We start from the raw sequence: 114,249 nt of genomic DNA, 5'->3' as shown, positions 1-114,249 counted from the left end.
GTTCCTGGACCAGGTCTCACCGGAGGACTTCGGCGGCGGCCAGCAGTAGCGGTCCTGGTCCGGGCCGCTACCGGGGTCGGGCGGGCGATGCAACTCGGCTGTGGGGGAAATCCGTTCCGGTACCCGTGCTTGGGGCACGAATAACCACTCGATGGAGTGAAGTTTGCGGAAGGCCCCGGCGTGGCGATCGTTGACGGTGCTCGGGCGACTGCCTACCGTCAGGTGATGGCCCCGCCCGGCGGGCCACCCGGAAACCCGGGGCCCGTGGCGGCCGCGGCGGTTCCCGGGGATCTGGACGGAGGTTGGCGATGAGCGGCACCGGCGAGGAGACGCGCACCGGAGCGCTGTGCGCGGTGCACGTGCCGCGTGCCGGTCGCGGCCTGATCGGGCGGCCCTGGAGCCCCGAGCCGGAGGGCGAGGAGCTGCCGCGGGTCGGCCGCTTCCCCGCCGTGCAGGCCGGACAGCCGGCCATCGAACGGCTCGCCCCGACCTCGGCGCTGGTCGGCTACCGCGGTCCGACCGCGTGCGCCGCCGCCGGGATCACCTACCGGCAGCTGGACTACTGGGCCCGGACCGGGCTGCTGGAGCCCTCGGTGCGCTCGGCGTACCCGGCGGGGGCGCAGCGGCTGTACGGCTTCCGCGACATCCTGATGCTGAAGATCGTCAAGCGGCTGCTGGACGCGGGCGTCTCGCTGCAGAACATCCGGGTGGCGGTGACCCACCTGCAGTCCGCGGACCAGCAGGACCTGGCCGGGCTGACGTTGATGTGCGACGGCGCGACGGTGTACGAGTGCACGTCGCCGCAGCAGGTGGTCGATCTGCTGAACGGTGGTCAGGGCGTGTTCGGCATCGCGGTGGGCGCGGTCTGGCTGGAGCTGGAGGGTACGCTCGGGCGGCTGCACGCGGAGCGCACCGACACCGGGGAGACGCTGGTGGGCCAGGATCCGGCCGACGAGCTGGCGCAGCGCCGCAATCGCGCGGTCTGACGGTCCGTCGGCGCGGGAACCGCGGGGCGGGCGGGAGTCGTCCGCACCGGTGTGTCGATCATGAGATGGCTGGGGCGGCGCTGCCGCGCGCTGGTCCGCCGGCTGGGCCGGAGCGGGCGGGCGTTGGCGGCGTGGCGGCCGCCGGGCTGGGGGAGCAGGCGCGGTCAGCGGCGGTGGTTCCAGGCGCTGGTGCTGTGCGCGGTGCTGGCGCTGGCGCCGAGTGCCTGGCTGTGGGCGTCGCAGTCCTCGCGGGTGGGCACGGTGGACAGCGCGCCCGAGGCGCCGGTGGCGGTGGTGTTCGGCGCCGGGCTGTTCGACGGCAAGCCCTCGCCGTACCTGGCGCACCGGCTCGACGCGGCGCTGGAGCTGTACCGGCGGCACAAGGTGCGGGCGATCCTGGTGACCGGCGACAACGGCACGGTGGCGTACGACGAGACCGACGCGATGCGCGGCTACCTGATCGAGCGCGGGGTGCCCGGGGTGCGGGTGGTCGGCGACTACGCGGGCTTCGACACCTGGGACTCCTGCGCCCGGGCGCGCCGGATCTTCGGGGTGGAGAAGGCGGTGCTGGTCAGTCAGACCTTCCACGTGCGGCGGGCGTTGGCGCTGTGCCGGGCGGCCGGGATCGACGCGTACGCGGTGGGCGTGGAGGAGTGGCACGACGCCACCTGGTGGTACGGCGGGCTGCGGGAGGTGCCGGGTGCGGGGAAGGCGCTGCTGAACGCGCTGTTCCAGCCGGATCCGTACTTCCTGGGCCCGCGGGAGGACGGCGTGGCCAGGGCGTTGAGCGATTCCGACCGCGGCTGACGGCGATTGTCGGTGGCACGCGGGATGATCGGCGCGTGCGCAGCGTGCCGAGCGTGATCCACCTCGACATGGACGCCTTCTTCGCGGCGGTGGAGCAGGCGTCCAAGCCGAGCCTGCGCGGGAAGCCGGTGATCGTCGGCGGGCTGGGCGGGCGCGGGGTGGTGTCGACGGCCTCGTACGAGGCGCGGAAGTTCGGCGTCCACTCGGCGATGCCGATGGCGCAGGCCCGCCGGCTCTGCCCGAACGCGGCGTTCCTGACCGGCCGGTTCGAGGCGTACCGCGCCAACAGCGAGATCGTGATGGGCCTGCTGCGCGAGCGCTCGCCGCTGGTGGAGCCGCTCAGCCTGGACGAGGCGTTCGTCGATCTGGAGGCGGGGCCGTACGGTCCGGCGCTCGCCGACGCGACGCCCGAGGAGGGCGCGCAGCTGGTGCTGGCGCTGGCCGAGGACCTGCGGGCGGACATCGTGGAGCGTACGGGGCTGACCGCGTCGGTCGGTGCGGCGGCGTCCAAGCTGATGGCCAAGATCGCCTCGGAGCAGGCCAAGCCGGACGGGCTGGTGCTGATCGAGCCGGGCTCGGAGCGCTCGGTGCTGGCGCCGATGCCGGTGCGGGCGCTGCCGGGGATCGGTCCGGCCACCGAGCAGGCGCTGCGCCGGGCCGGGCTGACCGCGGTCGCGGACCTGGCGGAGGCCGGGTACGAGGAGCTGGTGGCGCTGCTCGGCAAGGCGCACGGCGCGGGGGTCTTCCAGATGGCGCTCGGCTGGGACGAGCGGCCGGTGGTGCCGGACCGGGACGCCAAGTCGGTGTCGGTGGAGGACACCTTCGAGGTCGACCTCGCCGACCGGGACCGCATCCTGCGCGAGATCGAGCAGTTGGCCGGCCGCTGCGTGCGCCGGCTGCGGGCGACCGGCCGCTCCGGGCGGACGGTGGTGCTGAAGGTCCGCCGCTTCGACTTCTCCACGCTGACCCGCTCGGAGACGCTGCGCGGCCCCACCGACGACGAGGAGGTGATCGCCTCGACCGCCCGCCGCCTGGCGATGCAGGTCGACGTCACCGGCGGGGTGCGGCTGCTGGGTGTCGGCGTCGCCCAGCTCGCCGACTACACGCAGGAGGACCTGTTCGCCCAGCTGGAGCGGGAGGAACGGGAGGCGGCGGCGGAGGAGCAGCCCGAGCCGGAGCCGGTGCAGCCCGAGCAGCCGCCGGCGGTGCGCCGCTGGTGGCCCGGGCAGGACGTGACGCACCGTCAGTTCGGTCCTGGGTGGGTGCAGGGCAGCGGCGTCGGCCGGGTCACCGTCCGGTTCGAGACGCCGTACTCGGCGCCCGGCCGGGTGCGCACCTTCGCGGTCGACGACGAGGAGCTGGAGCCGTCCGGGGCGCTGCCGCTGCGTGAGTCCGCGGGGGAGTGAGACGGCGACGGCCCCGCACCCGGGAGGGGTGCGGGGCCGTCGGCCGGTCCTGGGCCGCGCCGCCGATGCCCGTGGCGGCGGGCCCGGGAGCCGCTCGCGTGTGTCCAGTACGCGAGGGGGACGCCGTCAGGGCCTGTCGGGGCTAGGCGTCGGTCTTGGCGAGCGCCAGGTCGGCCGGGCGCTCGGCGGGGGTGGTGGCGGCGGAGCGGATCCGGCGGATCGCGAACGGCACGGCGCCGGCGACCAGGCACATCGCGGCGGCCACCCAGAAGGCGTGCTGGTAGGCGTTCTCGGTGGGCAGCTGCACCGGGATCGGCAGCTTCAGGGTGTCCCCGGTGAGGATCGCGGCCATCACCGCGGTGCCGACGGCGCCGCCGACGGTGCGCAGCACCGCGTTCATGCCGTTGGCGATGCCGGACTGCTCGGCCGGGACGGCGCCGTTGATGTACGCGGGCATCGCCGCGTAGGCCAGGCCCACGCCGAGGCCGAAGACCGCGGAGGAGAGGTAGATGTCGAACTCGGCGCCGTGGCGGACGGCCAGGTAGGCCATCGAGACCGCGCCCAGCAGGCCGCCGAGGACCAGCGGCAGGCGCGGGCCGCGGCGGGCGATCAGCATCGCACCGAGCGGGGCGGCCACCATCGAGCCGATCGCGGACGGCAGCAGCATGATGCCGGCGTGCAGCACGGTGGCGGTGAAGCCGTAGTGGGCGAACTTCTCCGGGGTCTGGGCGAAGTTGCTGATCACCATGAACGAGCCGTACATGCCGAAGCCGATCAGCAGGCCGGAGATGTTGGTGAAGGCGACCGCGGGGCGGGACATCATCTTCAGGTCGACCAGCGGGTGGCTGACCTTGGACTCGACCAGCAGCCAGAGCAGCGCGACCACGGCGGCGACGGCGAACAGACCGAGGGTGCGGTTGGAGGTCCAGCCCCAGTGGTTGCCCTGGCTGACCGCGATCAGCAGTGCGGACAGCCAGCCGGCCAGGGTGAGCGCGCCGAGCGGGTCGGCGCCGCCCTCCTTGTCGATCACCGGGTCGCTGGGCACCCGGACGACGACCAGCACGACGGCGAGCAGGCCGAAGACCAGGCCCATCCAGAAGATCGACTTGTAGCTCCAGTGCTCCAGCAGCAGGCCGGTGGCGACCAGGCCGAGGCCGGAGCCGACGCCCATCGAGGCGGAGATCGCGGCGACGCCGCCGGTGACCTTCTGCTTGGGCAGCTCGTCGCGGACGATGCTGATCGCCAGCGGCAGCACGCCGCCGCCCGCGCCCTGCAGCACGCGGGCGACCACGAGCCAGGTGAACGAGTGGGTGGTGACGGCGAGGCCGGAGCCGAGCACCAGGCCGGCCAGCGAGACCAGCAGCATCGGCTTGCGGCCGCGCAGGTCGCCGAAGCGGCCGAGCAGCGGGGTCAGGACCGCGGCGGACAGCAGGTTGGCGGTCATCAGCCAGGTGATGCTCGAGCCCGAGACGCCGAGCTCGCGGGCCAGGCCCGGCAGGATCGGGACGACCGCGGTCTGCACCACACTGAACGCCAGCATGGCCAGGATCAGGGCGGGCAGGACCCGGGCGCTGGTGGGCTTGTCGGCCGCGGCGGTGGGCTGTGGTGCCTCACTCACGGGGATCCTCCGGGAAGTTTTCTTCAGGATGGCGATAGTGCATGAACTGAAGTAACCATCCCGGAGATGCTTCACTGTGTCAAATATCGAATAGTGAAGCTTTGGCAAAGCGCCCGGCCCCGGCCCGCCGAAGCGGACCGGGGCCGGACCTTGACCCGCCGTCAGACCGAGCGCAGCGGCTCCGGACGGGCGTGCTCCAGACCGCCGCCGTTCAGCCCGGACAGCGGCACCGCGTTCACGCCGCCCCCGGCGGCCGCCGGCTGCTGCGGCTTCGCGTGCCACGGCTGCTGCTGCGTCCGGTGCGGGGCCGCGCCGTCCGCGCCGACCGCCGCGTCGTGCACCTCCACCTGCTCGCGGCGCAGCTCGTCGCGGACCACCTCCTCCTCGGTGTACCGCTCCACCACCAGCCGCACCCGCTCGATCGGCGCCAGGTACTTGCGCACCACCGGACGCTCCTCGCGCAGCGTGACCTCCTCGACCGCCTCGGCGATCTCCTGCTCGGTCAGCCCCGCCCGCTCCGCGTCCGACACCGGGATCCGCTCCACCCGCACCCGCTCGCGCACCACCGGCACCCGGCGCTCGACCGGCTCAGTGGTCACGTACTTGCGCAGCCGGGTGGTGCCCACCGCGTGCCACTCGGTGGTGATGTCCAGCCGCTCCTCCCGGCAGGTGATCTCCACCGGCGCGGTCGGCTCCACCGACGCGGCCCGCTCCGCACCCGGCCGCTGCTCGGAGGCGTGCCGCGGGCTGCTCTTCGCGGAGGCGTACGACGCCGAAGCCGGCGGGGCCGCGTTCACGGGGCTCGTGCCGTTCGTGCCGTTCGTGCCGTTCGTCGGAGACGGCGTGGGCGGGACGCTCGGGGCGAGCGCGCCGAAGTCCCGGTCGCCGCCGGCCGTCGGGCGCGGACGCTCCTTCGCGGCCGGCGCCGAGCCGGACTCCCCGGCGAGCGTGCCGGCGACGGTGTCCAGGCCGTAGTAGCGGTACAGCTGGAGCTCCTGGGCGGGGGAGAGGTGCTGGCCCACCCCGAAGTCCGGCGACTCCTTGATCAGCGACTTGTCGTACGGGACGCGCAGCTCGTCCCCCGCGAACTCGCTGGTGGTCAGCGGGACGAAGGCGTCCCGGCCGAAGATCCCGGTACGGACCGCCGCCCACTCCGGTTCGCCGGTGGCGTCGTCCAGGTACACCTCGTCGACAGTGCCGATCTTGTCACCGTTCCGGTCGACCGCCTTGTGTCCGATCAGGTCGCGCGGATCGATATCGGTCTGCACGCTGTCCTCCAGTCCTGCTGCTCCTTGAGGGTCCGTCAGAGGGGCGGGAGGAGGAGCTGGCCGGCCCGCCACTTCACACCAAACGGCACGTAACGGACGGTGGCATTCCGGACGCCGCCGTCCGGGGCAGATCACAGGGCCGCACCGGTGATCGGCCGGGCCCGCGCTGGTAACCTGGGCGGCGACCGCCGAGCACGCTCGGGAGAGTCCCCGGCCCCGTACGAGGGGCTGCGGGGACGCCGAAGGAGCAACCCCTCCCCGGAATCTCTCAGGCATCCGTACCGGGCGAGATCAGGTCACTCTGGAAAGCAGGGCAGGACCGTCGGCACCGATGCCGTCGGCACCCACCCTCACCGACGGTGCAAGCACGCCGCGCCCCACGGGCGGCCGTGCGAAGCTCTCAGGTACCGATGACAGAGGGGGAGGCTGACGGGTTCGTACATCCCGGGCGCCCCACGGCGCGACCGGCGTGCGTACCCCCGCCGGTCCGCGACCAGGAGGCCCGACCCCCATGAACGCCCAGCCGACGCTCCGTGAGCTTGAGCAGGCCAGCCCCTTCGAGCAGCGCCACATCGGTCCCGACGCCGACGCCCAGGAAAAGATGCTGGCCCACGTCGGGTTCGCCTCCCTGGACGAGCTGTCGGACGCCGCCGTCCCCGCCGCCATCCGCAGCCTCACCGCGCTCGGCCTGCCGGAGGGCCGCAGCGAGGCCCAGGTGCTCGCCGAACTGCGCGAGCTGGCCGGCCGCAACCAGGTCCTCACCTCGATGATCGGCCTCGGCTACTACGGCACCTTCACCCCGCCGGTCATCCTGCGCAACGTGCTGGAGAACCCGGCCTGGTACACCGCCTACACGCCGTACCAGCCGGAGATCTCGCAGGGCCGCCTGGAGGCGCTGCTCAACTTCCAGACCATGGTCGCCGACCTCACCGGCCTGGCCACCTCCGGCTCCTCGCTGCTCGACGAGGGCACCGCCGCCGCCGAGGCGATGGCCCTCGCCCGGCGCGTCACCAAGGTCAAGGGCGGTGTCTTCCTGGTCGACGCCGACACCCTGCCGCAGACCGTCGCCGTCATCGAGACCCGCGCCGAGCCGACCGGCGTCGAGGTCGTCGTCGCCGACCTGTCCGAGGGCATCCCCGCCGAGATCGCCGAGCGCGGCGTCTTCGGCGTGCTGCTGCAGTACCCGGGCGCCTCCGGCGCGGTGCGCGCGATCAAGCCGGTCATCGACCAGGCCCACGGCCTCGGCGCGATCGTCGCCGTCGCCGCCGACCTGCTCGCCCTCACCCTGCTGCGCTCGCCCGGCGAGCTCGGTGCCGACATCGCCTGCGGCACCTCGCAGCGCTTCGGCGTCCCGATGGGCTTCGGCGGCCCGCACGCCGGCTACCTCGCGGTGCGCGCCGAGTACGCCCGCAACCTGCCCGGCCGCCTGGTCGGCGTCTCCGTCGACGCCGACGGCCACCGCGCCTACCGGCTGGCCCTGCAGACCCGCGAGCAGCACATCCGCCGCGAGAAGGCCACCTCCAACATCTGCACCGCCCAGGTGCTGCTCGCGGTGATGGCCTCCATGTACGCCGTCTACCACGGCCCCGACGGCCTCGCCGCGATCGCCCGCCGCACCCACCGCTACGCCGCCGCCCTCGCGGCCGGCCTGCGCGCGGGCGGCGTGCAGCTCGCCCACGACGCGTTCTTCGACACCGTCACGGCCGTCGTGCCGGGCCGGGCGGACGCCGTGGCCGCCGCCGCGCTGGCGCAGGGCGTCAACGTGCACCGGGTCGACGCGGACCGGGTGTCGGTCTCCTGCGACGAGACCACCACCCGCGAGCACCTGGCCGCCGTGTTCGGCGCGTTCGGCATCGAGGCCGCCGTGGCCGAGGACGCCGAGGCGCTGCCCGCCGCGCTGCTGCGCGAGGACGAGTACCTCACCCACCCGGTCTTCCACAGCCACCGCTCGGAGACCGCCATGCTGCGCTACCTGCGCCGGCTCTCCGACCGCGACTACGCGCTCGACCGCGGCATGATCCCGCTTGGCTCCTGCACCATGAAGCTCAACGCGACCACCGAGATGGAGCCGGTCACCTGGCCCGAGTTCGGCCAGCTGCACCCGTTCGCCCCGGTCGAGCAGGCCGCCGGCTACCTGACCCTGATCCGCGAGCTGGAGCAGCAGCTGGTCGAGGTCACCGGCTACGACGCCGTCTCGATCCAGCCGAACGCCGGCTCGCAGGGCGAGCTCGCCGGTCTGCTCGCGGTGCGCGCCTACCACCGGGCCAACGGCGACCTCCAGCGCGACGTGTGCCTGATCCCGTCCTCCGCGCACGGCACCAACGCGGCCTCCGCGGCGATGGCCGGCATGCGGGTCGTGGTCGTCAAGACGCTCGCCGACGGCGACGTGGACGTCGAGGACCTCAAGGCCAAGATCGCGCTGCACCGCGACCAGCTGTCCGTGCTGATGGTCACCTACCCGTCCACCCACGGCGTGTTCGAGACCCAGATCACCGACATCTGCGCGCTCGTCCACGAGGCCGGCGGCCAGGTGTACGTCGACGGCGCCAACCTGAACGCGCTGGTCGGCCTCGCCAAGCCGGGCAAGTTCGGCGCGGACGTCTCGCACCTGAACCTGCACAAGACCTTCTGCATCCCGCACGGCGGCGGCGGCCCCGGCGTCGGCCCGGTCGCGGTGCGCTCGCACCTCGCGCCGTACCTGCCCAACCACCCGCTGCAGGCCGAGGCCGGCCCCGCGACCGGTGTCGGCCCGATCTCGGCCGCGCCGTGGGGCTCCGCGGCGATCCTGCCGATCTCCTGGGCGTACGTCCGGCTGATGGGCGGCGAGGGCCTCAAGCGCGCCACCCAGGTGGCCGTGCTGAACGCCAACTACATCGCCAAGCGGCTCGCCCCGCACTACCCCGTGCTGTACACCGGCCCCGGCGGGCTGGTCGCGCACGAGTGCATCATCGACCTGCGCCCGCTCAGCAAGGAGACCGGCGTCAGCGTCGACGACATCGCCAAGCGCCTGATCGACTACGGCTTCCACGCGCCGACCATGTCGTTCCCGGTGGCCGGCACGCTGATGATCGAGCCCACCGAGTCCGAGGACCTGCACGAGATCGACCGGTTCTGCGAGGCGATGATCGCGATCCGCGGCGAGATCGAGCAGGTCGGCGCGGGCGTGTGGCCGGCCGACGACAACCCGCTGCGCAACGCCCCGCACACCGCGTCGATGCTGGCGGGCGAGTGGGAGCACGCGTACTCGCGGGAGACCGCGGTCTTCCCGGCGGGCGTGAACCCGGCGGACAAGTACTGGCCGGCGGTGCGGCGGATCGACGGCGCGTACGGCGACCGGAACCTGGTCTGCTCGTGCCCGCCGCTGGACGAGTACGACGCCTGATCCGACAAGTGAGCCGCCCGCCGGGGGACTTCCCTCGGCGGGCGGCTTTCTGCTGGGCGTCTTCCGCCTCGCGCGGTTTCCCGCGCCCCTGTCGGGGCGCAGAGCGCTGCGCGGGTCAGGAGTAGACCGGGCCCGTGAACTTCTCGCCGGGGCCGGAGCCCGGGGCGTCGGGGATGAGGGAGGCCTCGCGGAAGGCCAGCTGCAGGGAGCGCAGGCCGTCGCGCAGCGGGGCGGCGTGGAAGTTGGAGATCTCGGGGGCCCCGGCGGTGACCAGGCCGGCCAGGGCGGTGATCAGCTTGCGGGCCTCGTCGAGGTCCTTGTCGGCCTCGCCGCCCTCGGCCAGCCCGCACTTGACGGCGGCGGCGCTCATCAGGTGGACGGCGACGGTGGTGATCACCTCGACGGCCGGGACCTCGGCGATGTCGCGGGTCAGGTCGTCGAAGCCGATCGCCTCGTCGGACGCCGCGGACTCGGGCGTGTGGTCGTGGTCGGGCTGGCTGGTCACGGTGTCACTCCGGGATGCTGGTGCGAAAGCGCAGTACAAAGGGAGCGTACAAGGCGGGCGGCGAGGGGTCGGAATACCGGTCGGCCCCCGAACGCTGGTATGCTTCGAGACTGACCGGCCAGGTAGTCCCTTCGGGGTGCCCGGCCAGCAAGTGGAGGCTCCACCTCAGGAGGCCCGAGAGGGCAACCGCGACAGTCTCCCACCTGATCGGCCGAAGGGCCGACGGGTACGGTCCGCGAAGGGCGCCCGTGAGGATTGCCCGTCGCCAGTGGTGTCCGCGAGGACATCCGGAACGTGTGGAGCCCCGCCTGTACCGTGCGGGGCTTTTTTCGTGCGTTCGGTGCCTCTGCCAGGCGGCAGGAGCAGCGGAGCATGAATGAAGCCCCGCCCAGTGGTCGAAACCACTACGTGCGACCGCCGTCCGACGGCCGCATCGAAGAAGGTGCAACCGAGGAGGCCCCATCAGCACCGAGCCCCGCATCAACGACCGGATTCGCGTCCCCGAGGTGCGACTCGTCGGTCCCAGCGGCGAGCAGGTCGGCATCGTCCCGCTCGCGAAGGCGCTGGAGCTTGCCCAGGAGTACGACCTGGACCTGGTCGAGGTGGCCGCGACGGCCCGCCCGCCGGTGTGCAAGCTCATGGACTACGGCAAGTTCAAGTACGAGTCGGCGATGAAGGCCCGTGAGGCGCGCAAGAACCAGGCGCACACGGTCATCAAGGAGATGAAGCTCCGGCCGAAGATCGACCCGCACGACTATGACACCAAGAAGGGTCACGTCGTTCGGTTCCTCAAGCAGGGCGACAAGGTCAAGATCACGATCATGTTCCGCGGTCGTGAGCAGTCCCGGCCCGAGCTGGGCTTCCGACTGCTGCAGCGGCTTGCGGACGACGTCCAGGAGCTGGGCTTCGTGGAGTCCGCTCCGAAGCAGGACGGCCGAAACATGATCATGGTTCTCGGCCCGCACAAGAAGAAGACCGAGGCGATGGCCGAGGCCCGCGCGCTCGCCGACGCCCGCAAGGCGGAGCGGCTGGGTCGCGGTCCGGCCGCCGACGGGGCGGACGAGGTCGATGAGGCCGAGTTCGTCGAGGACGAGGCCGTCGAGGCCGACGAGGTCGAGGCCGACGACGCCGAGACCACCGAGGTCGAGGCCGCCGAGGTCGAGCAGCCCGCCGACGCCGCCCAGGACGCCTGAGCCTTCGGGTTCAGATCCGGGCGGGATCGGCATCGGTTCCGGGGCACCCGCCCCGGAGACGAGATCCATCCAGTTCCGGCCCGTGCCGTACGGCGCGGGCCGTGAACGGACCGACGAGGAGAAACGGCGACATGCCGAAGCAGAAGACGCACAGCGGCGCCAGCAAGCGCTTCAAGATCACTGGCTCCGGGAAGGTGCTGCGCGAGCGTGCCGGCCGTCGCCACCTGCTTGAGCACAAGCCCTCGACGCTGACCCGCAAGCTGGCCGGCAACGCCGAGATGGCCCCCGGCGACGCCAAGAAGATCAAGAAGCTTCTCGGCAAGTGATCGCCCGCCCGCGGCTCGGCCGTGGGCACCAGCTGATCCTTTCCGACCGAATCGAATAACGGACCGGCGGCACGATCCGGGGTCCGGAACCAAGGAGTAATCAAGTGGCACGCGTCAAGCGGGCAGTCAACGCCCACAAGAAGCGCCGGGTCATCCTCGAGCGGGCCTCCGGCTACCGCGGTCAGCGCTCGCGCCTGTACCGCAAGGCCAAGGAGCAGGTCACCCACTCGCTGGTCTACAACTTCAACGACCGCAAGAAGCGCAAGGGCGACTTCCGTCAGCTGTGGATCCAGCGCATCAACGCCGCTGCCCGTGCCAACGGCATGACCTACAACCGCTTCGTGCAGGGCCTGAAGGCCGCCGGCGTCGAGATCGACCGCAAGATGCTCGCGGACCTCGCGGTCAACGACACCGTCGCGTTCGCCGCCCTGGTCGAGGTCGCCCAGAAGGCGCTGCCGGAGGACGTCAACGCCCCCAAGGTCGCCGCCTGATCGAGGCCCCTCGCCTTGAGCTGAGCTTCCCGGACCCGCAGGCCTCTCGTGCCTGCGGGTCCGTCGCGTATCGCGCGCCATCCGCCCCTTCATGACGAAGATCGTGAGCATGAGCACCGACATCCCCCTGCTGACCTCCCTGCGCTCCCCGCGCGTCGTCTTCGCCCGCCGGCTGGCCAAGCGCAACCAGCGGAGCAAGGAGCGGCGCTTCCTGGCCGAGGGCCCGCAGGCCGTGCGGGAGGCGGTGGCGTACGGGCGGCTGCCTGGCGGGGAGCACGCCGTGGTGGAGATCTACCTGACCCGGGAGGCCGCCGAGCGGCACGCGGAGATCGCCGGGGCGGCGCGGGCGGCCGGGCTGCCGGTGCTGACCGCCACCGAGGAGGTGATCGCGGACATCTGCGACACCGTCACCCCGCAGGGCATCGTGGCGCTGTGCCGGTTCATCGACACGCCGTTCGAGCAGGTGCTGCAGGCCCGGCCGAAGCTGGTCGCGGTGCTGGCGCACGTCCGCGACCCCGGGAACGCCGGCACCGTGCTGCGCACCGCGGACGCGGCCGGGGCTGACGCGGTGGTGCTGACCGACGCGTCGGTCGACCCGTACAACCCGAAGGCGGTGCGGGCGTCGGTGGGCAGTCTGTTCCACCTGCCGGTCGCCACCGGGGTGCCGATCGAGGAGGCGGTGGCGCGGCTGCGGGCGGCCGGGGTGCGGGTGCTGGCGGCGGACGGCGCGGGGGAGCGGGACCTGGACCAGGAGCTGGACGAGGGCTCGCTGGGCTCCGCGCACGCCTGGGTGTTCGGCAACGAGGCGTGGGGCCTGCCGGAGGAGACCCGGGCGCTGGCCGACGAGGTGGTACGGGTGCCCATCCACGGGCACGCGGAGAGCCTGAACCTCGCCACGGCCGCCGCCGTGTGCCTGTACGCCTCCGCGCGCGCCCAGCGCTCCCCCGGAGGGTGTCGCGCCGACGCCTGACCGCGCTAGGGTCGGGGCTCAAGGCCGACAAGGGGCGGGGGAGGACACCCATGGGCGGCGGGAGCTCGGCGACCCTGGAACCTGACGACCTGCCGGACGGGCTGGTGGTCGCGGACGCGCACGGGCGGGTGGTGGTGTTCAACCGCGCCGCCGAGCGGATCACCGGGCGGTCGGCGGCGGGTGCGCTCGGTCTGACGCTGGATCAGGCGCTGCCGCTGGAGGACCTGGACGGGCGGCGCTGGTGGCAGCTGACCGACCCGTACGGGGGCCTCGCGGTGCGCAGCGGGCAGCCGGAGCGGAACCTGCTGCTGCCCGGCGGGCGGGAGGTACTGGTCTGCGCCCGGTACGTGCGGGAGGACCCGGGCAGCCCGCCGGTGCGGGTGGTGGTGACGCTGCGCGGCACCGAGGCGCGGCGCCGGACGGAGCGCAGCCACGCGGAGCTGATCGCCACCGTCGCCCACGAGCTGCGCTCGCCGCTGACCAGCGTGAAGGGCTTCACGGCGACGCTGCTGGCGAAGTGGGAGCGGTTCAACGACGGCCAGAAGCGGGTGATGCTGGAGACCGTCGACGCGGACGCGGACCGGGTGACCCGGCTGATCGCCGAGCTGCTGGACATCTCCCGGATCGACGCCGGCCGGCTGGAGATCCGCCGGCAGCGGATCGACCTGGCGGCGGCGGTGCACCGGCACGTGGCGGGCAAGGTCGCGGCGGGCATCCCGGCCGACCGGTTCGACATCCGGGTGGCGGAGCCGCTGAACGAGCAGTGGGGCGACCCGGACAAGATCGACCAGGTGCTGGCGAACCTGCTGGAGAACGCGGTGCGGCACGGCGAGGGCACGGTCACCATCGAGGTCGCGACGGCCAAGGAAGTGGTGGAGGCGGCGGGCTGGGAGCCGGCCGGGACGCCGCCGCGGGTGCTGGAAGGCACTGCGGTGACCGTCAGCGACCAGGGCGGCGGCATCCCGGAGGACGCGATGCCGCGGGTGTTCACCAAGTTCTGGCGGGGGTCCAGGCGCGGCGGCACCGGCCTGGGCCTGTACATCGTCAAGGGTGTGGTCGAGGCGCACGGCGGGGTGATCCGGATCAGCCGGGCGCCCGGCGGGGGTGCCCGGTTCCGTTTCGTGCTGCCCGCCGGCATCCCGGACTTCATGCTCTGAGCACCGCACGGCCACGGTCACCCGCCGTATGCGGTAGCGCGCTGCGACTACACTCGACCTTTGGCGTTCTGGGACGCCCGGCGAGGCAGCAGACCTGATCACGAGCAGGAGCACGGGAACTATAGAGATGTCGGCACCCAACAAGTCGTACGACCCGGTCGAGGTCGAGGCCCTCAAGCCCGAGGTGGTGGAGCAGGCCCGGGACGAGGCGATCGCCGCGTTCGCCGCCGCCGCCGACCTCGAGGCGCTCAAGCAGGCGAAGGTCGCCCACACCGGCGACCGTTCCCCGCTCTCGCTCGCCAACCGCGAGATCGGTGCGCTGCCCCCGCAGGCGAAGGCCGCCGCCGGCAAGCTGATCGGCCAGGCCCGCGGCGCGGTCAACCAGGCCCTGGCCAAGCGCCAGGTCGAGCTGGAGGCCGAGCGCGACGCCCGGGTGCTGGTCGAGGAGGCGGTGGACGTCACGCTGCCCTACGGCCGCACCCCGCGCGGCGCCCGCCACCCGCTGACCACGCTGGCGGAGCGGATCGAGGACACCTTCATCGCCATGGGCTACCAGGTGGCCTCCGGCCCCGAGGTCGAGGCGGAGTGGCTGAACTTCGACGCCCTCAACCTGCACGCCGACCACCCGGCCCGCTCGATGCAGGACACCTTCTTCGTCGAGGGCCCCGACGGCACCGCCGACTCCGGCGTGGTGATGCGCACCCAGACCTCGCCGGTGCAGATCCGCACCATGCTGGACCGCCAGCCGCCGCTGTACGCGGTGAGCCCGGGCCGGGTGTACCGCACCGACGAGCTGGACGCCACCCACACACCCGTGTTCCGCCAGGTCGAGGGCCTCGCGGTGGACGAGGGCATCACCTTCGCCGACCTCAAGGGCACCATCGAGGTGCTGGTGGAGAAGCTGATCGGCGGCGGCCTGGAGCTGCGCTGGCGCCCCTCGTACTTCCCGTTCACCGAGCCGAGCGCGGAGATCGACCTCCAGTGCTTCGTCTGCCGCGGCGCGTCCGTCGGCAACCCGGACCGCCCGTGCCGGACCTGCTCCTCGGAGGGCTGGATCGAGCTCGGCGGCTGCGGCGTGGTCAACCCCCGCGTGCTGGTCGCCGCGGGCGTCGACCCGCAGCGCTACAGCGGGTTCGCGTTCGGCCTGGGCCTGGAGCGGATCCTGATGAACCGTCACAACGTCGCCGACATGCGCGACATGGTCGAGGGTGACGTGCGCTTCACCCTCCCGTTCGGGATGGAGATCTGATGCGCGTCCCGCTTTCCTGGCTGCGCGAGTACGTCGACCTGCCGGCGGGTGAGACCGGACGCGACGTCGCGGCCCGGCTGGTCCGCGCGGGTCTCGAGGTGGAGACCGTCGAGCAGCTCGGCACCGACATCAAGGGCCCGCTGGTGGTCGGCGAGGTGCTGTCGATCGAGGAGCTGAGCGGCTTCAAGAAGCCGATCCGGCACTGCTTCGTCAACGTCGGCGCCGCCAACGGCACCGGCGAGCCGCAGGAGATCGTCTGCGGCGCGACCAACTTCCAGGTCGGCGACAAGGTCGTGGTGATCCTGCCCGGCGGCGTGCTGCCCGGCCCGTTCCCGATCTCCGCCCGGCAGACCTACGGCCACACCTCGGCGGGCATGATCTGCTCGGCCCGCGAGCTCGGCATGGGCGACGACCACAACGGCATCATCGTGCTGCCGCCCGAGTTCGAGCCCGGCACCGACGCGATCGAGCTGCTCCAGCTGGCCGACGAGGTGCTCGACATCGCGGTCACCCCGGACCGCGGCTACTGCCTGTCGATGCGCGGCGTGGCCCGCGAGGCGGCCGCCGCGTACGGCCTGCCGCTGGCCGACCCGGCGCTGCTGGACGTCCCGCCGGCGAACGCGTACGGCTACCTGGTCAAGGTCGCCGACCCGGTGGGCTGCGACCGCTTCGTGGCGCGCACCGTCACCGGCGTCGACCCGGCCGCCAAGTCGCCGATCTGGCTGCAGCGCCGCCTGCAGAAGGCCGGCATCCGGCCGATCTCGCTGACCGTCGACATCACCAACTACGTGATGCTGGAGGTCGGCCAGCCGCTGCACGCCTACGACCGCGGCCGCGTCGACGGCCCGATCCAGGTCCGCCGCGCCACCGAGGGCGAGACCCTCACCACGCTGGACGGCGTCAAGCGCAAGCTGTCCGCCGAGGACCTGCTGATCTGCGACAACACCGGTCCGATCGGTCTGGCCGGCGTGATGGGCGGGGCCTCCACCGAGATCCTCGACCCGGTCGTCGACGCCGAGACCGGCGCCGTCACCGGCACCACCGAGGTGATCATCGAGGCGGCGCACTTCGAGCCGGTCGCGATCGCCCGCACCGCCAAGCGGCACAAGCTGCCCTCCGAGGCGTCCAAGCGCTTCGAGCGCGGCGTCGACCCGGAGGCCGCCCGCGCCGCCGCGCAGCGCGCCGTCGACCTGCTGGTGCTGATCGCCGGCGGCACCGCCGAGGCCGGGGTGACCGACATCGCCGCCCCGCACCCGGTGCGCACCATCACCATCGACGCCGACCTGCCCGACCGGGTGGCCGGCGCCGTGTACGGCCGCGAGACCGTCGCCCGCCGCCTGCAGGAGGTCGGCTGCACGGTCGCCGGCGCGGACGTCCTGGAGGTCACCCCGCCGTCCTGGCGCCCCGACCTCACCGACCCGTACGACCTCGCCGAGGAGGTCATCCGGCTGGAGGGCTACGACAACGTCCCCGCCCGGATGCCCACCGTCCCGCCGGGCCGCGGCCTGACCGAGGCGCAGCGCTTCCACCGCCGGGTCGGCGTGGCGCTGGCCGGCGCGGGCTACGTCGAGATCAACGCCTACCCGTTCGTCGGCGAGGCCGCGTTCGACGGGCTCGGCCTGGACGCGGACGACGCCCGCCGACGCACCGTCAAGCTGGTCAACCCGCTGAACGACGCCGAGCCGGCGCTGCGCACCACCCTGCTGCCGGGGCTGCTCGGCGCGCTGCGCCGCAACGTCGGCCGGGGCAACACCGACCTCGCGCTGTTCGAGACCGGGACGGTGTTCCTGCCGAAGGACGAGCACAAGGTCGCGCCGCGGCTGCCCGTCGACCGCCGCCCCAGCGAGGAGCAGCTCGCCGAGCTGAACGCCGCGCTGCCGCACCAGCCGCGCCGGGTCGCCGTCGCGCTGACCGGCGAGCGGATCCCCTCCGGCTGGTGGGGCAAGGGCGCGCCGGCCGGTTGGGCCGACGCCGTCGAGGCCGCCCGCACCGTCGCCGCGGCGGCGGGCGTGGAGCTGACGGTCCGCCAGGCGCAGTACGCGCCGTGGCACCCGGGCCGCTGCGCGGAGCTGCTGGTCGGCGACGAGGTGATCGGCCACGCCGGTGAGCTGCACCCGCGGGTGATCAAGGCGCTGCACCTGCCGGAGCGCACCAGCGCGATGGAGCTCGACCTCGACCTGCTCTTCGAGGACGGCCGCCGGGTCTCCGGCCCGCCGGTCTCCGCGTACCCCGTGGCGACGCAGGACGTGGCGCTGATCGTCGACGCGGCGGTGCACACCGCGGACGTGGAGGCGGCGCTGCGCGACGGTGCGGGCGAACTGCTGGAGTCGCTGCGGCTGTTCGACGTCTTCACGGGCGAGCAGGCGGGCGCGGGCAAGAAGTCGCTGGCGTACACGCTGCGCTTCCGCGCCACCGACCGGACGCTGACGGCGGACGAGGCGAGTGCGGCCCGCGAGGCCGCGGTGGCGGTGGCGGCCGAGCGTACGGGTGCGGTGCTGCGAGGCTGACGCGACGTCAGGCGATGCGCCTGGGGCCCCGGTGGACGGTTCTTCCGTCTGGCGGGGCCCTTTCGGTTTGGGGGTGGGCGCTACGGGGGTGGGGGAGTTGCTGGTGGGCGCGATCTGGCGGTGGGGGAGGGGTTGCTCGCGCAGTTCCTCGCGCCCCTGGCGGGGCGCGTCTTGGCGGGGCGTGGTCTCGCGGGGAGCGGTCTGGTGGGGCGTTACAGGGGGCGGTGCATGATGTGGAGGCCGACGTAGCCGTGGCGGGGGTGGTGGAAGCCTTCGGGGACGGTGCCGAGGATGGTGAAGCCGAGGGACTGGTAGAGGCGGATCGCGGGGGTGTTGGTGGCGACGACGGCGTTGAACTGGATGGCGCGGTAGCCGGCTTCGCGGGCCCAGTCGAGGGTGTGTTCGCAGAGGGCGCGGCCGATGCCGCGGCCGGCGTGGTCGGGGTCGACCATGAAGCTGGCGCTGGCGACGTGGTTGCCGTTGCCCCACTGGTTGTTGTTCATCTTGGCGGTGCCGACGAGGGTGCCGTCGTCGAGGGTGGCGACGACGGTGCGGTGGGGGGCGGGGAGCATCCACCAGTCGCGGGCGGTGTCGGCGGTGAGGTCGGCGGGGTAGGTGAAGGTCTCCCCGGCGGCGGTGATGCGGTGGAAGAACGGCCAGACGGCGGGCCAGTCGGCGGCGGTGGCGGTGCGGATCTGCATTCGGCCCAGGATGCCTGCGAACGGCCCGTGGGGCGAGCGATTTGCGTGGCGGCGGCGACCGCCGACGTATGTTGAGTACCTGACAGATCGGGCCAAGGGCCTTGCGGTGGCGGGGAACTGACGGTTCAATCCTGGTTAGGAAAGTTTCCTAACGCAAGCTTTCCCACCCCCACTCCCTGCGGGCACCCCCATGCCCGCAGCCCGGCAGACGGAGCGTCAGATGGGCAGCAAGCACCGTACCTCCCGCACCACCCGGGCCGCTCTCGCGGTCCTGATCGCCGCCCTCCCGGTCACGGTCGCCGGTGTCGGCGTCGCGAACGCCGCCCCGGTGAGCGCGGTGGCCGGCGTCGGCCTGGACGACGCGCACAAGAAGGAGATCGCCATGGAGCTGGTCTCCTCGGCCGAGAACTCCTCGCTGGACTGGAAGGCGCAGTACAAGTACATCGAGGACATCGGTGACGGCCGCGGCTACACCGCCGGCATCATCGGCTTCTGCTCCGGGACCGGCGACATGCTGGAACTGGTGCAGCACTACACGGACCTGAAGCCGGGCAACATCCTGGCCAAGTACCTGCCGGCCCTGAAGAAGGTGAACGGCTCCGCCTCGCACAGCGGCCTGGGCTCGGCGTTCACCAAGGACTGGGCGACCGCCGCGAAGGACACCGTCTTCCAGCAGGCGCAGAACGACGAGCGCGACCGGGTGTACTTCAACCCGGCGGTGCGCCAGGGCAAGTCGGACGGCCTGCGGGCGCTCGGCCAGTTCATCTACTACGACGCGATCGTGATGCACGGCCCGGGCACCGACTCGGACAGCTTCGGCGGCATCCGCGCGGCGGCGATGAAGAAGGCCAAGACCCCCGCCCAGGGTGGCGACGAGGCGACCTACCTGAAGGCGTTCATGGACGCCCGCAAGGTCGTCATGAAGAAGGAGGAGGCGCACGCGGACACCAGCCGCGTCGACACCGAGCAGCTGGTGTTCGTCAACGCCAAGAACTTCGACCTGAACCCGCCGCTGAAGTGGAAGGTCTACGGCGACCCGTACCAGATCAACAGCTAGTCACCCCCCCGGAACGTCCGGCCCGGTGCTCGCGGGTGACGCCGGGCCGGGCACGGACGCACTGCGGCCGCCTCCCACGACGCGTGGGGGCGGCCGCAGTGCGTTGACGGTCCGTCAGGCGGTGTAGTCGTAGAAGCCGCGGCCGGACTTGCGGCCGAGCAGGCCCGCGTCGACCATCCGGGACAGCAGCGGCGGGGCGGCGTACAGCTGCTCCTTGTACTCCTCGTACATCGAGTCGGCGATGGAGACGATGGTGTCCAGGCCGATCAGGTCGCACAGGCGCAGCGGACCCATCGGGTGGGCGCAGCCGGCCTCCATGCCCTTGTCGATGTCGGCGGCGGTGGCGACGCCCGTCTCGAACATCCGGACCGCGGAGAGCAGGTACGGGACCAGCAGGGCGTTGACCACGAAGCCGGCCCGGTCGCGGGCGCGGATCGGCTCCTTGCCGAGCACCTGGATCGCGAACTGCTCGGCCCGGGAGGTGGTCTCGGCGGAGGTGGTCAGGGTGGGGATCACCTCGACCAGCTTCTGCACCGGCGCCGGGTTGAAGAAGTGCAGGCCGATCACCTGCTCGGGGCGGGTGGTGGCGGCGGCCAGCTTCACGATCGGGATGGAGGAGGTGTTGGAGGCGAGCAGCGCGTCCCGGCGGGTGATCACCTGGTCCAGGGTCTCGAAGATCTTGACCTTGATGTCCTCGCGCTCGGCGACGGCCTCGACCACCAGGTCGCGGTCGTGGAAGTCGGAGAGCTCGGTGGTGAAGGACAGTCGGGACAGCGCCTCGTCGCGCTCCTCCTCGGACAGCTTGCCGCGCCTGACAGCGGTCTCCAGGGAGTTGGTCAGCCGGGTCCGGCCCAGCTCCAGCGCCTCGCCGCTGGCCTCGGAGACCAGCACCTCCAGCCCGGAACGGGCGAAGACCTCGGCGATGCCCGACCCCATGAGGCCGCAGCCGACTACTCCGACGCGCGCGATGTCACTCACTCAGTTGCCCTTCACGTGGTGCTGGGGGTGGCCCAGCCGGGTGTGTCGGCGAACCGTTCGGCCTGGTGCGGCCGAGCAGTCGCCCGGACGACGGTACTACTCCGCTTAACGCCCGTTCACGCCGCCTCGCTCCCGGCCGCGGCAGGTCGGCCACTGCGCCGAACGGGTGACGGTGCCCCGTACGCCGCGCGCGCTCCCCGTGCGCCCCCGGCCAGCGGACAGAATGCGAGGGTTCCGCCGAGGAGGGAGCACGCAGATGACGGGATCGCTGGCCGGGCAGGTGGGGCTGATCACGGGTGCGGGGCGCGGCATCGGCCGGGAGATCGCCATCGGACTGGCCGCCGAGGGGATGTCCGTCGGACTGGTCGGCCGCACCCACGACAGGCTGATCGACACCCTGAAGCAGTGCGTCCGGCACGGCGCCCGCGGCGTCGCCGTCACCGCCGACGTCACCCGCCCGGGCGCCGTCCGGGAGGCCGTCCGCGCCGTCGAACGCGACCTCGGCCCGGTCGACCTGCTGATCAACAACGCCGGGCAGGTCGACCGCGACGAGACCCCGATCTGGGAGACCGACCCCGCCCAGTGGTGGCAGGTGGTGGAGACCAACCTGCGCGGCCCGTACAACCTGCTGCGGCACGTGCTGCCCGGCATGGTCGAACGCCGCCGCGGCCGGGTGATCAACCTCAACAGCGGCTTCGCGCTGCGCCCCGACGGCAACTACACCGCGTACGCCACCTCCAAGGGCGCACTGCTGAAGCTCACCGACAACATCGCCGACTCGGTCGGCCGGCACGGCGTCGTGGTGCTCGACATCAGCCCCGGCGCGGTCGCCACCGACATGACCGCCGGCATGCCGATGTTCCGCGACATGAAGGCCTGGGGCTCCATCCCGTACATGGTCGCGGTCACCGTGGACGCCGCCCGCGGCCGGTTCGACGGGCTGCACGGGCGCTTCCTGCACGCCGGACGCGACAACCTGGAGACGCTGGTGGCCTCCGCCGCCGAGATCCGCGCCGCCGACGCCCGGACGCTGCGGCTGCGCCCGTACGGTCCGGACGACCCGATGGCGTGACGGGGCGTCGGCGCGGCGGTGGCGGCCCGTCAGGGCCGCAGCAGCGCGGCGAGCTCGGACTCGGGGAGGGTGCCGGGGGCGCGGCCCTCGCGGGCGAAGGCGCCGGCCAGCTGCTGCAGGGCCGCGTTCAACGGGGTCGGGACGCCGTGCAGGCGCCCGAGCAGGACCACCTCGCCGTTCAGGTAGTCCGCCTCGATGTCACCGGTGCCGCGCTTCAGGCTCTGCCAGGACGAGCCGCCGCCGCGCTCCTCGCCCGCCAGCGGCTGCAGGACGATCCGCTCCCCGCGCACCCGGCGCTGCTCCTCCGCGGACGTGTGGTCGATGCCCGCGGCGGCCAGCACCGCCCGGCCCTCGGCCTGCACCCGCTGCCACACGGCCTCGCGCAGCTCGCCGTCGATCGGCCCGGCCACCGCCTCCAGCGCGTTGCCGAGGTTGCCGAGCAGCTTGGCGTACTTCCACTCCATCACCCGCCCGCTGACCGGCGCGTCGAAGTACGAGTCGGCCAGGTCCGCCGCGATCCGCTCGGCGGTGGCGTCCCGCCCCTGCGGGTACCGGCCCACGTGCAGCACGCCGGAGCACGGGGTGCCCGCCGCGGAGACCCGGCCCGTCTCCAGGTGGGTGGACGGCAGCCACACGCACATCCCGTACACCCGGGCGAAGCGGCGCAGCGCCAGGCGCTCGTTGGCGACGCCGTTCTGCGCGCAGACCACCGGCAGCCGCTCGGCCGCGGTGCCGCCACCGGCCACCGGTCGGGGCGCCCACTGGTCCAGCAGGGCGGTGGTGTGCTGGGTCTTCACGGCGAGGACCAGCACGTCCTCGGGCGTCAGGTCGAGCTCGTCCGGCCCGCCGACCGCCGGGACGGGCAGCCGGTGCGCGCCGTCGGGCGTGGTCAGCCGCAGACCGTCCGCGCGCAGCGTGGCCAGGTGGGCGCCGCGGGCGACCAGGACGACGTCGCGGCCGCTCTGGTGGAGCCGTCCGCCGATGGTGCCGCCGACCGCGCCGGCGCCGAGGATCACATAGCGCATGGGGTGAGCATGGCATGCGGCCCGGTCGGCAGGTGACGGCGGGTCAGGCGGGGGCGGGCGGGCGGCGCCGGCGGGGTGGTCAGGCGCAGAGCTCGGAGGCGGTGACGGCGTGCAGGCCCTTGGCGGCCAGGGCGTCCAGGATCACCGGGAGGGCGGTGACGGTGCCCGGGTGGCCCATGTGCAGGGCGACCACCGAGCCGGGGCCGGCCGCCTTCAGCACCCGGTTCTGCACCGCCTCGGCGCCGGGGTCGGCGTAGTCGTGCGGGTCGATGTCGAAGGACAGGACGTGCTGGTAGCCGACCTGCCGGGCCTGCTCGCGGATCATCGCGTTGGCGAACTGGGTCGCCGAGGGGCGGAACCAGCGGCCGATCGAACCGGTCAGCCGGTTCAGGCGCTCCGCGCACTGCGCTATCTCGTCGTGCGCCTGCTGCGGGCGCATCGAGGAGATGTCCAGGTGGTTCTGGGTGTGGTTGCCGAGCTCGTGGCCGCCGGACAGGATCCGCTCCGCCATCTGCGGCTGCTGGTCCAGCCAGCTGCCGACCGCGAGGACGGTCAGCCGGGCTCCGCGCTGCTCGGCGGCGGTCAGCAGCGCGGTGGCGATCGCCGGGTCGCCCTGGCCGTGGAAGGTCAGCGCGACGTTCGGCCGGGTGCGCGGCCCCGTCACCACCTCCTCCGGGGTGCCCGCCGCGAGCGGCGGCAGCGCGAAGGTCGCCGTCGGCGTCGGGCTGGGGCTCGGCGTGACCGGCTCCGGCGATTCGGCCAGGTGCGTCGGCTGCGGGCGGGCCGCCATCGAGGAGGCCTCGGCGGTCGCGTGGTCGGAGGCGTCGCCGCAGGCCGCGACGAGGCCGCCCGCCGCGGTGAGCGCGGCGAGCCGGGCGGTGGAACGCAGCACGCTGCGCCGGTCGACAGTCATCGCCGCCCACCCTATGCGCAGTTGTCGACCCGCATACAAACGCCCGCCCCCGGACGAGTGGCGTTCAGGCGACGGGCGCCGCGGGTTCGGCTGACGCGGCTGACGGGGTGTCGGGCGGCACGGGAGCGGGGCGGGGCGCGGCCGGTGCGGGCGGCGTCCGGGTGGGCCCGGCCAGCAGGGCCAGGGTGACCAGGGCGGCGCCGAGGAACTGGACGGGTGTGGGCGTGACGGAGGTGAGGAGGGCACCGGACAGGGTGGCGGTGAGCGGGAGCAGACCGCCGTACAGGCCCGCGTGGTCCGGGGTGAGGCGGGTCAGCGCGGAGTACCAGAGCAGGAACGCGCCGCAGGTCAGCGGGAGGGCGAGGTAGAGCAGCGCGAGGACCTCGGCGGTGGTGGGTGCGCGCAGCGGGCCGGGGGAGAGCAGGGCGGCGACGGCGAACAGCGGGACGGCGAGGGCGGTGGTGTAGGCGGAGACCCGGACCGGGCCGAGGCGGGGCAGCAGCGGGACGGCGAGCAGCGAGAAGGCGGCCTCGCAGAGCAGGGTGCCGGTGGCGCAGAGCAGGCCGGTCAGGTCGCCGGAGCCGTAGCCCTGGGTGAGCGCGGCGCCGACCACGACCACCGCGGCCGACGGCGGGCCAGCAGCGGGCCGAGCACGCCGAGCAGCAGCGGGGTGCAGCCGACGACGCTGCCGACCACCGCGGCGTCCGTGTGCCGCAGGGCGGTCACCAGCAGCAGGTTGAAGGCGAGCAGCCCGGTCGCGGCCAGCGCGAGCAGCAGGCCGAGTTCCCGGCCCGTCAGCCGGCCGGGCAGCGGGCCCTGGCGGCGGGCCAGCGGGAGCAGCACCGCGGCGGCCAGCGTGTAGCGCAGGGCCTGACCGGCGGCGACCGGGTACGCGCTGAAGGCGGCGGTGACGCCGGTCGAGCAGCCGAGCAGGGTCATCGCGGCGGCGGCACGCAGCGCGCCGGCCGTCGCGGGGGCCGGGGAGGGGATGGGGGTGGGCGGCATGTCTGTCACGCTAGGCAACGGGTGGTCCGGTTCCCAGGACCAGTCGGCGTCCGGTGGAGAGGACCAATTCGGCGGGGCCCGGACGGTCCGCGGTCGGTGGAGAGGGCGGGTGGATGCGGGTGCGTGAGCTGCTGATCGTGCTGGACCACGGGCGCGGTGAGCTCACCGGGCAGCTCACCCGGGCGCTGCGGGAGGCGGTCCGGGACGGGCGGTTGGCGGCCGGGGCGCGGCTGCCGGCGACGCGGGTGCTCGCCGCCGAACTCGGCGTCTCGCGCGGCGTGGTGGTCGAGGCGTACGAGCAACTGGCCGCGGAGGGCTACCTGGTGGGGCGCCAGGGTTCCGGGACCCGGGTCGCGGCGGGGGTCGGCGGTGCGCGGGCGGACGGGCCGGTGGCCCCGGAGGCGGCGGTGCCCGCGTACGACCTGATGCCGGGGACGCCCGACCTCGGGCTGTTCCCGCGGGCGGCGTGGGCGGCGGCGGTGCGGCGGGCGCTGCAGACGGCGCCCCACCGGGATCTCGGGTACGGGGACCCGGCCGGACTGCCGCGGCTGCGCGGGGAGTTGGCGTCCTACCTGGGCCGGGTGCGGGCGGTGGCCGCCGGGGTGGAGCGGACGATGGTGGTGGCGGGTGTCGGGCAGAGCCTGTCGCTGTTGGTCGGGGTGCTGGCCGGGCACGGGTACCGGCGGATCGCGGTGGAGGACCCCGGTTCGCCCGGCGCGGTGGAGCTGCTGCGCGCCCACGGGGTCGACCCGATCGGTGTGCCGGTCGACGAAGAGGGCCTGATGGTGCGCGAGTTGGCGGCGAGCGGCGCGGACGCGGTGCTGGTCACCCCGGCGCACCAGTATCCGACCGGGGTGGTGCTGTCCGCGCGGCGGCGCACCGAACTCGCCGCCTGGGCGCGGGCCGGCGGGCTGGTGATCGAGGACGACTACGACGCCGAGTTCCGCTACGACCGCGAACCCGTGGGCGCCGTCCAGGGGTTGGCGGTGGAGCGGACCGTCTACCTCGGCTCGCTCAGCAAGACCCTGGCGCCCGGGCTGCGGCTCGGCTGGGCGGTCCTGCCGGGCCGGCTCGCCGCGGAGTTCCGGGAGGCCAAGCGGTACGCCGACCTCGGCACCGGGGCGGTCGACCAACTCGCCTTCGCCGCACTGCTGGAGAGCGGCGGCTACGACCGGCACCTGCGCGCCGTCCGCCCCCGCTACCGGGCCCGTCGCGACGCGCTGGTCACCGCCCTCGGCGTCCACCTGCCGCAGGTCGAACTACGCGGCGTCGCCGCCGGGTTGCACCTGTACGCGGAGCTCCCCGACGGGCTCGACGAAGCCGCGCTGGTGGCCGCCGCGCTGCGCCGCGGGGTGCGGGTCGCCGCGGTCGCGCCGAGCCGGATCACCCCCGGGCCCGGGGCGATCGCCCTCGGCTACGCGGGCGTCGCCGAGCAGCGGCTGGCACAGGCGGCGGCGCTGCTCGGGGCGGCGGCCGCCGCCGTGCTCGGCTGAGGGTGCTTGCGGCTGTGCTCGGCTGACGGTGCGTGCGGCCGTGCCCGGCTGATGGTGCGTGCGGCTGTGCCCGGCTGAGGGTGGGTGTGTCAGGGGCTGTTCAGGGCCGTGGTCTTGAGTACGGCCAGGGCGGCCAGGAAGGCGAACACCAGGACGACGCCGACCAGTTGGACCGCGTTGCGCTGCTGCCGCGGCGCGTAGGCCAGCGCGTAGCCGGTGGTCAGGCCGGTGACCAGGCCGCCGAGGTGGCCCTCCCAGGAGGTGAAGCCCGCCGAGATGACCATCCAGATCACGAAGGTGACCATCAACTGGCTTCCGCCGAGCGGGTCGTAGTGCATCCGGCGGCTCAGCACGAAGTAGCCGCCGGCCAGGCCGAAGATCGCGCCGGACGCGCCCAGCGAGGGCTGGGTGGGCGCGACCAGGTAGGCGAAGACCGAGCCGCCGAGACCGGAGAGCAGGTACAGCGCGCTGAAACGGAGCACGCCGAGGCGCTCCTCCACCACCCGGCCGAGTATCCACAGCCAGTACATGTTGAACAGGATGTGGGTGATCCCGAACAGCCCGGAGGTGGGCTGCAGGTGCAGGAAGGTGCCGGTGATCAGCCGGTACCACTCGCCGTGCGCCACGCCGATGGCGGTGAAGCCCGACGGGGTGTACGGGAGGTTGTTGACGTAGTGCTGCCCGTCCGGACCGAGCAGCGCGGTGCCCAGCACGTCGAAGTGGTCGACGATCTCCGGGCGGGCCAGCTCCAGCAGGTAGGCGATCACGTTCAGCGCGATCAGTACGATGGTCGCCCACGGCGTCGCGCTGATCCGCCCGCCGAACGCCGTCCGGGCCTGCCGCACGCTCTGGTGCCCGGACTTCACGCACTCCACGCACTGGTATCCGACCGCGGCGTCCTTGCGGCAGTCCGGGCAGACGTTGCGGTCGCAGCGGGTGCACCGCACGTACGACTCGCGGTCCGGGTGCCGGAAACAGGTCTGCGGCTGCGCCTCGGGAGCGGGTGCCCCCTCGGCGGCGTGCGTGGCGTCCATGGCAAGGCCCTCCCCTTGACGGCGCCGCCAGGCCAGGTCCGACGCCGGACCGGCCACCGACCGGAGGTCCGCGGCGAAACGGCGCTCACCCTAGGGCATCGCGCGGACGGGTGAACGGCGGGGTGGCCGATCGACGTGCAGCTCAGCGCCTCTGCGCTATGGGCCGCGCTCCTTGGGCAGCTCGTCCCGGGGCGCTTCTCGGGGGCGGTCAGCGGACGGCGCTGAGCACCACGAACTTCGGGTTGCCCGCCACCAGGCGGGAGTTGCCGAAGATCCGGCGGAGCTTCACGTGGTAGGCGAGGTGGCGGTTGCCGACCACCCGGAGCTCGCCGCCCGGGCGCAGCACGCGGCGGGCGCCGGTGAACATCCGCCAGGCGATCGCGTCGGTGGTGGCCTGGTGGGAGTGGAACGGCGGGTTGAGGAGCACCACGTCCGCCGAGGCGGAGGGCACGTCGGCGAGGCCGTCGCCGACCTGGAAGTCGGCCTTCGCGTCCGGCCCGAGGTTGCCGCGGAAGGTCTCCTCGGCGGACGCCACGGCCTGGAACGACTCGTCGAGGAAGAGGAGTTCGGCCTGCGGCTCGGCCAGCGCGGCGGCCGTGCCGACGATGCCGTTGCCGCAGCCGAGGTCCACCACCCGCTGCCCGGCGCGCAGTTCGGGCAGGTGCTGGAGGAAGAACCGGGTGCCGATGTCGAGCCGGTCGGCGCAGAACACGCCCGCCTGGTTGGCGACCTGACGGTCCGACAACACGCCGATGCCGTCCGGCAGCCGGTAGCGCAGCGGCCACGGGTTGGCGGCCCGCACGAGCTCCGGGTCCGGCGTGGTGTGGATCAGCCGGGCCTTGCGCACCGCCAGGGAGGTGCGGGTCGGGCCGAGCAGCCGCTCGAACAGCTGGAGCGTGGAGGTGTGGATCTCCGTCACCATGCCGGCGCCGACCACCACCGTGCCCGCGTGCAGCGACGGCGCGAGGCGGTGCAGCTGGTCCTCCAACAGCGCCAGGCTCTTCGGCACCCGGACCAGCAGGACGTCGATCCGCGGCGGCGGCGCGTCCTGGGTGGTGAGCAGCCGGACCCGGTCCGTGTCCGCCTTGTTGCGCTCCAGGTTGGCGGCGGTGGCGCGGGTCGCCAGGTAGGAGTCGGTGACCAGCGTCACCGTGGCGTCCGTGCGGGTGCCTGCGGCGTCTGCGGCGTCAGCGGCGTCTGCGCTGGTCAGGGCGATGGTGAGCGCGGTGGTGAGGGTGCCCCAGCGGTCGCCTAGCACCACCACCGTCCCGTCCAGCGGCACGGGGGCGGCGCCGTCCGGCCCGTGCAGGTGGCGGAGCAGGTACTCGTCGGCGGCGTCCCAGGCGCGCAGTTGCTCGCGCGGACTCACGGGGAACCGGGCCAGCTCGAGCTCGCCCCAGGCGGTGGTGAAGAGGTTCATCGTGCCTCCAGGCTAGCGGAGCGCGGCGGCGAGAAGGGCTGGTGGCGGGGCATGCGAGGCCCCGCGGGCAGCTGACGGTCCGTCACCGGGCCGCGGCACTGGACGCCAGCGGCTGACCTCGGCGGTGGACCTCGACCAGGTCGGGGGTCCCGGGGTCGGCCGCCACGAGATCACCTGTCGTCGATGAGGTCGTCGCGGGGGCAGGCGAGCCCGGGCGGCTGGCCCGCCGCTATGTGTACTGGCTGGCCGGGACGCGGGTGTCGCTGGTGGGCGACGCGGCGCTGGCGTGACCCTCGGCCGGCTGACCGCGACGACCGGCCCCGCCACCGCCCTGTGCGCCGCCCTCGGCTGCGCGACCGCAAGCGCGGGCCTGGCGTCGCCCCGCCTGCGGACGGCCCGTCAGCCAGCCCCCTGAGCCGGACACCCTCCCGCCTGGTTGCCCCGGGCGGTGGTGGATCATCGTGGCCCGGACACCGGAGGGAGCGGGCGGATGGACAGGTTCGAACGGGTGGCCGGTGCGGTGCTCGGTTCCGCCGTCGGTGACGCGTTGGGGGCACCCTTCGAGTTCGGGCCGGCCGGGATGTTCGGCGCGCGGTTCCCGCCGGTGGCGGACCCGGCGGACGCGGACGGTCCGGGTGAGTCGGAGATGTGCGGGGGCGGCGGGTGGGAACCCGGAGAGGCCACGGACGACACGCAGATGGCCGTGCACCTCGGCGAGTCACTCGTCGACGCGGGCGGGCTCGACCTGCCGGACGTCTTCGCGCGATTCCGGGCGTGGGCGGCCGGTGAGCCCAAGGACATCGGCATCCAGACCGAGTACGTCCTCACCAGCGGACTGCCCTGGGACCTCGCCGCCGCCGTCCACTTCAACAACGAACTGCGCGCCGCCGGAAACGGTGCGCTGATGCGGGCCACCACCGCCGCCGTCCGGTTCGCGCCGGAGGGCCGTGAGAAGACCATGGCGGCGGCCCGGCAGATCACCGCGCTCACCCACGGGGACGGCGCCGCGTGGGAGGGCACGGCGATCTACCACGAGCTGGTCCGGGTCGCCCTCGACGGCGAGGATCCGGTCGACGCCCTGCCCGCCGCGCTCGCCGCCGTCCGGGACGAACACCGCGAGCGCTACGCGCGGGTGCTCGCGTCGGACTGGGATCCCAGCCGGGCCACCGAGGCGAACGGGGCGGTCTGGCCCTGCCTCGGCTCCGCCGTCTGGGCGCTGCGCACCACCGGCAACTTCGCCGACGCCCTGCGCGCGGTCATCGACCTCGGCGGTGACACCGACACCACCGCTGCGGTGACGGGCGGTCTGGCCGGTGCGCGGTACGGCCGGGCGGCGATTCCGGCGCGCTGGTTGGCGCCGTTGCACGTTCCGCTGCCGCCGACCGGGCGCGTGCTGCGGGTCGGGGAGTTGACCCGGCTCGCTGCGGCGCTGGATCCGGAAGCCGGGCGGGTGAACTGACGCATCGTCAGTACTGGTGCTGCAGGGGTGCGGCGGCGGTGGTAGTGGGCGGCGAGGAGCGGACCAGGCGCTGAGGCTGAGGGCGATCACGTACCACCGTTCGGCGGGCGCGGTGTGAGGGGAGGGCCGCGTCGGATGTGGTGGGGCGTCAGTCGGCGGTGGTGAAGACCAGGCTGGCGTTGTGGCCGCCGAAGCCGAAGGCGTTGGTGAGGGCGGCGCGGGTGGTGAGGGGGCGGGGGGTGGTGGTGATGAGGTCGAGCGCGGCTGCGGGGTCGGGGTGGGCGAGGTTGCGGATGGCGGGGGCGAGGCCGTCGTGGAGGGCGCGGACGGTGGCCAGGGCGGCCAACGAGCCGGCGGCGCCGAAGAGGTGGCCGGTCATGGACTTGGTGGCGGTGACGGCGGGGCGGTGGGGGCCGAAGACGCGGCCGAGGCTGTCGGCCTCGGTGAGGTCGCCCTTGGGGGTCGAGGTGGCGTGGGCGTGGACCAGCCCGATCGCCTCGGCGGGCAGCGCGGCGTCGGCGAGGGCGCGGCGCATCGCCCGGGCCTGGCCGTCGGGGTGGCCGGCGGTGATGTGGTGCGCGTCCGAGGTGACGGCGGCTCCGGCGAGCGCGGCGTAGGCGCGGCGGCCCGCCGCGTGGGAGGCGCGTTCCAGCACCAGGACGGCGGCGCCCTCGCCGATCACGAAGCCGTCCCGGTCCAGGTCGAACGGGCGGGAGGCGTGGGCCGGGTCGTCGTTGCGCAGCGAGTGCGCGCGGGCCTGGGCGAACCCGGCCAGCGGCAGCGGGTGCAGGCACGCCTCGGTGCCGCCGGCGATCACCACGTCGGCCCGGCCGAGGCGGATCAGGTCGAGGCCGAGGGCGATCGCCTCCGCGCCCGAGGCGCAGGCGCTGACGGGGGTGTGGGCGCCGGCCCGGGCGCCGAGGTCGATGGAGACCCACGCGGCGGGCCCGTTGGCCATCAGCATCGGGACGGTGTGCGGCGAGACCTTGCGCACCCCGGAACGCTCCAGCACGTCGTTCTGCCCGAGCAGGGTGAGTGCCCCGCCCGTCCCCGTGCCGATCACCACCGCCAGCCGCTCCCCGTCGACGGCGGGCGCGCCGGCGTCCGCCCACGCCTCGCGGGCGGCGATCAGGGCGAGCTGCTCGCAGCGGTCCAGCCGGCGGGCCTCGACCCGGTCCAGCACCTCGGCGGGTTCGACGGCGAGCTGCCCGGCGATCCGGATCGGCAGGGCCTCGGCCCAGTCCCGTTCGAGCGGCCGGATGCCGTTCGCCCCGGCCAGCATCGCCGCCCAGGTGGCCTCGGCGGTCCCGCCGAGCGGGGTGGTGGCCCCGAGTCCGGTGACCAGGACGGGGGCGGTCTGCTGCTGCACTGGCGTCACTCCCTTTGTGGTGGCCGCACAATGATCCACTTCCCGGCGGATGCCCGGGGTGCGCGGCGATACCGACTCTGCCAGGGCAATCCGGCCAGGCCTGGTACCGGGCGACACCATGTCGCGCCGGGAAGGTCTGTGGAGACCTGACAGGTTTGGCTGACCGGTCGTCAGGGGAGCAGCCGGTCAGCCGGCGGCCAGGTAGGCGTGCAGCGCGGCGGCGAAGTTGTTCGGCGATCGCGCTCGGGGAACACGACCTGCGCTGGGCGAGCGCAGGCTCGCTGCTGGAGAACCGGCTCGGCAGCGGCTACGCCTTCGCGGCCACCGCCTTCGGCATCCGCGCCGAGACGGACCGCCCCGGCCCCGACACCGTCGAGGGCGTGCTCGCCACCCGGCCCGAGCCGCGCACCGTCATCGACCCGCGCCGCCTCGATGTGCCCGCACTGGCGCGGGAGTTGAGCCCGCGCGTGCCCGCCGACCACACCTACTTCGGCCTCGACCCGGCGACGCTCGACCGGCTGGACGCGGTGGTCTTCGTGCGCGAGATCCCCGCGCCGCGGCAGTGGTGGACCTGACGCCCGCACCGCGGGCCGGTCGGCGGCCGCGGGACGGGCGATACCCCCTGGCCGACCCGGCGCGGGTGGGGCAGGATGCAAACCGTGCGCCATCTGTGGGCCGGGCTGGCCGTCAACCCCGCACTGCCGCCCCGGGCGGTCGACCGGCTGATCGAGTACGCCGATCCGGAGCTCGCCGGTGAGCTGGCCGGTCGGCCGGACCTGACGCGCGGTCAGGTGGCTGCGCTGGCCGCCCTCGGCGAGGACGTGGCCGTGAAGCTCGCGCGCGCGGGTGCGCTGCTCGCGCAGGACGTCGATCCGCAGCGCCGGCCCCGCGCGGCCCTCGCCCTGCTGGAGGAAGGCCGGGCGCCGGTCGAATGGGCGCGGCGGCTCGCGGACCTGCCGGAGCTCCGGGCGGCCCTCGTCGCCTGCCCCGGGCTGCCCGCGGACGTCACCGCGCGCCTCGCCGAGGACGCCGACCCGGAGGTGGTCGCCGACCTCGGCTGGTACACCGTCGACCCGTCGGTCCTCACGCGGCTCGCCGCGCACCCGTCCACGCAGGTCAGGCGCGGCGCCGCCGCGAACGAGGCCACGCCGCCGGCCGTGCTCGCCGATCTGCTGGCCGACCGCCCGCCCGCGGGCAGCTGTCCGGTGTGCGAGCGGCACCCCGTCCCGTGGGCGCACGCACCCGACTGCCAGGACGTGGACTGCGGCCTGCCGCCCGGCGCGTACTGCGACGGCACCCACGCGTGGGCGCGGCAGGACATCCGGTTGCTGGTGCTCGGCAACCCCGCCGCGCCGACCGAGGCCGTCGCCCGGCACCTGGACGAACCCAGCCTGCTGCTGCGGATCGAGCTCGCCCGGCGGACCGACCTCGACGCCGCCGCGTACGCGCACCTCGCCGTCGACCCCGTCCCGTGGCTGCGGTGGACGATCGCGGAGAACCCGGCGGTCGGCGAGCCGCTGCTGCGCGTCCTCGCCGAGGACGACAGCGACGACGTGCGCCGCCGGGTCGCCCGCCATCCGCGCGTGCCGCTGGACGTCCTGGACCGGCTCGCCGGCACCGTCAAGCTCGGGCCGAACCTGGTGCAGCGGATCGCCGCCGCCACCGAGGAGGAGGTCCGGCAGCTGGCCGCCTCGCCCAACCCCGGGCTGCGGGTGCTGCTCGCCCAGCGGCGCGACCTGCCGGCGGACGTCCGCGACGCCCTGCTCGCCGACCGGGACGCGAAGGTCGCCGGCGCCATCGCCGGGCACCCCGGCCTGGAGGAGGCCCGGCTGCGGGACCTGCTCGCCCGGTTCGGCCGCCAGGTGGCCACCTCGATCGCGGCCAACCCCGAGGCGACGGCCGCACTGCTCGCCGAGATCGTCCGCGCCGAGAGCCCGAACGTCCGCGCGCTTCGGGCCGTCGCCGTGCACCCGCACGCCGACGGGGCCAGCCTGACGATCTGTCTCTCCGACCCCAAGGCCAAGCTGATCGCCGCCCGGCACCCCGCCCTCCCCCCGCAGATCCTCGCCTGGCTCCTCGACGACCCCGACGAGGCGGTCGCCGAAGCCGCCGCAGCCAACCCGGCACTGCCGGAGGAGGACCGCGAACGCCTGATGCCGTGAGCCGGCTCCCGCTTTCGGTGCCACTCGACGGCGGGTCAGAGCCGCCGTACGCGCAGGACGCCGGTCTGCATCGGCAGGGCGAACTCGCCGTGGGCGGTCTCGGGGCGGCCGGCGAGGTAGGCGCGGATCCGGCCCAGCGCGGCCGCGCGGTCCGGTTCCGGGAGGACGAGCATGCCGGCGCGGGTGGCGAGGGTGGCGGTGAGGGAGTCGGCGGTGCGGCGCTGGCCGTGCGGGAACGCGGACTGCTCGGGGGAGCCGAAGAGGGCGGGTGCGGCGGTCTTCGGGAGGTGCATGGCGGCGGTCGCGGCACGCCAGGCCGCCGGGGTGTCGCGGGGGCCGACGGCCGCGGGGCCGCTGACCCGGGCGAGGCCGGCGACCCAGTCGACCTCGTCGTCGAGGAGGTTCCACAACCCGGCCAGGACGCCGCCGGGGGAGAGGACCCGGGCGATCTCGGGGCCCGCGACGGCCATGTCGAACCAGTGCATCGCGTTGCCCGCCAGCACGGCGTCCACCGAGCCGTCCGGCAGCGGGATCGCCTCCGCACTGGCCGGCAGGGCGCGGACGGCCGGCAGCGCGCGGCGCAGCTCGGCGAGCATCGCGGGGTCGGGTTCGACGGCGGTCACCTCGATGCCGAGGGCGGCGAGCGTGGCGGTGAGCTTGCCCGTCCCGGCGCCCAGGTCGAGCACCCGCGGGCCCGGCGCGGGGTCGAGCGCCCAGCGCACGGCCGCCCGGGCGTAGTCCGGGCGGTGCTCGGCGTAGGCGAGGGCGGCGGACCCGAAGGACGAGGCGTGGGCTGACTGTTCGTCATGTTCCATGCGGACACGCTAGGCCGCAGAGCCGGGCGTGGACGAACGTTTGGGTACCTTGCATGAATGTTCCGTGGTGCGTATATTCATGCTGGGATTCAGGAGGGAATGTCATGGCTTTGCGAGTTGCCGTCGCCGGGGCGAGCGGGTACGCGGGCGGCGAGGTGCTGCGGCTGCTGCTGGGGCATCCGGAGGTCGAGATCGGGGCGCTGACCGGCGGATCGAACGCCGGGACGGGGTTCGGGGCGCTGCAGCCGCACTTGGTGGGCCTGGCCGACCGGGTGCTGGAGCCGACCAACGCGGAGACGCTGGGCGGGCACGACATCGTCTTCCTCGGTCTGCCGCACGGGCAGTCGGCGGAGGTGGCGGCACAGCTGGGCGAGGACGTCCTGGTGGTGGATCTGGGCGCGGACCACCGGCTGAAGTCGGCGGCGGACTGGGAGCAGTTCTACGGCTCCGCGCACGCCGGCACCTGGCCGTACGGGCTGCCCGAGCTGCCGGGCCACCGGCAGGCGCTGAAGGGCGCGAAGCGGATCGCCGTGCCGGGCTGCTACCCGACCGCGGTGTCGCTGGCGATGTACCCGATGTACGCGAACGCCCTGGTGGAGCCGGAGGCGGTGGTGGTCGCGGCGTCCGGGACCTCCGGCGCGGGCAAGGCCGCCAAGCCGCACCTGCTGGGCAGCGAGGTGATGGGCTCGATGAGCCCGTACGGCGTGGGCGGCGGGCACCGGCACACCCCGGAGATGGCGCAGAACCTGACCCCCCTGGCCGGCGAGATCGTGACCGTGTCGTTCACGCCGACGCTGGCGCCGATGCCGCGCGGCATCCTGGCCACCTGCTCGGCGAAGGCGAAGCCGGGGACCACGCAGGAGTCGCTGCGCGCCGCGTACGAGAGCGCCTACGGGGACGAGCCGTTCGTCCGCCTGCTGCCGGCGGGGCAGTGGCCGCACACCAGCTCGGTGTACGGCTCGAACGCCGCCCTGGTCCAGGTGGTGCTGGACGAGCACGCCGGGCGGGTGATCGCGATCAGCGCGATCGACAACCTGGTGAAGGGCACCGCGGGCGGCGCGGTGCAGAGCATGAACATCGCCCTCGGGCTGCCCGAGGAGCTGGGTCTTCCGCTGAACGGAGTCGCACCGTGACGAACGGTCGGAACGAGAACATCGGCGTCACCGCGGCGAAGGGCTTCCGCGCGGCCGGCGTCACGGCCGGGATCAAGGCGTCCGGCACCCCGGACCTCGCGCTGGTGGTCAACGACGGGCCGCAGCGCGCCGCGGCGGGCGTCTTCACCTCCAACCGGGTCAAGGCCGCGCCGGTGAAGTGGTCCGAGCAGGTGCTGAAGACCGGCGAGCTGGCCGCCGTCGTCCTCAACTCCGGTGGCGCCAACGCCTGCACCGGCCCCGAGGGGTTCCAGGACACGCACGCCACCGCGGAGAAGGTCGCCGCCGAGCTGGGCGTCGGGGCGATCGAGGTGGCGGTCTGCTCGACCGGCCTGATCGGCGTCCGGCTGCCGATGGACAAGCTGCTGCCCGGCGTCGAGCAGGCCGTGGCCGCGCTGTCGCCGACCGGCGGCGCCGGGGCCGCGATCGCCATCAAGACCACCGACACCGTGCACAAGACCGCCCAGGTCACCAGCCCGGCCGGGTGGACGGTCGGCGGCATGGCCAAGGGTGCGGGCATGCTCGCCCCGGGCCTGGCCACCATGCTGGTCGTGGTCACCACCGACGCCGTGGTCGACGCCGCGGGCCTGGACGCCGCGCTGCGCGCCGCCACCCGCACCACCTTCGACCGGGTCGACTCCGACGGCTGCATGTCCACCAACGACACGGTGCTGCTGCTGGCCTCCGGCGCCTCCGAAGTCGCGCCCGGGCAGGCCGAGTTCGCCGAGGCCGTGCGCACCGTCTGCGCCGACCTGGCACGGCAGCTGATCGGCGACGCCGAGGGCGCGTCCAAGGACATCCGGATCGACGTGCTGAACGCCGCCACCGAGGACGAGGCGGTCGAGGTGGCCCGCACCATCTCCCGCAACAACCTGCTCAAGTGCGCCATCCACGGCGAGGACCCCAACTGGGGCCGCGTGCTGTCCGCCATCGGCACCACCGCCGCCGCCTTCGACCCGGACCGCCTCGACGTCGCGATCAACGGCGTCTGGGTGTGCAAGGACGGCGGCGTCGGCGAGGACCGCGAGCTGGTGAGCATGAAGGACCGCGAGGTCGTCATCACCGCCGACCTGAAGGCCGGTCAGGCCGCCGCCACCGTGTGGACCAACGACCTGACCGCCGACTACGTGCACGAGAACAGCGCCTACTCCAGCTGACCCGGGGGACGAGGGACCAGTGCAGATCGCACCCAAGGGCGAACAGGCCCGCAGCAACGCCGCGCTGCCCAAGGCGCGCACCCTGATCGAGGCGCTCCCCTGGCTGGAGCGTTTCCACGGCAAGACCGTGGTGATCAAGTTCGGCGGCAACGCCATGGTCGACGAGGAGCTGAAGGCCGCCTTCGCCCAGGACGTGGTCTTCCTCCGCTATGCCGGCCTGCACCCCGTGGTGGTGCACGGCGGCGGCCCGCAGATCAGCGCCCAGCTCGACAAGCTCGGCCTGGAGTCCTCGTTCACCGCGGGCCTGCGGGTCACCACCCCCGAGACCATGGACGTGGTCCGGATGGTGCTCGCCGGGCAGGTCCAGCGCGAACTGGTCGGCCTGCTCAACGAGCACGGCCCGTTCGCGGTCGGCATGACCGGCGAGGACGCGCACACCATGACCGCGGTCAAGCGCTACGCCGTGGTCGACGGCGAGCAGGTCGACATCGGCCTGGTCGGCGACATCGTCAACATCGAGGCCGGCGCGGTGAAGGCGCTGATCGCCGACGGCCGCATCCCGGTGATCTCCTCGATCGCCCGCGGCGCCGACGGCCACGTCTACAACATCAACGCCGACACCGCCGCCTCCGCCATGGCGGTCGCGCTCGGCGCCGAGATGCTGGTGGTGCTCACCGACGTCGAGGGCCTGTACAAGGACTGGCCGAACTCCGACGACGTGATCAGCCAGCTGACGGCCAGTGAGCTGGACGAGATGCTGCCCGGCCTGGCCACCGGCATGCTCCCCAAGATGGAGGGCTGCCTGCGCGCCGTCCGCTCCGGCGTCGGCACCGCGCGCGTGCTGGACGGCCGGGTGCAGCACAGCCTGCTGCTGGAGATCTTCACCGACGAGGGCATCGGCACCATGGTGGTGCCCGACGACGAGGCGACCGTACTGGGGGGCCTGGCATGAGCAACGCATCGATCACCGAGCGGTACCAGCACACGCTGATGCACAACTACGGCACGCCGCGGATCCCGCTGGTGCGCGGCGAGGGCGCGCTGCTCTGGGACGCCGACGGCAAGGAGTACCTGGACCTGGTCGGCGGCATCGCGGTCAACGCGCTGGGCACCGCCCACCCGGCGATCGTCGAGGCGGTCACCGCGCAGATCTCCACCCTGGGCCACGTCTCCAACCTGTTCATGGCCGAGCCGACCGTCCGACTCGCCGAGAAACTGGTCGAGTTGGCGGGCCGCCCGGGCCGGGTGTTCTTCTGCAACTCCGGCGCCGAGGCCAACGAGGCCGCCTTCAAGATCTCCCGGCTGACCGGCCGCACCCACCTGGTCTCGGTCGAGGGCGCGTTCCACGGCCGCACCATGGGCGCGCTCTCGCTGACCGCCCAGCCCGCCAAGCAGGACCCGTTCCGCCCGCTGCCCGGCGACGTCACGCACGTCCCGTTCGGCGACGTCGAGGCGCTGCGGCAGGCCGTCACCACCGACACCGCCGCGGTCTTCCTGGAGCCCATCCAGGGCGAGAACGGCGCCATTCCGCTGCCCGACGGCTACCTGCGGGCGGCCCGCGAGATCACCCGCGCCACCGGCACCCTGCTGGTCCTGGACGAGATCCAGACCGGCGTCGGCCGCACCGGCCACTGGTTCGCGCACCAGGCGTACGACGGCGTCGACCCGGACGTCGTGACCCTCGCCAAGGGCCTCGGCGGCGGCCTGCCGATCGGCGCCGTGCTCGCCTTCGGCGACGCCGCCGAACTGCTGAGCCCGGGTCAGCACGGCACCACCTTCGGCGGCAACCCGGTGGTCGCCGCCGCCGGACTCGCCGTGCTGCGCACCATCGAGGAGCAGGGCCTGCTGGAGCACGCCGCCAAGCTCGGCGAGCGGCTGCGCGTGGGCGTCGAGGCGATCGGCGACCCGCTGGTCGACCACGTCCGCGGCAAGGGGCTGCTGCTCGGCATCGTGCTGACCGCGTCGGTCGCCGCCCAGGTGCAGGCCGCCGCGCAGGACGCCGGGTTCCTGGTCAACGCGGCCGTGGCGGACGCGGTGCGGCTGGTCCCGCCGATGATCCTCACCGAGGAACAGGCCGACGCCTTCGTCGCCGCGCTGCCCGCGATCCTCCGAACGGTCCGCGAATCCGCCCCCGGCGCGAACAGCTGAGCGTCTTTCAGGAGAATCATCAGTTATGACCGCACCTCGTCCTGAGCCCACGCCGCCCGCCGGCCCGTCGCAGCAGGTCCCGCAGACCCGCACCGCGCGCCACCGGCGGATCGTGGACCTGCTGACCCGCCAGGCCGTCCGCTCGCAGAGCCAGCTCGCCAAGCTGCTCGCCGACGACGGACTGGTGGTCACCCAGGCCACGCTCTCCCGGGACCTGGACGAACTCGGCGCGGTGAAGATCCGCAACCGGGACGGCGCCCTGATCTACGCCGTCCCGGCCGAGGGCGGCGACCGCACCCCGCGCGCCCCGATGGGCGAGTCCGCCAGCGAGGCCCGGATGGCCCGGCTGGCGGGCGAGCTGATGGTCTCCGCCACCGCCTCCGGCAACCTGGTGGTGCTGCGCACCCCGCCGGGCGCGGCGCAGTTCCTGGCGTCCGCGATCGACGCCGCCGAGGTCTTCGAGGTCATCGGCACCATCGCCGGCGACGACACCGTGCTGCTGATCAGCCGCGACGCGGCCGGCGGGCAGGCGCTCGCCGACCACCTGATGCAACTGGCCCAGGCCAAGTCCGGGTAGCGCGTCCGCCGCGCGCCCGCCGGCACCGGTTTGTGAAACTCATACGCGGTCGTGCATACTTATGCCTAACGCCGCATGGAACCTTTGTAGTGAATGGGAGATAGCCGTGACCGAGCGCGTCGTACTCGCCTACTCGGGCGGTCTGGACACGTCCGTCTGCATCGGCTGGATCGCCGAGGAGACCGGCGCCGAGGTCATCGCCGTCGCGGTCGACGTCGGCCAGGGCGGCGAGGACCTCGAGGTGATCCGCCAGCGCGCCCTCGACTGCGGCGCCGTCGAGGCCGAGGTCGCCGACGCCCGCGACGAGTTCGCCAACGAGTACTGCCTGCCGGCCCTCAAGGCCAACGCCCTGTACCAGGGCCAGTACCCGCTGGTCTCCGCGCTGTCCCGCCCGGTGATCGTCAAGCACCTGGTCGCCGCCGCGCAGAAGCACGGCGCCACCACGGTCGCGCACGGCTGCACCGGCAAGGGCAACGACCAGGTCCGCTTCGAGGTCGGAATCCAGTCGCTGGCCCCGAGCCTGAAGTGCATCGCCCCGGTCCGCGACTACGCGATGACCCGCGACAAGGCGATCGCCTTCGCGGAGGCCAAGAACCTCCCGATCGTGACCACCAAGAAGAACCCGTACTCGATCGACCAGAACGTCTTCGGCCGCGCCGTCGAGACCGGCTTCCTCGAGGACATCTGGAACGCCCCGATCGAGGACGTCTACGAGTACACCCAGAACCCGGCCACCCCCCGCGAGGCCGACGAGGTCGTCATCACCTTCGAGGCCGGCGTCCCGGTCGCGATCGACGGCCGCAAGGTGACCGTCCTGCAGGCCATCGAGGAGCTCAACAAGCGCGCCGGCGCCCAGGGCATCGGCCGGCTCGACATGGTCGAGGACCGCCTGGTCGGCATCAAGTCCCGCGAGATCTACGAGGCCCCCGGCGCGATCGCCCTGATCACCGCCCACCAGGCCCTGGAGAACGTCACCGTCGAGCGCGAACTCGCCCGCTACAAGCGGCAGGTCGAGCAGCGCTGGGCCGAACTGGTCTACGACGGCCTGTGGTTCTCCCCGCTCAAGCGCGCCCTGGACGGCTTCGTCAACGAGGCCAACCAGCACGTCTCCGGCGAGATCCGGATGGTCCTGCACGGCGGCCGCGCGGTGGTCAACGGCCGCAAGTCCGACCAGTCGCTGTACGACTTCAACCTCGCCACCTACGACACCGGCGACACCTTCGACCAGTCCATGTCCAAGGGCTTCATCGAGATCTTCGGCATGTCCTCGAAGATCGCCGCCCGCCGCGACCTGGCCTGATCCACCGTCACCACCCGCCCCGGCCACCCGCGGTGGCCGGGGCGCCGCCACACTTACAGCACTTGAAGGAGCCCCACGCGATGACCGCCGAACAGCCCGCAGACGTCCGCCTCTGGGGCGCGCGCTTCGCCGACGGCCCCTCCGAGGCCCTCGCCAAGCTCTCCGCCTCGGTCCACTTCGACTGGCGGCTCGCCCCCTACGACATCGCCGGCTCCAAGGCCCACGCGCGCGTCCTGCACAAGGCCGGCCTGCTCAGCGACGAGGAACTGGCCGGCATGCTGGCCGGGCTGGACCAGCTGCTGGCCGACGTGGAGTCCGGCGCGTTCGTCGGCACGGTCGCCGACGAGGACGTGCACACCGCCCTGGAGCGGGGCCTGCTGGAGCGGCTCGGCGCCGACCTCGGTGGCAAGCTGCGGGCCGGGCGCTCGCGCAACGACCAGATCGCCACCCTGTTCCGGATGTACCTGCGCGACCACGCGAAGACCATCGGCGGCCTGATCCTCGACCTCCAGCACGCCCTGGTCGGCCTCGCCGAGGCGCACCCCGACACGGCGATGCCCGGCCGCACCCACCTGCAGCACGCCCAGCCGGTGCTCTTCGCCCACCACGTCCTCGCCCACGTCCAGGCCCTCGGCCGGGACGCCGAGCGGCTGCGCCAGTGGGACACCCGCACCGCCGTCTCGCCGTACGGCTCCGGCGCGCTGGCCGGCTCCTCGCTCGGCCTCGACCCGCAGGCCGTCGCCGCGGACCTCGGCTTCGAGCGCGGTTCGGTCGGCAACTCCATCGACGGCACCGCCTCGCGCGACTTCGTCGCCGAGTTCGCCTTCGTCACCGCGATGATCGGCATCAACCTCTCGCGGATCGCGGAGGAGATCATCATCTGGAACACCAAGGAGTTCGGCTTCATCACGCTGCACGACGCCTTCTCCACCGGGTCGTCGATCATGCCGCAGAAGAAGAACCCCGACATCGCGGAGCTCGCCCGCGGCAAGTCCGGCCGCCTGATCGGCAACCTGACCGGCCTGCTGGCGACCCTGAAGGCGCTCCCCCTCGCCTACAACCGCGACCTCCAGGAGGACAAGGAGCCGGTCTTCGACTCCTGCGACACGCTCGAAGTCCTGCTCCCCGCCTTCACCGGCATGGTCGCCACCCTGACCGTCCACCGCGAGCGCCTCGAAGAACTCGCCCCGGCCGGCTTCTCGCTCGCCACCGACATCGCCGAATGGCTGGTCAAGCAGGGCGTCCCGTTCCGCGTCGCCCACGAGGTGGCCGGCGCCTGCGTCAAGGTCTGCGAGGCCGAGGGCATCGAGCTGTCCGACCTGACGGACGCCCAGTTCGCCGCGGTCTCCCCGCACCTGACCCCGGAGGTCCGCTCGGTCCTCTCCGTCCACGGCGCCATCGCCTCCCGCAACGGCCGCGGCGGCACCGCACCGTCCGCCGTCGCGGTGCAGCTCGCCGAGATCAAGGCCGACCTGGCGACCCAGCAGGACTGGGTGGGCTGAACGCCGACTTCGCTGCACGCCGGACCGGTTGACACACCGTCAGCCGGTCCGGTGATGTGCGTGTGGCCGGCGCCCCGCCTGGATACGACCGGTGTCGCGACTCTGCGGGACCTCGCGGACGGGAGGACTGGCAGGGGCTCCGAGGGGCGGAACTGCGAGGCGGCGGCCGGGCGCCGGGGAGACCTCCGCGCGACCGGACCTGTCGCGCCCTGTGGCCCTGTCCGCCACGCACCCCCGCCGTTCCCCGGGCCCCTGGGCTCGCCCGGGCGCCTGGCTTCGCCCGGGCTTGAGGTTCCCCGAGCCGGGTGGGGCGGTTCGGCCTAGCCTGGTGGCATGGCCAAAGCAGCCATGGCGCTAGCCGAAGGGTTCCGGGGCGAGATCGTGGTGCCCGGGGACGCGGGGTACGACGCGGCGCGGGCGGTGTGGAACGGGGCGGTGGACCGGCGACCGGAGGTGGTGGCGCGGTGCACCGGGGTCGCGGACGTGCTGCAGGCGGTGGCGGTGGCCCGGGAGCACGGGTTGCTGGCGGCCGTGCGGGGCGGGGGGCACAGTGTCGCGGGGCTGGGGGTCTGCGACGGGGGGATGGTGATCGACCTGTCGCAGTTGCGCGGCGTCCGGGTGGATCCGTCGCGGCGGATCGCGCGGGCGCAGCCGGGGGTGGTGTGGGGCGGGTTCGACCACGAGACGCAGGCGTTCGGGCTGGCGACGCCGGGGGCGCCGTGGTCGGCGGCGGGGATCGCGGGGGTGACGCTCGGCGGGGGGCTGGGCTGGCTGGCCCGGGCGTACGGGCTGACCTGCGACAACCTGCTGGAGGCGGACGTGGTGACCGCCGAGGGGCGGCTGCTGACGGTGAACTCGGCGTCACATCCGGACCTGTTCTGGGGAATTCGCGGGGGCGGCGGCAACTTCGGGGTGGTCACCTCGTTCACGTACCGGCTGCACAAGGTGGGGCCGCACGTGCTGTGCGGGGCGGTGTACCTGCCGGCCGAGGTGCTGGCGCCGACGGTGGCGGCGGTGCGGGACTTCATGGCGACGGCGCCGGACGGGCTGACGGTGTGTTGCGAGTTCGGGCGCGCCCGGGCCGCGGCGCACCTGCCGGAGAGGTACCGGGAGCGGACGCTGGTGCGGGTGGGGATGTGCTGGGCGGGCCGGGCGGACCGCGGGCGGGAGGTGGTGGCGCCGCTGCGGGCGCTGCCGGGCGTGGTGGCGGACACCGTGCAGACCCGGCCGTACACGCTGTGGCAGCAGATGCTGGATCCGGGGCGCGGCCCTGGCGCGGGGAACTACGGGCGCAGCGAGTTCCTGTCGGTGCTGGACGGGGCGGCGATCGACCGGCTGGCGGAGCACGTGGCGGCGATGGGCTCGCCGTACTCGGACGTGCAGTTGGCGTTCCTGGGCGGGGCGATCGCCCGGGTCGGGCCGGAGGACACCGCGTACACCTACCGGACGGCGCCGTACCTGCTGAACGTGCTGGCGCGCTGGGAGCGCGGGTCGGGGGAGCGGGAGGTGGCGTGGGCGCGGCGGTTCTGGCAGGCGATGCGTCAGTTCTCCTCGGGCGGGGTGTACGTGAACCTGCTGGGGCAGGAGGGGCAGCCGCGGGTGGTGGAGGCGTACGGGCTGGCGAAGTACGAGCGGCTGGTCGCCTTGAAGGACCGGTACGATCCGGGGAATCTCTTCCGGGTCAACCAGAACATCCGGCCGAGCGCCTGACGGTGTGTGGAGGTTCTGCGCCGGCCGGGTGTGGCGCTCGCCACGTTGGGGCGTCCGGAAGATTGAGAACAGTGGTCTCCTGGGTAGAGCGGTGGCGAACGTCTCCTTGACGGTCGCCCGGCTGCCCGGATACTGAGCGTGACAGTCCCCGGACGCCGGACCACCGTCGGGCGGGACGCGTCGCGCTAGCCCCGGGCCGGGCCGATCCCCGCCCGGGCACACCTCGGACAGGAGACCGGTGCGAGACCCTCACTCGCGCGCGCCGGGCACTTAACGATGGGGAGGCCCCCGCACATGGGCATGAGTGTGATCATCGCAGCGGCACGACCGGATGAAGCGGAGCAGATTCTCAAGCTCCAGTACCTCGGCTACCAGAGCGAGGCGGAGCTGTACAGCGACTGGACCCTGGACCCGCTGACCCAGACCCTGGAGAGCCTCCAGGTGGAACTGGCCGAGCACCGGGTGCTGGTGGCCCGGCTCGGCGACGAGGTGGTCGGCACCGTACGCGGCTGGGTGGACGAGGCCGGCGTCGGGCAGATCGGCCGGCTGGTGGTGCATCCGCGGATGCAGCGGCACGGCCTGGGCCGGCGCCTGCTGGCCGCGATGGAGGCGCTACTGACCGAGGACGGCGCGAGCGGCGGCTTCGAGCTGTTCACCGGCCACCGCAGCCTCGGCAACCTGCGGCTGTACCAGCGCCTGGGCTACCGCGAGACCGAGGTGCGCGAGGTGTCCCGGCGGCTGTCGATCGTGACGATGGCCAAGCCCGTGGCGGCCTCACTGGCGGCCTGAAACCGTGACTGCGGCGCCCGACCCGAACGAGGGGTCGGGCGCCGCAGTGCTTGTCCTGCAAGGGCCGTGTCCACTATCCGGACGCCGTTTCCCGGAAACTGGGACGTGGACCAATTGTCTGATTTACTTGCTTCCATGACCTCGACGATGACATGCACCCCGACCGGCGCGACGCCGGCAGGTGAGCGACGCATGTGCCGTCGAATGTGTTGTCGCTGAGAGCCTTCGCCCAGCGCCTGCTGACGTCCCGTCCGCTGATGACTCGTTAGGGCCACGCCCACGCGCGGCCCGCCCGACCGGCGGCCATGATCGACACGACGGCAGGAACCACCTCTTCCCCGGGCCCCGCGGGTGCCCGACCCCGCCATTGCCGCGGACGCCCCACCGGCGGTCCGCCGAGGACAAACGGAAGCAGCTGTGATCACCACCAAGGGCCTGACCAAGGTCTACCGCTCCCGCGGCCGCGAGGTCCGCGCGCTGGACGACGTGGACCTGCACGTTCAACCGGGCGAGGTCTACGGCGTCGTCGGCACCAGCGGCGCCGGCAAGTCCACCCTGATCCGGTGCGTCAACCTGCTGGAGCGCCCCACCGCGGGCAGCGTCACCGTGGACGGCGTGGAGCTGACCGCGCTCTCCGGCGGCGAGGAGCGGGCCGGGCGCGAACTGCGCGAGGCCCGCCGCCGGATCGGCATGGTCTTCCAGCACTTCAACCTGCTCGCCTCGCGCACCGTCCAGCAGAACGTCGAACTGCCGCTGGAGATCATCGGCCTGGACCGCCGCGAGCGCCGCCGCAAGGCCGCCGAACTGCTCGACCTGGTCGGCCTCGCCGACAAGGGCCGCAGCTACCCCAGCCAGCTCTCCGGCGGCCAGAAGCAGCGCGTCGGCATCGCCCGTGCGCTGGCCGGCGACCCCAAGGTGCTGCTCTCCGACGAGGCCACCAGCGCCCTCGACCCGGAGACCACCCGCTCGATCCTCAAGCTGCTGCGCGAGCTCAACGAGCGGCTCGGCCTGACCGTGCTGCTGATCACCCACGAGATGGAGGTGATCAAGTCGGTCTGCGACTCCGCGGCGCTGATGCGCGGCGGCAGGGTCGTCGAGTCCGGCCGGCTCACCGATCTGCTCGCGGACGGCCGCTCGCAGATCGCCCGGGACCTGTTCCCGCTCGGCGACTTCGCCTCCGGCCACGTCGGCCGCACCGTCCTGGAGATCACCTTCCAGGGCGACGCCCCGGCCCAGCCGTTCGTCTCCCAGCTCGCCCGCACCTACCAGATCGACATCAACATCCTCGGCGCCGCGGTGGAGACCATCGCAGGCCGGATGGTCGGCCGGATGCGGGTCGAACTGCCCGGCAGCCACACCGACAACGTGGTGCCGATCGGCTACCTGCGCGAGCAGGGCCTGCAGGTGGACGTCCTCGACCCGGCGAACGGAGCGGCGGCATGACCTGGGACCAGATGTGGGAACTGATGTGGCCCGCCACCTGGGAGACCCTCGGGATGGTCGGCATCGCCACCGTCGCCACCATCGTGATCGGGCTGCCGCTCGGCCTGCTGCTGGTGCTCACCGACCGGGGCGGGCTGCTGCAGAACCTCGCGGTCAGCCGGGTGCTCGGCGTGATCGTCAACGTCGGACGGTCGATCCCGTTCATCATCCTGATCATCGCGCTGATCCCGTTCACCCGGTGGCTGGTCGGCACCACGCTCGGCTGGCAGGCCGCCAGCGTGCCGCTCGCCATCGGCGCGATCCCGTTCTTCGCCCGGCTGGTGGAGACCTCCGTCCGCGAGGTCGACCCCGGACTGGTCGAGGCGCTCAAGGCGATGGGCGCCGGCACCGCCACCATCGTCCGCAAGGCCCTGCTGCCCGAGGCGCTGTCCTCGCTGGTCGCCTCCCTCACCACCACCGTCATCGCGCTGATCGGCTACTCCGCGATGGCCGGCGCGGTCGGCGGCGGCGGGCTCGGCAACCTCGCCGTCACCTACGGCTACCTGCGGTTCGAGACCGCCTTCATGTGGGTGATCGTCGCCGAGATCGTGATCATCGTGACGGTCCTGCAGACCGTCGGCGACTTCACCGCCCGCCGGCTCTCCCACCGCGGCGACTACCGCAGCCCGCTGGCGATGTTCCGCAGCGCCACCGCCAAGCCGGACGACACCGAGGAAGACCTGCTCTCCTCGCACTGACTTCCCGCCCCCACCAGGGACGGGCACCCCGGCCCCACCAGGGCCGTACGCAACCCGCAGAAAGGCACTTTTCGTGCGTAACGTTCTGAAGACCACCGCCGTCACCGCCACCGCCGCCGGACTCGCCCTGGCGCTCGCCGCCTGCTCGTCCGGATCCTCCGGCTCCGGGGCCTCCGCCGACCCCAACAAGGCGCTGACCGTCGTCGCCAGCCCCACCCCGCACGCCCAGATCCTCCAGTACGTGAAGGACAATCTGGCGGCGAAGGCCGGGCTCAACCTCGACATCAAGGTGGTCACCGACTACGTGACCCCCAACACCTCGGTCCAGGACGGCTCCGCGGACGCCAACTACTTCCAGCACCAGCCCTACCTCGACGACTTCAACAAGAAGCAGGGCACCAGCATCGTCGCCGTCGAGCCGGTGCACCTGGAGCCGCTCGGCCTGTACTCCAAGAAGGTCAAGTCGCTCGGCGAGCTCGCCAACGGCGCCCAGGTCGCCGTCCCCAACGACGCCACCAACGAGGGCCGGGCGCTCAAGCTGCTCGCCGACAACAACGTCATCACCCTCAAGTCCGGCGCCGGCACCACCGCCACCGTCCAGGACATCGCCTCCAACCCGAAGAACCTCAAGTTCAAGGAGCTGGAGGCGGCCCAGCTGCCGCGCGCCCTGGCCGACGTCGACGCCGCCGTCATCAACGGCAACTACGCGCTCGAGGCCAACCTCAAGCCCGCCACCGACGCGATCGCCCTGGAGAAGGCCGAGGGCAACCCCTACGCCAACATCCTGGCCGTCAAGAAGGGCCACGAGAACGACCCGCGGGTGCAGAAGCTCGCCGAGCTGCTGCACTCCGCCGAGGTGAAGAAGTACATCGACGACACCTTCCAGGGCTCGGTCATCCCGGCGTTCTGACCCGCCCTCAGCACCGCCCCGCAGCGCCCCCGGCAGACCGCCGGGGGCGCTGTCCTGACGAGCCGTCGGGTGTAATGCCGGTACGCTGGCACGCCCGAGGGAGGGCGGGGCGTACGGTGTGTCCACGACCCGGCGAGGAGAGACGGCATGGTTGCGAGCTTCCCCGAGACAGCCATCAGCACCGAACGGCTGCTGCTGCGCGCCCTTGAGGACCACGACGCCGCCAGCCTGGCCGCGCTGCTGGCCGACGAACTCGTCCAGACCTGGACCGCCCACCACGGCCCCGACCCCGAGGCCCGCGCCCGGGAACTGATCACCCGTCAGGCTCCCGCCCGGCGCACCGAGGGCCGCGGAATCGTTTTCGCCGTCACCGAGCACCTCACCCAGCGGATGGTCGGCCTGCTCGAACTCGACCGCACCGACTGGCAACTGCGCAGCACCGAACTCCAGATCGTCACCGCCCCCTGGGCCCGCGGCGAGGGCTACGCCCCCGAAGCCGTCTCCGGCACCGCCCAGTGGCTGTTCGAGGACCGCGGCTTCCTCCGCCTGGAGATGCGCACCGCGGCCGGCAACACCGCCGCCCAGCAGGTCGCCCAGAAGACCGGCGCGATCAGCGAGGGCGTGCTGCGCAGCGCCGGCATAGTCCACGGCGGCGAATGGGGCCCCGGACCGGCGGAACGCACCGACCTGATCCTCTGGAGCCTGCTCCCCGAGGACCTCGACCCGCCCGCCCGCACCCACCCCGGCGACCGCCGCCACGCCCTGCGCCACTGACCGGGCCGTCGACCGGCGAGGGGACGAATCGCGCGGCAGTGCGTCGCACACCCCCGGCCAGACGGTAGCCTCTGCCTGGGCGCGCCACGGCGGGCCCGCCAGGGGTGGAACACAGGCGTAGGGAGAGCGGCCGCAGATGGCTGACCGGATCACGGTCATCGGGTGGGACGGCACACCGCTGACACAGGCCGCGGCCAGCGCACTCGCCGGCGCCACCCTGGTCGCCGGAGCGGGCTACCAGCTCGCCGCGCTGCCCGTCCCCGAACACGCCGAGCGCATCGGCCTCGCCGACCTGCGCGCCGCCGCGCGCCGGCTCGCCGACCACCGCGGCACCGCCGTCGTCGTCGCTGAGGGCGACCCGGGCTTCTTCGGCGTCGTCCGCACCCTGCGCCGCCCCGAGTACGGCCTCGAACTCGAAGTCCTGCCCGCCGTCTCCTCGGTGGCCACCGCGTTCGCCCGGGCCGGGATGGCCTGGGAGGACGCCCAGGTGGTCTCCGCACACGGCGGACGACTGCGCCGCGCCGCCAACGTCTGCCGCGCCCACCCCAAGGTCGCCGTCCTCACCACCGCCGAGGCCGGACCCAGCGAACTCGCCCTGATGCTGCGCGGCGTCCCCCGCACCTTCGTGGTCTGCGAGGCCCTCGGCACCCCCGAGGAGGACGTCACCGTCCTCACCTCCGAACGCGTCCCCGACCACGACTGGCGCGACCCCTCCGTCGTCCTGGTCATCGGCAACGTGCCGCTCGCCGAGGAGGCCGCCGGCTGGCTGGCCGGCAAACCCGTGCGCTACCCCGGCCCGCAGCGCGGCTGGGCCCTGCCCGCGCAGGCGTACGCCGGAGCGGACAGCGGCGACCGGCGCCCCCGCGCACTGCCCCCGCACGTCCGCGCCCTGGCGCTCGCCCGGCTCGCGCCCGCCCCCGGCGACCTGCTGTGGACCGTCGGCGCCGGCGACGGCGCGCTCGCCGTCGAAGCCGCCAGGTTCGGCGCCGCCGTGGTCGCCGTCGAGGCCGAACCCGCCGACTGCGCCCGGATCTCCGCCAACGCCCGCCGGGCCGGCGTCGAGGTCGAGACCGCCGCCGGTGACGGCCCCGAAGTCCTCGGCGCGCTGCCCGAACCCGACGCCGTCGCCGTCGAGACCGGCGGCCCCGCGATGCTCCGCGCCGTCGTCGACCGCAAACCCGAACGCGTGGTCGCCGTCGCCCGCAGCCTCGCCGAAGCCGGCGAGACCCGGCAGATCCTCGACGCCGCCGGCTACCACACCGACGGGCTGCTGCTCCAGTCCGCGCCCCTGCGCGCCGAACAGAGCGCCGGCGCAGGACCCTCGTTCGGCCGAGGCGACTACACCCTGCTGATCTGGGCCGAGCCGCGGGAATGACCGCCCCGGCCGACCCCGACGGTGATCCCTGTCGCATCGGGACAGGGATTCGAGATCGCCCCCGGCCCGGCCGGTAGGGTTTGCCCCGGGGCGGCACCCGGCGAGGCTGCACCCGTGTCCGATCCGGCACGGTTGTCACCTTTTTGACGCGCTGCAACCCCAAACGGCCCGCTTCGCGGGCATTCGACGCGGTGCGCACCGGCCCGGAAGAATGCCGCGAGGGTCCGAAGCGGCCGTGCCGTCGTGCCGGTTGCCCCGGGCTGTCGTTGTTTCTGATGGCACGCCACCCGTGCGGGTGACGGCAGATGGAGTGAGGGACGGGTCGGTGCGGTCCCGTTCCGGCGGAGTGGGCGGGACCCCAGGGCACCCCGCCAAGGACGCGCAAGCGGCCTGGAAGGAGCATTGACATGACCGATGGCGGCCACGCCCCGAGTGCCGGTCCCCTCACGCCCGAACCCGGGCCCGGCGGACCCGTACCGGAGCACCACCTCGGCGCGCCCCTTCCGCCCGTGGCACCGGTGGCGCCCGCCTGGCACGGCGACCAGCGCCCCGCCTACACCTTCCTCGACCAGCCCGACGGCGACGAGGACGACGACGTGCTGCTGATGCCCGGCCCGCAGGCCGCGTGGGGCGACGCCGTCCACGGACCCGCCGAGAGCGGCCTGACGGGCAGTGAGTTCCCCGCCGCGGCCGTCCCGGGCACCCCCGTCGCGCCGTCCTGGCCGCCGCTCACGCCCCCGCCGGTCGCCCCGCAGTCCGGGATGCCGCAGCCCGGCGTACCCCAGGCGGACCTCGCGCAGGGTGGTCTCGCGCAGGCCGGCATGGCGCCGCCGCTCGCCGAGCAGCCGCTCGCGCCGCAGCCGGTCGCGCCGCTGTCGGTGGCTCCGCAGTCCGTTCCGCCGCTGGTCGCCTCCCAGCCGGTGGCCGAGGCTCCGGCGACGCCGGCCGGCGGTACGCCCGCGGCCGGGACGCTGCACCTCGGCGGCGCGGCCCCGCAGGCCGCCGCGCAGGCGATGACGGCGCCTCAGCCGCGCCGTCCGCTGCACGCCGGGCCGCCGATCCCGGACCCCTCGCTGATGACCGGTCAGGTCCCGGTCCGCTCGCTCGCCGACCGCGGGCCGACCGCCCCCGGCGGCACCCCCGCGTACGGCGTGCCGGTGCCCGCCGAAACGGTGCAGCAGCAGCCGGTCGCCGTCCAGCCGATCCCGGTCCCGGCTCCCGTCCAGCCGCAGGTGGTCGAGGCCGCCGCCGCTGCCGTCGTCGCGGACGCGCCCGTCGCCCACACCGCGCCGGTGCTCGCTCCGCCGGTCGTGGCGGTGCCGTCGGCTGACGGTGTGTCGGGTACGGCGGTGCCGGCCGACGTCGTCTCGGACGGTGTGTACGTGCAGCCGTCGGCCGTGCCCGCGGAGGCCGTTGCCGCGCCGGTCGCGCCGGTGGTCGAGAACGCGCCCCCGCAGCCGGTCGTCGCGGCGCCGGGCGTGCCCCCGCTGGCGGTCGAAACAGTGGCGCAGCCGGAGGTCGTGGCCGTCGGCGGGCCGGTGGGCGAGCCCGTCGTGGCGGCCCCTGCGCAGGCCGCGGAGGCCATCGTGCGGGCCGGTCAGGACACGGACACCGTGCCGCTGGCGATCGTCCCGGCGCAGGTCCAGGCTCCGGTTCAGGTTGCGGTTCAGGCCCCGGCGCAGGTCGCCGAGCCCGTCGTGGCGGCGGCCGGCGTGACGCCGTCCGCGGTGCCGGACGGGCAGCCGGTCGCGCCGGCCGGGCAGGGTGTGGCGGCGGTCGTGGGGGCCGGCCCCGCGGTCGCCGAGCTGGCGCAGGCTGTGGCGCAGGCCGCCGAGCCGGTCGTCGGTCCGGTGCCGGCCGGGCCCGTCGTCGATGCGGCCCAGCCGATCGCCGTCGCGCCGGTGAGCCCCGCGCCGCTGGGCGTCGAGCCGGTGGCCGTCCCGGTGCCGGCCGCGGACGCCGTCGAGCCGGTGCAGCCGGGTTCGCCGGTCGTCGCCGCCGAGCCGGTCGCCGTCCCGGTGCCGACCGCGGAGGCGAGCGCTCCGGCCGCGCCGAGCCCGGTCCCCGCGGAGGCCCAGCCCGTCGCCGTTGCGGCGCAGCCGGGGCCGGCCGAGGTCGTCGTGCTCCCGCAGGACGGGGAGCCGGTCACCGACTCCGTGTACGCCCCGGAGGCCGTCGCGCCGACCGGTGAGACGGCGGAGCCCCAGGCCGTTCCCGCGCAGGGCGAAGCGTCCGTTGCCGCACCGCAGCCCGAGGCCCCGGCCGCCGACGAGGCGTCAGCCGTCGTCGAGGAGCCGGTCCAGGCCACGCCCAAGCGCTCGTCCGGCCGGGGTGCGCACCGGCGGATCTCCGCCTTCCTGGCCGCCCCCGCGGGGCTGCCGGTGCTGGAGCCGGAGGCGCAGGTGACGGAGGCTCAGGCCGAGGCGCCCGCGCAGCCGGAGGCCGCCGACCCGCAGGCCGCCGCCCACCCGCAGCCCGCCGAGGCCGCGCCGGTCGCCGAGCCCGCCCCCCACCCCGCCGCAACCGAGACCGATAGCGCCGTGATCGAAGCCGAAACCCCCAGCACCGAGTCCGCCGACCTCGCCGCGGCCGCCGCCGCCACCGAGCCGGCCGCCGACACCGAGCCCGGCGCCGTCACCGAGGCCGCAGAGCCCGCCGCCGTCACCGAGGCCGCCGAGTCCGTCGAGGAGGTCGAGCAGGTCGAGGAGGCCGCGCCGGCCGAGGACCGGGGCGAGGCCGCGCCCGGGTACGACGACGCGGGGCGGGAGGCGGTGCACCAGGTGATCCGGGAGCGGCGCGACATCCGCAACGGCTTCCGGCCGGACCCGATCCCGCACGAGGTGCTGATCCGGGTGCTGGAGGCGGCGCACACCGCGCCGAGCGTGGGCTACTCGCAGCCGTGGGACTTCGTGGTGATCCGGTCGGCGAAGACCCGGCGCAAGATGCACGAACTGGCGGAGCGTCAGCGCGAGGCGTACGCGGACTCGCTGCCGAAGGCCCGGGCCAAGCAGTTCAAGGAAATCAAGATCGAGGCGATCCTCGAGACGCCGGTGAACATCGTGGTGACCGCGGACCGCACCCGCGGCGGCCGGCACACCCTCGGTCGGCACACCCAGCCGCAGATGGCCCCGTACTCGGCGGCCCTCGCGGTGGAGAACCTGTGGCTGGCCGCCCGCGCCGAGGGCCTGGGCGTCGGCTGGGTGAGCTTCTTCGACGAGGAGGAGCTGGTCCGCGAACTCGGCCTGCCCGAGCACCTCGACGTGGTGGCCTACCTCTGCGTGGGCTTCGTGGACGCCTTCCCGGACGAGCCGGAGCTGCAGCAGCAGGGCTGGGCGAAGAAGCGCCCGCTGTCCTGGGTGGTCCACGAGGAGCAGTACGGCAACCGGGCGCTGCCCGGCGAGGAGCCGCACGACCTGCTGTCGGAGACGCTGCGCGGGATCCGTCCGCTGGACGCCAAGGCGCTCGGCGAGGCGTGGGACCGGCAGAAGCGGATGACCAAGCCGGCCGGATCGCTCGGCATGCTGGAGATCATCGCGGCGCAGCTGTCGGGCCTGTCCCGCAAGTGCCCGCCGCCGATCCCGGAGCCGGCCTGCGTGGCGATCTTCGCGGGCGACCACGGGGTGCACGCCCAGGGCGTGACGCCGTGGCCGCAGGAGGTCACCGCGCAGATGGTCGGCAACTTCCTGGCCGGCGGCGCGGTGGTGAACGCCTTCGCGGCGCAGGTCGGCGCCGAGGTGTGCGTGGTGGACGTCGGCGTGGCCGCCGAACTGCCGGACGCGATCCAGCAGGGCCGCACCACCGGTCTGCTGCCGCGCAAGGTCAAGCCGGGCACCGACGACATGACGCAGGGTCCGGCGATGAGCCGGGAGGAGGCCCAGCGCGCCATCGAGGTCGGCATCGAGACCGCCCGCGACCTGGTCGCGGCCGGCAACAAGGTGCTGATCACCGGCGACATGGGCATCGCCAACACGACCGCGTCCGCCGCGCTGATCTCGGTGTTCACCGGCACCGACCCGGCCGAGGTGACCGGCCGCGGCACCGGCATCGACGACGCCACCCACACCCGCAAGGTCGAGGTGATCCGGCAGGCGCTGGAGCTGCACCGGCCCGACCCCGCCGACCCGATCGGGGTGCTCTCCGCGATCGGCGGCCTGGAGCACGCGGCGATCGCCGGCTTCCTGCTGGGTGCGGCGTCGCTGCGCACCCCGGTGATCCTGGACGGCGTGATCGCCGGCTCGGCGGCGCTGGTCGCCAAGGCCATCGCCCCCGAGGTGCTGGCCGCCTGCATCGCCGGCCACCGCTCCGCCGAGCCCGGCCACCAGGCCGCGCTGGCCAAGCTCGGCCTGCGCCCGCTGATCGACCTCGACCTGCGGCTCGGCGAGGGCACCGGCGCCCTGCTGGCTCTCCCGCTGGTGCAGAGCGCGGCCCGGGCGATGCACGATGTAGCCACCTTCGACTCCGCCGGAGTCACCGAGAAGGCCTAGTACGGGTCCGGCGCCACCCGCCGGACCGGGCCTGACCCTCCACCGGCGTCCGGCCGCCCCCTCCCGTGCGAAGGGGGCGGCCCGGGCCGTACCCGTCGCGGCTCAAGGGCGCGCCGCCGCGGGGCTCCCGACCGTCCGCCGCCCACCCAGGAGCTCCCCCTCATGACCGCGCCCAACCCCCACCCGTCCACCCAGGGCCTCACCCCGTACCCCGTCGGGCTGCTGCTGGCCGGCCGCCGCGTCGTGGTGATCGGCGGCGGGCAGGTCGCCCAGCGCCGGCTGCCCGCGCTGATCGCCGCCGGGGCGGACATCCACCTGATCTCGCCGTCCACCACGCCCGCGGTCTCCGCGATGGCCGACGCCGGCGAGCTGACCTGGCATCAGCGGGCGTACGCCGACGGCGACCTCGCCGACACCTGGTACGCGCTGGTCGCCACCGACGACCCGGCCGTGAACACCGCGGTCTCCGCCGAGGCCGAGCGGCTGCGGGTGTTCTGCTCGCGCAGCGACGACGCCTCCGCCGCCACCGCCTGGACGCCCGCCTCCGGGCACGACGGCGGCGCCACCGTCGCCGTGCTCACCGGCGACCCCCGACACTCCGCCGCGCTGCGCGACTCCATCGTCGCCGGGCTGCGGGACGGCTCGCTGGCGGCCCGTCAGTACCGCGCCCACCCGGCCGGGGTGGCCCTGGTCGGCGGCGGCCCCGGCGACCCCGACCTGATCACGGTGCGCGGCCGCCGGCTGCTCGCCGACGCCGACGTGGTGGTCGCCGACCGGCTCGCCCCGCGCGAGCTGCTCGCCGAACTGCCGCCGCACGTCGAGGTGATCGACGCCTCCAAGATCCCCTACGGCCGGTACATGGCGCAGGAGGCGATCAACCAGGTGCTGATCGAGCACGCCAAGGCGGGCCGGTTCGTGGTCCGGCTCAAGGGCGGCGACCCGTACGTCTTCGGGCGCGGCGGCGAGGAGTTGCTGGCCTGCGTCGAGGCCGGCGTCCCGGTCACCGTGGTCCCCGGCATCTCGTCGTCGATCAGCGTGCCCGCCGCGGTCGGCATCCCGGTCACCCACCGCGGGCTGACCCACGAGTTCACCGTCATCTCCGGCCACGTCGGCCCCGACGAGCGCTCGCTGACCAACTGGGCCGCCGCCGCGCAGATGACCGGCACCCTGGTGCTGCTGATGGCCGTCGACAAAATCGGCGCCATCGCCGCCAAGCTGATCGAGTGCGGCCGCAGCGCCGACACACCCGTCGCCGTGGTCCAGGAGGGCACCACCGCCGCCCAGCGGCGGGTCGACGCGACCCTGGCCACCGTCGGCGCCGTCGTCGAGGCCGAGGGCGTCAAGCCGCCCGCGGTGATCGTCATCGGCGACGTGGTGCACGTCCTGGAAGGCTGACGCATCCGGGGGAGCGGGCTCCGGCACCGCTCCCCACGTGCGAAAATCGTGCGATGTCCGAGCCACTGACCGTCACCGACGCCGCCGACCCGCGCCTGGGCGACTACACCGACCTCACCGACGTCGAACTGCGCCGCCGCCGCGAACCCGCCGAGGGCCTGTTCATCGCCGAGGGCGAGAAGGTGATCCGGCGCGCCCTCGCGGCCGGCTACCGGATGCGGTCGATGCTGCTCACCGCCAAGTGGCTCGGCGTGATGGACGACGTGATCGCCGCCGTCGACGCCCCCGTCCACCTGGTCGCGCCCGCCCTCGCCGAACAGGTCACCGGCTACCACGTCCACCGCGGCGCCCTCGCCTCGATGGAACGCAAGCCCCTCCCGGACGCCACCGAGGTGCTCGCCGGAGCCCGCCGGGTCGCCGTCCTCGAAGGACTCGTCGACCACACCAACCTCGGCGCGATCTTCCGCTCCGCCGCCGCGCTGGGCATGGACGCCGTGCTGCTCTCCCCGGACTGCGCCGACCCGCTCTACCGACGGGCCGTCAAGACCTCGATGGGCGCGGTCTTCTCCGTCCCCTACGCCCGCCTCGAACCCTGGCCGGACGCCCTCGGCGCCGTCCGCGAGGCCGGGTTCGAGCTGCTCGCCCTCACCCCCGCCGGCGCGGACGACTTCACGCAGGCCCGCCCCCACCTGCTGCCCAAGGCCGCGCTGATGCTCGGCGCCGAGGGCGACGGCCTCACCCCCAAGGCCCTCTCCGCCGCCGACCGCCGGGTCCGCATCCCGATGGCGCACAGCATCGACTCGCTCAACGTGGGCGCCGCCGCGGCCATCGCCTTCTACGCCGTCAGCAACGGCTGAGGGCACCCGCTCACACCGGCGCGAACACGTCCTCGTCGACACCGTCCAGGACGAAGCCGTTGTCGAACCGGACCCGGACGGCCGACCGCGGGCCCTGCCGCCGGAACGCCTCCCACTGCGGCTGCAACGCGGCGACCTCGTCCGCCAGGCGCTTGCGGCTCTCCTCGGGCATGGTGTGCCCGTAGTCCTCGAACAGCGCCTTGAGCCGCTCGTACTCGCGCACTCCCTCGCCCGGCGGCAGCTCACCGGCGAGCCGCTCGACGGTGCCCTCCACCCCCGCGCCCAGCAGGAGGAACCCGATCCCCGGCCCGTCCTCGCCGGCGAACGCCTCGCCCAGACCGAGGTCCGCCACCAGCCTGACGCGCTGGCCTTCCATCAGGGTCATCGGCCCCGTACCTCCCGGCTCGCTCCACGCCGCCCGCCGAACCGGCCGCGGCCTGCGCCATTATCCGCTGTCGCGCGCGCCCCGGGGTCGCGCGCCGCACCCGTCGCTCAGGCGGCCCGGCCGGTCGGCGGACTGATCGGCTGCGGGGCCGGACGGCGCGGGTCGTGGTGCCGACGGCCCGTCAGGTCGCCGATCCGCAGCACCAGGTCCGGCGCCGGCGCGGCGGGCCACACGGTGAGCCGGTGCTCCTCCACCGCGCGGGCCGCGGTGTCCGCCTCCCGGCCCCGGTCCCGGCCCCGGGTCTGCACCCGTATCCGGTACCAGCCCCGCCCGGCGTGCGCCAGGTTCCCCGCCCCGGCGGGCTCCACCCCGTCCCAGGCGCGCAGCCGCAACTCCCCGCTGCTGTACACCGAGAGCTCCACCACGCTCTCCCACTCCGGCCCCGGCTCGCCCGGCCGCTCCCCACTCCGCACCACGCCCAGCCGGATCAGCCCCGTGTGCGTCCCGCACAGCACCGTCAGGTGATCCGGACAGGCCGCCGCCACCCCGTTCCCGTGGAACACCCGGGTCAACGCGTGCCCGTCCCACCCCTCCGGCAACTCCGGCCCGTACAGGAAGTACAGGCAGTCCGCGACATGCATCGCCTCGGTCGTCCACGTCATGCGGCACATGCTCCCGCCGCCCACTGACAGCACGTCACCGACCCGGGCGGGTCAGACGGCGGGGAGGCGGAGGGTGGCGACCGCGCCGCCGTCGGGGTGGTTGCGCAAGTCCAGGGAGATGCCGAGGGCCTCGGCGTGGCCCTGGGCGATGGTCAGACCGAGGCCGTGGCCGTGACCGCGTTCCGGGGCGCCGGTGCGGAAGCGCCGAGGGCCCTCGGTGAGGATGTCGGCGGGGTAGCCGGGGCCGTGGTCGCGGACCGTGAGGACCGGGCCGTCGAGCACCAGCAGGACCGGGGCGCGGCCGTGCCGGTGGGCGTTGGCGACCAGATTGGAGAGTATGCGGTCCAGGCGCCGCACGTCGGTGGTGACGGCGGCGTCGGCGACGATCCGCAGCTCGGTGGGCGCCGGCGCGGCCGCCGCCGTCCGGGTCGCCACCGGTCCGAGCCGCACCGTCGTCAGCTCCAGCCGGTCCGCGCCCGCGTCCAGCCGGGACACCTCCAGCAGATCCTCCGTCAGACTCCGCAGCACCCGCACGCGGTCCTGCACCAGCTCGGTCGGCCGCCCGGCCGGCAGCAGCTCGGCCGCCGTCACCAGCCCGGTGAGCGGGGTCCGCAGCTCGTGCGCGACGTCGGCGGTGAACCGCTGCTCGTCGGCCAGCTTGCTGCTGAGCACCGCGGACATCGAGTCGACCGCGGCGGCGAGTTCGGCCACCTCGTCGCGCGGCCCGCCGAGCGGCCCGATCCGGGCGGTCAGGTCGCCCTGGGCGATGGTGCGGGCGGTGCGGGCGGCCGTGCGCAGCCGCCCGCTGATCCGGTCGGCGGCGAACACCCCGGCCAGCACGGTGACGGCGACCGAGAGCGCGGCCGAGACCTGAATGGTGCGGTCGAGCTGCCCGATGGCCCGCTCGTCGTCGCCGTAGTCGATCCGGACCGAGACCACCTTGCCCGGATCCGCCGCGGTGCCGGCCCCGATCCGGGCCGCGGCCCACATCACGGTGCCGTTCGGGCCGGGGCCGAGCACCGAACCGCGGTGCCCGCGCTCGGCGAGCCGCCGCAGCTCGGCGGGGAGGGCGGGGTCGTCGGTGGCGGCGCCCCAGGCGACGCCCAGGTCGCCGGTGCGCTCGTAGCCGGTGAGCACCGAGCCGAGGGCACCCTCCGCCGCCGTCCTGGCCTGCCCGACGTGCTGCGCCACGGAGGCGCGGTGCACCAGCAGGCCGACCGTGATGGCCACCAGCACGGAGACCAGCGCGACGGTCGTGGCGATCTGGCGGCGCAGGTTCACCCGGACCGCCGCAGCTTGTAGCCGAAGCCCCGGATGGTCTCGATCCGGCCCGCGCCGATCTTGGCGCGCAGCCGCTGGACGTGGACGTCCACCACGCGGCTGTCCGCGTCCCAGGAGTAGTCCCAGACCCGCTCCCGCAGGGTCTGCCGCTCCAGCACCACGCCGGGCGCGGCGGTGAACTCCAGGAGCAGCCGCAACTCGGTGGGCGTGAGCGGCACCTGACGGCCCGCCACCCGGACCTCCATCGCGTCGGTGTCCAGCTCCAGGCCGTCGATCACCCGCACGGCCCGCGGCGGCTCGGGCTCGGGCGGCTCGGCGGGCGGCTCGGCCACGGCCCTGGTCCGGCGCAGCACGGTACGGATGCGGGCCACCAGCACGGCGCTCTCGAAGGGCTTGGTGATGTAGTCGTCGGCGCCCGCCTCCAGCCCGGAGATGACGTCGATCGGCTCGGTGCGGGCCGACATCATCAGGATCGGCAGCTGGCTCTCCTCCCGGATCCGGCGGCACAGGCCGACCCCGTCGAGCAGCGGCAGCATCACGTCGAGCAGCAGCAGGTCGGGCCGGTGCGCGCGGAACCGCTCCAGGCCGTCCAGTCCGTCGACGGCGGTGTCGACCGGGAAGCCGTAGCGCTCCAGCGCCATGCGGGTGGCTTCGCGGATCACCTCGTCGTCCTCGACCAGCAGGATGCGCGGTGCGGCGGGGGTGGTGTCGGGCACGGGGGTGCTCCCGGAGTGCGGGCCGCTCACGCAGCGGGCTTGACGGGTACGGGCGTCGGCGCGGCGGGCGCCTGCTTGGCGGGCGGCACGGTCGGGACCGGGCTCGGCGCCAGCGAGCTCTTCGGCTCCGTGCGCTCCGGCCTGACCGAGGGCTCCGCGGTGGGCTCGCAGTAGGGGCCGCCCGCGTCGGGCCCGGTGGTCTTCCGGCGCACCGTCACCAGGCGGTCGTCGTGCCAGCCGTAGGCGGTCTCGGTCTGGCCGGGCCCGCTGTCCGGGTCCTTGACCAGGAGTTCCGGACCGACGGTCTCGGCGGTGAAGCCGGAGGCCACCTGCTGGGCGAGCACCGAGTACAGCTGACCGTCCTTCAGCGCGTAGACGTGCAGGTAGCCGGACCCGGAGCCGAACAGCGCGGCGGTGATCAGCTCCGGCTTCCCGTCCCCGCTCAGGTCCCGGTACTGGGCCGGCCGGACCTGGCAGTCCTGACAGCCCGCCAGCGCCTTCCGCTCCTCCTGACGCAGCGAGGGGTCCCTGGCCAGCACCGCCGCGGCCTCGACGGTCCGGATGTCGTCACCCGCCACGGTGATCCCGGGCACCGGGGTGAGCGGCGGCAGGGACCCGGACGCCTTCGGCGTCGCGGTGGCCGTGTGCTCGGAGGCCGGCCAGAGCGGCTCCGAGCTCGGGCGGACGGCGACGGTCCGGGCCGGTCCCGCGTCGCGCAGCCGGCCGGCGTCGCCGCAGCCGGAGACGGCCGCGACCACCGCGAGCAGGACGGCGCCCCGGGCCAGGGCGGAAGGGCTGGGCCAACGACTCACGCTGGGTGTGCCTTTCGGGATCGGCGGCCGGACGGACCGGTGGTCGGTGACCCAGTCTGCCCGACGGGCGGACGCCTCCGACCGGACGGCCCGTCAGGGGGACGTCCGGCCGGAGGCGGTCGGGTGGTGCGGTCGGGTGGTGCTCTCGGGTCAGGGCAGCAGGTCGGCGAGCACGATGATGTTGTCCAGGTAGTGCCCGTCGCCCCCGAGCGCGCCGCCACAGGTGACCAGCCGGAGCTGTGCGGTGGTGGTGTTCCCGTAGACCAGCTCGGTCGGGAACCGGCTCTTCGGGTACTGCACCAGCTCGCGCACCCGGAAGGCCACGGTGCTGCCGTCCTCCCGGCGCAGCTCGACCCGGTCGCCCGGAGCGAGCCGGGGCAGCTGGTGGAACACCGCCGGGCCCTTCCGGGTGTCCAGGTGGCCGAGCAGCACGGCCGGTCCGGTCTCGCCGGGTGCCGGGCCGTTGCGGTACCAGCCGACCTGCTCGGGCCGGTCCATCGGCGGGACCTCGACCGTCCCGTCCGCGTTCAGCCCGGTCGCCGCGACCGGCGCGTCCACCCCGATCCGCGGGATGACCAGCCGGACCGGCGGTGCCACGGGGACAGTGGCGCCCTGTCCCCGCCCGGCCGCCGAGGCCCCCGGCGCGGGCTGACCGGCCTGACCGGACTGGTCGACCTGGCCGGACTGGTCGGCCTGGCCGGCCTGCGCCGAGGTGATCCGTACCGGTGCCTGCTCCGCGGAGCAGCCGAGCAGCACTGCCCCGCAGGCCAGCGCGAGGGCGCCCGCCACCGCGGCCGGTGCCCGGCGTGGGCTCCGGCGGCGGTGGCGCGGACTAGCCGCGCGCCCCGGCACGGCGGCGCAGGACGGCGAAGCCGAGGCCGGCCGCACCCGCGGCGGCCAGCCCCGAGCCGAGCACGAGCGTGGTGGTGGAGTCCTTGGACTCGCCCTCACCGGTCTGGGCACCGCCCTTCGGGACGACCTTCACCTGCGCGTCCTTGCCGGGCACGGACGGCACGGGCGAGGGCTTGGCGCCGTCGGCCGGCTTCGTGGGTGCCACCGACGGCACGGCGCTGGGCGCGGTGGAGGCCTTGGGGCTCTGCGGGCTGCCGTCGGCGAAGGCCGTGGAGCCGGCGAACGCCAGCGCACCGGCGACACCGACGGAGACCAGAACGAGCCGTGCCGCGTGCCGGACGGTCGTGGTTCCTGCCATGGGATTTCCTCCCGAATGCCTGTCACCCCCGGTCCGGTGACCGGGAGTTGGTACGGCAGACGTTAGGAAGCGCACTTCACGGTGCCCGGCCGGCCGGGTAACAGCCACCGAGCGGCTCTGTAACAGTCCGCAGGCCCGACCCGGCCGTCCGGGAGGCGCGGCTTCGCGGCAGGTCAGGGGGCCGGCGGGGTGGCCGCGGTGCCGGAGACGCCGGTGCCGGGCCAGGACTCCTCGAGGCCGCCGTCGGGGCGGACGGTGTAGCGGGTGGAGGAGACGGCGCCGGTCTGCGGGACGCGTTCCTCGCGGATGAGGGCGCCGTTCTCGATCCGCCAGACGGCGCCGGCCTGCGGGTTGGCGGCGGAGGCGCGGCCCGCCAGCAGGACGGGTGCGTCGCCGGTGAAGCCGTACAACTGGACCAGGTCGACCGGGACGGAACCCTCCACCCGGCGCAGCACCACCAGCGTGGCGTTCGCGTCGCGGTAGCGGGCGGGCAGCACCGCGGAGAGCGAGATCGGGGCGCCCGCGTCGGTGGAGTGGCCGTTCTGCAGGCGGATCGCGGGGCCGCCGGACGGGTCGGGGTAGCTGCGGTTCGGCCAGTCCACGGCAGGCGGGTTGCCGACCGCCGGGCTCAGGCCGCTGTCACCGTGGGCGGCCCCGGGCGCGCCGTCGATGGAGAGCGGCGCCGACACCGGGGTGCCGCCCGCGGCGGGCGTCGCCGAGGCCGCCGGGCCCAGGCCCTGCGCGCTGCGGTTCTCGCAGCCCTGCGCCACCGCGATGGCCAGCGCCACCCCGAGGGTCACCGTGACGAACACCACCAGCCGCTGCCGCAGCAGCCGCTGACGGGGCGTCGGCCGGCCGGGGTGCGGAGCGCCGGGCTTGCGGCCCGGCGGGGGAGTGCGGTCGCGCCCGGGCACCGGGGTGCGACCCGGCCCGGTCGGACGCGAGCGCAGGGTGTCGCCGTCCCGGCTGGGCCGCCGCGGACCGGCCGCACTCGCCCCGCCGGGCCGCCGCTCGCGCACCCCCTCACCGGCGTCCTGCCGCGGCATCGCCGGCGGCGCCACGGACGCCGCAGCCGGGCGCGCACCGCGTTCCGCCGCCGACACCCCGTCAGCCACCCGGCCCGCCGCACCCGCGACCCGACCGTCCGCGAGGCGGCCGCCCGCGACCCATCCGTCCGGATAGCCGCCGCGCCCGCCCGAGGCCGCCGTCCGCCCGTCGCCCGGGTACCCGGCCGCCGCGTACCCGGCGCCGGCCTGCGCCGTGCCCGCGTGCGCCGTGCCCGCCGTGCCGCTCTCGGCCCGCGCCCCGGCCGGCCGCCGCCCGGGGGCGGCGTCCTGGCGCAGCGCCTCGGCACTCTCGGCCGCCGCCTCGCCGCGCGAACCCCGCGCCGCGCCCCGGCCGCCGCGGGCGGCCAGCTCGCTGAGCCGCTCGTGCAGGGCGGCGGCGGGCGGCCGCTCGGAGGGCTCCTTGGCCAGGCAGGCCCGCACCACGGGGGCGAGCACGGGGGCGACGCCGGTGAGGTCGGGCTCCTCGTGGACGACCCGGTAGAGCATCACCTCGGACGAGGCGCCCGAACCGAACGGCGACTCCCCGGTGAGCGCGAAGGCCAGCGTCGCGCCGAAGGCGAAGACGTCCGTGGCGGGCGTGACCGCCGCACCGCGGACCTGCTCGGGCGCGAGGAAGCCCGGCGAGCCGACGGCCGTGCCGACGTGGGTGAGCGTGGAGGCGCCGCGCGACCAGGCGATACCGAAGTCGATGATCCGCGGGCCCTTGGGGGAGAGCAGGATGTTGGACGGCTTGAGGTCGCGGTGCACCACCCCGGCCTCGTGCACCTTCACCAGCCCGTCCGCCAGCGCCGCGCCGATCCGCGCCGCGTCCGCCCAGGCCAGCGGCCCCTCGTCGGAGACCTGCTTGTACAGCGAGGGCCCGGGCACGTACGCGGTGGCCAGCCACGGCCGGTCCGCCTCGATGTCGGAGCCGACCACCCGGGCCGTGCAGCCGCCGCGGATCCGCGAGGCGGCGGCGATCTCCCGGGCGAAGCGGGTGCGGAACTCGGCGTCCCCGGCCAGCTCGGCGCGGATCAGCTTCAACGCGACCCGCTGCCCCTTGCGGTCCGAGCCGAGGTACACCACGCCCATCCCGCCGGCGCCGAGCCGTCGGTGCAGCCGGTACGGGCCGACGATGCGGGGGTCCTCACGCCTCAGCCGCATCATCGCCATGCTGTACCCGTTTCCCGTTCCGTCAGCCTGTGGGGTGAGGCCCCGTCGGATTGGGGCACCGTCAGACAACTGTCTCGGCACAGCTTACGGACAGGTAGCGGCCCCATGCTGACACGCAACACCCGAACCGCCGGTCTGATTGTCAGATCCGCGCCGTATCCTCCGCCGCCCCCTCCCGGGCACCCCGCGCCGACCTGCGACGCTCCGAACCCGAACCGTCCCCCGCCCCGCGCTCGACGGCCCGTCAGCGCCCCTCCGCCCGGCCCCCCGCCCCCACCCCCTCAGAAGCGCCCTAGGGGTCGCCTCGGGGTGCGCGCGCTCCCGTCTCCGACTCCAGGCGTATTCCGAGCCCACCCGTCTCATCCCAGCGGAGGCGATCGGAACGGTACGCGGGCATGACGACCCGGAAAACCGTCCCCCCCTACGGTGGTTACTGCGAGGGCGGGCCGCTCGGACCCCCGAGAACTCCGCCCCCGCGCCACCACCCCGAACCCGCCGCACCACCGCAGCCCGGCAGGAGCAGACGACCCATGGCACCGCACAGCAGCGCCCGCCGCCGCCGTCCGTTCGTCTGGCCGTCGCCCGGAGCGCAGACCCGGCACCCGATGGTCGCGCTGGCCATCGCGGTGCCCTGCGCGGTGCTGCTGATGATGCTGTTCGGCGCGTGGGACCAACTGGCGGCCCAGACCAAGGCGGTCGCCGATCTGATCGGGCGCTGACCCCCCATGGGGTAGGGGTCTTCGCCGGCCCGGAGCGGCCCTCACCCGTCGTGGACGGACAGGGTGAGCGGCGCAGGCTGCAGCTCCGGCCCACCCGGTGGCCGGGAACGACACGTCGGTGAGGGCGTGCCGTCCCCGGCCACCGACCCTTCTTGGTCCGTCGACACCGGGCGGAAACATCGGGGCGGAAACGCCGAGAGCCGCCGCCCTGGACGGGCGACGGCTCTCAACTGTGGTGCGCGATACTGGGATTGAACCAGTGACCCCTACCGTGTCAAGGTAGTGCTCTCCCGCTGAGCTAATCGCGCGGGTTTGTACAGGCCAGAAGGCCGGCGTGCGCGATACTGGGATTGAACCAGTGACCCCTACCGTGTCAAGGTAGTGCTCTCCCGCTGAGCTAATCGCGCAGGATGATCCGAAGACCAGATCCGAAGATCAAGTGCGCGATACTGGGATTGAACCAGTGACCCCTACCGTGTCAAGGTAGTGCTCTCCCGCTGAGCTAATCGCGCGGGGAGGACCCCCGGTCGAAACCGGACGGTACCTCTTGGAGGTGGAGACGGGATTTGAACCCGTGTACACGGCTTTGCAGGCCGTTGCCTCGCCTCTCGGCCACTCCACCAGGCAACACACAGGAGAACGATCTTACCTGTTCTCCATCGAGCGGACGACGAGATTCGAACTCGCGACCCTCACCTTGGCAAGGTGATGCTCTACCAACTGAGCCACGTCCGCCTGTCTCCCGGTCGGCTTCCCCGTTTTTCTCGGCTCCGCTTCCCGGCGACGTGTTGAACTCTAGCGGATTCCCGGGCCAGCTGAAAAATCCGTTCCCGCAGCGTGGCGCGGGGGTGGCCGCCACGTGGTGATCCGTCAGCCGGGCCAGGGAGGCTCCCGCAGGCCCGCGACCTAGACTTTCCGGTACCGGGGCGATCCCCCGGGGCCCGCCCCCGCGCCCGCGCGGGGCGTGCGGGCAGCACCGAAATCCGTGCAGGAGAACCGTGTCCGGCCGCACCGTCCCGCTCAGCCCCGACCAGCCGATGGCCCGCTTCGCCGGCCGCCTCGCCACCGGGCTGCGCGAGGTCACCGACGACCCGGCCGCCCTGGAGCGCGGCGGGTTCTGGGCCGTCGCCCACGATTTCGAGGGCCGGCTCACCTGCGCCCGGTTCGCCGACGTCCGCCCCGACCCCGCCCAGCCCGCCACCGACGGCTGGCGCGGTCCGGCGCCGGAGAGCTGGCACAGCTCCCTGGACGCCGACGCCTACCGCGCGGGCGTGCGCCGGATCCGCGAGCACATCGCGGCCGGCGAGGTCTACCAGGCCAACCTCTGCCGGGTCCTGAGCGCCCCGCTGCCCGACCCCGAGCACAGCGACATCGACGCCCTCACCGGACTCCTCGCCGCCCACAACCCGGCTCCGTACGCAGGAACGATTCGCCTCCCCGAACAGGGGGTCGAGATCGCCACCGCCTCACCCGAGCTCTACCTCAGCCGGCACGGCCGCACCGTGCTGTCCGGACCGATCAAGGGCACCGGGCGCACGGAGCACGACCTGCTCGACAAGGACCACGCCGAGAACGTGATGATCGTCGACCTGGTCCGCAACGACCTCGGCCGGGTCTGCGAGACCGGCAGCATCACCGTCCCCGACCTGTGCGCCGTCGAGAAGCACCCCGGCCTCGTGCACCTGGTCTCCACCGTCCAGGGTCGCCTGCGCCCCGGCGCGGGCTGGGCCGAGCTGTTCGACGCCACCTTCCCGCCCGGCTCCGTCACCGGCGCCCCCAAGTCCAGCGCCCTGCGCATCATCCGCGCCCTGGAGACCGCCCCCCGCGGCCCCTACTGCGGCGCCGTCGGCTGGGTCGACGCCGACCGCGGCCAGGCCGAACTCGCCGTCGGGATCCGCTCGTTCTGGATCGAACGGGACACCGGCACGCCGGTGCTCAGGTTCGGCACCGGCGCGGGCATCACCTGGGACTCCGACCCCGACCGCGAATGGCGTGAAACCGAACTCAAGGCCGCCCGCCTGGTGGCGATAGCCTCCACCGGGACCCTCGACCGAGCAAGCAAGGAGCCATCCCGCCGATGATCTGGGTCAACGGAACACTCACCGCCGAAGCCGACGCCCACCTCTCCGTCCTCGACCACGGACTCACCGTCGGCGACGGCGTGTTCGAGACCGTCAAGGCCGAGCACGGCGAACTCTTCGCGCTCACCCGCCACTTGGACCGCCTCACCCGCTCCGCCCGCGGCCTCGGGCTGGCCGACCCCGACCACGACCGGGTCCGCGAGGCCTGCGCGGCCGTCCTGGCCGCCCAGCCGATGCCGCTCGGCAGGCTCCGGATCACCTACACCGGCGGCCGCGCCCCGCTCGGCTCCGAGCGCGGCGACTCCGCACCCAGCCTGATCGTCGCCCTCGGCACCGCCAAGCCCCGCCCCGACACCACCGCCGTGGTCACCGTCCCCTGGCGCCGCAACGAGCACGCCGCGACCGCCGGACTCAAGACCACGTCCTACGCCGAGAACGTCATCGCGCTCGCCGCGGCGCACCGCGCGGGCGGCAGCGAGGCGCTGTTCGCCAACACCGCGGGCCGACTGTGCGAGGGGACCGGCTCCAACGTCTTCGTGGTCCTCGACGGCCGACTCCTCACCCCGACGCTCGCCTCCGGCTGCCTGGCCGGCATCACCCGCCGCCTCGTCATCGACTGGACCGGCGCGGAGGAGACCGACGTCCCCCTCGACGTCCTCACCCACGCCGACGAGGTCTTCCTGACCTCCTCCCTCCGCGACGTCCAGGCCGTCACCCGCGTCGACGACCGCGAACTCCCCGGCCCCGGCCCGGTCACCCGCAAGGCGATGGCCGTCTTCGCCGAGCGCGCCGCGCACGATCGCGACCCGCACTGAGACGCGGCCCCCGGCCGGGGCCGTGGGGCGGTAGAACGGCGGTGCGGGAGGGAAGAGGGGCGGTATGACCACCACGTTGCGTCCCGAAGGACCCGAGGAGCCCGTTGCCGGCGGGGGGCGGAGCCGGCGATGGCAGATTCTCGTCAACGGGCACCCGGTCGGGGGGCTGCGGACCACCGCGCGGCGGCGGGCGGGGGAGATCTCCGAGCTGGCCGTCCGACTCGGTAGACGGCGGGGGCGGGCCACCGTCGCCGCGCTCGCCGCGGAGGAGGTGCTGCGCGACTGGGGGTGCACCCGGATCGACGTCACCGTGCCCGAGGAGGCCGGCCCCGCGCTGGGGCTGGCGCACGCGCTCGGCTACACCGAGCGGATGCGCAACCTCGCCAAGCGCCTGGACCGACTCCCGCCCCTGCCCGGCGGCCTGACGGACCGTCCGATCAGCGCCGCGGAGTACCCGGACTGGCAGGAGGCCGCCAAGGCCGACTACCGGAGCGAGTTGATCGCCTCCGGGCTCACCCCCGCCGAGGCCGCCGAGAAGGCCGAGACCGACCACCGCCGCGCCCTCCCGGACGGGCCCGCCACCCCGGGTACGGCGCTGCGCCGCCTGGTGGACCGGGACGGCGCCGTCGTCGGCACCCTGTGGGTCGCGCTGCGCCAGGACCGGCTGCCCGACGGCCGCCCGCTCGCCTGGGTGATGGTCGTCGAGGTCGACCCCGCGCACCGCGGCCGCGGTCACGGCCGCGCGCTGATGCAGCTCGCCGAACGCGAGTGCCTGGCGGCCGGCGTCCGCGACCTCGGCCTCAACGTGTTCAGCGACAACCGGGTGGCGATCGGGCTGTACGACTCGCTCGGCTACCGGATCACCCGGCGCACCCTCGGCAAGCCGCTGATCTGACCGCCGCCGCCGACCGCCACCCGCCGGCGGGCGGTCAGCGCGCCGCGTCCAGGATCCCGGCGATCCGCTCGCGCAGGCCCTCCTGCGACTTCCCGCCGTCCAGCCGCTGCCCGGCCACCACGTACGTCGGGGTGCCCGTCACGCCGATCGCCTTGCCCTCGGCGACGTCCGCGTCCACCCACAGCGTGTGCCGGCCGTCGACCAGGGCGGTGTCGACCTCCTCGGCGTCCAGACCGACCGCGGCGGCGATCTCGACCAGCACCGGCAGCCCGCCGCGCTCCAGGTCCTCCAGACGCTCCAGCAGCGCCTCCGCGTACTCCCAGCCGCGGCCCTGCTCGAACGCCTCGGCAGCGGCCTCCGCCGCCGGGTACGCGTACTTGTGCTTCTCCAGCGGGAAGTGCCGCAGCTCGACGGTCAGCGCGTCGCCGAACTGCGCACGCAGCGCGCGGACGTCGTCCAGCGCGGTACGGCAGTCGGGGCACTGCAGGTCGCACCAGAACTCGAGGCGGGGCAGGGAGGAATCGCTCATGCCTCCAGTCTCCCAGGCCCGGGCGCCCGCCAGGACCCGTCTCCCCGGCCGGTCAGCCGGTGGTGGCGGGGACCGCCTCCGCGGCCTCCGCGGACCGCTGGCGGGCCCGGTAGGCGGCCACGTGCAGCCGATTGCCGCAGGTGCGGCTGTCGCAGTAGCGGCGCGAGCGGTTGCGGGACAGGTCGACGAAGACCCGGGCGCAGTCCGGCGCCTCGCAGCGGCGCAGCCGCTCCAGCTCGCCGGCCATCACGATGAAGGCCAGCGCCATGCCGAGCTCCGCCGCCAGGTGCCGGCCGATCGCGGCGTGCGGGGCGAAGTAGTGGATGTGCCAGCCGTGGTGGTCGTGGTTGGTCAGCCGCGGCGTCGTCCCGGCCTCGGCGACCACCGCGTTCACCAGTTCCGCGGCCCGCTCCACCGAGCCGGCCGAGAAGACCTCGCGCAGCCGGTCGCGCAGTTCGTGCACGGCGGTCAGGTCGGCGGGGCCGAGCGAGTCGATCTCGCTGATCTCCTGCCGGACCACGAACGCGTTCAGCGCCGCCACGTCGGGCAGTCGTTCACTGCCGCACGCCTGCGGGGCGGTGTTCAGCAGGTCCACCAGAATGCTCAGTGCGCACTCGGTGTCATGGGTGATCAGCACGTGGGGACTCCTCACGCGGCGGCGGCCCGGCGGGTCGCCGCGTCGGTCATCGGCGCCGACTCTACCGGCAGCGGGCCCCGGCCGGGCCAGGACACGGCTGAGCCCCGGGCGCCGGCTCCGGTGGGAGCGGGCGCCCGGGGCAGGACCCCGAGGCCGCCGATGGGCGGCTGCGAACTGCGACCGTGCCCCCGAGTAGGACGGTGCGCATCGAGGTGGTCCCGCCGCCGCGCGACGGCGGGCCGAACTCGGTCGGGGTTCAGCTCTCGGCGAGGATGTGGGACAGCTCCCGGTCGAGGTCGAAGTGACGGTGTTCGGTGCCGGGGGGCACCGCGGCGTCGGTGCGCTTGAGGAAGGACTCAAGCGCCCGGGCCGGGGCCTCCAGCAAGGCCTCTCCTTCCGGAGAGCTCAGGGCGATGCAGACCACGCCTTGACCATGGCTGCGCGACGGCCAGACCCGGACGTCGCCGGTACCGGTCGGTCGGTGCAGCCCCTCCGCAAGGAGGTCGCGGGCGAACACCCACTCCACGGTCTCGTCGGCTCCGGTGTGGAACGTCGCGTGCACGGCATAGGGGTCGGCGGTGTCGTAGCGCAGGCCCGCGGGGACGGGCAGTGACGACTCGCTGGACACGATGAGGCGCAGGTGCAGCTCACAGCTGACCGTGGTGTTCATAAGCGCCAGGGCCTTTCGCTCAGTGTGCGCTCGGGGAATCGCACGTCGGCGAACGGACCATCCCACCTGAAAGCCCGGTGTAAACCCCTCTGTCCCGATTCCGGTGCGAGTCGTACCCCTTCCGGCGCATTGCGGAATCGCCCGGGCGGCCCGTCGGGCCGGTCCCGGAGCGGCATTACCCGGGGTCGGGCGGCCGGGCTGGAGGAAACCACGAACCTCGGGCCGGACGGGGCGGCCGGGCGGGGTGTCGGGCGGGTGGCCGGGCCCCGGCGCGTGCGGGCGGCGGCGCGACCCGGCAGGTGGGGGGCGCGTCCGGCGGAGGAGGGCGCGGCGGAGTGCGGGGGTGGTCGGAGCACTCCCGCCGATGGGGTAATGTTTTCCCTGCACCCGGGCGATTAGCTCAGCGGGAGAGCACTTCGTTCACACCGAAGGGGTCACTGGTTCGATCCCAGTATCGCCCACCGGAATGCAAAGGCGTAGGGCTCCGACTTGATTATCAGGTCGGGGCCCTTCGCCTTTTCCGGGTTACCGGTCCGGAGTTCTGACGCACATTCAGCGGGCCTGTCCGGGGCGGGAACTGGGGGACCGTCGGGGGAACGGATTGTGAACCGGGGTCCAAGTGGTGCTACAGTTCTTCTCGTTGCCCGGGCGATTAGCTCAGCGGGAGAGCACTTCGTTCACACCGAAGGGGTCACTGGTTCGATCCCAGTATCGCCCACCGAGCACCATCCGCAGGCCCCGACGGAAGCGTCGGGGCCTGCGGCGTTTCCGCCGCGGGGCGGTCGGTCAGGCCGCCAACTCGCAGGCGTGGCCCGGCTCCAGGCGCTCGCCGCAGGGGCAGCGGGCCGGGCGCAGCGGCCAGGCCGTGTCCACCTCCTCCGGCACGCCGGATCGTTCGAACCAGCGCTCCAGGCCGCGGGCCTGCGCCGCGTGCCAGAGCGCCTGCCGCAGGTGGAGGTCGGCCGGACTCAGTGCGCCGAGCCGCTCCGCGTGCCGGGCCGCGACCGCGCGCACCAACTCCAGGGCGGCCGCCGCGTCCGCGGCCGCGTCGTGCGCGCCCAGCAGCGGGACCCCGTAGTAGGCGCACAGGTCGGTCAGCGTGCGGCGGCCCTTGCGGTAGCGGTCCAGGTGCTTGTCGAGCACCCGCGGATCGAGCACCAGCAGTTCGGCGCCGTCCAGCACCTCGGTCAGCGAGGCCGCCGCGTGCCGGCGCAACTCCCGGTCCAGCAGCGTGAGGTCGTAGGGCGCGTTCATCACCACCAGCGGGACGCCGGCCCGGGACTGTTCGGCCAGGGCCAGGGCCAGCTCGACCGCGACGGTGCGCGGCGGGCGGCCGTGGGTGCGGGCGTGGTCGTCGGTGATGCCGTGCACCGCGCGGGCCTGTTCGGGGATCGGGATGCCGGGGTCGGCCAGCCAGGTGCGGATGCGGAGTCGGGTGGCCGGGGCGGTCTGCACCACCAGGGCGGCCGAAACGATTCTGTCCTGCTCGACGTCGACTCCCGTGGTCTCGGTGTCGAACGAGGCGAGCGGACCCTGATACCAGTGCCGGAGCTGCTGCATGACGCCCCCTCAGACGCCGCGCGGTCCTGGGCGTGCGGCGCGCCGCCGAGGACCGCCGGTGCGCCGCACTGTGCAGAGGTGATACCGCAGTTGACGGGCACTCAACCGCACTCCGGAAGAAATGCCGTGGCGCACCGTGACCGCGCGGTCACCGGAGACGGGTGCGGCGACGGGGAGGGGGCCCGGCTCGGTACCATGCACACGCAGCGCTGTGCTGCGCCACGGTAGCCAGAACGTCAGGAGAGACCGGTGACGGACGTCCGGATCATCATCAACCGCGAACCCGATCGGGAAGAGCGCGTGGTGACCACGGGCACTACGGCCGCCGAGCTCTTCGCCGACGACCGCGCCGTGATCGCCGCCCGGGTCGGCGGCCAGCTCAAGGACCTCGCGTACGCCGTCCAGGACGGCGACGAGGTCGAGCCGGTCGAGATCTCCAGCCCCGACGGCCTCGACATCCTGCGGCACTCCACCGCGCACGTGATGGCCCAGGCCGTCCAGCAGGTCTTCCCGGAGGCCAAGCTCGGCATCGGCCCGCCGGTCAAGGACGGCTTCTACTACGACTTCGACGTCGAGCGGCCGTTCCACCCGGACGACCTGAAGGCCGTCGAGAAGAAGATGCAGGAGATCATCAAGCGCGGGCAGAAGTTCTCCCGCCGGGTGGTCACCGACGAGGCCGCCCTCGAGGAACTGGCCAAGGAGCCCTACAAGCTGGAGCTGATCGGGCTCAAGGGCTCGGCCGCCACGGCCGGCGAGGGCGCCGACGTGGAGGTGGGCGCGGGCGAGCTCACCATCTACGACAACCTCGACCCGAAGACCGGCGAGCTGTGCTGGGGCGACCTCTGCCGCGGCCCGCACCTGCCGAGCACCCGGCACATCCCGGCGTTCAAGCTGATGCGCTCGGCCGCCGCGTACTGGCGCGGCAGCGAGAAGAACCCGATGCTGCAGCGCCTGTACGGCACCGCGTGGCCCACCAAGGAAGAGCTCAAGGCGCACCTGGAGTTCCTCGAGGAGGCCGCCAAGCGCGACCACCGCAAGCTCGGCACCGAACTCGACCTGTTCTCCATCCCGGAGGAGATCGGCTCCGGCCTCGCCGTCTTCCACCCCAAGGGCGGCATCATCCGCCGGGCGATGGAGGACTACTCGCGCAAGCGGCACGAGGAGGAGGGCTACGAGTTCGTCTACACCCCGCACGCCACCAAGGGGAAGCTGTTCGAGAAGAGCGGCCACCTCGACTGGTACGCGGACGGGATGTACCCGCCCATGCAGCTGGACGAGGGCACGGACTACTACCTCAAGCCCATGAACTGCCCGATGCACAACCTGATCTTCGACGCGCGCGGCCGCTCCTACCGTGAACTGCCGCTGCGGCTCTTCGAGTTCGGCACCGTGTACCGGTACGAGAAGTCCGGCGTCGTGCACGGCTTGACCCGGGCCCGCGGCTTCACGCAGGACGACGCGCACATCTACTGCACCCGCGAGCAGATGGCGGAGGAGCTCGACAAGACGCTGACCTTCGTCCTCGGCCTGCTGCGCGACTACGGCCTGAACGACTTCTACCTGGAGCTGTCCACCAAGGACCCGGAGAAGTTCGTCGGCAGCGACGAGGCCTGGGAGGAGGCCACCGCGGTGCTCGCGGCGGTCGCCGAGAAGCAGGGCCTGCCGCTGGTGCCGGACCCGGGCGGCGCGGCCTTCTACGGCCCGAAGATCTCGGTGCAGGCGAAGGACGCGATCGGCCGGACCTGGCAGATGTCCACCGTGCAGCTGGACTTCAACCTGCCCGAGCGCTTCGACCTCGAGTACACCTCGGCCGACGGCTCGCGGCAGCGGCCGGTGATGATCCACCGTGCGCTGTTCGGCTCGATCGAGCGGTTCTTCGCGGTGCTGCTGGAGCACTACGCCGGTGCGATGCCGCCGTGGCTGGCGCCGGTCACCGTGGTCGGCATCCCGATCACCGACGAGCACGTGCCGTACCTGCTCGACGTGGCGGCCGAGTTGAAGAAGCACGGGATCCGGGTGGACGTGGACGCCTCGGACGACCGGATGCAGAAGAAGATCCGCAACGCGCAGAAGGAGAAGATCCCCTTCATGCTGATCGCGGGCAACGACGACGTCGAGGCCGGCGCGGTGTCGTTCCGGTACCGCAACGGCGAGCAGAAGAACGGCGTGCCGAAGGCGGAGGCGATCGCCGAGATCGTCGAGGCGGTGCGCAGCCGGGTGCAGATCTGAGCCGTCGACGGCTGAGGTGCGGGGCGGTCTCCTTGCGGAGTCTGCCCCGCACGGCTTTGCGCGACGGGTTCGGCGAATATGCTGGCCAGCATGACGAGTGAGCCGGAACTTCAGCGGGGCGTGGGGGAGCCGGACGGCTTCCGGCGTCTGTGGACACCACATCGGATGGCGTACATCCAGGGCGAGAACAAGCCCACCGGGCCGGCTCCGGACGACGGTTGCCCGTTCTGCTCGATCCCGAAGCTGAGCGACGAGGACGGGCTGATCGTCGCGCGCGGGGCGTCCGTGTTCGCGGTGCTGAACCTGTACCCGTACAACGGCGGGCACTTGATGGTGGTGCCGTACCGGCACGTGGCGGACTACACCGAGCTCGACGGGCCGGAGACGGCGGAGCTGGCGGAGTTCACCAAGAAGGCGATGGCGGCGCTGCGCGCGGCGTCCGGGGCGCACGGGTTCAACATCGGGATGAACCAGGGGGCGGCCGCGGGTGCGGGGATCGCGGCACACCTGCACCAGCACGTGGTGCCGCGGTGGGGTGGCGACACCAACTTCATGCCGGTGGTGGGGCACACCAAGGTGCTGCCGCAACTGCTGGCGGACACCCGCAAGATGCTGGCCGAGGCCTGGCCGGTCTGAGCCGGCGGAAGGGGCGCGAGGGTTTCCGGACCCCCGCGCCCCTTCTCGGCTATCCGGCGTCGTACTTGTCGGCGCGGTACGGGCGGGTGCTCTGGATCTCGGAGCCGATGATGTTCGAGCGGTTGGTGAACCGGTCGGTGGAGATGTCGTGCTCCTCCAGGAACTCCATGACCGCGGCGTGGATGGCGCTGACGACGGGCGAGGTGGCGTAGAGCGCGTCGTCGGACTTGAAGCGGCTGTTCCAGGTGGGGTCGGTCCAGGCCTGGCGGAGGCAGAACGGTTCGGGGAAGCCGACCGAGCCGCCGAGCCAGGTGAGCAGGGTCGGGATCTTGTGGAACGGGGCCCGGACGGCCTGCCGGACCACCTCGTCGTCGGTGACGATCGGCAGCTGGACGGTGCGGTTCTCCCAGAAGCGGAGCGTCTTGGGGACGTCCTTCTCCGGGACCTTGGGCTTGGCGCCGAAGTACCCGGCGATCGGGCCGAGGGCGTGCGCGGTGACGTGGACCTGGAGGTTGTGCGAGAGGACCACGATCTCGACCAGCATGGTGGTGACCAACTGGCCCTTGTGCGTGACGTACTGGAGGGCGACCCGGTGGCGGGTGTCGGTGCCGAAGGTCTGCTTGTTGGCGATCTCCTGGACCGCGAAGTCGCGCATCCGGTCGCCGTCCATGTCGGCGCCGGACGGGCGCTCGATCTCGTCGGCGCCCTCGGAGATGTCCTTGAGCACCCACTGGTAGATCTGCGGCTTGGGCATGCCCCCGTTGGGGACCTCGCTGCCGGACAGGCCGTTGAGGCGCTCGGCGATCTTGCGGGCCAGGTCCCAGACGTGGAAGGAACGGAAGTCCTGGTGGCCCTCGGCGGGCTTGAGGTTCTCCCGCAGGCTCCACTCGCCCCAGCGCTTGCCGACGCCCAGGATGCCCTTGGGGCCCGCGTAGTGCTGGATGTTGGTGGCCTGCTCGGTGGTGAGGCGGTCGAGCGCGGCCTTGAGCAGGTTGGCCTTCTTGTCGAGGTGGTCCTTGGGGACGGCCTTGGGGACGACGGCGGCGACCGCGCTGCCGCCGACCAGGTCGCCCCAGCGGGCGCGCTGCTGCATGACGCTGGCGACGACGGTGCGCTTGGCGAGGTACCACCCGAGCGCGGGGCCGATCATCACGACCCGGCAGTAGAGGCCGAGCAGGCCGCCGAAGGGCGGGCGGAGCGCCAGCAGCAGGGCCAGGCCGATCGCGGCGATCAGGGCGAGGGTGCCGATGAAGCCGTCCTGCGCGGCGGACTTCTTGGTGCCGAGCCAGGCCCGGGCCTGGTAGGCGGCGAGCCAGACCAGGGTGCCGGGCAGGAACAGCACGCCGCACAGCACGCTGATGGTGGAGAGCCGGCGGTCGCGCGCCTCGCGGAGGTCCTGGGCGGCCAGGCAGTGTTCGACGACCATCCGGACGTCGGTGCCGAAGGACGGCACCAGCGGCTTGCGCGTGCCGCCGAGGGTGCGGTCGATCAGGGCGCGGCTGAACGCCTCGCCGGCGCTCGGCCGGAAGAGCTCGAACTTGCCCTTCTTGAGCGTGAGCCCTTCGAGGCCTTCCAGTGCGTGGTAGTCGGCGTCACGGTAGGCGGCGGAGGAGAACGCCTGGGTGACCGCGGTCTGGTTCCCGACGTCCGTCCGGGGTATCTGCGCGCCCGGCGTCATATCGAGCTGAGTCACCTGTGCAGCTCCTCCTCCCTGATCGTCTGCGGCAGGTTACCGCGCGCCGGCCGGACCGCGCGGATCATCGTCTGATCCTGGGTCACATCTCGGCCGCGTGCGGGGGTTTCCGAGTGATGTTGCCCCGTGGTGGGGACATCGACGCACCGGGTTTGCGACCGGGTACGGGGGAGCGGGAGGATCGCGGCATGACGACTTCGTATGCACCGGATCCGGTCCTGCTGTACGACGGCGACTGCGCGTTCTGTTCCAGCTGCGTGCGCTGGGCCGAGCGCTACCCGCGGGCGAGCCTGTCCTCGGCGGGATGGGACGCGGTGCCGTTCCAGTTCGCGGACCTGGCGGCGCTGGCGGCGTTCACCGACGGGGAGGTCACCGCGGAGCGGGCCGGCCGGGAGGTGCTGTGGATCACGCCGAACCGTCAGGTGTACGGCGGGGCGCAGGCGGTGGCCCGACTGCTGATGCGCTCGGGCGGGCTGTGGGCGTGGGTCGGCGGCCTGCTGGCGCTGGCGCCGGTGCGTCCGGTCGCGGAGCTGGTGTACCGCTGGGTCGCCCGGCACCGCGACCGGATGCCGGGCGGCACTCCGGCCTGCGCGCTGCCCCGCCGGTCCTGAGGGTCCGTCAGCAGCAGGTCAGCCCACCGTGCTGTACTGCGCGGCGAGGCCGGCGGGCATCGGGGCGTGCCGCAGGTAGCTGCGGGTGAACTGGCCGGTTCCGTGCGACAGCGAGCGCAGGTCGAGCGGGTACCGGGTGAGTTCGAGTTCGGGGACCTCGGCGCGCACCAGGCTCATGCCTGGGCCGCCGACCTCGGTGCCGAGGACGTGGCCGCGGCGGGCCGAGAGGTCGCTGAGCACGGCGCCCTGGTACTCGTCCGGGAGCAGCACGCGGACCTCGTCGACCGGTTCCAGGACCCGGAGTTCGGTGTGCTCGGCGGCCTCCTTGAGGGCCATCGCGGCGGCGGTCTGGAAGGCGGCGTCGGAGGAGTCGACGGAGTGCGCCTTGCCGTCGGTCAGGGTGACCCGGACGTCGGTCATCGGGTGGCCGTGCATGCCGTGGGCGAGTTGGGCGCGGACGCCCTTCTCCACGGACGGGATGAAGTTGCGCGGGACGGCGCCGCCGACCACGTGGTCGACGAACTCGAAGCCGCCGCCGGGCAGCGGTTCGACGGTGAGGTCGCAGATCGCGAACTGGCCGTGGCCGCCGGACTGCTTGACGTGCCGTCCGTGCCCGCTGGCGGTGCCGCCGAAGGTCTCGCGCAGCGCCACCTGGTAGGGGACGGCGTCGACGTGGACGCCGTGCCGGGTGCGCAGCCGGTCGAGGGTGACCGCGAGGTGGGCCTCGCCGGTGCACCAGAGCACCATCTGGTGCGTGTCGGGGTTCTGTTCGACGTGCAGGGCGGGGTCCTGGGCGGCGAGCCTGCCGAGGGCCTGGGAGAGCTTGTCCTCGTCGGCCTTGGAGTGCGCCTCGATCGCGGTGGGCAGCAGCGCCTCGGGCAGCGGCCAGGGCGGCAGCACGGTGTGGTCGGTGCCGAGGGTGTCGCCGGTGCGGGCGGCGGCGAGTTTGGCGACGGTCGCCAGGTCGCCCGCGATGGCCTGCGGGACCGGGCGGAGCTGGTGGCCGAACGGGCTGGTCAGCGCGGTGATGCGCTCGTCGGGGCCGCCGGGCAGGTGGGCGGTGGTGTCGGGGCGCAGGGTGCCGGTGAAGACCCGGAGCAGGCTGAGCCGGCCCAGGTAGGGGTCCTCGCCGGTGTGCACGACCTGGGCGGTGAGCGCTCCGGCGGGGTCGGCGGCGGGCAGGCCGTCGGCGCGGTCGGCGGGGGAGGGGAAGGCGGCGGCGATCAGGTCGAGCAGCTGCTCGCAGCCGGCCGGGTCGGGTGCGGGGGAGGCGGCGAGCACCGGGTGCAGGGTGCCGGCCAGGAACTCGCGGCGGACGGCGGCGGTGAGTGCGGCGGTGTCGAGTTCCTCACCCTCGAGGTAGCGCTCCAGCAGCGCGTCGTCCTCGCCGGCCAGCGCCTCGGCCAGCCGGGCGCGCCGCTCGCCGAGGTCGCCGGGGTCGGCGGGGTCGCCGTAGCGGCGGCCGGTGAGCAGCTCGACGGAGCCGTGCAGGCGGCCGTCGCGCAGGTCGTAGTGGTGCAGCGGCAGGACGGTGTCGGGGCTGCCGAGGGCCTGCTGGAGGTTGGCGACCACGTCGTCCAGGCGGACCCGGGCGGTGTTGAGGTGGGTGAGCAGGACGGCCCGCGGGACGTGTTCGGCCTCGCACTGCTGCCACAGCGCCCGGACCGGGCGGGGGAGTTCGTCGTCGGCGGCCGAGAGCACGAAGACCGCGGCCTCGGCGGCGCGCAGCGCGGCCTGCAGTTCGCCGCCGAAGTCGGAGTAGCCGGGGGCGTCCAGCAGGTTGATCTTGACGTCCTGCCAGGCGAGCGGGAGCAGTGCGAGCTGGACGGAGCGCTGCTGCTGGTGCTCGATCTCCTCCCAGTCGGCGGCGGTGGTGCCGTCGGGGACGGTTCCGGCCCTGGTCAGGGCGCCGGTGACGAGGGCGAGTGCCTCGGCGAGGGTGGTCTTACCGGCTCCGCCGGCCCCGACCAGGGCCACGTTGCGGAGCCGGTCGGGTCGGTCGACGAGGGGTGCGGGGGTGTGGGCTGTCCGGTCCGGCATGGCTGGCCTCCTGCCGCGCGATCAGCGTGGATACCATTGTCCAGCCGAGCGGGTCCATCCGCGCGGTCGCCCGCTGGACCCTGGGGGTCGCGGGTGCGGACCGGAGGAAATCGGAGTGGACCGGAAGGCCATGCTCAACAAGTACGCGCGTGCCTTCTTCACACGTGTCCTCACCCCGTTCGCCGCCCTGCTGCTCCGCTGGGGCGTCAGTCCGGATGCCGTGACGCTGATCGGCACCGCCGGTTCGGTGGCCGGTGCGCTGGTGTTCTTCCCGCGTGGCGAGTTCTTCTGGGGCACGGTCACCGTCACGCTGTTCATCTTCTCGGACCTGGTCGACGGCAACATGGCCCGCCAGGCCGGGCGTTCCAGCAAGTGGGGCGCGTTCCTGGACTCGACGCTGGACCGGGTCGCCGACGCGGCGATCTTCGGCGGCCTGGCCATGTGGTACGCGGGCCAGGGGCACAACGACATCCTCTGCGCGGTGGCGATCTTCTGCCTCGCCAGCGGCCAGGTGGTGTCCTACACCAAGGCGCGGGGCGAGTCGCTGGGCTTCCCGGTGAACGTGTCCGGGCTGGTGGAGCGCGCCGAGCGGCTGGTGATCAGCCTGGTGGCGGCCGGCTTCGCGGGGCTGCACAAGTTCGGCGTGCCGTACATCGAGTGGCTGCTGCCGATCGCCCTGTGGGTGGTCGCGGCGGGCAGCCTGGTGACGGTGGCGCAGCGGATGCTGACGGTGCGTCGGGAGGCGGCCGAGCTGGACGCGGCGGCGGCCGCCGAGGGGGTCAAGTGAAGGACCGGTTGGTGGACGGGGCCTACGCGGCGGGCTGGGCGGGGCTCCGGCACCTGCCCGAGCCGGTGGCCCGCGGCCTGTTCAACGTCATCGCCGACGTGGCGTGGCGGCGGCAGGGCAAGGGGGTGCGGCAGCTCGAGGCCAACCTGTCGCGGGTGCATCCGGACGCGGACGGGATCCGGCTGAGAGAGCTGTCCCGGGCCGGGATGCGCTCGTACCTGCGGTACTGGATGGAGTCGTTCCGGCTGCAGACCTGGAGCCTGGAGCGGATCGCGCAGGCGATGCCGGTCAAGGGCCTGGAGCAGCTGAACGAGGCGATGGCGGCCGGCCGCGGCGCGGTGCTGGCGCTGCCGCACATGGGCAACTGGGACCTGGCCGGCGCGTGGATCGCCTCGGCCGGCGGGTACCCGTTCACCACGGTCGCCGAGCGGCTGAAGCCGGAGTCGCTGTTCGACCGGTTCGTGGCGTACCGGGAGAGCCTCGGCATGGAGGTGCTGGCGCTGACCGGCTCCGACGTGTCGGTGGTCGGGACGCTGGCGCGGCGGCTGCGCGAGGGCAAGCTGGTCTGCCTGGTCGGCGACCGGGACCTCTCGGCGGCGGGCGTCCCGGTGGACTTCTTCGGCGAGCCGACCCGGATGCCGGCCGGCCCGGCGATGCTCGCGCAGCGCACCGGCGCGGCGCTGTTCCCGGTGTCGCTCTGGTACGACGGGCCGCTGATGCGGGCCGAGATCCACCCCGAGATCGCGCCGTCCGGAGTGGGCGACGGCAAGGTCCAGGTCGCCGAGATGACCCAGGCGATGGCCGACGTGTGGGCGGAGGCGATCCGCGAGCACTCGGCGGACTGGCACATGCTGCAGAAGCTGTGGCTGGCCGACCTGACGTCGCGGAGGGCCGAGAGTTGAGGATCGGCGTGGTCTGCCCGTACGACTGGGACGTGCCCGGCGGGGTGCAGTTCCACATCCGGGACCTGGCGGAGCACCTGATCCGGCTGGGGCACGAGGTGTCGGTGCTGGCACCGGCGGAGGACGAGGACGCGCTGCCGCCGTACGTGGTCTCGGCGGGGCGGGCCGTCGCGGTGCCGTACAACGGGTCGGTGGCGCGGCTGAGCTTCGGGATCCTGTCGGCGGCGCGGGTGCGGCGGTGGCTGCGCGAGGGCCGGTTCGACATCCTGCACGTGCACGAGCCGAACTCGCCGAGCCTGTCGATGCTGGCGGCCTGGGCGGCGTCCGGGCCGATGGTGGGGACCTTCCACACCTCCAACCCGCGCTCGCGGGCGATGATCGCGGCCTCGCCGATCCTGCAGCCCGGCCTGGAGAAGATGTCGGCGCGGATCGCGGTCAGCGAGTACGCCCGGCGCACCCTGGTCGAGCACCTCGGCGGCGACGCGGTGGTGATCCCCAACGGCGTGGACGTGACCTTCTTCGCCGACGCCGAGCCGGAGCCGCGCTGGCAGGGCAACGCGCTGGACGGCGGGCCCGGCACCATCGGCTTCATCGGCCGGATCAACGAGCCGCGCAAGGGCCTGCCCACGCTGCTCGCCGCGCTGCCCCGGATCCTCGCCGAACGGCCCGGGGTGCGGCTGCTGGTGGCCGGCAAGGGTGACGAGGAGGAGGCCGTCGAGGGCCTGCCGGCCGCGGTGCGCGAGCGGGTGGAGTTCCTCGGCATGGTCTCCGACCGGGACAAGGCCCGGCTGCTGCGCAGCGTCGACCTGTACGTGGCGCCGAACACCGGCGGCGAGTCCTTCGGGATCATCCTGGTGGAGGCGATGTCGGCGGGCGCCCCGGTGCTGGCCAGCGACCTGGACGCGTTCCGGCAGGTGCTGGACGGCGGCGCGGCCGGCGAGCTGTTCCCGGTCGAGGACGCCGACGCGCTGGCCGCCACCGCGCTGAAGCTGCTGGGCAGCCCCGAGCGGCTGGTCGAGCTGCGCGAGGCCGCCTCGCGGCACGTGCGGCGCTTCGACTGGGAGACCGTCGGCGCCGAGGTGCTGTCGGTGTACGAGACCGTGACCGACGGGCGCCCGCCGGTCGCCGAGGCCGAACCGTCCGGGTGGCGGACGCGTCTCGGCCGATGACCCCCTTCCTGCTCCGAGAGGCACTGCCATGCCGCTGATCACCGTCGACTACACCGACCGGCTCGCCGACGCCTTCGACCGGCGCGGCTTCGGGCTGGCGCTGAACCGGCTCGCGGTGAAGCTGATCGACGCCAAGCCGGAGAGCTGCAAGGCCTGGTTCCGGCGCACCGAGGAGGCCGTGGTCGGCGCGGACACCGAGACCTACGGGCTGGTGTCGATCGAGTTCCGGATCTTCCCGGGCCGCAGCGAGGAGGCGAAGGCGGCGCTCAGCGAGGCGGTGCTGGCCGCGCTGCCGGACTACCTGGGCGGCGCCCCGCTGCCGGTGCAGGCCAACGTCGCGGTCGCCGAGCTGGACCGGCGGGCCTACCGCTCGGTCACGCTGGGCGGCTGACGACCCGGTACCGTAACGCCCCGTGACTACCTGGATCTGGGCCATCGCGGCCGTCGTGCTGTTCGCCGTCTACCTCAGCTGGACGGCCGGCCGGCTCGACCGCCTGCACGCCCGGATCGACGCCGCCCGGGCCTCGCTGGACGCGCAACTGGTCCGCCGGGCCTCGGTGGCGATGGAGCTGGCCACCTCCTCGCTGCTCGACCCGGCCGCCTCGATCCTGCTGCTGGAGGCCGCGCACGCGGCCCGGCAGGCCGAGGACGAGCAGCGCGAGGTCGCCGAGAGCGAGCTCAGCCTGGCGCTGCGCGCGGTGCTGGACGAGCCGCAGCAGGTCGCGGCGCTGCGGGCGGCGCCCGGCGGCGCGGAGGCGGTCCGGGACCTGGTGGAGGCGGTGCGCCGGGTGCCGATGGCGCGCCGTTTCCACAACGACGCGGTGCGTGCCGCGCGGGCCGTGCGCGAGCACCGGCTGGTGCGCTACTTCCGGCTGGCGGGGCGCGCGCCGTTCCCGATGGCCTTCGAAATGGACGACGAGCCGCCGACCGCGCTCACGCCCGAGGGCGCACCCGCGTAGGCTGAGCGCTGTTTCCTTCCCTGGCCTGTTTGTCGTATGCCGAGGGCGGGCCTGGACCATGTGGCACATGGGTCGGGACCAACCCGGGCCTACGATGGGTCGATAGCACCGGTTCATCTCTGAGTGAGGTCTTACGTGTCCACCACCCCCACCACCGCAGACCAGCAGATCGGCACCGCCCGCGTGAAGCGCGGCATGGCCGAGCAGCTCAAGGGCGGTGTGATCATGGACGTGGTCAACGCCGAGCAGGCCAAGATCGCCGAGGACGCGGGCGCGGTGGCCGTCATGGCCCTGGAGCGGGTCCCCGCGGACATCCGCAAGGACGGCGGCGTGGCGCGCATGTCGGACCCGAACATGATCGAGGAGATCATCGCCGCGGTCTCCATCCCGGTGATGGCCAAGTCCCGCATCGGCCACTTCGTCGAGGCCCAGGTCCTGCAGTCGCTCGGCGTCGACTACATCGACGAGTCCGAGGTGCTGACCCCGGCCGACGAGGTCAACCACTCCGACAAGTGGGCCTTCACCACCCCCTTCGTCTGCGGTGCCACCAACCTCGGTGAGGCGCTGCGCCGGATCGCCGAGGGCGCGGCCATGATCCGCTCCAAGGGCGAGGCCGGCACCGGCAACGTGGTCGAGGCCGTCCGCCACCTGCGCCAGATCAAGAACGAGATCGCCAAGCTGCGCGGCTTCGACAACAACGAGCTGTACGCCGCCGCCAAGGAGCTGCGCGCCCCGTACGAGCTGGTCCGCGAGGTCGCCGAGCTCGGCAAGCTGCCGGTCGTGCTGTTCTCCGCCGGTGGCGTGGCCACCCCGGCCGACGCCGCGCTGATGCGCCAGCTCGGCGCCGAGGGCGTGTTCGTCGGCTCCGGCATCTTCAAGTCCGGCGACCCGGCCAAGCGCGCCGCGGCCATCGTCAAGGCCACCACCTTCTACGACGACCCGAAGATCATCGCGGACGCCTCCCGCAACCTGGGCGAGGCCATGGTCGGCATCAACTGCGACACGCTGCCCGAGTCGGAGCGCTACGCCAACCGCGGCTGGTAGTCGCCGACTGGTGATCGCTGCACGACGGCCCGCTGCGTGAGGAACTGGCGCGGCGGGCCGCGCCGTGGAGCGGTCCGGATCCGAATCTTCTCCAAGCGATTGAGGTAGTAGACCGTGAGCACCCCCACCATCGGAGTCCTGGCCCTCCAGGGCGACGTCCGCGAGCACCTGGTCGCGCTCGCCGCCGCCGACGCGCTGGCCCGCCCGGTCCGCCGCCCCGAGGAGCTCGCCGAGGTCGACGCCCTGGTGATGCCGGGCGGCGAGTCCACCACCATCTCCAAGCTGGCCGTGCTGTTCGGCCTGATGGACCCGCTGCGCGCGCGGGTCGCGGCCGGCATGCCGGTCTACGGCACCTGCGCAGGGATGATCATGCTGGCCGACAAGATCCTCGACGGCCGGGACGACCAGGAGACCGTCGGCGGCATCGACATGACGGTGCGGCGCAACGCGTTCGGCCGGCAGAACGAGTCCTTCGAGACCGCGATCCCGTTCGCCGGGCTGCCCGGCGACCCGGTCACCGGCGTCTTCATCCGGGCCCCGTGGGTCGAGGCGGTCGGCGCGGGCGTCGAGGTGCTGGCCGAGGTCCCGGCCGCCGACGGCCCGGACGCCCGGATCGTCGCCGTCCGCCAGGGCAACCTGCTGGCCACCTCGTTCCACCCGGAGCTGACCGGCGACCACCGGGTGCACGAGTACTTCGTCCGCATGGTCGAGGCTGCCGCGCGGTGACCGTGCGCCACCTCAGGGTGGCGGCACCGGTAAGATCTCCCCTGTTCATTTCCCTGTTGGCGACGAAAAGGAGCTGGCGATGTCCGGCCACTCTAAGTGGGCTACCACCAAGCACAAGAAGGCCGTGATCGACGCCAAGCGCGGCAAGCTCTTCGCCAAGATGATCAAGAACATCGAGGTGGCGGCGCGCACCGGCGGCGGCGACCCCGCGGGCAACCCCACGCTCTACGACGCCATCCAGAAGGCCAAGAAGAGCTCCGTCCCGATCGACAACATCAACCGCGCCGTCAAGCGCGGTTCCGGTGCCGAGGCAGGCGGCGCCGACTACTCGACGATCATGTACGAGGGCTACGGCCCGAACGGCGTGGCCGTCCTGATCGAGTGCCTCACCGACAACCGCAACCGCGCGGCCTCCGACGTCCGCGTCGCGATGACCCGCAACGGCGGCAACATGGCGGACCCGGGCTCGGTCTCCTACCTGTTCACCCGCAAGGGCGTGGTGATCGTCCCCAAGGCCGACGGCGTGGACGAGGACAAGATCCTGGACGTCGTGCTGGACGCCGGCGCCGAGGAGGTCAACGACCTGGGCGAGGCCTTCGAGGTGATGTCCGAGGCCACCGACATGGTCGCCGTGCGCACCGCCCTGGTCGACGCCGGCATCGACTACGACTCCGCCGACGCCAACTTCGTGCCCAGCATGCAGGTGGAGCTGGACGCCGACGGCGCCCGCAAGATCTTCAAGCTGATCGACGCCCTCGAGGACAGCGACGACGTGCAGAACGTCTTCGCCAACTTCGACGTGTCGGACGAGATCATGGCCGAGCTGGACGCCTGACCGTCCGTCGGCTTCTCCGCCCGGCGGCCCCTCGCGGCCGCCGGGCGGAGGCGTGTCCGGGGCCGGTTGTCGGTGCCTGGCGGTAGCCTGCGCAGGTCGGGCGGTCGGAGAGAGGCGGGGCTGTGCGGGTGCTGGGCGTGGACCCCGGACTGACCAGGTGCGGTGTCGGGGTGGTCGAGGGCTTGCCCGGGCGGCAGTTGAAGATGCTCGGGGTCGGCGTGGTGCGCACCCCGGCGGAGGACGAGATCGGCCCGCGACTGCTCCGGATCGAGCAGGGGCTGGAGGAGTGGCTCGACCACTACTCGCCCGAACTCGTCGCGGTGGAGCGGGTGTTCGCGCAGCACAACGTCCGCACCGTGATGGGCACGGCGCAGGCCTCGGCGGTCGCGGTGCTGTGCGCCACCCGGCGCGGCATCCCGGTCACCCTGCACACGCCGAGCGAGGTCAAGGCGGCGGTGACCGGCTCCGGGCGGGCCGACAAGGCGCAGGTGACGGCGATGGTGACCCGGCTGCTGCGGCTGGACGCCCCGCCCAAGCCCGCCGACGCCGCGGACGCGCTCGCGCTGGCGATCTGTCACATCTGGCGCGGCGGCAGCACGAACCGCCTGACGGCGGCGATCCGGGCGCACGGCACCGGGGGGTCCTGGCACGGCCGGGTCAACCAGCAGGGGCGCGGGGCGTCCGAGCACAGCGGCCCTGACGGGCGACCGCCCGCAGCCGCCGGAACCATCGAGAGGGAGCAAGCGCCATGATCGCCTTTGTCCAGGGGCCCGTCGCAGTGGTGGGACACGGGGTGGCCGTGGTGGAGGTGGGCGGCGTCGGGATGGCGGTGCAGTGCACGCCCACAACGCTGGCGACCCTGCGGGTGGGGGAGGTGGCGCGGCTGTCGACCTCCCTGGTGGTGCGGGAGGACTCGCTGACGCTGTTCGGGTTCGTGGACGACGACGAGCGGGCCACCTTCGAGGTGCTGCAGGCCGCGCCGGGGGTCGGGCCGAAGCTGGCGCAGGCGATCCTCGGGGTGCACTCGCCCGAGGCGTTGCGGGTGGCGGTGGCGAGCGGGGACGAGAAGTCGCTGATCGCGGTGCCGGGGATCGGCAAGGCGAAGGCGGCGAAGCTGCTGCTGGAGTACAAGGACAAGCTGGGGGCGCCGCACGGCACGGTGCCCGCGCAGAAGCCGATCGTCTCGGGCCCGGCGCCCTGGCAGGACCAGCTGCACGCGGCTCTGGTGGGGCTGGGCTACGCTCCGCGGGAGGCCGACGAGGCGGTGGCCGCGGTGACGCCGGAGGCGCAGGCGCAGGCCAATCCGGACGTGGGCGCGCTGCTGCGGCTCGCGCTGCGGGGGCTGAACCGCACCCGCTGAGCGTCGAAGGGCGCTAGAGCAACCTGACGATCAGTCATCATGTCGACATTGGAGAGCCGTTCCCGATGACCCCGTACGAGTCCGATCCCGTTGACCGTCTGGTGGCGGCGTCCGCCGACGGCGAGGACCAGGCGGTGGAGGCGGCGCTGCGGCCGAAGCTGCTGGACGAGTTCATCGGGCAGGAACGGGTGCGCGAGCAGCTGTCGCTGGTGCTGCAGGCGGCCCGCAAGCGCGGGGCGGCCCCCGACCACGTGCTGCTGAGCGGTCCGCCCGGGCTGGGGAAGACCACCCTGTCGATGATCATCGCGGCGGAGCTGGGCGCCCCGATCCGGATCACCTCGGGCCCGGCCATCCAGCACGCCGGGGACCTGGCGGCGATCCTCTCCTCGCTGAGCGAGGGCGAGGTGCTGTTCCTCGACGAGATCCACCGGATGTCCCGGCCGGCCGAGGAGATGCTCTACATGGCGATGGAGGACTTCCGGGTCGACGTGATCGTCGGCAAGGGCCCGGGGGCGACCGCCATCCCGCTGGAGCTGCCGCCGTTCACCCTGGTCGGCGCGACCACCCGGGCCGGCCTGCTGCCGCCGCCGCTGCGCGACCGCTTCGGCTTCACCGGGCACATGGAGTTCTACGCCCCGGCCGAGCTGGAGCGGGTGGTGCACCGCTCGGCGGGCCTGCTCGACGTGGACATCGACCCGGCCGGCGCGGCGGAGATCGCCGGCCGCTCGCGCGGCACGCCGCGGATCGCCAACCGGCTGCTGCGCCGGGTCCGGGACTTCGCGCAGGTCCGGCACGACGGGCTGGTCACCCGGCAGATCGCCGAGCGGGCGCTCGAGGTGTACGAGGTGGACGCCCGCGGCCTGGACCGGCTGGACCGGGCGGTGCTGGAGGCGCTGCTGAAGCTGTTCGGCGGCGGCCCGGTGGGCCTGTCCACGCTGGCGGTCGCGGTCGGCGAGGAGGCCGAGACGGTCGAGGAGGTGGCGGAGCCGTTCCTGGTGCGCGAGGGACTGCTGGCGCGCACCCCGCGGGGCCGGATCGCCACCGCCGCGGCCTGGCAGCACCTGGGCCTGACCCCGCCGCAGGCGGTCCGCGCGCCGCGTCCGGCGCAGAGCGAACTGTGGGCCGACGGGCAGGAGTGAAGTCCCGGGGCGGGCGGGAGCGGACCGGTGCTCCTTATCCAGGGATTATGTGCATGCCAAGGCTCGCCACTTTCGGCGGCGCACTGGCATGCTTGGCGTTGTCCGTTCAGTGCGGGTCGCCTAGACTCCGCCGGACCGCCCCTCTCACCCGACGGGCCGACGTACACGCACTGGCCGCCTGCAGGGCGGCCGTAAAGGACCCTGGCTGTGGCTAACCTCATCATCCTCATCCTCCCGCTCCTGGCGATCTTCCTGATGTTCCGCTCGCAGAAGAAGCGCCAGGCGCAGCAGCAGACCATGCAGACGGCGCTGCAGGCGGGTTCGGGCGTGCGGACCATCGGCGGCATGTACGCCCTGGTCAAGGCGGTCAACGAGGAGACCGTCGAGCTGGAGATCGCTCCCGGCGTCGTCGCGCACTACACCAAGGGCGCCATCGCGGCCGTCCTGGAGCCGCTGGAGTACGACGCGATCATCAACGGTCGTCCCGCCGAGGACGCCGAGCCGGAGGCCGTCGAGGCCGAGGACGCGGACGAGAAGCCGCTGAGCCTCGCCAAGGACGACGCCCCGGCCGACGGTGAGGCTCCCGAGAGCAAGTAGTACGGTCGGGGTCACCCTCGACCGGCGGCAATCCGCCGCAAGCCCACAGGACCTCTTGGGCCGTCGTGCGTCCGCCTCCTCCGGCTCCGCCCCGCGCGGGGCCGGTGGCCGGTCGCGGGGCGGCATGGACAGGGAGAAACGAGCAAGGTGGCAACACCCAAGTCGCGGTCGCGCGACGGATACCCGGGGCGGGCGCTGGCGCTCATCCTGGTGGTCACCGTCGGACTGGTGGCCCTCATGTTCGGGACGGGCTACACCAAGCCGCGTCTCGGTATCGACCTCGCCGGTGGCACCAGCGTCACGCTGACCGCCAAGTCGGACGACCCCGCCGCCATCAACAAGTCCAACCTGGACATCGCGGTCGGGATCATCCAGAAGCGCGTCAACGGCATGGGCGTGTCCGAGGCTGAGGTCCAGACGCAGGGCAACAGCAACATCATCGTCAACATCCCCGACGGTGGTAACACGCAGCAGTCGATCGACAAGGTCGGCGACACCGCCAAGCTCTACTTCCGCCCGGTGCTGGCCCTGGCCCCGACCGGCGTGCAGGCGCAGCCCTCGCCGTCCGCCCCGGCCTCCGGCTCGCCGGCCGCCGGCTCCTCGCCGAGCGCGAGCGCCGCCGCGTCCGCGGGTGCGGGCTCCGCCTCGCCGAGCGCCTCCGCCTCCAAGGCCGGCCGCGCGCTCTCCGGCGCCCTGCAGGCCGACCCGAGCAGCTCCGCCTCCGCGCCCGCCTCGGGCAGCCCCTCGGCCGCCGCCTCCGGTGCGCCGAGCGCCGCCGCGTCCGCCCCGAGCGCCGCCGACATGAGCGCCGCGATGACCCAGGGCACCGTCCCGGCCGAGCTGCAGCAGCAGTTCACCGCGCTGGACTGCTCGAACCAGGCGCAGCGCCTCAACTACCAGAAGAGCAACGACCCGAACGCGGCCACCGTGGCCTGCTCGTACAACGCCGAGCAGGGCCTCTGGTACAAGTTCGCGCTCGGCGGTGTCTCGGTGAACGGCTCGGACGTCTCCAAGGCGCAGGCCGTCTTCGACACCCAGAACGGCTCCGGCTGGATGGTTCAGCTGTCCTTCGACGACGCCGGCTCCAAGGCCTTCGCCGACACCACCGGCAAGCTCGCCACCCAGGCCACCCCGGCCAACCAGTTCGCGATCGTGCTGGACGGCCAGGTCGTCTCGCACCCGTACGTGAAGGAGTCGATCAGCGGCGGCAGCGCCGTGATCTCCGGCTCCTTCACCCAGCAGGACGCCAAGGAGCTGGCCAACGTGCTCAGCTACGGCGCGCTCCCGCTGGACTTCGTGAAGAGCGACGTCACCACCGTCTCCCCGCAGCTCGGCTCCGAGCAGCTGAAGGCCGGTCTGATCGCCGGTCTGATCGGCATGGCCCTGGTGGTCCTGTACTCGCTGATCTACTACCGCGGCCTCGGCCTGGTCTCGATCGGCGGTCTGGTGGTCTCCGCGGTCCTCACCTACGCGATCATGAGCCTGCTCGGCGCGGGCATCGGCTTCGCGCTGAACCTGCCCGCGGTCTGCGGCGCGATCGTCGCGATCGGCATCACCGCGGACTCCTTCATCGTGTACTTCGAGCGCATCCGCGACGAGGTCCGCGAGGGCGCCCAGCTGCGGGCCGGTGTGCAGCGCGCCTGGCCGCGCGCCCGACGCACCATCCTGGTCTCGGACTTCGTCTCCTTCCTGTGTGCCGCGGTGCTGTACCTGGTCTCGGTCGGCAAGGTCCAGGGCTTCGCGTTCACCCTCGGCCTGACCACCCTGCTCGACGTCGTGGTGATCTTCCTGTTCACCAAGCCGCTGATCACCCTGCTGGCGCGCACCAAGTTCTTCGCCAGCGGCCACCCGTGGTCCGGCCTGGACCCGAAGCGGCTCGGCGCCCGGTCGCCGATCCGCGGCTCCCGCCGCCGTCCGGCCCCGTCCCAGACCCAGGAGGTCTGACCCATGTCGCTCCGCAACATCGGTCACCGGCTCTACCAGGGCGAGATCTCGTTCGACTTCGTCGGCAAGCGGAAGATCTGGTACTCGATCTCCGGCGTGATCGTCCTGGTCGCCGCGATCGGCCTGGCGATGGGCCTGCACCTGGGCATCGAGTTCAAGGGCGGCTCGGTGTACACCGTGCACAAGCCCGGACTGACGGTCTCCCAGGCCAAGGACGCCGCCAACAAGATCATCAACTCGAACACCGCGCTGGTGCAGACCACCGACAAGGGCGACGTCCGGGTGCAGATCAGCGCCGAGTCCTCGATCTCGGCGACCACCTTCACCAAGCAGTTCTCGGAGGCCGTCGGCGTCCAGGAGAAGGACGTCAACGCCCAGGTGATCGGCCCCTCCTGGGGTCAGGACATCTCCAAGAAGGCGCTGACCGGCCTGATCATCTTCATGGTCCTGGTCACCGTCTACATGGCGATCGCCTTCGAGTGGCGGATGGCGATGGCCGCCCTGGTCGCCCTGATCCACGACCTCCTGATCACCATCGGCGTCTACGCCCTGGTCGGCTTCGAGGTCACCCCGGGCACCGTGATCGGCTTCCTGACCATCCTCGGCTACTCGCTCTACGACACGGTCGTCGTCTTCGACACCGTGAAGGAGAACACCCGGGGCCTGACCAAGCAGAGCCGCCGCACCTACAGCGAGGCCGCCAACCACGGCCTCAACCAGACCCTGGTGCGCTCCATCAACACCACGGTCGTCGCCCTGCTCCCGGTCTCCGCCCTGCTGTTCATCGGTGGCGGCATCCTCGGCGCGGGCACCCTGAACGACATCTCGCTCGCCCTCTTCATCGGCCTCGCGGCCGGCGCCTACTCCTCGATCTGCGTCGCCACCCCGCTGCTCGCGCAGCTCAAGGAGCAGACCCCGGACATGAAGGCGCTCGCCAAGCGGGTCGCCCAGCGCCGCGCCTCCGAGGCCAAGGCCGCGGCCGAGGCGGAGGCCCGCGGCGAGACCCTCGACGCGGACGACGACGCCGAGGACGAGGTGGCGGCCGGTATGGTCGGACAGCGTAACCAGCCGGTCAGCCGCTCCCGCAACAAGGGACGCCCGTCCGGCAAGCGCTGACGTCCTCGCCTAAGGAACCCCCGTGACCTCCACCACCGACCCCGCCCTGGCCGAGCTGCTCACCAGCCGGATCCGGGACGTCGCCGACTACCCCAAGCCGGGTGTGCTGTTCAAGGACATCGCCCCGCTGCTCGCCGACGCCGAGGCGTTCGGCGCGCTCACCCGGGCGCTGGCCGCCCGGGCGAAGGAACTCGGCGCCACCAAGGTGGTCGGACTGGAGGCGCGGGGGTTCGTGCTGGCCGCCCCCGCGGCCTTCGCGGCCGGGCTCGGCTTCGTGCCGATCCGCAAGAAGGGCAAGCTGCCCGGCGAGGTGTTCGCCCGCTCGTACGACCTGGAGTACGGGTCGGCGACGCTGGAGGTGCAGTGCGACGCGTTCGAGCCCGGTGAGAAGGTGCTGGTCGTCGACGACGTGCTGGCCACCGGCGGGACCATCGCGGCCTCCCTCGACCTGGTGCAGGAGGCCGGCGCGGAGCTGGTCGGCGTGGTGGTCCTGATGGAGCTCGGTTTCCTCCCGGGGCGCGAGCGGTTGGTTTCGCACCTGCACGGCGCGCCGTTGGAGACGCTGGTGCTGGTGTGACGGATCGGCCCTGAGAGCCGCCCGGGAACAGATCCTGTTCGCGGGCGGCTTTCTGCTAGGCGGCGTTCCGGTCAGCGATCGACCCTCCCGCCGCCGGTACGATGAAGGTTGATCCGTGTCCAGGTAGGAGTGTCCTTGCCCGACGAGGTTGTGCCCACGGCTGCGACTGCCAGTTCCCGTCCTTCGCCCGGCGGGATGCGGGCTCGCCTTGCGCGGTTGGGCGGTCAGCGCAGTTCCACGGTCAACCCGGTGCTGGAGCCGCTGTTCCGGACCATCCGGGCGGGCGACCCGAAGGCCGACCCGGCGCTGCTGAAGGACATCGAGAGCGCGTACGCGGTCGCCGAGAAGTGGCACCGCGGGCAGAAGCGCAAGAGCGGCGACCCGTACATCACGCACCCGCTGGCGGTCGCGACCATCCTGGCCGAGCTGGGGATGGACGCGCCGACGCTGATGGCCGGCCTGCTGCACGACACCGTGGAGGACACCGACTACGGGCTGGAGACGCTGCGGCGGGACTTCGGCGACTCGGTGGCGCTGCTGGTCGACGGCGTGACCAAGCTGGACCGGGTGAAGTTCGGCGAGGCCGCGCAGGCGGAGACCGTCCGCAAGATGGTCGTGGCGATGGCCAAGGACCCGCGGGTCCTGGTGATCAAGCTCGCCGACCGGCTGCACAACATGCGCACGATGCGGTACCTGAAGCGGGAGAAGCAGGAGAAGAAGGCCCGCGAGACGCTGGAGATCTACGCCCCGCTGGCGCACCGGCTGGGCATGAACACCATCAAGTGGGAGCTGGAGGACCTGGCCTTCGCCATCCTCTACCCCAAGATGTACGACGAGATCGTCCGGCTGGTGGCCGAGCGCGCCCCGAAGCGCGACGAGTACCTGGCGACCGTGATCGACCAGGTGCAGGGCGACCTGCGCGGGGCGCGGATCACCGCGCAGGTGACGGGCCGTCCGAAGCACTACTACTCGGTCTACCAGAAGATGATCGTCCGGGGCCGGGACTTCGCCGAGATCTACGACCTGGTGGGCATCCGGGTCCTGGTCGACACCGTCCGCGACTGCTACGCGGCGCTGGGCACCATCCACGCGCGGTGGAACCCGGTGCCGGGGCGGTTCAAGGACTACATCGCGATGCCCAAGTTCAACATGTACCAGTCGCTGCACACCACGGTGATCGGTCCCGGCGGCAAGCCGGTCGAGCTGCAGATCCGCACCTTCGACATGCACCGCCGCGCCGAGTACGGCATCGCCGCGCACTGGAAGTACAAGCAGCGGGCGGTGGCGGGCGCGTCCAAGGTGCGCACCGACACGCCGGTGCACGGCCGGCACGACAAGGCCGACGCGGTCAACGAGATGGCCTGGCTGCGGCAGCTGCTGGACTGGCAGAAGGAGACCGAGGACCCCAGCGAGTTCCTCGAGTCGCTGCGCTTCGACCTGTCCAGCAACGAGGTGTTCGTCTTCACCCCGAAGGGCGACGTGATAGCGCTGCCCGCGCAGGCCACCCCGGTGGACTTCGCGTTCGCGGTGCACACCGAGGTCGGCTACCGCTGCATCGGCGCCCGGGTGAACGGCCGGCTGGTGCCGCTGGAGTCGACGCTGGAGAACGGCGACACGGTGGAGGTGTTCACCTCCAAGGCGGAGAACGCCGGTCCGTCCCGGGACTGGCTGAGCTTCGTGAAGTCGCCGCGGGCCCGGAACAAGATCCGCGCCTGGTTCTCCAAGGAGCGCCGCGAGGAGGCGATCGAGCAGGGCAAGGAGGCGATCGCCCGGGCGATGCGCAAGCAGGGCCTGCCGATCCAGCGGATCCTCACCGGGGACTCGCTGGTCACGCTGGCCCACGAGATGCGCTACCCGGACATCTCCTCGCTGTACGCGGCGATCGGCGAGGGCCACGTCGCGGCGCAGGCGATCGTGCAGAAGCTGGTCCAGGCGATGGGCGGCGAGGAGGGCGCGGTCGAGGACCTCGCCGAGACCGCCACCCCGTCGCACCAGCCGCGGGCGATGCGCCGCCGGGCCAAGGGCGACCCGGGCGTGATCGTCAAGGGCGTGGACGACGTCTGGGTGAAGCTGGCGCGCTGCTGCACGCCGGTGCCGGGCGACCCGATCGTCGGCTTCGTCACCCGCGGCAACGGAGTCTCGGTGCACCGCGCGGACTGCGTCAACGTGGAGTCCCTGCAGCAGCAGCCCGAGCGGATGATCGAGGTCGAGTGGGCGGCCACCCAGTCCTCGGTCTTCCTGGTGGCCATCCAGGTGGAGGCGCTGGACCGCTCCCGCCTGCTGTCCGACGTCACCCGGGTGCTCTCCGACCAGCACGTCAACATCCTCTCGGCGGCCGTGCAGACCTCCCGCGACCGGGTGGCGATGAGCCGGTTCACCTTCGAGATGGGCGACCCCAAGCACCTGGGGCACGTGCTGAAGGCGGTCCGCGGCGTGGAGGGCGTCTACGACGTGTACCGGGTGACCTCCGCCCGCAAGTAGGCCCGGCGCTCCGGTCGCCGCCCGCCCCCACCCCGCCGAGACTGGCCGGGTGGGGGCGGTCGGCATTTCGGGAGGCAGTGTGACTGGGACTCGGCTGGTGACGGCGGCGGCGGGCGTGGCGGTGGCCGCGCTGGTCGCCGGGTGCGGCACCGGTTCGGACGGGTGGGCCAAGGGCCCGACCCCGAGCCACAGCTCCGCCGCGGTCTCCGCCTCGGCGGCGGCCGCCTCGCAGGGCGCCGCGACCGCGGGCGACAACGGCGTGGCACAGCTGCCCGCCGCGGACATCGTGCAGCGCGCCTCGCAGGCGCTGCGGGACGCCCACGCGGTACGGGCGGCGGGCACGGTCGAGGCGCTGGGCCAGACGATCACCCTGGACCTGCGGCTGGACACCGCCGGCAACTGCAACGGCAGCCTCGGCCTCGGCGGCGAGGGCGGATTCAAGCTGGTGAAGGCCGGGCAGCAGCTCTGGGTCAAGCCAGACCGGGTGTTCTGGGACGCGCACGGCGGCGCCGGGATCGCCGACCTGGTCGGCGACCGCTACCTGAAGACCACCGTCGACGACCCCGACTTCGGCGAGCTCGGCAGCCTCTGCGACCTCGGCGCCCTGGCCGACCAGCTCGGCTCCGACACCGCCTCGCTCACCACCGGCGCCGCCACCACCCTGCGCGGCCTGCCCGCCGTCCCGGTCAGCGGCAGCTCGGACGGCGAGCCCGGCACGCTGTACGTGGCCACGGCCGGCGCGCCGGTGCCGCTGCGGCTGGAGAAGAGCGCGGGCGCGGTGGACTTCACCGACTTCGGCACCCCGGTGCCGTCCGCCACGCCCGGGCCGAACGAGACGGTCGACCTGAACGAGCTGACGCCCGGCTCCTCGCCCTCGACCGTCTGAGCCCCGTCCGCGGGAACGCGCAGGGGCCCCGTCCGTGGCGCGCGGACGGGGCCCCTGGCGGTGCGGTCAGGAGGAGAACTCCTGCAGCGACTTCTGGGCCTGGTCGAGCAGCGCCTGACGGCCCGCCAGGTCGGCCTCCAGCTTGGCGACCTTGGACGCGTTGCCGGCCGCGCGGGCCTTGTCCAGGTCGGCCTGCAGCTTGTCGACGGCGGCCTGCAGCAGGCTGGTCATGCCGGTGGCGCGGGCCTTGGCCTCCGGGTTGGAGCGCTGCCACTCGGCCTCCTCGGCCTCGCGGATCGCCCGCTCGACCGTGGCGAGCCGGCCGTCCAGCTTCGGACGGGCGTCGCGCGGGACGTGGCCGATGGCCTCCCAGCGCTCGGCGACACCGCGCAGCGCGGCCTTGGCGGCCTTCAGGTCGGTGATCGGGAGGATCGCCTCGGCCTCGACCAGCAGGGCCTCCTTGGCCTTCTGGTTCTCGCCCTGCTCGGCGTCACGCTCGGAGAACGCGGAGGACCGGGCCTGGAAGAAGACGTCCTGGGCGCCGCGGAAGCGGGCCCACAGCTCCTCCTCCGCGTCCCGCTGGGCGCGGCCGGCGGACTTCCACTGCGCCATCAGGTCGCGGTAGGCGGCGGCGGTCGGGCCCCACTCGGTGGAGTTGGAGAGCGCCTCGGCCTCGGCGACCAGCTTCTCCTTCACCGCGCGGGCCGACTCGCGCTCCGAGTCGAGCGCCGCGAAGTGCGACTTGCGGTGCTTGGAGAAGACCGAGCGGGCGTGCGAGAAGCGGTGCCACAGCTCGTCGTCGCTCTTGCGGTCCAGCCGCGGCAGCGCCTTCCAGTTGTCCACCAGGGCGCGCAGCCGGTCGCCGGCCTCCCGCCACTGGTTGGACTCGGCCAGCTGCTCGGCCTCGGCGACCAGCGCCTCCTTGGCGGCGCGGGTCTCGTCCTGGGCCTTGGCGCGGGCGGCCTTGCGCTCGCTCTGCCGGGACTCGATCTCACCGGCCAGCGTGTCCAGCCGCTTGGCCAGCGCGTCCAGGTCGCCGACCGCGTGGGCCTCGACCACCTGGGCGCGCAGGTGGTCGAGCGCGGTCTGCGCCTCCTTGGCGGCCAGGTCGGTCTTGCGCACCCGGTGCTCCAGGAGGGCGATCTCCGCCTCCAGGCCCTGGAACTTGCGCTCGAAGTAGGCGAGGGCCTCCTCGGGGGAGCCGGCCTGCCAGGAGCCGACCTGGCGTTCGCCGTCGGCCGTCCTGACGTAGACGTTCCCCTGCTCGTCGACACGGCCCCACGGGTCGCTGGTCACAGCGCCTCCTCCACATGACGCCACACCGCACGGGCGGGGGCGTCGTCCACAGTTGATGTGCGGCGGACCGGTGAAGCCCGCCGTCCCGAGCCGTCGAAAGCTGCGCCGAGGGTGACGGCCGACGGTCTGGGCACCCTATACAACAGCAACATAGGCGACCAGCGCCGGTGCTGTCCGCATCCGGCGCCGGTCGATTTTCGCGGCGGTCAGCCCTTGGCGGCGGTGATGCCGGTGATGTTGACCGGGGTGGCCGGCGGACCGTCGGTGCCGCCGCCCTGGACACCGGCCGCGGCGATCTTCTGCAGCACGTCCAGACCGGCCGTGATCTTGCCGAACGGCGTGTAGTTGGGCGGCAGTTGAGTGTCCTTGTAGACCAGGAAGAACTGGCTGCCGTTGGTGTTCGCGCCGGAGTTCGCCATCGCCACGGTGCCGGCCGGGTAGGTCGCGCCGGTCAGGTTCTCGTCGGTGAACTGGTAACCGGGACCGCCCGATCCGGTGCCGGTCGGGTCGCCGCACTGGAGCACGAAGATGCCGTCCGTGGTGAGGCGGTGGCACTTGGTGCCGTCCCAGAACTTCTCACCCGCCAGGAAGGCGAAGGAGTTGACGGTGTGCGGGGCCTTCGCGGCGTCCAGCGAGAAGCTGACCTTGCCCGCCGAGGTGTCCATCGTCGCCGAGTAGGACGCGGCGGTGTCGATGGTCATCGCCGGCTCCTTGTCCCAGTGCTTGGCGCTCTGGGACGGGGTGGGCGCGGCGGCCGGGGTGGAACTCTTCGGGTCGGAGTCGAACGCCCCGGTGGCGATCAGGCCGGCGCCGGCGGCCACCACGACGGCCAGGGCCCCGGCGACGATCGCGTTGCGCTTCTTGCGCTTGCGGTCCGACGCGGCCCGCGCCTCCACCTGGCGCTCGTACTTCTCGCGGGCGAGCTGCCGCCGCCGCTGTTCGCTGCTGACCACCGGCCGTGTCTCCTAGTAGAACCTGGATTGTCGTGGTGCGGATCATCGCACCCATCGGCGGCCAAGTGTAGGGACCTCGTGCGTCAGTACGGGATCAGCGCCCGATGAGAAAGCCCTGAACGCGCCCGGATATCCGGTTAGCTCGTGGCCCCCCGCCGCCGGTAGGCTGCGGGGAGACCGCATACCGCCACCGCCTGAAACGAAGGACTCGCGTGTTCGTCGCCGGATTCCCCGCTGGGGCCTGGGGCACCAACTGCTACCTGGTCGCTCCCGCCGCCGGTGAGGAGTGCGTGATCGTCGACCCCGGGCACGAAGCGACGCGCGGCGTCGAGGACTTGATCCGCGAGCACCGGTTGAAGCCGGTCGCGGTGCTGCTCACCCACGGGCACATCGACCACATCGCCTCGGTGGTCCCGGTCTGCGGCGCGCAGGGCGTCCCCGCCTGGATCCACCCCGCGGACCGGTACATGATGGCCGACCCCGAGAAGGCCCTGGGCCGCTCGCTCGGCCAGCAGCTGATGGGCTCGCTCACCGTCGGAGAGCCGGACGACGTCCGGGAGTTGACCGACGGCGCGGTGCTGGAACTGGCCGGCCTGCAGCTCACCGTCGACCACGCCCCCGGCCATACCGAGGGGTCGGTGACCTTCCGGACGCCCTCGCAGGACGACATCCCACCGGTGCTGTTCTCGGGCGACCTGCTGTTCGCCGGCTCCATCGGGCGAACCGACCTCCCGGGCGGAGACGGCGGAGCGATCATGCGCTCGCTGGCCCGGGTGTGCCTGCCCCTCGACGACGCGACCGTGGTGCTCTCCGGCCACGGCTCCCAGACCACCATCGGCCGTGAGCGCGCCACCAACCCCTACCTCCAGCAGGCGGCGGGGGCGTCCGGCGCCCCGGCCTTCCCGCGACGAGGAATGTGACGGAAGAGAAGTTGAGCACCTTCACCGCCCCCAAGGGCACCTACGACCTGCTGCCGCCCACTTCGGCGACCTTCCTGGCGATCCGCGAGGCCATCGCCGCCCCCGCGCGGCGGGCGGGCTACGGCTACGTCGAGACCCCGGTCTTCGAGGACGTGAAGCTCTTCTCCCGCGGCGTCGGCGAGTCCACCGACATCGTCACCAAGGAGATGTACAACCTGACCACGCGCGGCGGCGACGAGCTCGCGCTGCGCCCGGAGGGCACCGCCTCGGTGCTGCGCGCCGCCCTCCAGGCCAACCTGCACAAGCAGGGCAACCTCCCGGTCAAGCTCTGGTACTCCGGCTCGTACTACCGCTACGAGCGCGCCCAGAAGGGCCGCTACCGCCAGTTCTCGCAGGTCGGCGCGGAGGCGATCGGCGCCGAGGACCCGGCGCTGGACGCCGAGTTGATCATCCTGGCCGACGACGCCTTCCGCTCGCTCGGGCTGTCGGACTACTCGCTGCTGCTCAACAGCCTCGGCGACAAGCAGTGCCGCCCGGTCTACCGCGCCGCGCTGATCGACTTCCTGTCCGGCCTCGACCTGGACGAGGACACCCGCCGCCGCGCCGAGATCAACCCGCTGCGGGTGCTCGACGACAAGCGCGAGGCGGTGCAGGCCCAGCTCACCGACGCCCCGATGCTGCGCGACTTCCTCTGCGAGGACTGCAAGGCATACGACGAGAAGGTCCGCGAACTGCTGACCCTCGCCGGAGTGGCCTTCACCGACGACCCGAAGCTGGTCCGCGGCCTGGACTACTACACCCGCACCACCTTCGAGTTCGTGCACAACGGCCTCGGCGCGCAGTCCGCGATCGGCGGCGGCGGCCGTTACGACGGCCTCTCCGAGATGATCGGCGGCCCCGCGCTGCCCTCGGTCGGCTGGGCGCTCGGCGTGGACCGCACCTTCCTGGCGCTGGAGGCGGAGGGTGTCGCGCTCGAACTGCCCGCCGCCACCGCGGTGTACGCCGTCGCGCTGAGCGAGGAGGCCAAGACCGTGCTGTTCGCCACCACGGTCGAGCTGCGCCGGGCCGGTGTGGCCACCGACCTGGCGTTCGGCGTCAAGGGCATCAAGAACGCCATGAAATCGGCGGATCGATCCGGCGCCCGGTTCGCCGTGATCGCCGGCGACCGGGACCTCGCCGAGGGCGTGGTCCAGCTCAAGGACATGGAGTCCGGCGAGCAGACCCCCGTCGCCCTCGAGGCGCTCGTCACCACCCTGAAGGAGAAGCAGCTGTGATCCGCACGCACGACGCGGGCACGCTCCGCGCGGAGCACGCCGGCACCACCCTCACCCTGGCCGGCTGGGTGGCCCGCCGCCGTGACCACGGCGGCGTGGCCTTCATCGACCTGCGGGACAGCTCCGGCACCGTGCAGGTCGTGGTCCGCGACCTGGAGTCGGTGCACGGCCTGCGCTCCGAGTACTGCGTCAAGGTGGTCGGCGAGGTCCGGGTCCGCCCCGAGGGCAACGAGAACCCGGAGATCCCGACCGGCGCCGTCGAGGTCGTGGTCGAGTCCATCGAGGTGCTCTCCGAGGCGGCCCCGCTGCCGTTCCAGGTCGCGGAGTACGAGCCCGGCTCGGTCAACGAGGAGGTCCGGCTGCGCTACCGCTACCTGGACCTGCGCCGCGAGGGCCCGGCCCGCGCGCTGCGGCTGCGCTCGAAGGTCAACCACATCATCCGCAACGTGATGGAGGAGAACGACTTCCTCGACATCGAGACGCCGTACCTCACCCGCTCCACCCCCGAGGGCGCCCGCGACTTCCTGGTGCCGGTGCGCCTGCAGCCGGGCCACTGGTACGCGCTGCCGCAGTCCCCGCAGCTGTTCAAGCAGCTGCTGATGGTGGCCGGCATGGAGCGCTACTACCAGATCGCCCGCTGCTTCCGCGACGAGGACTTCCGCGCCGACCGGCAGCCGGAGTTCACCCAGCTCGACATCGAGGCCTCGTTCGTCGACCAGGAGGACATCCTGGCGCTCGGCGAGAAGATCATCGCCGCGATCTGGCAGCAGGTCCACGGCTACGAGATCCCGAACCCGCTGCCCCGGATGACCTACGCCGACGCCATGGCGCGCTACGGCTCGGACAAGCCGGACGTCCGCTTCGGGCAGGAACTCACCGACCTCACCGAGTACTTCAAGGGCACCGAGTTCCGGGTCTTCCAGGCGCCGTACGTCGGCGCGGTGGTCATGCCCGGCGGCGCCTCGCAGCCCCGCAAGCAGCTCGACGCCTGGCAGGACTGGGCCAAGGCGCGCGGCGCCCGCGGCCTGGCCTACGTGCTGGTCGACGCCGAGACCGGCGAGCTGCGCGGCCCGGTCGCCAAGAACCTGTCCGAGGAGCACCTGGCCGGCCTGGCCGCCGCGGCGGGCGCCAAGCCCGGCGACGCGGTGTTCTTCGCGGCCGGCAAGAAGACCCCGTCGCAGGAGCTGCTCGGCGCGGCCCGCCTGGAGATCGGCCGCCGCTGCGCGCTGATCGACGAGTCCCAGTGGGCCTTCCTCTGGGTGGTCGACTTCCCGATGTTCGAGCCGATCGAGGACGACAAGGGCGAGTTCCAGGGCTGGCACGCGGTGCACCACCCGTTCACCGCGCCGACCGCCGAGTCGCTGGCCACCTTCGACACCGACCCGGGCGCGGCCCTCTCCAACGCCTACGACCTGGTGCTCAACGGCTCGGAGCTGGGCGGCGGTTCGATCCGTATCCACCAGCGAGACGTGCAGAAGCGGGCGTTCGACGCGATCGGCCTGTCCGAGGAGGAGGCCGCCTCGCAGTTCGGCTTCCTGCTGGACGCCTTCAACTACGGCCCGCCGCCGCACGGCGGCGTCGCGTTCGGCCTGGACCGGATCGTCACCCTGCTCGGCGGGTACGACACCATCCGGGACGTCATCGCCTTCCCGAAGACCTCCACCGGCGGCGACCCGCTGACCGGCGCCCCCACCGCGATCACCCCGGCACAGCGCCGGGAGGCCGGCGTGGACGCCCAGCCGAAGTCCAAGGAGGCGGCGAAGTCCGAGGCGGAGAGCGCCTCCTGACGCACCGTCCGATCTGACGGGACATCAGGAAGATCACGATTTGCTCCGGCCCCGGGCCGGTGCGGGCCACCCGGCGGTAGGCTCGCACCGCCCGGGGCCGTGATGCTGCACAAGGGGGTGCAGCTGCAAGAAGGGTCAAGGATGACCGTACGAACCAGAGTGGAACTCCCCGCCGACGCCGCGGAGACGCGGCGGGTGCACATGGCGGCCTTCCCAGGCCCCGAAGAGGCGGACCTGGTGGACGCGTTGCGCCGCGACGCCGCCTGGCTGCCCGAACTGTCGCTGGTCGCCGTCGACGAGCGCGGCGTGGTGATCGGGCACGCGCTGCTCACCCGGCTGCGGATCGGCAACGGCAAGGGCCTGGCGCTGGCCCCCGTCGCGGTCGCCCCCGAGTGGCAGCGCAAGGGCGTCGGCAGCGCCGTGGTGCGGGCCGCGCTGGACGCCGCCGCCGAGGCCGGCGAGCGGGTCGTGGTGGTGCTCGGCGAGCCCGGGTACTACGGCCGGTTCGGCTTCACCCCCGCCTCCGGTCACCGCATCAGCGGGCCGTTCGAGGTGCCCGACGCATACTTCCAGGCGCTGCGCCTGCCCGGCGCCGACGGCGCCCCGCACGGCCTGTGCCGCTACCCCTCGCCGTTCGCCGAGGTCTGAGCCGCACTCCGGGCGGGGCCCGGCGTCGAGTTCCGGGAACCCTGGGCCGGAACCCGACCCAGCGTCGTCGCGGGCGACCGGCCGCCACCGGCCGCCCGGAACTGCACCTCCAGGTGCAGTCGGCAGCTCTCCGCGAACGCCGCCATGGCCGGCGTCAGCGGCCGGCCCTGCAGCCAGTACAGGCCGACCCGGCTCGGCGCCAGGCCGCGCACCGGCCGGCAGACCACGTCGGCGCGGGCCGACAGCCGCTCGATCGACTGCGGGGCGAACCCGATGCCCTGCCCGCAGGCCACCGCCGCCAGCCACTCGTCCGCGCTGTGCGCCACCGCGCCGATCCGCGCCGGACGCGCGCCCCGCTCGGGGGCGCCCAGCCAGTAGTCCCGCCACAGGCCGGCCTCCAGCGGGATCGCCACGAACGGCTCGTCCCACAGCTCGTCGGCGTCCAGCACCCGGCGGCCCGCCAGCCGGTGGTCCGCCGCCAGCACCGCCCAGCGCTCCTCGGCGCCCAGTGCCACGTGCGCGTACCGCTCGCCGACCTCCTCCGGGGCGTGCCACAGGGCCAGGTCCAGTTCGCCGGAGGCCAGCCCCGAGGACTCGTCGAACCAGCTGTTCTGCCGCATCCGCAGCCGCCAGCCCGGCATCCGGCGGGCGAAGTCCTCCACCGCGGCCCGGCTCACCAGGTTGATGGTGCTGCCCTCGAAGCCCACCCGCAGCTCCCCGCCGGCCGCCGCCCAGCGGGTCGCCCGCAGCGCCTCCTCCCAGCGCTCCAGCAGCCCCCGGGCCCGCGCCGCCAGCTCGGAGCCCGCCGCGGTCGGCACCATCCCGGCCCGCGAGCGCACGAACAGCTCCACCCCCAACTGGAGCTCCAGCGCCCGGATCTGCTTGGTCAGCGTGGGCTGGCTGACGCCGAGGCGGGCGGCCGCCGCGGTCAGCTGACCCTCCTCGCAGACCACCGCGAGGTAGCGCAGCATCCGGGTGTCTATGTCCATGCCCACAGGCTATGGACAAAGGCATTGGACCGGGCACCCGGGGGTGTACCAGAGTTGCCCAGCCAACCCGGTGGGGTTGCACCGGCGGTCACGGGGGGCTGCCGGTGCCCCCACCGGTTGTGCCCGGCGGGACACCCACCGGCCGCGTCCGACCTGCGCGGGAGCCTGACCGACCGTAGCCTGAGGGATCGTCAGCGGCACGGTTCATCGGAGGGCACACAGTGGCGGAACCCAAGCGCGCCAAGCGGACCGGCCCGAACGCGGCCAAGCCGAAGCGGATGCCGAAGCGGATCTACGAACCCGAACTGCTCCGCCTCCAGCACGAACTGGTGAAGATGCAGGAGTGGGTGCGCAGCACCGGCGTCCGGATGGTGGTGGTCTTCGAGGGCCGCGACGCGGCCGGCAAGGGCGGTGCGATCAAGCGCGTCACCGAGTACCTCAACCCGCGCATCGCCCGGGTCGCGGCGCTGCCCGCCCCCACCGAACGCCAGCGCGGCCAGTGGTACTTCCAGCGCTACGTCGAACAGCTGCCCGCCGCCGGGGAGATGGTCCTGTTCGACCGCTCCTGGTACAACCGGGCCGGGGTGGAGAAGGTGATGGGCTTCTGCACCGACGAGGAGTACTGGCAGTTCCTGCACCAGTGCCCGACCTTCGAGCGGATGCTGATCGAGGCCGGCATCCTGCTGCGCAAGTACTGGTTCTCGGTCAGCGACATCGAACAGGAGCGCCGCTTCCGCGACCGGCTGGACGACCCGATGCGGCAGTGGAAGCTCTCCCCGATGGACGTCGAGTCGATCTCGCGCTGGGAGGACTACTCCCGCGCCAAGGACGAGATGTTCGTCTACACCGACATCCCCGAGGCGCCGTGGAACGTGGTCGAGAGCGACGACAAGCGGCGGGCCCGGATCAACATGATCGCCCACCTGCTGTCCTCCGTCCCGTACCACGAGGTGGTCCGCCCGGCCGTCACGCTGCCGCCCCGGCCGAAGCCGCGCGGCTACCAGCGGCCCCCGCGCGACCTGCAGAAGTACGTCTTCGACCACGCGGGCACCCTGTTGCCGCACTGACCGGGCGGTGGACGCCCCCGGTTGACCCCGGTGCGCGGGCGGGCGTGCGATGGAGACAGGCGGGGGCGGGCCGCCGCCCCCGCGCACTGGGACGGAGGCTGTCCTCATGTTCGTCCGTACCGTCTACGCCACCGGGGACCCGGCGCTGCTGGAGGAGAGCCTGGACGGCCTGCGGGCCGAATCGGTCAAACTCCTCTCCGGCCAACCCGGCTACCGGGGTTACGGCCTGTTCGCCAACCGGCAGCTCGGCACCCTCACCATGGGGTCCTGGTGGGAGACCGCCGAGGCCGAGGCCGCCAGCGACGCCGAACTGCGCGAGCGCCGCAACACCCTGCTGGTGCCGTTCGCCGCGACCGTCGCCGTCAACACCTGGGAGGCCGTGGTCGCCGACCCCGGCCAGGCGGTCGAGAACGGCGGCTTCCGGCTGGTCCGTTTCGCTTTCGAGCCCGGCACGCTCGACCAGGTGGTCAAGGGCTTCAGCGAGAGCGGCCTGAGCGGCGTCCGCGAGATCGACGGCTACGTCGGCGCGGCGATGCTGATCGACCGTGGGAAGAGCATCGGCACGGTCGGCGCGATCTTCGCCGACCGCCAGGCCTTCGAAGCCTCCCGCGGCCCCCAGTCCGAACTGCGCTCCCGTGCCTCCAAGGCGTCTGGCACCACGATCTACGGGTTGGAGGAGTTCGACGTCGTCCTGCTGGACCGCCCGCAATAACGCCACGCCACGGCCTGTCCGCGGCAGCGCATAGGCTTGGCTCTCGTGGACGAGCCCGACCTTTTCACGCATGCCGCCGAGGAACGCCAGGCCACCGAGCCGGGGCGCGCCCCGCTCGCGGTCCGGATGCGCCCCCGCACGCTCGACGAGGTCGCAGGACAGCAGAAGCTGCTCAAGGACGGTTCGCCGCTGCGCCGGCTGGTCGCCGGGTCCCGCGGGCCGGCCGCCACCAGCTCGGTGATCCTCTGGGGGCCGCCGGGGACGGGCAAGACCACCCTCGCGCACGTGATCAGCCAGGCCGTCGAGGGCCGGTTCGTCGAACTCTCCGCGATCACCGCCGGCGTCAAGGAGGTCCGCGCGGTGATCGAGGGCGCTCGCCGCGCCGTCGGCATGAGCGGCCGCGAGACCGTGCTCTTCCTCGACGAGATCCACCGCTTCTCCAAGGCCCAGCAGGACTCGCTGCTGCCCGCCGTGGAGAACCGCTGGGTGACGCTGATCGCCGCCACCACCGAGAACCCGTACTTCTCGGTGATCTCGCCGCTGCTCTCCCGCTCGCTGCTGCTCACCCTGGAGTCGCTCACCGACGAGGACGTCCGCACCCTGCTGCGCCGCGCGGCCACCGACGAGCGGGGGCTGGCGGGCGCGGTCGAGCTCGGCCCGGAGGCCGAGGACCACCTGGTCCGGCTGGCCGGGGGCGACGCCCGGCGGGCGCTGACCACGCTGGAGGCGGCGGCCGGGGCGGCGCTGGAGCAGGGCGAGCGGGTGCTCACGCTGGCGATGACGGAGACCGCCGTCGACCAGGCCGCGGTGCGCTACGACCGCGACGGCGACCAGCACTACGACGTCGCCAGCGCGCTGATCAAGTCGATCCGGGGCAGCGACGTCGACGCCACCCTGCACTACCTGGCGCGGATGATCGAGGCGGGGGAGGACCCGCGGTTCATCGCCCGGCGGCTGATGATCTCGGCCAGCGAGGACGTCGGCCTGGCCGATCCGACGGCCCTCCAGACGACGGTCGCGGCGGCCCAGGCGGTGGCGCTGATCGGCTTCCCGGAGGCCCGGATCATCCTGGCCGAGGCGGCCATCGCGCTGGCCCTGGCGCCGAAGTCGAACGCCGCCTACCTGGCGATCGACGCGGCCCTGGCGGACGTCCGGCAGGGCCTGGCGGGGGCGGTGCCCTCCCACCTGCGGGACGCGCACTACGGCGGGGCGCAGAAGCTCGGCCACGGCAAGGGCTACCAGTACCCGCACGACCTGCCGGAGGGCATCGCCGCGCAGCAGTACGCGCCGGACACCGTGCACGGCCGGGAGTACTACAAGCCGACCCGGCGCGGCGGCGAGGCCCGCTACGCGGAGATCGCGGAGTGGACCAGGGCGCGGCTCAGGGGCGAGTGAGCACCCTGTAGACTTCGTCGTTGAGTGTCCCGGGCCAGGGGCTCCCCAGGGAGCGACCGGCCGCACCAGCGGGACATCGACCGGAGGGGTTCCGTCACGGAACGCCTCCAGGAGCGGCGCGCACCGGCCTTCGGTGTCGCGCGGGTGTCCACCTCGGTGGCCCCTCGTGTGCAAGCACATAGTGCCCGGTCGCGGAGAGCGGCTGACCTTCCGGCGACGGACGGTTTTTCTCCGGACCGCGAGAAGCGTCCTCCGTCAACACCTGGTGACAGCCGTATCGAACAGGAAAAGGAAACATGGCGAACCAGAAGCGCCCCAAGGTCAAGATCGCCCGTGCACTCGGCGTTCCGCTGACCCCGAAGTCCGTCAAGTACTTCGAGGCCCGCCCGTACCCGCCCGGCCAGCACGGCCGTGGCCGCAAGCAGAACTCTGACTACAAGGTCCGTCTGACCGAGAAGCAGCGTCTGCGCGCGCAGTACGACCTCAGCGAGAAGCAGATGGCGCGTGCCTTCGAGGCCGCCAAGAAGGTCGAGGGCAAGACCGGTGAGGCGCTCGTCGCCCTGCTGGAGGTCCGCCTCGACTCCCTGGTGCTGCGTTCGGGCATCGCCCGCACCATCTACCAGGCCCGTCAGATGGTCGTGCACGGTCACATCGAGGTCAACGGCTCGAAGGTCAACAAGCCGTCGTTCCAGATGAAGCCGGGCTACGTCGTCACGGTGAAGGAAAAGTCCAAGGAGAAGGTCCCCTTCCAGGTGGCTCGCGAGGGCGGCAACGCCGGCGAGGGCCAGACCCCGAAGTACCTCGAGGTCAACCTGAAGGCCCTGGCCTTCCGCCTGGACCGCGCGCCGCAGCGCCGCGAGGTTCCGGTCGTCTGCGACGAGCAGCTCGTCGTCGAGTACTACTCGCGCTGACCCGCGAGCGGAACGCCCCCTCGGTCCTCGGACCGCGGGGGCGTTTCCCGTTTCCGGGTGTCCACAGCGCGTCGGGCGGCGCTGACGGCGCGTCGGGTGCTGACGGGCCGTCAGACGTTCACCGGGGCGGACGGGCGGGACGGGTTGCGCGGGCTCGGGTGGTCGCCCGGATCGGTGGCCGGGCCGGGCAGCTCGCCGCCCAGCGCGCGGCGCACCGCGGCGTCCAGGTCGAGCCGCCCGCCGAGCCGGAAGGCGTCCGCGTACTCCTGCTCGGTCAGGCCGGTGCGGGCCCGCTGCTCGCACTCGCGGTGCGGGCCGTTGAAGGTGCGGGAGCCGAAGAACGGGGTGCCGACGGCCTGCCAGAGCCGGTGCGCGGCGCCCTGCAGCACCCGGGCCTCGCGCAGGTCCGAGTCCGGGCCGTCGGTGGCCAGCAGCGCCAGCAGGTCCATCGCGAGGACGATGCCCAGCAGGTCGCGGAAGAGGTACTGCAGCCGCATCGACTCGCGGGCGAACGCCCGGGCCAGCCGCAGCTCGCCGGCCGACCACTTGGCGTACGCCATCGCGTAGAGGCAGTAGCCGTACGCCCACTGCTCGCCGTGCTCCTCGCAGATCTCCCGGACCCGCTCGGTCCACGCCTCGCCGTTCTCCTCGTCGCCGAGGAAGAGGTAGGCCAGGGCGAGTTCGAACATCGCCATCAGCACGTTGGAGTTGAGCTCGCCGAGGGTGTTGTAGTGCCACAGCGCCTCCTCGAACAGCTCGGCGGCGCGCTGCGGTTCGTCGCCGATCAGGGCCGCGCAGCCCTGGCGGTGCACGGCGTACGCGAGGGCGCGGTCGTCGCCGGTGTCCAGGGCCTGGCGGCGGCACTCCTCCAGGGCGGGGCGGGCCCGCGGCAGGTCGCCCTGCAGGGTGGCGAGGTAGCCGGTGACCCACAGGGCCTTGGCCCGGGCGTCGGTGGGCTCGGGGGCGAGGGCGAGCGCGCGGTCCAGCCAGTGCCGGCCCTCGCCGAGGTGGCCGGAGCCGACCCAGAAGTACCAGAGGGTGCCGGCCAGGACGAGGGCGAGCTGCTCCTCGCCGGGTTCGGCGAGCGAGAACTCCAGGGCGGCCCGCAGGTTGGCGTGGGCGAGCCGGGTGCGTTCGGCGGTCTCGGCCTGGCGCGGGCCGAACCACTCCACCTCGCCCCAGGTGGCGACGCCCAGGTACCAGTCGCGGTGCCGGCGCAGCAGCCGGTGGTCGTCGCCGCCGGCCCGCAGCCAGTGGCCGCCGTACTCGCGCAGGGTGTCGAGCATCCGGAACCGGACGCCCTGCTCGTCGCCGAGCCGGACCAGCACCGAGCGGTCGACCAGCGAGTCGACGAGTTCCAGGACGTCGTCGGCGTCCAGGCCGTCGCCGGCGCAGACGTACTCGGCGGCGTCCAGGTCGAAGCCGCCGGCGAAGACCGACAGGCGCGACCAGAGTAAACGTTCCTGCATGGTGCAGAGTTCGTGGCTCCAGCCGATCGTGGTGCGCATCGTCTGGTGCCGCGCCGGGGCGGTGCGGTCGCCGCCGGTGAGCAGCCGGAAGCGGTCGTCGAGGCGGGCGGTGATCTGCTCCACCGACAGCGCCCGCAGCCGCCCGGCGGCCAGCTCCACCGCCAGCGGGATGCCGTCCAGCCGGCGGCAGAGCAGCGCCACCTCCGGGCGGTTGCGGTCGGTCAGCCGGAAGCCCGGCAGCACCGCGGCGGCCCGGTCGGCGAACAGCACCATCGCCTCCGCGTCGGCCCGCCCGCCGGCCGGCTCGACCGGCAGCGGGGCCAGCGGCAGCAGGTGCTCCCCGGCGGCGCGCAGCGACTGGCGGCTGGTGGCCAGCACCCGCAGCCGCGGCGCGGCCCGCAGCAGCGCGTCCACCAGCTCGGCGCAGGCCTCCACCTGGTGCTCGCAGCCGTCCAGCACCAGCAGCAGCCGGCGGTCGGCGAGCTGCTCGACCAGCACGTCCAGCGGCGGGCGGGCGGTGTGGTCGGTCAGCCGCAGCGACTCGAGCACCGCGTGGCCGACCAGCAGCGGGTCCTGCACCGGGCCGATCTCCGCCAGGTGCACGCCGTCCGGGAAGTCGGCGGCGGCCCGGCGGGCCGCGCGCAGGGCCAGCCGGGTCTTGCCGACCCCGCCGGGCCCGGTCACCGTGACCAGCCGGGACTGCGTCACCAGCCGTGCCAGCGCGCCCAGTTCGGCCCGGCGGCCGACGAAGCTGGTCACCTCTGCGGGCAGCCCGCCCCGTGGGTCCGGTGCTGCCGACATGCCGCTCAAGAGACGCCCCCGTCACGAGAACTGGAAACCGGTCGGCCCGCGTTCCGCGAGCCAACCCCCCAACGAGCCGACCTGGCGGTAGGTTACGCGCCGTGTTCGCACACCCGACCGGTTCGCGCCGGGCCGATATCCGGTCGGGGAGCGACCGGCAGTCACGGTAGGGTTCACTTCCGAGGTGGTCGCCTCGGAAACGCACAGGCGAGGGAGCGCGCGAAGGTGTCCGTGGGAGAGCTGGCCGGGCTGCTGGTCGCCGTCTTCTGGGCGGTCCTGGTCACCCTGCTCGCCGTCGTGCTGGTCCGGCTGTCCAAGGTGCTCCGCGAGGCCACCGTCCTGGTCTCCGCCGTCACCGAGCAGGCCGTCCCGCTGCTGACCGACGCGAACGCCGCGGTGCGCAGCGCGCACGAGCAGCTGGAGCGGGTCGACGAGATCACCGCCAACGTGCAGGACGCCGCGGCCGACGCCAAGGCGCTGTCCTCCACCGTCGCCGCCACCCTGGGCGGGCCGCTGGTGAAGATGGCCGCGTTCAGCTACGGCGTGCGCAAGGCGGTGGCCCGCCAGCAGTCCGGCCTGACGCTGCCCCAGCAGGCGGGCGAGCGCGAGGAACTGGCCCGGCTGATCCGCGCCGAGGTGCGCGCCCAGGCGGCGCCGCGCGGCGGCCTGGTGGCCCGGATCCGACGGGCCGTGAGGGGCTGACGGACCATGGTGCGCAGGATCTTCTGGATGGCGGTCGGCGCGGGCGCCACCGTCTGGGCCATGAACAAGGCCAACGAGGCGGTGCACCGCCTCACCCCTGACTCGCTGTCAGGCACCGCCGCCCGCGGCGCCCTCCGACTCGGCGACACCGCCAAGCGGTTCGCCCGCGACGTGCGCGCCGGGATGGCCGAGCGCGAGGAGCAGCTGCGCGCCGAGCTCGGGCTGGACGGCACCGCGGTGGTCGAGCCGCCGCGCCGCCGCGCGCTCGGCGGCGCGGCCGGCGACGGCGGGGCCCGAGCTATCTCGGCGGCGCCGGGCTCCCCGGCCGCCGCCCTGCCCCCGTCGCGCGCAGAGCGCAGCACCACCCCCCAGAGAATCGTTGCGAAGGCCCGCCGGCGCGAGCTGCCGGGCAGCACGACCGATCGGAAGGACCCCCACTGATGGAGTCGGCAGAGATCCGCCGCCGCTGGCTGCGCTTCTTCGAGGAGCGCGGCCACACCGTCGTACCGTCGGCCTCGCTGGTCGCCGACGACCCCACCCTGCTGCTGGTCAACGCCGGCATGGTGCCGTTCAAGCCGTACTTCCTCGGCGAGGTCAAGCCGCAGTTCTCGCGCGCCACCAGCGTGCAGAAGTGCGTCCGCACCCTGGACATCGAGGAGGTCGGGAAGACCACCCGGCACGGCTCGTTCTTCCAGATGTGCGGCAACTTCTCGTTCGGCGACTACTTCAAGGAAGGCTCGATCAAGTTCGCCTGGGAGCTGCTCACCACTCCCGTCGCGGACGGCGGCTACGGCCTGGAGCCGGAGAAGCTCTGGATCACCGTCTACAAGGACGACGACGAGGCCGAGCAGATCTGGCGGGACGTCATCGGCGTGCCCTCCGAGCGGATCCAGCGCCTGGGCATGAAGGACAACTTCTGGTCGATGGGCGTCCCCGGCCCGTGCGGCCCGTGCTCGGAGATCAACTACGACCGCGGCCCCGCGTACGGTGAGGAGGGCGGCCCGGCGGTCAACGGCGAGCGCTACCTGGAGATCTGGAACCTGGTCTTCATGCAGTACGAGCGCGGCCACGGCGACGGCAAGGACGGCTTCGAGATCCTCGGCGACCTGCCGAGCAAGAACATCGACACCGGCCTCGGCCTGGAGCGGCTGGCCGCCATCCTGCAGGACGTCGACAACCTCTTCGAGATCGACACCAGCCGGATGATCCTCGACCGCGCCGCCGAGCTCACCGGTCACACCTACGGCGCCGACCACAAGTCGGACGTGTCGCTGCGCGTGGTCACCGACCACTTCCGCACCGCGCTGATGCTGGTCGGCGACGGCGTCACCCCGGGCAACGAGGGCCGCGGCTACGTGCTGCGCCGGATCCTGCGCCGGGCGATCCGCAACATGCGGCTGCTGGGTGCCACCGAGCCGGTGGCGCAGGAGCTCATCGACATCTCCATCAAGGCGATGGCCCCGCAGTACCCGGAGCTGGAGATCGACCGCAAGCGCATCGAGACGGTCGTGGTCGCCGAGGAGACCCGCTTCCTGCAGACCCTGCGGGCCGGCACCAACCTGCTGGACGGCGCGGTCACCGAGGCCAAGGAGGCCGGCCACGCCGCGCTCTCCGGTGAGAAGGCGTTCCAGCTGCACGACACCTTCGGCTTCCCGATCGACCTGACCCTGGAGATGGCCGAGGAGCAGGGCCTGGCGGTCGACGAGGCCGGCTTCCGCCGCCTGATGCAGGAGCAGCGCGACCGCGCCAAGGCGGACGCCAAGGCGAAGAAGATGGGCCACGCCGACGTCGCCGCGTACCGCGAGGTCGCCGACAAGTCGGGCGCGTCCGTCTTCACCGGCTACAGCAACACCGAGGGCGAGGCCACCGTGGTCGGCCTGCTGGTGAACGGCGTCCCGTCGCCGGCCGCCACCGAGGGCGACGAGGTCGAGATCATCCTCGACCGCACCCCGTTCTACGCCGAGGGCGGCGGCCAGCTCGCCGACCACGGCCGGATCCGGCTGGACTCCGGCGCGGTGGTCGAGATCCGCGACGTGCAGCAGCCGGTGCCGGGCGTGATCGTGCACTCCGGCGGGGTGCTGTTCGGTGAGGTGGTGCTCGGCGCGTCCGCGTACGCCACCATCGACATCGAGCGCCGCCGGGCCGTCTCGCGCGCCCACTCGGCGACCCACCTGACCCACCAGGCGCTGCGTGACGCGCTCGGCCCGACCGCCGCGCAGGCCGGTTCGGAGAACGCGCCGGGCCGGTTCCGCTTCGACTTCGGTTCGCCGGCCGCGGTGCCGGGCTCGGTGCTGACCGACGTCGAGCAGAAGATCAACGAGGTGCTGGTCCGCGAACTCGACGTCACCGCCGAGGTGATGACGATGGACGAGGCCCGCAAGCAGGGCGCCATCGCGATGTTCGGCGAGAAGTACGGCGACTCGGTGCGCGTGGTCACCATCGGCGACTTCTCGAAGGAGCTGTGCGGTGGCACGCACGTCGGCAACACCGCCCAGCTGGGCCTGGTGAAGCTGCTCGGCGAGTCCTCGATCGGCTCCGGCGTGCGCCGGGTGGAGGCGCTGGTCGGCGTCGACGCGTACAAGTTCCTGGCCCGTGAGCACACCGTGGTCGCCCAGCTGACCGAGCTGGTCAAGGGCCGGCCGGAGGAGCTGCCGGAGAAGATCTCCGGGATGCTCGCCAAGCTGAAGGACGCCGAGAAGGAGATCGAGCGCTTCCGCGCCGAGAAGGTCCTCGCGGCGGCCGCCGGCCTGGCGGAGAGCTTCGAGGACGTCCGCGGCGTGGCGCTGGTCGCCGCCCGGGTCGCCGACGGCGTGGGCGCGGACGAGCTGCGCAAGCTGGTGCTGGACGTCCGCGGCCGGCTGGGCTCGCGCCCGGCCGTGGTCGCCGCGTTCACCGTGGCGAACGACCGCCCGCTGACCGTGATCGCCACCAACGAGGACGCCCGCTCGCGTGGCGTCAAGGCCGGCGAGCTGGTCCGCACCGCGGCCAAGACGCTCGGCGGCGGCGGTGGCGGCAAGGACGACGTCGCGCAGGGCGGCGGCACCAACCCGGGTGCGGTCGCGGACGCGATCGAGGCCGTGCGCGCCCTGGTCGCGGAGCGCGCCTCCTGATGACGGGTCTTTCGGAGCAGCCCGAGGGTCAGGTCTTCCGGCGGGGCCGCCGGATCTCCGTCGACGTCGGCGACGCCCGGATCGGGGTCGCGTCCTGCGACCCCGACGGGCTGATCGCCACGCCGGTGGAGACGGTGCCCGCCGGGGGCCGCTCGCAGGGCCGTCTGAAGGAGATCGTCGAGGAGTACGACGCGATCGAGGTGGTGGTCGGCCTGCCGCGTTCGATGAGCGGCAAGGAGGGCCCGGCCGCCGCCAAGGTCCGGGCGTACGCCGGCCGGCTGGCCGGGGTGGTCGCGCCGGTCCCGGTGCGGCTGGTGGACGAGCGGATGACCACCGTCACCGCGGCCCAGGGCCTGCGGGCCTCCGGCCGGTCCGCCAAGAAGGGCCGCTCGGTGATCGACCAGGCGGCGGCGGTGGTGATCCTGCAGAGCGCCCTGGAGGCCGAACGGGTGAGCGGTCGCCCGCCCGGTGAGAGTGTCGAACCGGTCATCTGATCGACCCGGCTTAGGTTCCGATCGGGGGGGCCGGGGGGGGGGGGGGCGCGCGGGGCCCCCCCCCCGGGGCCCGCCGGGGTGGCGGGCGTTTGCCTCCCCTTAACACGCCCCGGCGGCACCCC

General features: G+C 73.3%; 101 protein-coding genes, 7 tRNA genes, 1 pseudogene and 1 riboswitch (1 of these 110 only partly in view). Of the genes and pseudogenes, 73 read left to right on the top strand and 36 right to left on the bottom strand.

Annotated features, from left to right (window positions below):
• From ACWD4U_RS21375 to ACWD4U_RS21360, 4 genes are all read left to right on the top strand, one after another.
• A protein-coding gene (locus tag ACWD4U_RS21375; protein WP_363453864.1) for a bifunctional nuclease family protein crosses the window boundary here: on the top strand, positions 1-49 show its 3' portion. 425 nt of this gene lie to the left of the window's left edge; the window shows 49 of its 474 coding nt (coding positions 426-474); the start codon falls outside the window, past its left edge; its stop codon occupies positions 47-49.
• Between the two features lie 259 nt (positions 50-308).
• Positions 309-986: a MerR family transcriptional regulator gene (locus ACWD4U_RS21370; RefSeq protein ID WP_363453866.1), complete on the top strand. Its 678-nt coding sequence runs from the start codon at positions 309-311 to the stop codon at positions 984-986.
• A gap of 60 nt (positions 987-1,046) precedes the next feature.
• On the top strand, positions 1,047-1,793 hold the full coding sequence (locus tag ACWD4U_RS21365; protein ID WP_363453868.1) for a SanA/YdcF family protein: 747 nt from the start codon (positions 1,047-1,049) through the stop codon (positions 1,791-1,793).
• A 35-nt stretch (positions 1,794-1,828) separates the two neighbouring features.
• Positions 1,829-3,199: a DNA polymerase IV gene (locus ACWD4U_RS21360; RefSeq protein WP_363453870.1), complete on the top strand. Its 1,371-nt coding sequence runs from the start codon at positions 1,829-1,831 to the stop codon at positions 3,197-3,199.
• Positions 3,200-3,341: 142 nt separating this feature from the next.
• Here ACWD4U_RS21360 and ACWD4U_RS21355 read toward each other — a convergent pair whose 3' ends face one another.
• Together ACWD4U_RS21355 and ACWD4U_RS21350 are read right to left on the bottom strand one after the other, a co-directional pair.
• Positions 3,342-4,817 carry an MFS transporter gene (locus tag ACWD4U_RS21355; RefSeq protein WP_363453872.1) on the bottom strand — a complete coding sequence of 492 codons (1,476 nt, stop codon included), beginning with the start codon at positions 4,815-4,817 and terminating at the stop codon, positions 3,342-3,344.
• A 161-nt stretch (positions 4,818-4,978) separates the two neighbouring features.
• A complete protein-coding gene (locus tag ACWD4U_RS21350) occupies positions 4,979-6,085 on the bottom strand; it encodes a PRC and DUF2382 domain-containing protein (protein ID WP_363453874.1) in 1,107 nt (368 codons plus the stop codon).
• 189 nt (positions 6,086-6,274) lie between these two features.
• A riboswitch (glycine riboswitch) is annotated at positions 6,275-6,379 on the top strand.
• A 217-nt stretch (positions 6,380-6,596) separates the two neighbouring features.
• On the opposite strand from ACWD4U_RS21350, the gene gcvP reads away from it, so the two are divergent.
• Positions 6,597-9,467: an aminomethyl-transferring glycine dehydrogenase gene (gcvP, locus tag ACWD4U_RS21345; protein ID WP_363453876.1), complete on the top strand. Its 2,871-nt coding sequence runs from the start codon at positions 6,597-6,599 to the stop codon at positions 9,465-9,467.
• A 115-nt stretch (positions 9,468-9,582) separates the two neighbouring features.
• Here gcvP and ACWD4U_RS21340 read toward each other — a convergent pair whose 3' ends face one another.
• Positions 9,583-9,972, bottom strand: a complete 390-nt coding sequence (locus ACWD4U_RS21340; RefSeq protein ID WP_363453878.1) for a DUF1844 domain-containing protein — start codon at positions 9,970-9,972, stop codon at positions 9,583-9,585.
• A 461-nt stretch (positions 9,973-10,433) separates the two neighbouring features.
• Between ACWD4U_RS21340 and infC the strand changes: the two genes are divergently transcribed.
• From infC to pheT, 7 genes are all read left to right on the top strand, one after another.
• Positions 10,434-11,165 (top strand): translation initiation factor IF-3, encoded by a 732-nt coding sequence (gene infC, locus ACWD4U_RS21335; RefSeq protein WP_363454047.1) that lies wholly within the window; start codon positions 10,434-10,436, stop codon positions 11,163-11,165.
• 131 nt (positions 11,166-11,296) lie between these two features.
• The gene (gene rpmI, locus ACWD4U_RS21330) at positions 11,297-11,491 is read left to right on the top strand and encodes a 50S ribosomal protein L35 (RefSeq protein ID WP_030268653.1); all 195 of its coding nucleotides are present in this window, start codon (positions 11,297-11,299) and stop codon (positions 11,489-11,491) included.
• A 104-nt stretch (positions 11,492-11,595) separates the two neighbouring features.
• Positions 11,596-11,982 carry a 50S ribosomal protein L20 gene (gene rplT / locus ACWD4U_RS21325; protein WP_363453881.1) on the top strand — a complete coding sequence of 129 codons (387 nt, stop codon included), beginning with the start codon at positions 11,596-11,598 and terminating at the stop codon, positions 11,980-11,982.
• Positions 11,983-12,091: 109 nt separating this feature from the next.
• Positions 12,092-12,952 (top strand): TrmH family RNA methyltransferase, encoded by an 861-nt coding sequence (locus ACWD4U_RS21320; protein ID WP_363454049.1) that lies wholly within the window; start codon positions 12,092-12,094, stop codon positions 12,950-12,952.
• A 50-nt stretch (positions 12,953-13,002) separates the two neighbouring features.
• Positions 13,003-14,109, top strand: a complete 1,107-nt coding sequence (locus ACWD4U_RS21315) for a sensor histidine kinase (RefSeq protein ID WP_363453883.1) — start codon at positions 13,003-13,005, stop codon at positions 14,107-14,109.
• A gap of 127 nt (positions 14,110-14,236) precedes the next feature.
• Positions 14,237-15,358 carry a phenylalanine--tRNA ligase subunit alpha gene (gene pheS / locus ACWD4U_RS21310; protein ID WP_363453885.1) on the top strand — a complete coding sequence of 374 codons (1,122 nt, stop codon included), beginning with the start codon at positions 14,237-14,239 and terminating at the stop codon, positions 15,356-15,358.
• Entirely contained in the window at positions 15,358-17,865 is a 2,508-nt protein-coding gene (gene pheT, locus ACWD4U_RS21305) for a phenylalanine--tRNA ligase subunit beta (RefSeq protein WP_363453887.1), read from the top strand. The genes pheS and pheT overlap by 1 nt, the downstream gene beginning before the upstream one ends.
• 212 nt (positions 17,866-18,077) lie before the next feature.
• Here pheT and ACWD4U_RS21300 read toward each other — a convergent pair whose 3' ends face one another.
• Entirely contained in the window at positions 18,078-18,566 is a 489-nt protein-coding gene (locus tag ACWD4U_RS21300) for a GNAT family N-acetyltransferase (protein WP_363453889.1), read from the bottom strand.
• Between the two features lie 220 nt (positions 18,567-18,786).
• Here ACWD4U_RS21300 and ACWD4U_RS21295 point away from each other — a divergent pair, with 220 nt between their 5' ends.
• The gene (locus ACWD4U_RS21295) at positions 18,787-19,623 is read left to right on the top strand and encodes a chitosanase (RefSeq protein WP_363453891.1); all 837 of its coding nucleotides are present in this window, start codon (positions 18,787-18,789) and stop codon (positions 19,621-19,623) included.
• A 114-nt stretch (positions 19,624-19,737) separates the two neighbouring features.
• Here ACWD4U_RS21295 and ACWD4U_RS21290 read toward each other — a convergent pair whose 3' ends face one another.
• Positions 19,738-20,601, bottom strand: a complete 864-nt coding sequence (locus ACWD4U_RS21290) for a 3-hydroxybutyryl-CoA dehydrogenase (RefSeq protein WP_363453893.1) — start codon at positions 20,599-20,601, stop codon at positions 19,738-19,740.
• Positions 20,602-20,857: 256 nt separating this feature from the next.
• Between ACWD4U_RS21290 and ACWD4U_RS21285 the strand changes: the two genes are divergently transcribed.
• Positions 20,858-21,673, top strand: a complete 816-nt coding sequence (locus ACWD4U_RS21285; RefSeq protein ID WP_363453895.1) for an SDR family NAD(P)-dependent oxidoreductase — start codon at positions 20,858-20,860, stop codon at positions 21,671-21,673.
• A gap of 29 nt (positions 21,674-21,702) precedes the next feature.
• Here the strand turns inward: ACWD4U_RS21285 and ACWD4U_RS21280 are convergent, their stop codons facing one another.
• The 4 genes from ACWD4U_RS21280 to ACWD4U_RS21265 all read right to left on the bottom strand — a co-directional run bounded on the left by ACWD4U_RS21280 (position 21,703) and on the right by ACWD4U_RS21265 (position 24,616).
• On the bottom strand, positions 21,703-22,698 hold the full coding sequence (locus ACWD4U_RS21280; RefSeq protein ID WP_363453897.1) for a ketopantoate reductase family protein: 996 nt from the start codon (positions 22,696-22,698) through the stop codon (positions 21,703-21,705).
• 79 nt (positions 22,699-22,777) lie between these two features.
• Complete coding sequence (locus ACWD4U_RS21275) at positions 22,778-23,611, bottom strand: polysaccharide deacetylase family protein (RefSeq protein ID WP_363453899.1); 834 nt, start codon at positions 23,609-23,611, stop codon at positions 22,778-22,780.
• Between the two features lie 64 nt (positions 23,612-23,675).
• Positions 23,676-24,230, bottom strand: coding sequence for an EamA family transporter (locus ACWD4U_RS21270; protein ID WP_363453901.1), 555 nt, complete (start codon positions 24,228-24,230; stop codon positions 23,676-23,678).
• Positions 24,179-24,616 (bottom strand): EamA family transporter, encoded by a 438-nt coding sequence (locus tag ACWD4U_RS21265; protein WP_363453903.1) that lies wholly within the window; start codon positions 24,614-24,616, stop codon positions 24,179-24,181. The genes ACWD4U_RS21270 and ACWD4U_RS21265 overlap by 52 nt, the downstream gene beginning before the upstream one ends.
• A 113-nt stretch (positions 24,617-24,729) precedes the next feature.
• Between ACWD4U_RS21265 and pdxR the strand changes: the two genes are divergently transcribed.
• Positions 24,730-26,109 carry a MocR-like pyridoxine biosynthesis transcription factor PdxR gene (gene pdxR / locus ACWD4U_RS21260; protein WP_363453905.1) on the top strand — a complete coding sequence of 460 codons (1,380 nt, stop codon included), beginning with the start codon at positions 24,730-24,732 and terminating at the stop codon, positions 26,107-26,109.
• 89 nt (positions 26,110-26,198) lie between these two features.
• Here the strand turns inward: pdxR and ACWD4U_RS21255 are convergent, their stop codons facing one another.
• Positions 26,199-27,143 (bottom strand): rhomboid family intramembrane serine protease, encoded by a 945-nt coding sequence (locus tag ACWD4U_RS21255; protein ID WP_363453907.1) that lies wholly within the window; start codon positions 27,141-27,143, stop codon positions 26,199-26,201.
• Between the two features lie 208 nt (positions 27,144-27,351).
• The gene (locus ACWD4U_RS21250) at positions 27,352-28,563 is read right to left on the bottom strand and encodes a methyltransferase (RefSeq protein ID WP_363453909.1); all 1,212 of its coding nucleotides are present in this window, start codon (positions 28,561-28,563) and stop codon (positions 27,352-27,354) included.
• Between the two features lie 490 nt (positions 28,564-29,053).
• Here ACWD4U_RS21250 and ACWD4U_RS21245 point away from each other — a divergent pair, with 490 nt between their 5' ends.
• On the top strand, positions 29,054-30,022 hold the full coding sequence (locus tag ACWD4U_RS21245; protein WP_363453911.1) for an ADP-ribosylglycohydrolase family protein: 969 nt from the start codon (positions 29,054-29,056) through the stop codon (positions 30,020-30,022).
• 148 nt (positions 30,023-30,170) lie between these two features.
• Here ACWD4U_RS21245 and ACWD4U_RS21240 read toward each other — a convergent pair whose 3' ends face one another.
• The gene (locus ACWD4U_RS21240; protein ID WP_363453913.1) at positions 30,171-31,391 is read right to left on the bottom strand and encodes a beta-ketoacyl-[acyl-carrier-protein] synthase family protein; all 1,221 of its coding nucleotides are present in this window, start codon (positions 31,389-31,391) and stop codon (positions 30,171-30,173) included.
• Between the two features lie 155 nt (positions 31,392-31,546).
• On the opposite strand from ACWD4U_RS21240, the gene ACWD4U_RS21235 reads away from it, so the two are divergent.
• Together ACWD4U_RS21235 and ACWD4U_RS21230 are read left to right on the top strand one after the other, a co-directional pair.
• Positions 31,547-31,966: a TraB/GumN family protein gene (locus ACWD4U_RS21235; protein ID WP_363453915.1), complete on the top strand. Its 420-nt coding sequence runs from the start codon at positions 31,547-31,549 to the stop codon at positions 31,964-31,966.
• Between the two features lie 75 nt (positions 31,967-32,041).
• A complete protein-coding gene (locus tag ACWD4U_RS21230; RefSeq protein WP_449787257.1) occupies positions 32,042-33,553 on the top strand; it encodes a hypothetical protein in 1,512 nt (503 codons plus the stop codon).
• Positions 33,554-33,588: 35 nt separating this feature from the next.
• Here ACWD4U_RS21230 and ACWD4U_RS21225 read toward each other — a convergent pair whose 3' ends face one another.
• A complete protein-coding gene (locus tag ACWD4U_RS21225; RefSeq protein ID WP_363453919.1) occupies positions 33,589-34,368 on the bottom strand; it encodes a class I SAM-dependent methyltransferase in 780 nt (259 codons plus the stop codon).
• A 104-nt stretch (positions 34,369-34,472) separates the two neighbouring features.
• Here ACWD4U_RS21225 and argC point away from each other — a divergent pair, with 104 nt between their 5' ends.
• From argC to ACWD4U_RS21140, 17 genes are all read left to right on the top strand, one after another.
• Positions 34,473-35,501, top strand: coding sequence for an N-acetyl-gamma-glutamyl-phosphate reductase (gene argC / locus ACWD4U_RS21220; RefSeq protein WP_363453921.1), 1,029 nt, complete (start codon positions 34,473-34,475; stop codon positions 35,499-35,501).
• 20 nt (positions 35,502-35,521) lie between these two features.
• On the top strand, positions 35,522-36,676 hold the full coding sequence (gene argJ, locus ACWD4U_RS21215) for a bifunctional glutamate N-acetyltransferase/amino-acid acetyltransferase ArgJ (RefSeq protein WP_363454051.1): 1,155 nt from the start codon (positions 35,522-35,524) through the stop codon (positions 36,674-36,676).
• Between the two features lie 19 nt (positions 36,677-36,695).
• Complete coding sequence (argB, locus tag ACWD4U_RS21210) at positions 36,696-37,628, top strand: acetylglutamate kinase (protein ID WP_363453923.1); 933 nt, start codon at positions 36,696-36,698, stop codon at positions 37,626-37,628.
• On the top strand, positions 37,625-38,824 hold the full coding sequence (locus ACWD4U_RS21205; protein WP_363453925.1) for an acetylornithine transaminase: 1,200 nt from the start codon (positions 37,625-37,627) through the stop codon (positions 38,822-38,824). The genes argB and ACWD4U_RS21205 overlap by 4 nt, the downstream gene beginning before the upstream one ends.
• Before the next feature lie 25 nt (positions 38,825-38,849).
• Entirely contained in the window at positions 38,850-39,401 is a 552-nt protein-coding gene (locus ACWD4U_RS21200) for an arginine repressor (protein ID WP_363453927.1), read from the top strand.
• A 106-nt stretch (positions 39,402-39,507) separates the two neighbouring features.
• Positions 39,508-40,701: an argininosuccinate synthase gene (locus tag ACWD4U_RS21195; protein ID WP_363453929.1), complete on the top strand. Its 1,194-nt coding sequence runs from the start codon at positions 39,508-39,510 to the stop codon at positions 40,699-40,701.
• 80 nt (positions 40,702-40,781) lie between these two features.
• On the top strand, positions 40,782-42,203 hold the full coding sequence (gene argH, locus ACWD4U_RS21190; RefSeq protein WP_363453931.1) for an argininosuccinate lyase: 1,422 nt from the start codon (positions 40,782-40,784) through the stop codon (positions 42,201-42,203).
• Positions 42,204-42,536: 333 nt separating this feature from the next.
• A complete protein-coding gene (locus tag ACWD4U_RS21185; protein WP_363453933.1) occupies positions 42,537-43,913 on the top strand; it encodes an FAD-binding oxidoreductase in 1,377 nt (458 codons plus the stop codon).
• Between the two features lie 294 nt (positions 43,914-44,207).
• Entirely contained in the window at positions 44,208-44,702 is a 495-nt protein-coding gene (locus ACWD4U_RS21180) for a GNAT family N-acetyltransferase (protein ID WP_363453935.1), read from the top strand.
• A 417-nt stretch (positions 44,703-45,119) separates the two neighbouring features.
• Entirely contained in the window at positions 45,120-46,145 is a 1,026-nt protein-coding gene (locus tag ACWD4U_RS21175; RefSeq protein ID WP_363453937.1) for a methionine ABC transporter ATP-binding protein, read from the top strand.
• Complete coding sequence (locus ACWD4U_RS21170; protein WP_363453939.1) at positions 46,142-46,882, top strand: methionine ABC transporter permease; 741 nt, start codon at positions 46,142-46,144, stop codon at positions 46,880-46,882. Before ACWD4U_RS21175 ends, ACWD4U_RS21170 begins: the two co-directional genes overlap by 4 nt.
• A 73-nt stretch (positions 46,883-46,955) precedes the next feature.
• Entirely contained in the window at positions 46,956-47,792 is an 837-nt protein-coding gene (locus tag ACWD4U_RS21165; RefSeq protein WP_363453941.1) for a MetQ/NlpA family ABC transporter substrate-binding protein, read from the top strand.
• Between the two features lie 147 nt (positions 47,793-47,939).
• Entirely contained in the window at positions 47,940-48,566 is a 627-nt protein-coding gene (locus tag ACWD4U_RS21160; RefSeq protein WP_363453943.1) for a GNAT family N-acetyltransferase, read from the top strand.
• Between the two features lie 136 nt (positions 48,567-48,702).
• Positions 48,703-49,941: a precorrin-6y C5,15-methyltransferase (decarboxylating) subunit CbiE gene (gene cbiE / locus ACWD4U_RS21155; RefSeq protein ID WP_363453945.1), complete on the top strand. Its 1,239-nt coding sequence runs from the start codon at positions 48,703-48,705 to the stop codon at positions 49,939-49,941.
• Between the two features lie 407 nt (positions 49,942-50,348).
• A complete protein-coding gene (cobT, locus tag ACWD4U_RS21150) occupies positions 50,349-54,425 on the top strand; it encodes a nicotinate-nucleotide--dimethylbenzimidazole phosphoribosyltransferase (RefSeq protein ID WP_363453947.1) in 4,077 nt (1,358 codons plus the stop codon).
• A 162-nt stretch (positions 54,426-54,587) separates the two neighbouring features.
• Positions 54,588-55,820, top strand: coding sequence for a uroporphyrinogen-III C-methyltransferase (gene cobA / locus ACWD4U_RS21145; protein ID WP_363453949.1), 1,233 nt, complete (start codon positions 54,588-54,590; stop codon positions 55,818-55,820).
• A 53-nt stretch (positions 55,821-55,873) separates the two neighbouring features.
• The gene (locus ACWD4U_RS21140; RefSeq protein ID WP_363453951.1) at positions 55,874-56,677 is read left to right on the top strand and encodes a TrmH family RNA methyltransferase; all 804 of its coding nucleotides are present in this window, start codon (positions 55,874-55,876) and stop codon (positions 56,675-56,677) included.
• Between the two features lie 10 nt (positions 56,678-56,687).
• Here the strand turns inward: ACWD4U_RS21140 and ACWD4U_RS21135 are convergent, their stop codons facing one another.
• The 8 genes from ACWD4U_RS21135 to ACWD4U_RS21100 all read right to left on the bottom strand — a co-directional run bounded on the left by ACWD4U_RS21135 (position 56,688) and on the right by ACWD4U_RS21100 (position 63,953).
• Positions 56,688-57,062 (bottom strand): hypothetical protein, encoded by a 375-nt coding sequence (locus ACWD4U_RS21135; protein WP_363453953.1) that lies wholly within the window; start codon positions 57,060-57,062, stop codon positions 56,688-56,690.
• A gap of 107 nt (positions 57,063-57,169) precedes the next feature.
• On the bottom strand, positions 57,170-57,724 hold the full coding sequence (locus tag ACWD4U_RS21130; protein WP_363453955.1) for a hypothetical protein: 555 nt from the start codon (positions 57,722-57,724) through the stop codon (positions 57,170-57,172).
• A gap of 51 nt (positions 57,725-57,775) precedes the next feature.
• A complete protein-coding gene (locus ACWD4U_RS21125) occupies positions 57,776-59,005 on the bottom strand; it encodes a sensor histidine kinase (RefSeq protein WP_363453957.1) in 1,230 nt (409 codons plus the stop codon).
• A complete protein-coding gene (locus ACWD4U_RS21120; protein WP_449787258.1) occupies positions 59,002-59,646 on the bottom strand; it encodes a response regulator in 645 nt (214 codons plus the stop codon). Before ACWD4U_RS21120 ends, ACWD4U_RS21125 begins: the two co-directional genes overlap by 4 nt.
• A gap of 101 nt (positions 59,647-59,747) precedes the next feature.
• Positions 59,748-60,533: a hypothetical protein gene (locus ACWD4U_RS21115; protein WP_363453961.1), complete on the bottom strand. Its 786-nt coding sequence runs from the start codon at positions 60,531-60,533 to the stop codon at positions 59,748-59,750.
• Between the two features lie 150 nt (positions 60,534-60,683).
• A complete protein-coding gene (locus tag ACWD4U_RS21110) occupies positions 60,684-61,322 on the bottom strand; it encodes a class F sortase (RefSeq protein ID WP_363453963.1) in 639 nt (212 codons plus the stop codon).
• A 43-nt stretch (positions 61,323-61,365) separates the two neighbouring features.
• Positions 61,366-61,743, bottom strand: coding sequence for a hypothetical protein (locus ACWD4U_RS21105; protein WP_363453965.1), 378 nt, complete (start codon positions 61,741-61,743; stop codon positions 61,366-61,368).
• A gap of 173 nt (positions 61,744-61,916) precedes the next feature.
• Positions 61,917-63,953, bottom strand: coding sequence for a protein kinase domain-containing protein (locus tag ACWD4U_RS21100; RefSeq protein ID WP_449787256.1), 2,037 nt, complete (start codon positions 63,951-63,953; stop codon positions 61,917-61,919).
• 539 nt (positions 63,954-64,492) lie between these two features.
• On the opposite strand from ACWD4U_RS21100, the gene ACWD4U_RS21095 reads away from it, so the two are divergent.
• Positions 64,493-64,681, top strand: a complete 189-nt coding sequence (locus ACWD4U_RS21095; protein ID WP_363453967.1) for a hypothetical protein — start codon at positions 64,493-64,495, stop codon at positions 64,679-64,681.
• A 233-nt stretch (positions 64,682-64,914) separates the two neighbouring features.
• Here the strand turns inward: ACWD4U_RS21095 and ACWD4U_RS21090 are convergent.
• The 5 genes from ACWD4U_RS21090 to ACWD4U_RS21070 all read right to left on the bottom strand — a co-directional run bounded on the left by ACWD4U_RS21090 (position 64,915) and on the right by ACWD4U_RS21070 (position 65,416).
• Positions 64,915-64,989, bottom strand: a tRNA-Val gene (locus ACWD4U_RS21090).
• 27 nt (positions 64,990-65,016) lie between these two features.
• Positions 65,017-65,088 (bottom strand) — tRNA-Val (locus tag ACWD4U_RS21085).
• Positions 65,089-65,121: 33 nt separating this feature from the next.
• Positions 65,122-65,193: transfer RNA gene (locus ACWD4U_RS21080), tRNA-Val, on the bottom strand.
• A gap of 36 nt (positions 65,194-65,229) precedes the next feature.
• Positions 65,230-65,303 (bottom strand) — tRNA-Cys (locus ACWD4U_RS21075).
• A 40-nt stretch (positions 65,304-65,343) separates the two neighbouring features.
• Positions 65,344-65,416 (bottom strand) — tRNA-Gly (locus tag ACWD4U_RS21070).
• A 302-nt stretch (positions 65,417-65,718) separates the two neighbouring features.
• On the opposite strand from ACWD4U_RS21070, the gene ACWD4U_RS21065 reads away from it, so the two are divergent.
• The 3 genes from ACWD4U_RS21065 (at position 65,719) to ACWD4U_RS21055 (ending at position 68,472) form a co-directional block, all read left to right on the top strand.
• Positions 65,719-66,762, top strand: a complete 1,044-nt coding sequence (locus tag ACWD4U_RS21065) for a chorismate-binding protein (RefSeq protein WP_363454053.1) — start codon at positions 65,719-65,721, stop codon at positions 66,760-66,762.
• Complete coding sequence (locus ACWD4U_RS21060; RefSeq protein WP_363453969.1) at positions 66,759-67,577, top strand: aminotransferase class IV; 819 nt, start codon at positions 66,759-66,761, stop codon at positions 67,575-67,577. The genes ACWD4U_RS21065 and ACWD4U_RS21060 overlap by 4 nt, the downstream gene beginning before the upstream one ends.
• A 64-nt stretch (positions 67,578-67,641) precedes the next feature.
• Positions 67,642-68,472: a GNAT family N-acetyltransferase gene (locus ACWD4U_RS21055; RefSeq protein WP_363453971.1), complete on the top strand. Its 831-nt coding sequence runs from the start codon at positions 67,642-67,644 to the stop codon at positions 68,470-68,472.
• Between the two features lie 34 nt (positions 68,473-68,506).
• Here ACWD4U_RS21055 and ACWD4U_RS21050 read toward each other — a convergent pair whose 3' ends face one another.
• The 3 genes from ACWD4U_RS21050 to ACWD4U_RS21040 all read right to left on the bottom strand — a co-directional run bounded on the left by ACWD4U_RS21050 (position 68,507) and on the right by ACWD4U_RS21040 (position 70,308).
• Positions 68,507-69,001 carry a DsbA family protein gene (locus ACWD4U_RS21050; protein WP_363453973.1) on the bottom strand — a complete coding sequence of 165 codons (495 nt, stop codon included), beginning with the start codon at positions 68,999-69,001 and terminating at the stop codon, positions 68,507-68,509.
• 52 nt (positions 69,002-69,053) lie between these two features.
• Positions 69,054-69,638, bottom strand: a complete 585-nt coding sequence (locus tag ACWD4U_RS21045) for a CGNR zinc finger domain-containing protein (RefSeq protein WP_363453975.1) — start codon at positions 69,636-69,638, stop codon at positions 69,054-69,056.
• A gap of 256 nt (positions 69,639-69,894) precedes the next feature.
• Entirely contained in the window at positions 69,895-70,308 is a 414-nt protein-coding gene (locus ACWD4U_RS21040) for an SsgA family sporulation/cell division regulator (RefSeq protein WP_030056266.1), read from the bottom strand.
• 389 nt (positions 70,309-70,697) lie between these two features.
• Here ACWD4U_RS21040 and ACWD4U_RS21035 point away from each other — a divergent pair.
• Together ACWD4U_RS21035 and ACWD4U_RS21030 are read left to right on the top strand one after the other, a co-directional pair.
• Positions 70,698-70,769: transfer RNA gene (locus ACWD4U_RS21035), tRNA-Val, on the top strand.
• A 185-nt stretch (positions 70,770-70,954) separates the two neighbouring features.
• Positions 70,955-71,026 (top strand) — tRNA-Val (locus tag ACWD4U_RS21030).
• A gap of 68 nt (positions 71,027-71,094) precedes the next feature.
• On the opposite strand, the gene ACWD4U_RS21025 is transcribed toward ACWD4U_RS21030, so the two are convergent.
• On the bottom strand, positions 71,095-71,868 hold the full coding sequence (locus ACWD4U_RS21025) for an exonuclease domain-containing protein (RefSeq protein ID WP_363453977.1): 774 nt from the start codon (positions 71,866-71,868) through the stop codon (positions 71,095-71,097).
• A gap of 249 nt (positions 71,869-72,117) precedes the next feature.
• Here ACWD4U_RS21025 and thrS point away from each other — a divergent pair, with 249 nt between their 5' ends.
• Both thrS and ACWD4U_RS21015 read left to right on the top strand, forming a co-directional pair.
• Complete coding sequence (gene thrS, locus ACWD4U_RS21020; RefSeq protein ID WP_363453979.1) at positions 72,118-74,097, top strand: threonine--tRNA ligase; 1,980 nt, start codon at positions 72,118-72,120, stop codon at positions 74,095-74,097.
• A 78-nt stretch (positions 74,098-74,175) separates the two neighbouring features.
• Positions 74,176-74,733: an HIT family protein gene (locus ACWD4U_RS21015; RefSeq protein ID WP_363453981.1), complete on the top strand. Its 558-nt coding sequence runs from the start codon at positions 74,176-74,178 to the stop codon at positions 74,731-74,733.
• A 49-nt stretch (positions 74,734-74,782) separates the two neighbouring features.
• Here the strand turns inward: ACWD4U_RS21015 and ACWD4U_RS21010 are convergent, their stop codons facing one another.
• Complete coding sequence (locus ACWD4U_RS21010; protein ID WP_363453983.1) at positions 74,783-76,426, bottom strand: hypothetical protein; 1,644 nt, start codon at positions 76,424-76,426, stop codon at positions 74,783-74,785.
• Between the two features lie 188 nt (positions 76,427-76,614).
• Here ACWD4U_RS21010 and ACWD4U_RS21005 point away from each other — a divergent pair, with 188 nt between their 5' ends.
• Positions 76,615-77,037, top strand: coding sequence for a thiol-disulfide oxidoreductase DCC family protein (locus ACWD4U_RS21005; protein ID WP_363453985.1), 423 nt, complete (start codon positions 76,615-76,617; stop codon positions 77,035-77,037).
• Between the two features lie 18 nt (positions 77,038-77,055).
• Here the strand turns inward: ACWD4U_RS21005 and ACWD4U_RS21000 are convergent, their stop codons facing one another.
• Positions 77,056-79,077, bottom strand: a complete 2,022-nt coding sequence (locus ACWD4U_RS21000) for an elongation factor G (RefSeq protein ID WP_363453987.1) — start codon at positions 79,075-79,077, stop codon at positions 77,056-77,058.
• Positions 79,078-79,207: 130 nt separating this feature from the next.
• On the opposite strand from ACWD4U_RS21000, the gene pgsA reads away from it, so the two are divergent.
• The 17 genes and pseudogenes from pgsA to ACWD4U_RS20915 all read left to right on the top strand — a co-directional run bounded on the left by pgsA (position 79,208) and on the right by ACWD4U_RS20915 (position 95,599).
• On the top strand, positions 79,208-79,864 hold the full coding sequence (pgsA, locus tag ACWD4U_RS20995) for a phosphatidylinositol phosphate synthase (RefSeq protein WP_363454055.1): 657 nt from the start codon (positions 79,208-79,210) through the stop codon (positions 79,862-79,864).
• A gap of 8 nt (positions 79,865-79,872) precedes the next feature.
• On the top strand, positions 79,873-80,766 hold the full coding sequence (locus ACWD4U_RS20990) for a phosphatidylinositol mannoside acyltransferase (RefSeq protein WP_363454057.1): 894 nt from the start codon (positions 79,873-79,875) through the stop codon (positions 80,764-80,766).
• Positions 80,763-81,935 (top strand): glycosyltransferase family 4 protein, encoded by a 1,173-nt coding sequence (locus ACWD4U_RS20985; RefSeq protein ID WP_363454059.1) that lies wholly within the window; start codon positions 80,763-80,765, stop codon positions 81,933-81,935. Before ACWD4U_RS20990 ends, ACWD4U_RS20985 begins: the two co-directional genes overlap by 4 nt.
• 28 nt (positions 81,936-81,963) lie before the next feature.
• Positions 81,964-82,326: a tautomerase family protein gene (locus ACWD4U_RS20980; RefSeq protein ID WP_363453989.1), complete on the top strand. Its 363-nt coding sequence runs from the start codon at positions 81,964-81,966 to the stop codon at positions 82,324-82,326.
• 22 nt (positions 82,327-82,348) lie between these two features.
• On the top strand, positions 82,349-82,894 hold the full coding sequence (locus tag ACWD4U_RS20975) for a LemA family protein (RefSeq protein ID WP_363453991.1): 546 nt from the start codon (positions 82,349-82,351) through the stop codon (positions 82,892-82,894).
• A 123-nt stretch (positions 82,895-83,017) separates the two neighbouring features.
• A complete protein-coding gene (pdxS, locus tag ACWD4U_RS20970; RefSeq protein ID WP_449787255.1) occupies positions 83,018-83,938 on the top strand; it encodes a pyridoxal 5'-phosphate synthase lyase subunit PdxS in 921 nt (306 codons plus the stop codon).
• Positions 83,939-84,052: 114 nt separating this feature from the next.
• Positions 84,053-84,664 (top strand): pyridoxal 5'-phosphate synthase glutaminase subunit PdxT, encoded by a 612-nt coding sequence (gene pdxT, locus ACWD4U_RS20965; protein ID WP_363453995.1) that lies wholly within the window; start codon positions 84,053-84,055, stop codon positions 84,662-84,664.
• Between the two features lie 79 nt (positions 84,665-84,743).
• Positions 84,744-85,499: a YebC/PmpR family DNA-binding transcriptional regulator gene (locus tag ACWD4U_RS20960; protein ID WP_363453997.1), complete on the top strand. Its 756-nt coding sequence runs from the start codon at positions 84,744-84,746 to the stop codon at positions 85,497-85,499.
• A 122-nt stretch (positions 85,500-85,621) separates the two neighbouring features.
• Positions 85,622-86,251 carry a crossover junction endodeoxyribonuclease RuvC gene (gene ruvC / locus ACWD4U_RS20955; protein WP_363453999.1) on the top strand — a complete coding sequence of 210 codons (630 nt, stop codon included), beginning with the start codon at positions 85,622-85,624 and terminating at the stop codon, positions 86,249-86,251.
• Entirely contained in the window at positions 86,248-86,859 is a 612-nt protein-coding gene (gene ruvA / locus ACWD4U_RS20950; protein WP_363454001.1) for a Holliday junction branch migration protein RuvA, read from the top strand. Before ruvC ends, ruvA begins: the two co-directional genes overlap by 4 nt.
• Before the next feature lie 65 nt (positions 86,860-86,924).
• A complete protein-coding gene (gene ruvB / locus ACWD4U_RS20945; RefSeq protein ID WP_363454003.1) occupies positions 86,925-87,998 on the top strand; it encodes a Holliday junction branch migration DNA helicase RuvB in 1,074 nt (357 codons plus the stop codon).
• A gap of 207 nt (positions 87,999-88,205) precedes the next feature.
• Entirely contained in the window at positions 88,206-88,595 is a 390-nt protein-coding gene (gene yajC, locus ACWD4U_RS20940) for a preprotein translocase subunit YajC (protein ID WP_363454005.1), read from the top strand.
• Positions 88,596-88,742: 147 nt separating this feature from the next.
• The gene (gene secD, locus ACWD4U_RS20935; protein ID WP_363454007.1) at positions 88,743-90,539 is read left to right on the top strand and encodes a protein translocase subunit SecD; all 1,797 of its coding nucleotides are present in this window, start codon (positions 88,743-88,745) and stop codon (positions 90,537-90,539) included.
• 3 nt (positions 90,540-90,542) lie between these two features.
• Positions 90,543-91,655: a protein translocase subunit SecF gene (secF, locus tag ACWD4U_RS20930; RefSeq protein ID WP_363454009.1), complete on the top strand. Its 1,113-nt coding sequence runs from the start codon at positions 90,543-90,545 to the stop codon at positions 91,653-91,655.
• Positions 91,656-91,677: 22 nt separating this feature from the next.
• Complete coding sequence (locus ACWD4U_RS20925; protein ID WP_363454011.1) at positions 91,678-92,232, top strand: adenine phosphoribosyltransferase; 555 nt, start codon at positions 91,678-91,680, stop codon at positions 92,230-92,232.
• Between the two features lie 195 nt (positions 92,233-92,427).
• Positions 92,428-94,713 (top strand): annotated as a pseudogene (locus tag ACWD4U_RS20920) (RelA/SpoT family protein); the annotation flags it as partial.
• A gap of 79 nt (positions 94,714-94,792) precedes the next feature.
• On the top strand, positions 94,793-95,599 hold the full coding sequence (locus ACWD4U_RS20915) for a hypothetical protein (RefSeq protein WP_363454013.1): 807 nt from the start codon (positions 94,793-94,795) through the stop codon (positions 95,597-95,599).
• 66 nt (positions 95,600-95,665) lie between these two features.
• Here ACWD4U_RS20915 and ACWD4U_RS20910 read toward each other — a convergent pair whose 3' ends face one another.
• Entirely contained in the window at positions 95,666-96,895 is a 1,230-nt protein-coding gene (locus ACWD4U_RS20910; protein ID WP_363454015.1) for a DUF349 domain-containing protein, read from the bottom strand.
• A 206-nt stretch (positions 96,896-97,101) separates the two neighbouring features.
• Positions 97,102-97,848 (bottom strand): peptidylprolyl isomerase, encoded by a 747-nt coding sequence (locus ACWD4U_RS20905; RefSeq protein WP_363454017.1) that lies wholly within the window; start codon positions 97,846-97,848, stop codon positions 97,102-97,104.
• A gap of 212 nt (positions 97,849-98,060) precedes the next feature.
• Here ACWD4U_RS20905 and ACWD4U_RS20900 point away from each other — a divergent pair, with 212 nt between their 5' ends.
• From ACWD4U_RS20900 to ACWD4U_RS20885, 4 genes are all read left to right on the top strand, one after another.
• Complete coding sequence (locus ACWD4U_RS20900; RefSeq protein ID WP_363454019.1) at positions 98,061-98,768, top strand: MBL fold metallo-hydrolase; 708 nt, start codon at positions 98,061-98,063, stop codon at positions 98,766-98,768.
• Positions 98,769-98,779: 11 nt separating this feature from the next.
• Positions 98,780-100,042: a histidine--tRNA ligase gene (hisS, locus tag ACWD4U_RS20895; RefSeq protein ID WP_363454021.1), complete on the top strand. Its 1,263-nt coding sequence runs from the start codon at positions 98,780-98,782 to the stop codon at positions 100,040-100,042.
• Positions 100,039-101,829: an aspartate--tRNA ligase gene (gene aspS, locus ACWD4U_RS20890; protein WP_363454023.1), complete on the top strand. Its 1,791-nt coding sequence runs from the start codon at positions 100,039-100,041 to the stop codon at positions 101,827-101,829. Before hisS ends, aspS begins: the two co-directional genes overlap by 4 nt.
• Positions 101,830-101,970: 141 nt before the next feature.
• Positions 101,971-102,477, top strand: coding sequence for a GNAT family N-acetyltransferase (locus ACWD4U_RS20885; RefSeq protein ID WP_363454025.1), 507 nt, complete (start codon positions 101,971-101,973; stop codon positions 102,475-102,477).
• Here the strand turns inward: ACWD4U_RS20885 and ACWD4U_RS20880 are convergent.
• Positions 102,450-103,466: a LysR family transcriptional regulator gene (locus ACWD4U_RS20880; RefSeq protein WP_363454027.1), complete on the bottom strand. Its 1,017-nt coding sequence runs from the start codon at positions 103,464-103,466 to the stop codon at positions 102,450-102,452. The two genes, ACWD4U_RS20885 and ACWD4U_RS20880, sit on opposite strands and share 28 nt — an antisense overlap.
• A gap of 278 nt (positions 103,467-103,744) precedes the next feature.
• Between ACWD4U_RS20880 and ppk2 the strand changes: the two genes are divergently transcribed.
• From ppk2 to rpsD, 4 genes are all read left to right on the top strand, one after another.
• Complete coding sequence (ppk2, locus tag ACWD4U_RS20875; protein WP_363454061.1) at positions 103,745-104,533, top strand: polyphosphate kinase 2; 789 nt, start codon at positions 103,745-103,747, stop codon at positions 104,531-104,533.
• 106 nt (positions 104,534-104,639) lie between these two features.
• Positions 104,640-105,245 carry a hypothetical protein gene (locus tag ACWD4U_RS20870; protein ID WP_363454029.1) on the top strand — a complete coding sequence of 202 codons (606 nt, stop codon included), beginning with the start codon at positions 104,640-104,642 and terminating at the stop codon, positions 105,243-105,245.
• 45 nt (positions 105,246-105,290) lie between these two features.
• A complete protein-coding gene (locus tag ACWD4U_RS20865) occupies positions 105,291-106,640 on the top strand; it encodes a replication-associated recombination protein A (RefSeq protein WP_363454031.1) in 1,350 nt (449 codons plus the stop codon).
• Between the two features lie 296 nt (positions 106,641-106,936).
• Positions 106,937-107,551 carry a 30S ribosomal protein S4 gene (gene rpsD, locus ACWD4U_RS20860; RefSeq protein ID WP_033211599.1) on the top strand — a complete coding sequence of 205 codons (615 nt, stop codon included), beginning with the start codon at positions 106,937-106,939 and terminating at the stop codon, positions 107,549-107,551.
• A gap of 110 nt (positions 107,552-107,661) precedes the next feature.
• Here the strand turns inward: rpsD and ACWD4U_RS20855 are convergent, their stop codons facing one another.
• Positions 107,662-109,821: an ATP-binding protein gene (locus tag ACWD4U_RS20855; RefSeq protein ID WP_363454033.1), complete on the bottom strand. Its 2,160-nt coding sequence runs from the start codon at positions 109,819-109,821 to the stop codon at positions 107,662-107,664.
• Between the two features lie 225 nt (positions 109,822-110,046).
• Between ACWD4U_RS20855 and ACWD4U_RS20850 the strand changes: the two genes are divergently transcribed.
• From ACWD4U_RS20850 to ruvX, 4 genes are read left to right on the top strand one after another with little or no spacing between them, the layout of a single operon-like run.
• Positions 110,047-110,523 (top strand): DUF948 domain-containing protein, encoded by a 477-nt coding sequence (locus ACWD4U_RS20850; RefSeq protein WP_363454035.1) that lies wholly within the window; start codon positions 110,047-110,049, stop codon positions 110,521-110,523.
• 6 nt (positions 110,524-110,529) lie between these two features.
• Positions 110,530-110,964 (top strand): DUF6167 family protein, encoded by a 435-nt coding sequence (locus ACWD4U_RS20845; protein WP_363454037.1) that lies wholly within the window; start codon positions 110,530-110,532, stop codon positions 110,962-110,964.
• Entirely contained in the window at positions 110,964-113,633 is a 2,670-nt protein-coding gene (gene alaS, locus ACWD4U_RS20840) for an alanine--tRNA ligase (protein ID WP_363454039.1), read from the top strand. The genes ACWD4U_RS20845 and alaS overlap by 1 nt, the downstream gene beginning before the upstream one ends.
• A complete protein-coding gene (gene ruvX, locus ACWD4U_RS20835; RefSeq protein ID WP_363454041.1) occupies positions 113,633-114,127 on the top strand; it encodes a Holliday junction resolvase RuvX in 495 nt (164 codons plus the stop codon). Before alaS ends, ruvX begins: the two co-directional genes overlap by 1 nt.
• Positions 114,128-114,249: the final 122 nt, after the last annotated feature.

This window comes from Kitasatospora sp. NPDC002522 (assembly GCF_053595195.1).
The sequence above is the reverse complement of the archived record's forward strand: the minus strand, read 5'-3'. Positions and strand labels throughout refer to the sequence as shown.

Bases quoted from the DNA above. Each gene is read 5' to 3' on its own strand.
- ACWD4U_RS21370 (WP_363453866.1), top strand. From the start codon at position 309: ATGAGCGGCACCGGCGAGGAGACGCGCACCGGAGCGCTGTGCGCGGTG.
- ACWD4U_RS21365 (WP_363453868.1), top strand. From the start codon at position 1,047: ATGAGATGGCTGGGGCGGCGCTGCCGCGCGCTGGTCCGCCGGCTGGGC.
- gcvP (WP_363453876.1), top strand. From the start codon at position 6,597: ATGAACGCCCAGCCGACGCTCCGTGAGCTTGAGCAGGCCAGCCCCTTC.
- rpmI (WP_030268653.1), top strand. From the start codon at position 11,297: ATGCCGAAGCAGAAGACGCACAGCGGCGCCAGCAAGCGCTTCAAGATC.
- ACWD4U_RS21320 (WP_363454049.1), top strand. From the start codon at position 12,092: ATGAGCACCGACATCCCCCTGCTGACCTCCCTGCGCTCCCCGCGCGTC.
- ACWD4U_RS21315 (WP_363453883.1), top strand. From the start codon at position 13,003: ATGGGCGGCGGGAGCTCGGCGACCCTGGAACCTGACGACCTGCCGGAC.
- pheS (WP_363453885.1), top strand. From the start codon at position 14,237: ATGTCGGCACCCAACAAGTCGTACGACCCGGTCGAGGTCGAGGCCCTC.
- pheT (WP_363453887.1), top strand. From the start codon at position 15,358: ATGCGCGTCCCGCTTTCCTGGCTGCGCGAGTACGTCGACCTGCCGGCG.
- ACWD4U_RS21300 (WP_363453889.1), bottom strand. From the start codon at position 18,566: ATGCAGATCCGCACCGCCACCGCCGCCGACTGGCCCGCCGTCTGGCCG.
- ACWD4U_RS21295 (WP_363453891.1), top strand. From the start codon at position 18,787: ATGGGCAGCAAGCACCGTACCTCCCGCACCACCCGGGCCGCTCTCGCG.
- ACWD4U_RS21285 (WP_363453895.1), top strand. From the start codon at position 20,858: ATGACGGGATCGCTGGCCGGGCAGGTGGGGCTGATCACGGGTGCGGGG.
- ACWD4U_RS21280 (WP_363453897.1), bottom strand. From the start codon at position 22,698: ATGCGCTATGTGATCCTCGGCGCCGGCGCGGTCGGCGGCACCATCGGC.
- ACWD4U_RS21275 (WP_363453899.1), bottom strand. From the start codon at position 23,611: ATGACTGTCGACCGGCGCAGCGTGCTGCGTTCCACCGCCCGGCTCGCC.
- ACWD4U_RS21265 (WP_363453903.1), bottom strand. From the start codon at position 24,616: ATGCCGCCCACCCCCATCCCCTCCCCGGCCCCCGCGACGGCCGGCGCG.
- pdxR (WP_363453905.1), top strand. From the start codon at position 24,730: ATGCGGGTGCGTGAGCTGCTGATCGTGCTGGACCACGGGCGCGGTGAG.
- ACWD4U_RS21255 (WP_363453907.1), bottom strand. From the start codon at position 27,143: ATGGACGCCACGCACGCCGCCGAGGGGGCACCCGCTCCCGAGGCGCAG.
- ACWD4U_RS21250 (WP_363453909.1), bottom strand. From the start codon at position 28,563: ATGAACCTCTTCACCACCGCCTGGGGCGAGCTCGAGCTGGCCCGGTTC.
- ACWD4U_RS21245 (WP_363453911.1), top strand. From the start codon at position 29,054: ATGGACAGGTTCGAACGGGTGGCCGGTGCGGTGCTCGGTTCCGCCGTC.
- ACWD4U_RS21230 (WP_449787257.1), top strand. From the start codon at position 32,042: ATGCAAACCGTGCGCCATCTGTGGGCCGGGCTGGCCGTCAACCCCGCA.
- ACWD4U_RS21225 (WP_363453919.1), bottom strand. From the start codon at position 34,368: ATGGAACATGACGAACAGTCAGCCCACGCCTCGTCCTTCGGGTCCGCC.
- argC (WP_363453921.1), top strand. From the start codon at position 34,473: ATGGCTTTGCGAGTTGCCGTCGCCGGGGCGAGCGGGTACGCGGGCGGC.
- ACWD4U_RS21205 (WP_363453925.1), top strand. From the start codon at position 37,625: ATGAGCAACGCATCGATCACCGAGCGGTACCAGCACACGCTGATGCAC.
- ACWD4U_RS21200 (WP_363453927.1), top strand. From the start codon at position 38,850: ATGACCGCACCTCGTCCTGAGCCCACGCCGCCCGCCGGCCCGTCGCAG.
- argH (WP_363453931.1), top strand. From the start codon at position 40,782: ATGACCGCCGAACAGCCCGCAGACGTCCGCCTCTGGGGCGCGCGCTTC.
- ACWD4U_RS21185 (WP_363453933.1), top strand. From the start codon at position 42,537: ATGGCCAAAGCAGCCATGGCGCTAGCCGAAGGGTTCCGGGGCGAGATC.
- ACWD4U_RS21180 (WP_363453935.1), top strand. From the start codon at position 44,208: ATGGGCATGAGTGTGATCATCGCAGCGGCACGACCGGATGAAGCGGAG.
- ACWD4U_RS21170 (WP_363453939.1), top strand. From the start codon at position 46,142: ATGACCTGGGACCAGATGTGGGAACTGATGTGGCCCGCCACCTGGGAG.
- ACWD4U_RS21160 (WP_363453943.1), top strand. From the start codon at position 47,940: ATGGTTGCGAGCTTCCCCGAGACAGCCATCAGCACCGAACGGCTGCTG.
- cbiE (WP_363453945.1), top strand. From the start codon at position 48,703: ATGGCTGACCGGATCACGGTCATCGGGTGGGACGGCACACCGCTGACA.
- cobT (WP_363453947.1), top strand. From the start codon at position 50,349: ATGACCGATGGCGGCCACGCCCCGAGTGCCGGTCCCCTCACGCCCGAA.
- cobA (WP_363453949.1), top strand. From the start codon at position 54,588: ATGACCGCGCCCAACCCCCACCCGTCCACCCAGGGCCTCACCCCGTAC.
- ACWD4U_RS21140 (WP_363453951.1), top strand. From the start codon at position 55,874: ATGTCCGAGCCACTGACCGTCACCGACGCCGCCGACCCGCGCCTGGGC.
- ACWD4U_RS21135 (WP_363453953.1), bottom strand. From the start codon at position 57,062: ATGACCCTGATGGAAGGCCAGCGCGTCAGGCTGGTGGCGGACCTCGGT.
- ACWD4U_RS21130 (WP_363453955.1), bottom strand. From the start codon at position 57,724: ATGACGTGGACGACCGAGGCGATGCATGTCGCGGACTGCCTGTACTTC.
- ACWD4U_RS21120 (WP_449787258.1), bottom strand. From the start codon at position 59,646: ATGGCGCTGGAGCGCTACGGCTTCCCGGTCGACACCGCCGTCGACGGA.
- ACWD4U_RS21105 (WP_363453965.1), bottom strand. From the start codon at position 61,743: ATGGCAGGAACCACGACCGTCCGGCACGCGGCACGGCTCGTTCTGGTC.
- ACWD4U_RS21100 (WP_449787256.1), bottom strand. From the start codon at position 63,953: ATGCGGCTGAGGCGTGAGGACCCCCGCATCGTCGGCCCGTACCGGCTG.
- ACWD4U_RS21095 (WP_363453967.1), top strand. From the start codon at position 64,493: ATGGCACCGCACAGCAGCGCCCGCCGCCGCCGTCCGTTCGTCTGGCCG.
- ACWD4U_RS21065 (WP_363454053.1), top strand. From the start codon at position 65,719: ATGGCCCGCTTCGCCGGCCGCCTCGCCACCGGGCTGCGCGAGGTCACC.
- ACWD4U_RS21060 (WP_363453969.1), top strand. From the start codon at position 66,759: ATGATCTGGGTCAACGGAACACTCACCGCCGAAGCCGACGCCCACCTC.
- ACWD4U_RS21055 (WP_363453971.1), top strand. From the start codon at position 67,642: ATGACCACCACGTTGCGTCCCGAAGGACCCGAGGAGCCCGTTGCCGGC.
- ACWD4U_RS21050 (WP_363453973.1), bottom strand. From the start codon at position 69,001: ATGAGCGATTCCTCCCTGCCCCGCCTCGAGTTCTGGTGCGACCTGCAG.
- ACWD4U_RS21040 (WP_030056266.1), bottom strand. From the start codon at position 70,308: ATGAACACCACGGTCAGCTGTGAGCTGCACCTGCGCCTCATCGTGTCC.
- ACWD4U_RS21025 (WP_363453977.1), bottom strand. From the start codon at position 71,868: ATGCAGCAGCTCCGGCACTGGTATCAGGGTCCGCTCGCCTCGTTCGAC.
- ACWD4U_RS21015 (WP_363453981.1), top strand. From the start codon at position 74,176: ATGCTGGCCAGCATGACGAGTGAGCCGGAACTTCAGCGGGGCGTGGGG.
- ACWD4U_RS21005 (WP_363453985.1), top strand. From the start codon at position 76,615: ATGACGACTTCGTATGCACCGGATCCGGTCCTGCTGTACGACGGCGAC.
- ACWD4U_RS21000 (WP_363453987.1), bottom strand. From the start codon at position 79,077: ATGCCGGACCGGACAGCCCACACCCCCGCACCCCTCGTCGACCGACCC.
- pgsA (WP_363454055.1), top strand. From the start codon at position 79,208: ATGCTCAACAAGTACGCGCGTGCCTTCTTCACACGTGTCCTCACCCCG.
- ACWD4U_RS20980 (WP_363453989.1), top strand. From the start codon at position 81,964: ATGCCGCTGATCACCGTCGACTACACCGACCGGCTCGCCGACGCCTTC.
- ACWD4U_RS20960 (WP_363453997.1), top strand. From the start codon at position 84,744: ATGTCCGGCCACTCTAAGTGGGCTACCACCAAGCACAAGAAGGCCGTG.
- ruvA (WP_363454001.1), top strand. From the start codon at position 86,248: ATGATCGCCTTTGTCCAGGGGCCCGTCGCAGTGGTGGGACACGGGGTG.
- ruvB (WP_363454003.1), top strand. From the start codon at position 86,925: ATGACCCCGTACGAGTCCGATCCCGTTGACCGTCTGGTGGCGGCGTCC.
- secF (WP_363454009.1), top strand. From the start codon at position 90,543: ATGTCGCTCCGCAACATCGGTCACCGGCTCTACCAGGGCGAGATCTCG.
- ACWD4U_RS20885 (WP_363454025.1), top strand. From the start codon at position 101,971: ATGACCGTACGAACCAGAGTGGAACTCCCCGCCGACGCCGCGGAGACG.
- ACWD4U_RS20880 (WP_363454027.1), bottom strand. From the start codon at position 103,466: ATGGACATAGACACCCGGATGCTGCGCTACCTCGCGGTGGTCTGCGAG.
- ppk2 (WP_363454061.1), top strand. From the start codon at position 103,745: ATGCCGAAGCGGATCTACGAACCCGAACTGCTCCGCCTCCAGCACGAA.
- ACWD4U_RS20870 (WP_363454029.1), top strand. From the start codon at position 104,640: ATGTTCGTCCGTACCGTCTACGCCACCGGGGACCCGGCGCTGCTGGAG.
- rpsD (WP_033211599.1), top strand. From the start codon at position 106,937: ATGGCGAACCAGAAGCGCCCCAAGGTCAAGATCGCCCGTGCACTCGGC.
- ACWD4U_RS20855 (WP_363454033.1), bottom strand. From the start codon at position 109,821: ATGTCGGCAGCACCGGACCCACGGGGCGGGCTGCCCGCAGAGGTGACC.
- ACWD4U_RS20845 (WP_363454037.1), top strand. From the start codon at position 110,530: ATGGTGCGCAGGATCTTCTGGATGGCGGTCGGCGCGGGCGCCACCGTC.
- alaS (WP_363454039.1), top strand. From the start codon at position 110,964: ATGGAGTCGGCAGAGATCCGCCGCCGCTGGCTGCGCTTCTTCGAGGAG.
- ruvX (WP_363454041.1), top strand. From the start codon at position 113,633: ATGACGGGTCTTTCGGAGCAGCCCGAGGGTCAGGTCTTCCGGCGGGGC.